This is a genomic window from Streptococcus salivarius, assembly GCF_009738225.1.
GTDB lineage: Bacteria > Bacillota > Bacilli > Lactobacillales > Streptococcaceae > Streptococcus.
The window spans coordinates 1108633-1223975 of the sequence record NZ_CP018187.1 but is presented as its reverse complement, the minus strand read 5'-3'; the positions used below and the strand labels follow the sequence as shown (position 1 = coordinate 1223975).

At 39.7% G+C, this 115343-nt stretch carries 110 protein-coding genes, 4 pseudogenes and 1 riboswitch (2 of these 115 only partly in view); of the genes and pseudogenes, 96 read left to right on the top strand and 18 right to left on the bottom strand.

The annotated features are described in order from the left end of the window. The 3 genes in view from BSR19_RS06035 to BSR19_RS06025 are tightly spaced (at most 17 nt apart) and all read left to right on the top strand, a layout consistent with a single transcriptional unit that may run on beyond the window. Positions 1-573 carry the 3' portion of a YvcK family protein gene (locus tag BSR19_RS06035; RefSeq protein WP_156246776.1) on the top strand. It extends 402 nt beyond the left edge of the window, so only the last 573 of its 975 coding nucleotides appear in the window; its start codon lies beyond the left edge, outside the window; it ends in the stop codon at positions 571-573. Next, a complete protein-coding gene (gene whiA, locus BSR19_RS06030) occupies positions 570-1481 on the top strand; it encodes a DNA-binding protein WhiA (RefSeq protein ID WP_004182012.1) in 912 nt (303 codons plus the stop codon). Before BSR19_RS06035 ends, whiA begins: the two co-directional genes overlap by 4 nt. A gap of 17 nt (positions 1482-1498) precedes the next feature. Beyond that, entirely contained in the window at positions 1499-2896 is a 1398-nt protein-coding gene (locus tag BSR19_RS06025) for a C69 family dipeptidase (RefSeq protein WP_156246775.1), read from the top strand. A 55-nt stretch (positions 2897-2951) separates the two neighbouring features. Here the strand turns inward: BSR19_RS06025 and BSR19_RS06020 are convergent, their stop codons facing one another. After that, a complete protein-coding gene (locus tag BSR19_RS06020; protein WP_156246774.1) occupies positions 2952-3773 on the bottom strand; it encodes a PrsW family glutamic-type intramembrane protease in 822 nt (273 codons plus the stop codon). Positions 3774-3930: 157 nt separating this feature from the next. On the opposite strand from BSR19_RS06020, the gene BSR19_RS06015 reads away from it, so the two are divergent. The 3 genes from BSR19_RS06015 (at position 3931) to BSR19_RS06005 (ending at position 6549) form a co-directional block, all read left to right on the top strand. After that, a complete protein-coding gene (locus BSR19_RS06015; protein WP_148512531.1) occupies positions 3931-5475 on the top strand; it encodes a metal ABC transporter solute-binding protein, Zn/Mn family in 1545 nt (514 codons plus the stop codon). A gap of 219 nt (positions 5476-5694) precedes the next feature. Next, complete coding sequence (locus tag BSR19_RS06010; RefSeq protein ID WP_004182418.1) at positions 5695-6093, top strand: hypothetical protein; 399 nt, start codon at positions 5695-5697, stop codon at positions 6091-6093. A 144-nt stretch (positions 6094-6237) separates the two neighbouring features. Then, entirely contained in the window at positions 6238-6549 is a 312-nt protein-coding gene (locus BSR19_RS06005) for a hypothetical protein (RefSeq protein ID WP_156246773.1), read from the top strand. A 54-nt stretch (positions 6550-6603) separates the two neighbouring features. Here BSR19_RS06005 and BSR19_RS06000 read toward each other — a convergent pair whose 3' ends face one another. Beyond that, on the bottom strand, positions 6604-7611 hold the full coding sequence (locus BSR19_RS06000) for a YeiH family protein (RefSeq protein ID WP_156246772.1): 1008 nt from the start codon (positions 7609-7611) through the stop codon (positions 6604-6606). Positions 7612-7783: 172 nt separating this feature from the next. Between BSR19_RS06000 and BSR19_RS05995 the strand changes: the two genes are divergently transcribed. Next, positions 7784-8497, top strand: a complete 714-nt coding sequence (locus tag BSR19_RS05995) for a glycoside hydrolase family 73 protein (RefSeq protein ID WP_110981450.1) — start codon at positions 7784-7786, stop codon at positions 8495-8497. Between the two features lie 93 nt (positions 8498-8590). On the opposite strand, the gene BSR19_RS05990 is transcribed toward BSR19_RS05995, so the two are convergent. Next, positions 8591-9499, bottom strand: a complete 909-nt coding sequence (locus tag BSR19_RS05990; protein ID WP_014634578.1) for a LysR family transcriptional regulator — start codon at positions 9497-9499, stop codon at positions 8591-8593. A 207-nt stretch (positions 9500-9706) separates the two neighbouring features. Between BSR19_RS05990 and glmS the strand changes: the two genes are divergently transcribed. From glmS to BSR19_RS05940, 10 genes are all read left to right on the top strand, one after another. Next, the gene (gene glmS / locus BSR19_RS05985; RefSeq protein ID WP_156246771.1) at positions 9707-11515 is read left to right on the top strand and encodes a glutamine--fructose-6-phosphate transaminase (isomerizing); all 1809 of its coding nucleotides are present in this window, start codon (positions 9707-9709) and stop codon (positions 11513-11515) included. A gap of 117 nt (positions 11516-11632) precedes the next feature. Beyond that, the gene (locus BSR19_RS05980; protein WP_156246770.1) at positions 11633-11965 is read left to right on the top strand and encodes a zinc ribbon domain-containing protein YjdM; all 333 of its coding nucleotides are present in this window, start codon (positions 11633-11635) and stop codon (positions 11963-11965) included. Positions 11966-12165: 200 nt separating this feature from the next. Continuing rightward, positions 12166-12807 (top strand): amino acid ABC transporter permease, encoded by a 642-nt coding sequence (locus tag BSR19_RS05975; RefSeq protein ID WP_156246769.1) that lies wholly within the window; start codon positions 12166-12168, stop codon positions 12805-12807. Between the two features lie 8 nt (positions 12808-12815). After that, positions 12816-13445: an amino acid ABC transporter ATP-binding protein gene (locus BSR19_RS05970; RefSeq protein ID WP_014634575.1), complete on the top strand. Its 630-nt coding sequence runs from the start codon at positions 12816-12818 to the stop codon at positions 13443-13445. 12 nt (positions 13446-13457) lie between these two features. Beyond that, the gene (locus BSR19_RS05965) at positions 13458-14309 is read left to right on the top strand and encodes an amino acid ABC transporter substrate-binding protein (RefSeq protein WP_060971242.1); all 852 of its coding nucleotides are present in this window, start codon (positions 13458-13460) and stop codon (positions 14307-14309) included. A 113-nt stretch (positions 14310-14422) separates the two neighbouring features. Continuing rightward, complete coding sequence (locus BSR19_RS05960; protein WP_156246768.1) at positions 14423-15838, top strand: Y-family DNA polymerase; 1416 nt, start codon at positions 14423-14425, stop codon at positions 15836-15838. Continuing rightward, positions 15835-16212, top strand: a complete 378-nt coding sequence (locus BSR19_RS05955; protein ID WP_156246767.1) for a hypothetical protein — start codon at positions 15835-15837, stop codon at positions 16210-16212. Before BSR19_RS05960 ends, BSR19_RS05955 begins: the two co-directional genes overlap by 4 nt. After that, entirely contained in the window at positions 16190-16471 is a 282-nt protein-coding gene (locus BSR19_RS05950) for a DUF5960 family protein (RefSeq protein ID WP_037600001.1), read from the top strand. Before BSR19_RS05955 ends, BSR19_RS05950 begins: the two co-directional genes overlap by 23 nt. Positions 16472-16632: 161 nt before the next feature. Next, positions 16633-17652 (top strand): alcohol dehydrogenase AdhP, encoded by a 1020-nt coding sequence (adhP, locus tag BSR19_RS05945; RefSeq protein WP_156246766.1) that lies wholly within the window; start codon positions 16633-16635, stop codon positions 17650-17652. Positions 17653-17934: 282 nt separating this feature from the next. After that, positions 17935-18519 carry a GNAT family N-acetyltransferase gene (locus tag BSR19_RS05940; RefSeq protein WP_156246765.1) on the top strand — a complete coding sequence of 195 codons (585 nt, stop codon included), beginning with the start codon at positions 17935-17937 and terminating at the stop codon, positions 18517-18519. Positions 18520-18796: 277 nt separating this feature from the next. On the opposite strand, the gene guaA is transcribed toward BSR19_RS05940, so the two are convergent. Then, positions 18797-20359 (bottom strand): glutamine-hydrolyzing GMP synthase, encoded by a 1563-nt coding sequence (gene guaA / locus BSR19_RS05935; RefSeq protein ID WP_060971372.1) that lies wholly within the window; start codon positions 20357-20359, stop codon positions 18797-18799. Between the two features lie 168 nt (positions 20360-20527). On the opposite strand from guaA, the gene BSR19_RS05930 reads away from it, so the two are divergent. From BSR19_RS05930 to trmFO, 15 genes are all read left to right on the top strand, one after another. Then, complete coding sequence (locus BSR19_RS05930; RefSeq protein ID WP_156246764.1) at positions 20528-21226, top strand: GntR family transcriptional regulator; 699 nt, start codon at positions 20528-20530, stop codon at positions 21224-21226. 65 nt (positions 21227-21291) lie between these two features. Beyond that, positions 21292-21624, top strand: a complete 333-nt coding sequence (locus BSR19_RS05925; protein ID WP_002883908.1) for a putative DNA-binding protein — start codon at positions 21292-21294, stop codon at positions 21622-21624. A gap of 32 nt (positions 21625-21656) precedes the next feature. After that, the gene (gene ffh, locus BSR19_RS05920; RefSeq protein WP_014634568.1) at positions 21657-23219 is read left to right on the top strand and encodes a signal recognition particle protein; all 1563 of its coding nucleotides are present in this window, start codon (positions 21657-21659) and stop codon (positions 23217-23219) included. 115 nt (positions 23220-23334) lie between these two features. Then, positions 23335-23862: an ECF transporter S component gene (locus BSR19_RS05915; protein ID WP_002883896.1), complete on the top strand. Its 528-nt coding sequence runs from the start codon at positions 23335-23337 to the stop codon at positions 23860-23862. Positions 23863-23884: 22 nt separating this feature from the next. After that, positions 23885-24400 (top strand): transcription repressor NadR, encoded by a 516-nt coding sequence (locus tag BSR19_RS05910; RefSeq protein ID WP_013990508.1) that lies wholly within the window; start codon positions 23885-23887, stop codon positions 24398-24400. A gap of 94 nt (positions 24401-24494) precedes the next feature. Beyond that, complete coding sequence (locus tag BSR19_RS05905) at positions 24495-25184, top strand: XRE family transcriptional regulator (protein ID WP_013990509.1); 690 nt, start codon at positions 24495-24497, stop codon at positions 25182-25184. A 128-nt stretch (positions 25185-25312) separates the two neighbouring features. After that, positions 25313-26167, top strand: coding sequence for a ribosome biogenesis GTPase YlqF (gene ylqF, locus BSR19_RS05900; protein ID WP_014634567.1), 855 nt, complete (start codon positions 25313-25315; stop codon positions 26165-26167). Beyond that, positions 26154-26921, top strand: coding sequence for a ribonuclease HII (locus tag BSR19_RS05895; protein ID WP_156246763.1), 768 nt, complete (start codon positions 26154-26156; stop codon positions 26919-26921). The genes ylqF and BSR19_RS05895 overlap by 14 nt, the downstream gene beginning before the upstream one ends. Before the next feature lie 10 nt (positions 26922-26931). Further along, positions 26932-27852, top strand: coding sequence for an ROK family protein (locus BSR19_RS05890; protein WP_156246762.1), 921 nt, complete (start codon positions 26932-26934; stop codon positions 27850-27852). A 68-nt stretch (positions 27853-27920) separates the two neighbouring features. Continuing rightward, positions 27921-28760, top strand: a complete 840-nt coding sequence (dprA, locus tag BSR19_RS05885; RefSeq protein ID WP_156246761.1) for a DNA-processing protein DprA — start codon at positions 27921-27923, stop codon at positions 28758-28760. A gap of 167 nt (positions 28761-28927) precedes the next feature. Then, positions 28928-31072 (top strand): type I DNA topoisomerase, encoded by a 2145-nt coding sequence (gene topA, locus BSR19_RS05880; protein WP_037599980.1) that lies wholly within the window; start codon positions 28928-28930, stop codon positions 31070-31072. 115 nt (positions 31073-31187) lie between these two features. Further along, complete coding sequence (locus BSR19_RS05875; protein WP_156246760.1) at positions 31188-32012, top strand: TraX family protein; 825 nt, start codon at positions 31188-31190, stop codon at positions 32010-32012. A gap of 35 nt (positions 32013-32047) precedes the next feature. Continuing rightward, positions 32048-32707, top strand: a complete 660-nt coding sequence (locus BSR19_RS05870; RefSeq protein WP_156246759.1) for a response regulator transcription factor — start codon at positions 32048-32050, stop codon at positions 32705-32707. Beyond that, positions 32698-34074 (top strand): sensor histidine kinase, encoded by a 1377-nt coding sequence (locus BSR19_RS05865; RefSeq protein WP_197092235.1) that lies wholly within the window; start codon positions 32698-32700, stop codon positions 34072-34074. The genes BSR19_RS05870 and BSR19_RS05865 overlap by 10 nt, the downstream gene beginning before the upstream one ends. 117 nt (positions 34075-34191) lie before the next feature. After that, positions 34192-35535 (top strand): methylenetetrahydrofolate--tRNA-(uracil(54)-C(5))-methyltransferase (FADH(2)-oxidizing) TrmFO, encoded by a 1344-nt coding sequence (gene trmFO, locus BSR19_RS05860; RefSeq protein WP_156246758.1) that lies wholly within the window; start codon positions 34192-34194, stop codon positions 35533-35535. A 68-nt stretch (positions 35536-35603) separates the two neighbouring features. On the opposite strand, the gene BSR19_RS05855 is transcribed toward trmFO, so the two are convergent. Next, on the bottom strand, positions 35604-36749 hold the full coding sequence (locus BSR19_RS05855; protein WP_156246757.1) for a cobalamin-independent methionine synthase II family protein: 1146 nt from the start codon (positions 36747-36749) through the stop codon (positions 35604-35606). Between the two features lie 167 nt (positions 36750-36916). Between BSR19_RS05855 and ndk the strand changes: the two genes are divergently transcribed. From ndk to BSR19_RS05750, 22 genes and pseudogenes are all read left to right on the top strand, one after another. After that, entirely contained in the window at positions 36917-37330 is a 414-nt protein-coding gene (gene ndk / locus BSR19_RS05850) for a nucleoside-diphosphate kinase (RefSeq protein WP_197092234.1), read from the top strand. Between the two features lies 1 nt (position 37331). After that, complete coding sequence (locus BSR19_RS05845) at positions 37332-37625, top strand: rhodanese-like domain-containing protein (protein WP_156246755.1); 294 nt, start codon at positions 37332-37334, stop codon at positions 37623-37625. A gap of 212 nt (positions 37626-37837) precedes the next feature. Beyond that, complete coding sequence (locus tag BSR19_RS05840; protein WP_156246754.1) at positions 37838-38602, top strand: (S)-acetoin forming diacetyl reductase; 765 nt, start codon at positions 37838-37840, stop codon at positions 38600-38602. 98 nt (positions 38603-38700) lie between these two features. Continuing rightward, a complete protein-coding gene (locus tag BSR19_RS11470) occupies positions 38701-38865 on the top strand; it encodes a hypothetical protein (protein ID WP_171963656.1) in 165 nt (54 codons plus the stop codon). 121 nt (positions 38866-38986) lie between these two features. Further along, complete coding sequence (lepA, locus tag BSR19_RS05835; protein WP_002891049.1) at positions 38987-40819, top strand: translation elongation factor 4; 1833 nt, start codon at positions 38987-38989, stop codon at positions 40817-40819. Positions 40820-41056: 237 nt separating this feature from the next. After that, entirely contained in the window at positions 41057-41524 is a 468-nt protein-coding gene (locus tag BSR19_RS05830; RefSeq protein WP_156246753.1) for an LptM family lipoprotein, read from the top strand. A 177-nt stretch (positions 41525-41701) separates the two neighbouring features. Further along, positions 41702-42043, top strand: a complete 342-nt coding sequence (locus tag BSR19_RS05825) for a hypothetical protein (protein ID WP_156246752.1) — start codon at positions 41702-41704, stop codon at positions 42041-42043. 213 nt (positions 42044-42256) lie between these two features. Next, positions 42257-43933 (top strand): acetolactate synthase AlsS, encoded by a 1677-nt coding sequence (gene alsS / locus BSR19_RS05820; RefSeq protein WP_156246751.1) that lies wholly within the window; start codon positions 42257-42259, stop codon positions 43931-43933. A gap of 15 nt (positions 43934-43948) precedes the next feature. Then, positions 43949-44668: an acetolactate decarboxylase gene (gene budA, locus BSR19_RS05815; protein WP_156246750.1), complete on the top strand. Its 720-nt coding sequence runs from the start codon at positions 43949-43951 to the stop codon at positions 44666-44668. A 180-nt stretch (positions 44669-44848) separates the two neighbouring features. Then, positions 44849-45280 carry a pyridoxamine 5'-phosphate oxidase family protein gene (locus tag BSR19_RS05810; protein ID WP_156247085.1) on the top strand — a complete coding sequence of 144 codons (432 nt, stop codon included), beginning with the start codon at positions 44849-44851 and terminating at the stop codon, positions 45278-45280. Positions 45281-45284: 4 nt separating this feature from the next. After that, positions 45285-46117 (top strand): annotated as a pseudogene (locus BSR19_RS05805) (SIR2 family NAD-dependent protein deacylase). After that, positions 46102-46866 (top strand): protein-ADP-ribose hydrolase, encoded by a 765-nt coding sequence (locus tag BSR19_RS05800; protein ID WP_156246749.1) that lies wholly within the window; start codon positions 46102-46104, stop codon positions 46864-46866. The pseudogene BSR19_RS05805 and the gene BSR19_RS05800 overlap by 16 nt, the downstream one beginning before the upstream one ends. Before the next feature lie 89 nt (positions 46867-46955). Then, positions 46956-47405, top strand: coding sequence for a MarR family winged helix-turn-helix transcriptional regulator (locus BSR19_RS05795; RefSeq protein WP_156246748.1), 450 nt, complete (start codon positions 46956-46958; stop codon positions 47403-47405). A gap of 18 nt (positions 47406-47423) precedes the next feature. After that, positions 47424-48279: pseudogene (locus BSR19_RS05790) on the top strand (SDR family oxidoreductase). Beyond that, positions 48272-49000, top strand: a complete 729-nt coding sequence (locus tag BSR19_RS05785) for an ABC transporter ATP-binding protein (protein ID WP_156246746.1) — start codon at positions 48272-48274, stop codon at positions 48998-49000. The pseudogene BSR19_RS05790 and the gene BSR19_RS05785 overlap by 8 nt, the downstream one beginning before the upstream one ends. Then, positions 48993-50513 carry an ABC transporter permease/substrate-binding protein gene (locus BSR19_RS05780; RefSeq protein ID WP_156246745.1) on the top strand — a complete coding sequence of 507 codons (1521 nt, stop codon included), beginning with the start codon at positions 48993-48995 and terminating at the stop codon, positions 50511-50513. Before BSR19_RS05785 ends, BSR19_RS05780 begins: the two co-directional genes overlap by 8 nt. Positions 50514-50625: 112 nt before the next feature. Beyond that, a complete protein-coding gene (locus tag BSR19_RS05775; RefSeq protein ID WP_156246744.1) occupies positions 50626-51426 on the top strand; it encodes a PhzF family phenazine biosynthesis protein in 801 nt (266 codons plus the stop codon). Between the two features lie 312 nt (positions 51427-51738). Beyond that, on the top strand, positions 51739-52530 hold the full coding sequence (gene pnuC / locus BSR19_RS05770; protein WP_156246743.1) for a nicotinamide riboside transporter PnuC: 792 nt from the start codon (positions 51739-51741) through the stop codon (positions 52528-52530). A 138-nt stretch (positions 52531-52668) separates the two neighbouring features. Further along, positions 52669-53100, top strand: coding sequence for an Rrf2 family transcriptional regulator (locus tag BSR19_RS05765; protein ID WP_060972967.1), 432 nt, complete (start codon positions 52669-52671; stop codon positions 53098-53100). Positions 53101-53176: 76 nt separating this feature from the next. Further along, a complete protein-coding gene (locus tag BSR19_RS05760; RefSeq protein WP_060972966.1) occupies positions 53177-54181 on the top strand; it encodes an NADP-dependent oxidoreductase in 1005 nt (334 codons plus the stop codon). Between the two features lie 13 nt (positions 54182-54194). Next, positions 54195-55031, top strand: a complete 837-nt coding sequence (locus BSR19_RS05755; RefSeq protein WP_060972965.1) for an alpha/beta fold hydrolase — start codon at positions 54195-54197, stop codon at positions 55029-55031. A 1-nt stretch (position 55032) separates the two neighbouring features. Further along, the gene (locus tag BSR19_RS05750) at positions 55033-55905 is read left to right on the top strand and encodes an SDR family NAD(P)-dependent oxidoreductase (protein WP_060972964.1); all 873 of its coding nucleotides are present in this window, start codon (positions 55033-55035) and stop codon (positions 55903-55905) included. A gap of 209 nt (positions 55906-56114) precedes the next feature. On the opposite strand, the gene BSR19_RS05740 is transcribed toward BSR19_RS05750, so the two are convergent. From BSR19_RS05740 to BSR19_RS05730, 3 genes and pseudogenes are all read right to left on the bottom strand, one after another. After that, positions 56115-56447: a hypothetical protein gene (locus BSR19_RS05740; RefSeq protein ID WP_060973321.1), complete on the bottom strand. Its 333-nt coding sequence runs from the start codon at positions 56445-56447 to the stop codon at positions 56115-56117. 35 nt (positions 56448-56482) lie between these two features. Next, positions 56483-56964 (bottom strand): annotated as a pseudogene (locus BSR19_RS05735) (HXXEE domain-containing protein). Between the two features lie 15 nt (positions 56965-56979). After that, entirely contained in the window at positions 56980-57519 is a 540-nt protein-coding gene (locus tag BSR19_RS05730; protein ID WP_224111184.1) for a TetR/AcrR family transcriptional regulator, read from the bottom strand. Positions 57520-57652: 133 nt separating this feature from the next. Between BSR19_RS05730 and BSR19_RS05725 the strand changes: the two genes are divergently transcribed. The 8 genes and pseudogenes from BSR19_RS05725 to BSR19_RS05690 all read left to right on the top strand — a co-directional run bounded on the left by BSR19_RS05725 (position 57653) and on the right by BSR19_RS05690 (position 65450). Continuing rightward, positions 57653-58549, top strand: coding sequence for a cation diffusion facilitator family transporter (locus BSR19_RS05725; protein WP_156246742.1), 897 nt, complete (start codon positions 57653-57655; stop codon positions 58547-58549). Positions 58550-58660: 111 nt separating this feature from the next. Beyond that, positions 58661-59755, top strand: a complete 1095-nt coding sequence (gene hemH / locus BSR19_RS05720) for a ferrochelatase (RefSeq protein ID WP_037599921.1) — start codon at positions 58661-58663, stop codon at positions 59753-59755. Positions 59756-59850: 95 nt separating this feature from the next. After that, on the top strand, positions 59851-60888 hold the full coding sequence (locus tag BSR19_RS05715; RefSeq protein WP_037599918.1) for a zinc-binding dehydrogenase: 1038 nt from the start codon (positions 59851-59853) through the stop codon (positions 60886-60888). A 6-nt stretch (positions 60889-60894) separates the two neighbouring features. Continuing rightward, positions 60895-61143, top strand: a pseudogene (locus BSR19_RS05710) (IS30 family transposase); the annotation flags it as partial. A 208-nt stretch (positions 61144-61351) separates the two neighbouring features. After that, positions 61352-61750 carry a CopY/TcrY family copper transport repressor gene (locus BSR19_RS05705; RefSeq protein WP_156246741.1) on the top strand — a complete coding sequence of 133 codons (399 nt, stop codon included), beginning with the start codon at positions 61352-61354 and terminating at the stop codon, positions 61748-61750. Positions 61751-61765: 15 nt separating this feature from the next. Next, positions 61766-62137 carry a cupredoxin domain-containing protein gene (locus BSR19_RS05700; RefSeq protein WP_009731652.1) on the top strand — a complete coding sequence of 124 codons (372 nt, stop codon included), beginning with the start codon at positions 61766-61768 and terminating at the stop codon, positions 62135-62137. Between the two features lie 10 nt (positions 62138-62147). Then, positions 62148-64370: a heavy metal translocating P-type ATPase gene (locus BSR19_RS05695; RefSeq protein ID WP_156246740.1), complete on the top strand. Its 2223-nt coding sequence runs from the start codon at positions 62148-62150 to the stop codon at positions 64368-64370. A gap of 315 nt (positions 64371-64685) precedes the next feature. Then, on the top strand, positions 64686-65450 hold the full coding sequence (locus BSR19_RS05690) for a nucleoside phosphorylase (protein WP_156246739.1): 765 nt from the start codon (positions 64686-64688) through the stop codon (positions 65448-65450). A gap of 60 nt (positions 65451-65510) precedes the next feature. Here the strand turns inward: BSR19_RS05690 and BSR19_RS05685 are convergent, their stop codons facing one another. The 4 genes from BSR19_RS05685 to BSR19_RS05675 all read right to left on the bottom strand — a co-directional run bounded on the left by BSR19_RS05685 (position 65511) and on the right by BSR19_RS05675 (position 70476). Further along, positions 65511-66146 carry an HAD hydrolase-like protein gene (locus BSR19_RS05685; protein ID WP_156246738.1) on the bottom strand — a complete coding sequence of 212 codons (636 nt, stop codon included), beginning with the start codon at positions 66144-66146 and terminating at the stop codon, positions 65511-65513. A 72-nt stretch (positions 66147-66218) separates the two neighbouring features. Next, positions 66219-68933, bottom strand: a complete 2715-nt coding sequence (locus BSR19_RS05680; RefSeq protein ID WP_156246737.1) for a DEAD/DEAH box helicase family protein — start codon at positions 68931-68933, stop codon at positions 66219-66221. A 188-nt stretch (positions 68934-69121) separates the two neighbouring features. Continuing rightward, positions 69122-69508: an LPXTG cell wall anchor domain-containing protein gene (locus BSR19_RS11615; RefSeq protein ID WP_231605954.1), complete on the bottom strand. Its 387-nt coding sequence runs from the start codon at positions 69506-69508 to the stop codon at positions 69122-69124. Continuing rightward, entirely contained in the window at positions 69502-70476 is a 975-nt protein-coding gene (locus tag BSR19_RS05675) for a VWA domain-containing protein (RefSeq protein ID WP_231605953.1), read from the bottom strand. The genes BSR19_RS11615 and BSR19_RS05675 overlap by 7 nt, the downstream gene beginning before the upstream one ends. 125 nt (positions 70477-70601) lie before the next feature. Between BSR19_RS05675 and BSR19_RS05670 the strand changes: the two genes are divergently transcribed. Then, entirely contained in the window at positions 70602-71570 is a 969-nt protein-coding gene (locus BSR19_RS05670) for an ABC transporter substrate-binding protein (protein ID WP_156246736.1), read from the top strand. Between the two features lie 45 nt (positions 71571-71615). Here the strand turns inward: BSR19_RS05670 and BSR19_RS05665 are convergent, their stop codons facing one another. The 3 genes from BSR19_RS05665 to BSR19_RS05655 form a co-directional block, all read right to left on the bottom strand. After that, complete coding sequence (locus BSR19_RS05665; protein WP_156246735.1) at positions 71616-72956, bottom strand: MATE family efflux transporter; 1341 nt, start codon at positions 72954-72956, stop codon at positions 71616-71618. A gap of 50 nt (positions 72957-73006) precedes the next feature. After that, on the bottom strand, positions 73007-74551 hold the full coding sequence (locus BSR19_RS05660; RefSeq protein WP_156246734.1) for a hypothetical protein: 1545 nt from the start codon (positions 74549-74551) through the stop codon (positions 73007-73009). A gap of 173 nt (positions 74552-74724) precedes the next feature. Beyond that, positions 74725-76383 carry an Rqc2 family fibronectin-binding protein gene (locus tag BSR19_RS05655; protein WP_156246733.1) on the bottom strand — a complete coding sequence of 553 codons (1659 nt, stop codon included), beginning with the start codon at positions 76381-76383 and terminating at the stop codon, positions 74725-74727. 676 nt (positions 76384-77059) lie between these two features. Here BSR19_RS05655 and BSR19_RS05650 point away from each other — a divergent pair. The 21 genes from BSR19_RS05650 (at position 77060) to nt5e (ending at position 100571) form a co-directional block, all read left to right on the top strand. Next, the gene (locus BSR19_RS05650; RefSeq protein ID WP_156246732.1) at positions 77060-77860 is read left to right on the top strand and encodes a TraX family protein; all 801 of its coding nucleotides are present in this window, start codon (positions 77060-77062) and stop codon (positions 77858-77860) included. A 132-nt stretch (positions 77861-77992) separates the two neighbouring features. Beyond that, positions 77993-78541, top strand: a complete 549-nt coding sequence (locus BSR19_RS05645; protein ID WP_156246731.1) for a DJ-1 family glyoxalase III — start codon at positions 77993-77995, stop codon at positions 78539-78541. Between the two features lie 339 nt (positions 78542-78880). Further along, positions 78881-79654: a dihydroorotate dehydrogenase electron transfer subunit gene (locus BSR19_RS05640; protein WP_231605952.1), complete on the top strand. Its 774-nt coding sequence runs from the start codon at positions 78881-78883 to the stop codon at positions 79652-79654. Positions 79655-79663: 9 nt separating this feature from the next. Beyond that, positions 79664-80620, top strand: coding sequence for a dihydroorotate dehydrogenase (locus tag BSR19_RS05635; RefSeq protein ID WP_156246730.1), 957 nt, complete (start codon positions 79664-79666; stop codon positions 80618-80620). A 138-nt stretch (positions 80621-80758) separates the two neighbouring features. Next, positions 80759-81280 (top strand): CRISPR-associated endonuclease Cas1, encoded by a 522-nt coding sequence (gene cas1, locus BSR19_RS11610; RefSeq protein ID WP_231605951.1) that lies wholly within the window; start codon positions 80759-80761, stop codon positions 81278-81280. Further along, positions 81183-81764, top strand: a complete 582-nt coding sequence (gene cas1, locus BSR19_RS11605; RefSeq protein ID WP_231605950.1) for a CRISPR-associated endonuclease Cas1 — start codon at positions 81183-81185, stop codon at positions 81762-81764. Before cas1 (BSR19_RS11610) ends, cas1 (BSR19_RS11605) begins: the two co-directional genes overlap by 98 nt. Further along, the gene (cas2, locus tag BSR19_RS05625) at positions 81764-82093 is read left to right on the top strand and encodes a CRISPR-associated endonuclease Cas2 (protein WP_156246729.1); all 330 of its coding nucleotides are present in this window, start codon (positions 81764-81766) and stop codon (positions 82091-82093) included. Before cas1 (BSR19_RS11605) ends, cas2 begins: the two co-directional genes overlap by 1 nt. A gap of 2795 nt (positions 82094-84888) precedes the next feature. Beyond that, on the top strand, positions 84889-85620 hold the full coding sequence (gene cas6 / locus BSR19_RS05620; protein WP_156246728.1) for a CRISPR-associated endoribonuclease Cas6: 732 nt from the start codon (positions 84889-84891) through the stop codon (positions 85618-85620). After that, positions 85601-87901: a type III-A CRISPR-associated protein Cas10/Csm1 gene (gene cas10, locus BSR19_RS05615; protein ID WP_156246727.1), complete on the top strand. Its 2301-nt coding sequence runs from the start codon at positions 85601-85603 to the stop codon at positions 87899-87901. The genes cas6 and cas10 overlap by 20 nt, the downstream gene beginning before the upstream one ends. Before the next feature lie 3 nt (positions 87902-87904). Next, positions 87905-88297: a type III-A CRISPR-associated protein Csm2 gene (gene csm2 / locus BSR19_RS05610; RefSeq protein ID WP_156246726.1), complete on the top strand. Its 393-nt coding sequence runs from the start codon at positions 87905-87907 to the stop codon at positions 88295-88297. Then, the gene (gene csm3, locus BSR19_RS05605) at positions 88297-88959 is read left to right on the top strand and encodes a type III-A CRISPR-associated RAMP protein Csm3 (protein WP_156246725.1); all 663 of its coding nucleotides are present in this window, start codon (positions 88297-88299) and stop codon (positions 88957-88959) included. Before csm2 ends, csm3 begins: the two co-directional genes overlap by 1 nt. A gap of 1 nt (position 88960) precedes the next feature. Beyond that, positions 88961-89860, top strand: coding sequence for a type III-A CRISPR-associated RAMP protein Csm4 (gene csm4 / locus BSR19_RS05600; RefSeq protein WP_156246724.1), 900 nt, complete (start codon positions 88961-88963; stop codon positions 89858-89860). Positions 89861-89862: 2 nt separating this feature from the next. Then, on the top strand, positions 89863-90939 hold the full coding sequence (csm5, locus tag BSR19_RS05595; RefSeq protein WP_156246723.1) for a type III-A CRISPR-associated RAMP protein Csm5: 1077 nt from the start codon (positions 89863-89865) through the stop codon (positions 90937-90939). After that, entirely contained in the window at positions 90936-92096 is a 1161-nt protein-coding gene (gene csm6 / locus BSR19_RS05590; RefSeq protein ID WP_156246722.1) for a type III-A CRISPR-associated CARF protein Csm6, read from the top strand. Before csm5 ends, csm6 (BSR19_RS05590) begins: the two co-directional genes overlap by 4 nt. 14 nt (positions 92097-92110) lie before the next feature. Continuing rightward, positions 92111-93397, top strand: a complete 1287-nt coding sequence (csm6, locus tag BSR19_RS05585; RefSeq protein WP_156246721.1) for a type III-A CRISPR-associated CARF protein Csm6 — start codon at positions 92111-92113, stop codon at positions 93395-93397. Positions 93398-93598: 201 nt separating this feature from the next. After that, a complete protein-coding gene (pyrF, locus tag BSR19_RS05580) occupies positions 93599-94294 on the top strand; it encodes an orotidine-5'-phosphate decarboxylase (protein WP_156246720.1) in 696 nt (231 codons plus the stop codon). An 87-nt stretch (positions 94295-94381) separates the two neighbouring features. Further along, positions 94382-95011, top strand: a complete 630-nt coding sequence (pyrE, locus tag BSR19_RS05575; protein WP_004182503.1) for an orotate phosphoribosyltransferase — start codon at positions 94382-94384, stop codon at positions 95009-95011. Positions 95012-95096: 85 nt separating this feature from the next. Beyond that, positions 95097-96548, top strand: a complete 1452-nt coding sequence (locus BSR19_RS05570) for an amidase (protein WP_156246719.1) — start codon at positions 95097-95099, stop codon at positions 96546-96548. 105 nt (positions 96549-96653) lie between these two features. Further along, positions 96654-97502 (top strand): transporter substrate-binding domain-containing protein, encoded by an 849-nt coding sequence (locus BSR19_RS05565; protein WP_049553698.1) that lies wholly within the window; start codon positions 96654-96656, stop codon positions 97500-97502. Positions 97503-97560: 58 nt separating this feature from the next. Next, the gene (locus BSR19_RS05560; RefSeq protein WP_156246718.1) at positions 97561-98214 is read left to right on the top strand and encodes an amino acid ABC transporter permease; all 654 of its coding nucleotides are present in this window, start codon (positions 97561-97563) and stop codon (positions 98212-98214) included. Positions 98215-98324: 110 nt separating this feature from the next. Then, positions 98325-100571 carry a cell surface ecto-5'-nucleotidase Nt5e gene (nt5e, locus tag BSR19_RS05555; protein WP_156246717.1) on the top strand — a complete coding sequence of 749 codons (2247 nt, stop codon included), beginning with the start codon at positions 98325-98327 and terminating at the stop codon, positions 100569-100571. A gap of 35 nt (positions 100572-100606) precedes the next feature. On the opposite strand, the gene BSR19_RS05550 is transcribed toward nt5e, so the two are convergent. The 3 genes from BSR19_RS05550 to BSR19_RS05540 all read right to left on the bottom strand — a co-directional run bounded on the left by BSR19_RS05550 (position 100607) and on the right by BSR19_RS05540 (position 104531). After that, a complete protein-coding gene (locus BSR19_RS05550) occupies positions 100607-101548 on the bottom strand; it encodes an AraC family transcriptional regulator (RefSeq protein WP_156247083.1) in 942 nt (313 codons plus the stop codon). Between the two features lie 142 nt (positions 101549-101690). Then, entirely contained in the window at positions 101691-103061 is a 1371-nt protein-coding gene (mnmE, locus tag BSR19_RS05545; protein ID WP_156246716.1) for a tRNA uridine-5-carboxymethylaminomethyl(34) synthesis GTPase MnmE, read from the bottom strand. Positions 103062-103187: 126 nt separating this feature from the next. Next, entirely contained in the window at positions 103188-104531 is a 1344-nt protein-coding gene (locus BSR19_RS05540; protein ID WP_156246715.1) for an alanine/glycine:cation symporter family protein, read from the bottom strand. Between the two features lie 96 nt (positions 104532-104627). After that, a riboswitch (glycine riboswitch) is annotated at positions 104628-104734 on the bottom strand. 305 nt (positions 104735-105039) lie between these two features. On the opposite strand from BSR19_RS05540, the gene pcrA reads away from it, so the two are divergent. The 12 genes from pcrA to BSR19_RS05480 all read left to right on the top strand — a co-directional run. Next, positions 105040-107349: a DNA helicase PcrA gene (gene pcrA, locus BSR19_RS05535; protein ID WP_156247082.1), complete on the top strand. Its 2310-nt coding sequence runs from the start codon at positions 105040-105042 to the stop codon at positions 107347-107349. 120 nt (positions 107350-107469) lie between these two features. Beyond that, a complete protein-coding gene (locus BSR19_RS05530; protein ID WP_156246714.1) occupies positions 107470-108750 on the top strand; it encodes an O-acetylhomoserine aminocarboxypropyltransferase/cysteine synthase family protein in 1281 nt (426 codons plus the stop codon). 60 nt (positions 108751-108810) lie between these two features. After that, a complete protein-coding gene (locus tag BSR19_RS05525) occupies positions 108811-109566 on the top strand; it encodes an HAD hydrolase family protein (protein WP_156246713.1) in 756 nt (251 codons plus the stop codon). 64 nt (positions 109567-109630) lie between these two features. After that, positions 109631-110125 carry a thiol peroxidase gene (gene tpx, locus BSR19_RS05520; RefSeq protein WP_002890971.1) on the top strand — a complete coding sequence of 165 codons (495 nt, stop codon included), beginning with the start codon at positions 109631-109633 and terminating at the stop codon, positions 110123-110125. 125 nt (positions 110126-110250) lie between these two features. Then, positions 110251-110871 carry a restriction endonuclease subunit S gene (locus BSR19_RS05515; protein ID WP_156246712.1) on the top strand — a complete coding sequence of 207 codons (621 nt, stop codon included), beginning with the start codon at positions 110251-110253 and terminating at the stop codon, positions 110869-110871. 88 nt (positions 110872-110959) lie between these two features. Then, positions 110960-111193, top strand: a complete 234-nt coding sequence (locus BSR19_RS05510) for a DUF1858 domain-containing protein (RefSeq protein ID WP_002890969.1) — start codon at positions 110960-110962, stop codon at positions 111191-111193. 1 nt (position 111194) lies between these two features. Further along, a complete protein-coding gene (locus BSR19_RS05505) occupies positions 111195-112541 on the top strand; it encodes a DUF438 domain-containing protein (protein WP_084914520.1) in 1347 nt (448 codons plus the stop codon). 120 nt (positions 112542-112661) lie between these two features. Then, the gene (truB, locus tag BSR19_RS05500; RefSeq protein WP_156246711.1) at positions 112662-113543 is read left to right on the top strand and encodes a tRNA pseudouridine(55) synthase TruB; all 882 of its coding nucleotides are present in this window, start codon (positions 112662-112664) and stop codon (positions 113541-113543) included. After that, the gene (locus BSR19_RS05495; RefSeq protein ID WP_156246710.1) at positions 113540-114451 is read left to right on the top strand and encodes a bifunctional riboflavin kinase/FAD synthetase; all 912 of its coding nucleotides are present in this window, start codon (positions 113540-113542) and stop codon (positions 114449-114451) included. Before truB ends, BSR19_RS05495 begins: the two co-directional genes overlap by 4 nt. 69 nt (positions 114452-114520) lie before the next feature. Next, positions 114521-114934, top strand: a complete 414-nt coding sequence (locus BSR19_RS05490; protein WP_004182520.1) for a Spx/MgsR family RNA polymerase-binding regulatory protein — start codon at positions 114521-114523, stop codon at positions 114932-114934. Further along, positions 114927-115208 (top strand): UPF0223 family protein, encoded by a 282-nt coding sequence (locus tag BSR19_RS05485; protein WP_064520841.1) that lies wholly within the window; start codon positions 114927-114929, stop codon positions 115206-115208. Before BSR19_RS05490 ends, BSR19_RS05485 begins: the two co-directional genes overlap by 8 nt. Further along, positions 115198-115343 carry the 5' end (the start) of an inositol monophosphatase family protein gene (locus tag BSR19_RS05480; protein ID WP_084871369.1) on the top strand. The gene runs 622 nt beyond the window's last position, so the window shows 146 of its 768 coding nt (coding positions 1-146); the start codon lies at positions 115198-115200; its stop codon lies beyond the right edge, outside the window. Before BSR19_RS05485 ends, BSR19_RS05480 begins: the two co-directional genes overlap by 11 nt.

Here is a 115343-nt window from a genome sequence, read left to right as displayed (position 1 = left end):
GCCGTTTTTCAAGATGGTCATGAAGTAGCAGGTGAGAGTAGTATTGCTCAGTACGATGGCATGATTGAGCGCGTTTATGTGACCAATACCTATAATGATGAAGAGTCTAAGGCTAGTCGTAAGGTTGTTGATGCTATTATGAATAGTGATATGATTGTTTTAGGTCCTGGGTCTCTCTATACATCGATTTTGCCCAACCTGGTGATACCAGAGATTCGTCAGGCTCTTATTGAGACCAAGGCTGATGTCACATACATTTGTAATATTATGACGCAGTACGGAGAAACTGAGCAATTCTCAGATGCCGACCATGTGGCTGTTCTTAATCGTCATCTTGGCTCCGATGTGATTGACAATGTCTTAGTTAATATCAAGAAAGTGCCTAAGGAATACATGGCAAGTAATAAATTTGATGAATACCTTGTTCAGGTTGAGCATGATTTTGAGGGCTTACGTCGTGAAGCAAAAACAGTTGTGTCTTCTAATTTTTTGCGACTTGAAAATGGTGGTGCCTTCCACCATGGTGACTTGGTAGTGGATGAGCTCATGCATCTAGTGAGGAATAAGTCATGAGTTTCACAATTAAGGTTAAAGAAGAGATAATTGCAGCTTCAAGCAAAGACAAGGCTGAATTGTCGGCATTGATTAAGATGTCTGGTTCTGTTGGATTGACCAACCAAGGATTGACTCTTTCCATCTCAACAGAAAATGCAAAGATTGCGAGACATATCTACCAATTAATGGAAAGTCGTTATCAGAGTAATCCTGAATTGAGACATCACAACAAGACTAATCTCAAGAAAAATCGTGTTTACACGGTTTTTGTAGCTGACCATGTCAATGATATTTTGTCCGATTTACAATTGGCGGATTCTTTCTTTGGCTTTGAAACAGGCATTGAAACATCAGTAATGGAAGATGACGAAGCTGGAAGATCCTATTTACGAGGTGCTTTTTTGGCGACTGGAACAGTTCGTGATCCTGAAAAAGGCCGTTATCAATTAGAGATTTTTTCCGTTTACCAAGACCACGCAGAGGACTTGGCTTCTCTCATGAAAAAATTTATGCTCGATGCCAAGGTTCTGAGTCATAAAAATGGTTTTGTGACCTATCTTCAAAAAGCTGAGGATATTATGGATTTCCTCCTTGTTATTGGTGCAATGAACTCTAAGGATACCTTCGAAGAGGTCAAAATTATGCGAGAGACCAGAAATGATCTGAATCGTGCCAATAATGCGGAAACAGCTAATATTGCTAGAACGATTAGTGCTAGTATGAAAACAATTAATAATATTATCAAGATTATGGATACGGTTGGCTTGGAGATTTTACCTGTGGAGCTGCGCCAAATTGCCCAACTCCGTATTGCCAATCCAGATTATTCTATCCAGCAAATCGCAGATAGTATAGAACCTCCTCTGACCAAGAGTGGTGTCAATCATCGTCTCAGAAAAATCAATAAAATTGCGGACGATTTGTAAGTAGAAAGGAAGCTTTTATGGCTTGTACAACGATTTTAGTAGGTAAGAAAGCCTCATATGACGGCTCTACCATGATTGCACGTACTGAGGATTCTCAATCTGGCGTTTTTACGCCCAAAGAATTTCTCGTCGTGACCCCTGAAGACCAACCGCGTCATTATCAGTCTGTGCTTAGCAAGTTTTCAATTGATTTGCCAGATAATCCTCTACGTTATACTTCTGTTCCAGATGCACTTGGTAAAGACGGTATCTGGGGTGAAGCTGGTATTAACTCAGCTAATGTTGCCATGAGTGCAACAGAAACAATCACCACCAATGCGCGTGTACTCGGTGCAGACCCTCTTGTTAAAGATGGTTTTGGAGAAGAGGATATGTTAACATTGGTCTTGCCATATATCAAGACGGCGCGTGAAGGTGTCATTCGTTTGGGGCAACTTCTTGAAACTTACGGAACTTACGAATCTAATGGTATTGCTTTCTCAGATACTGAAGAAATTTGGTGGCTAGAGACCATTGGTGGTCACCATTGGATTGCAAGACGTGTTCCAGATGATGCCTATGTCACTAACCCAAACCAACTTGGCATCGATCATTATGAGTTTGAAAATCCAGACGACTATTTAGCCTCACCAGACATTCGAGATTTTATTAATAAACATCACTTGGATCTGACTTATTCTAATGAACACTTTAATCCACGTTATGCTTTTGGTAGCCAACGAGATAAGGATCGTCATTATAATACACCACGTGCCTGGGCAATGCAGAAATTCTTGAACCCAGAAAAAGATTATGATCCAAAATCATTCTTTATTCCATGGTGTCAAAAACCATACCGCAAAATTACAGTTGAAGATGTTAAATATGTCTTGAGTCTTCATTACCAAGATACACCTTACGATCCTTATGGACCTCAAGGAGATGCGGTGAGTCAACGCCAATTCCGTCCAATCGGTATCAACCGTACTAGTCAAACAGCTCTCTTGCAAATGCGTCCTAACAAACCATCAGAAACGACAGGAATTCAGTGGTTAGCCTATGGATCAATGCCATTTGGTACAATGGTGCCATTCTGGACTCAAGTCGGAACAACACCTGCTTATTTCCGTCAAACAACTGATAAAGTGGATACAGGTAATTTCTACTGGAGTAATCGCTTGATTGCCGCTATCTGTGATCCTCATTTCCAACAGCATGAAGCTGATTTGGATGCTTATGTAGAAACAACTATGGCTCTTGGCCATGCTATGATTAATCATGTAGATACTGCTTTAGCAAATGGTGAGAGTATTGATTTTGAAGCTGAAAATCAAAAGATTAGTGATAAGATTCAGTCAGAAACAGATAAACTATTGGCAAAAGTCTTAGATGATGCAAGTAATTTGATGACCAATCGTTTTTCTATGAGTGATTAAAGTCATTAAAAAAGCCTTTCCATAAAATTGGAAAGGTTTTTTAGTATTGTAAACATTACTTGTTTTCTTTATCCAGTTTCGATAGGAGCTGATAAAGCGTAATAAAGAAGAAAAGATTGAGTGAAATGAGAAGGCCTGATGCCCATGGCAAATCGCTTTCTAAATTTCGAAGAGGTGAATTCCAAGCAAAGTGTGCAGCAAAAGCACCACAAGCATAAAGTATACCAATAAGACTGTATTTAGAATTAATGAGTTTTTGACGGGAACGCCATATAAGGACTAGCCCCATAGCAAGGAAGGATGTGTAAAGCCAGTGAGACGATACAGCACCAATAGTTCGACCAAGAATACCTGAAATCGTATAAGAAAAACCATCAGGCAAATCTGAAAGAATATAGGAGAAGTCTTCACTAATCTGGAAGCCCAGACCCGCCGTAATAGCGACAAGCAAGAGCCCCTTGTAACTTTTCGTTGGCACCATATAGATAGCAAAGAGAAAAGCTGCTAGTTTTAGGGGTTCCTCAACTAGGGGAGCCATAAGAGCATCCTCAAAGCGGTAGAAGAAACTCTTTGAAGAAAGATGAGCAGTCACCCAGTCGTGAGAAATGGTATTGGCATAACCAGCTATCCATCCTGTGATAAAGACTCCACCAATTAGAGCAAATATGAGAACAAGTGGTTTCACCTGCCATCTCTTGCCTAAGTACAGAATCAGAAATATTCCTGGTACGATATAACATAAGGCAATCAGTGTTGATAGTCCAATAATACCGTATGCCGAACCAGACAAAGCGCCTGAAGTGTATGATTGCGTATCATAAGTCAGGCCTATGGCTGAAAGCAATAAAAAAAGATATAGGATTAATTTTCGAAACATGTATAACCTACTTTCCAAATGATATTTCCAGTATATCAAATAATTCTTTCTCGTCGAAATATTTCATTTTTTTTATTTTAGGACTTGCAAAATAAATGAAGTGTGATATACTTAACCAGTAAACTATTAACTGGTTAAGTATTTTGGAAGGAATATCATGAAAAAGAAACGCATTTTTGGCCTAGCAGGATTAGCAGCAGTTGTTTTAGCTGCTGGTGCAGGTATTTATTATACGACTAGTCACCACGGTTCAAAAGGAAATGGTGATTTGAAAGTTGTGACGAGCTTTTACCCTGTTTATGAATTTACCAAGCAGGTTGTAGGAGATGAGGGAGAGGTGTCTTATCTCATTCCTGCTGGAAGTGAAGCCCACGATTTCCAACCATCTACTAAGAATGTCGCTGACATTGAAAAAGCAGACACTTTTGTCTACCTAAATGAAAATATGGAAACCTGGGTTCCAAAAGTTGAAAAGTCTATCAACACAAAAAATACAAAAGTCATTAAGGCAAGTCAAGGCATGGTTCTTTTACCTGGAACAGAGGAAGAAGATCATGATCATGGTGGAGAAGAACATCACCACGAATATGATCCCCATGTTTGGCTCTCACCTAAACGTTCTCAAAAATTAGTTGAAACTATTAGAGACGGTTTGATTGCTCAGCATCCAGATAAAAAAGCAGTCTTTACAACCAATGCCGAGAAATACCTTAAAAAATTAAAGACTTTGGATAAGGAGTATACTGAAGCCTTTAGTCAAGCAAAACAGAAAAGTTTTGTTACTCAGCACGCAGCTTTTGCCTACCTTGCCTTAGATTACGGTTTGACACAGGTACCAATTTTAGGTGTTTCAGCTGAGTCCGACCCTTCTGCAAAACGTATCGCTAGCCTTTCTAAGTATGTCAAAGAATATGATATTAACTATATCTATTTTGAGGAAAATGCTTCAAGTAGTGTTGCTAAAACCTTAGCTAACGAAGTAGGAGTTAAGACAGCAGTTTTAAATCCAATTGAATCACTAACTAAGGAACAGTTGAAAAAAGGTGAAGACTATATCAGTGTTATGACTGAGAACCTAAAAAATCTTCGTTTAACAACGGACGTTGAAGGTAAAGCTATCCAACCTGAAACGGGAAGTGATGACAAGAAAACGGTTCAAAATGGTTACTTCGATGACAAAGATGTTAAAGATAGAGAACTTTCGGATTGGTCTGGTGAGTGGCAATCGGTTTATCCTTATCTTCAAGATGGTACTTTAGATCAAGTATTTGAATACAAATCTCTATTAAATAAAGATAAAACTGCACAAGAGTACAAAGAATACTACACTAAGGGCTATCAAACAGATGTTTCTAAAATTGCCATTGATGGTAAAAAGATGACCATGACTTTCATAAAGAATGATGGAAGTAGTGTGACACACACTTATCGTTATGATGGTTATAAGATTCTAACCTATGCTTCTGGTAAAAAAGGTGTTCGTTATCTCTTTACAGCAACTGATAGTCAAGCAGCAGATAACCCTTACCAGTATGTCCAATTTTCAGATCATCAAATAGATCCAACAACTTCAGCACATTTCCATATTTTCTTTGGAAATAGTAGCCAAGATGAGATTCTAAAAGAAATGGATAATTGGCCAACTTACTATCCTGGAAAACTTAGTGGCTTTGAAATTGCACAAGAAATGGTTAGCCATTAATACTAGAAATGCACTCATTCGTGAGTGTTTTTTCTTTTTTAAAAAAATCTTTCATTTCTTAAACTCTTAGAAAATTTCTAGTGTCATTAGTTTTAAACAGAAATTTAAAGCATCGTATTTTTTCTAAAAAAATCCTGTAAAAAATTAAATAATTACTACATTTTTTCATTCTTTAGTGGTACAATAATAGTACGATTTTCAGATGATCAGGAGAGACCCATGAACCAGTATTTAGTAGCGATACATTATATTCAACTGCTTCAAGCAGAACTCGATATTCTAAATCATGATGCACGCTTGCTTTTTGATTTAAAGATTGAACCAAATCTTGCTAAAAGAGAGCTTGCTGACTTGAAAGTATCCCTATCTAAATTATCTGACAAAAACCTTTATATCGAAGGTACAATCTGGTATCAGCCAAGTTTGTTTGCAATCATTGATCAAAATTTAGGGGTTATTGATGACTGGCTCAAGGAATTAGATGACTTCTTTGAATTTACCTATAGTACAACAGTTTTCACTGTTTTGAAAGAAAATGAAAATCGAAGTTACGACTTATTACTTGGTCTCTATAGCCGTCTTGAATACGTTATTTCAGAAATAAAAAATTGCCGTTAGATGACTAACGGCTTTTAGTATATAGAAAAATTAGGTTCTATTTTAAATATCAAATAATTTGACAAAATATCCAAATGTGTGTAAAATAAAATTTGAAAATACTCTAATAAAAATAATGTTAAGTTAAAGGAAGATAATAACTAAGTGAGTAAGCAGGGGTTTAAATTGGGGGATTTTGTTAAATATTATTTGGTGAGCCTTGTGTCGCTGAGCCTTTTATGTCTTATTTTGTATGGGCTATATTCTTTAAACGGGCTCATTCCTTTTTCTCTAGATAGAGCTTCAGGTCTTGAAGTTAGGCATTATTCAGGACAGACCACCTCTTCTGTAAAAAAAGATGGTGATTATAAGGTTCAGGATATTAGTGGTGAAACTAAGAGCTACAATGTTGATTTGAAAGTAACAAACGATGGGGATAAGGTAATCCAAACCTATGTCTTTGAGTATAAAAAATGATTCTATAATAAAAACTCACAGTCTTAGCCAGATTGTGAGTTTTTTAGATGTCTATTACCAAAGTCCTAATATCTTTTGCATGAGAAGAGAAGCAAGACTAATTAATAACCAACAGACTCCTCCCACTAGAAGTGCTGAGCCTCCTTTAGTGATTAGTTTTTTGAGATTTGTTTGGAAACCGATAGCTGTCATTGCCATAATAATCATAAATTTTGAAAGGTCTTTTAATGGTGAAAAGACGGCAGGTGTTACACCGAGTGACATTGCAACAGTTGTAATCAGTGAGGCCAAAAGGAACCAAAGGATAAAGTTAGGCACTGCTTTGCTTAGCGAGAATGCTTCCTTTGTATTATCCTTTCGTGACTGCCATACAGATAGACCAAGAGTTATAGGGATGATAGCAAGTGTTCGAGTCAATTTAACAATTGTTGCTTGCTCTAGGATAGATGTTCCATGTAAGCTATCCCAAGAACTAGCTGTAGCAGTTACAGAAGAAGTATCGTTGACAGCTGTTCCAGCAAATATGGCAAAGCCTTGATTACTAAGTCCCAACCAAGATCCCAAGTGAGGAAAGATTAAAGCCGCTAAGATGTTAAAAAAGAAAATTACCGAGATTGCTGTTGCAATAGATTCATCTTTAGCCTTGATTACAGGAGCAGTTGCAGCAATAGCAGATCCCCCACAAATAGAAGAACCAACACCTACTAAAGTAGCAATTTCACTATCTAGCTTGAACACACGATGGACGACATAAGCAGTAAGCAGTGCCGTAGTAATAGTCACTAGAATAATGGGAAGTGACGTTACGCCAACCTTAAAGACTTGAGAAAGATTTAGTCCAAATCCAAGAAGAATAACAGCGTATTGTAATACTTTTTTAGATGTGAATTGCATTCCTGCTTTAAGTTTCTGAGAATCTCTTAGAATAATTCCTAGCAGAAGTCCTATAAATAAACCAAGGACTGGCCCACCAATAATAGGAAATAAGTTTCCAAGGAACCATGCTAGGAGAGATATAAGTATTGCAATACTTAGTCCGGGTAAGAATTCTTTTATTTTCATTCATTTATCTCCTTAAAATTTGACTATATTATAGCTTATTATAAATATGATGTAAAGGTAACATTTGCTTTATTTATCAAGGAAGATAGGTCTAAAAGTTGCGACTTGTCAGTTTTTCTGATAGAATAGTATTGAAATATTATAATTGAAAATCTTATGAAGGAAGGGTTGTATGTATCGTCATTTAAAGAAGTATATGATTTTTATCGTGGGAGCTTTTGTTTGTTCGCTCTTTTTGGTTCTAGCTTTTACAACTGATAGAAAAAATGATAACAGTGTTAATGCTAAAGCTGAAGCTGCCTACAATCAAACTACGACGGCTTTTATTGATAGTATCGGAGAGACTGCGAGACAGATTGGTCAAGATTACAATATCTATGCTTCTGTTCTAATTGCTCAAGCTATTTTGGAATCAAATTCAGGTCAGTCAGGTCTGAGTCAAGCTCCTTATTACAACTTCTTTGGGATTAAGGGCTCTTATAATGGAAACTCCGTTACTATGCGTACTTGGGAAGACGATGGTACAGGGAAGACTTATGAGATTGATGAACCTTTCCGTTCTTATGGAAGTCTGAGTGATTCCCTAGCAGATTATGCTGCTTTGATGACGTCATCTACTTATGCAGGTACTTGGAAATCAAATACAAGTAGTTATGCAGATGCCACTCAGGCACTGACAGGGACTTATGCTACAGATAGTCTTTACGCTTCTAAATTAAATAGCATTATTGCATACTATGGTTTGACTGCCTACGATCAAGCTCCAGTTACCCAAGCAACTGGTTCAACAAGTGGCCTTGTTTGGAACAGCTATAGAGGCTCATACACAGATGCTGATACCTTATCTATAGATGAAGCTTGGGCAAGCTATAAAAATTATAAATAATGATGAGAGTCGAAAGGCTCTTTTTTGTGCTTTGAATTGGATAGTTTTGGCGATAAAAAGTCCCCAACATTATGTGCTGGGGACTAACATCTATTAGTTGTCAAAAGTGACTTCTTTAACGAGGTTATCAAGGAATTTTTCCCCCATTTTAGAGAGGGTTGCCTTTTCATGCTTCAAGTAAACAATATCAATTTCATCATCAATATCAAGTGGGATAGAGACAATGTTATCACCATTCAAATTACTATTTAAAATACCTGTAGCAATGGTGTAACCATCCAAACCGATTAATAGGTTGAAGAGTGTCGCTCGGTCTGAAACCACGATAGACTTTTTATGGGGAATCTGAGAGAGAATCTCTTCAGAATAGTAGAAGGAATTATGAATCCCCTGATCATAGCTAAGGTATGGAAATTCTTCTAAATCTTCCAAAGAGACAACTTCATGCTTAGCCAATGGGTTTGACTTGCTGACAAAGATATGGGGTCTAGCTTTGAAGAGACTGGTATATGTGAGGCGGTTGTCATCAAACATCTTAGTCAAGACATCTCGATTATAGCTGTTAAGGAAGAGAACTCCGATCTCTGAACGGAAGTTCTTAACGTCCTCAATGATTTCATAAGTACGTGTTTCGCGTAAGAAGAGCTCGTAACGTGTCATGTCAGCTCTCTTGAGAAGTGAGACGAAGGCATTGACAACAAAAGCGTAGTGTTGAGAGGAAACACTAAACAATTCACGTGTTTCTGTGTGACTCTTGTAGCGTTCTTCCAAGAGATTCGTTTGTTCCACTACCTGACGGGCATAAGAGAGAAATTCAACTCCATCCTTGGTTAAAGTGATTCCCTTGGGGTTACGGATAAAGATATCAATTCCCATTTCTCTTTCCAAGTCACGAACAGCATTTGAAAGACTTGGTTGCGTAATGAAAAGTTGTTTTGCAGCTTCATTCATTGAGCCGGTTTCGACGATTTTGATAATATAATGTAATTGTTGAATTCGCATAGCCTTATTATAGCATATTTTAAGGATTATTCCTTAGGATAAGAGGCAAGTAGAAGGTCTTTTTAGGACTATACCAATTTTTATGCTTGACAATGTCAAATATATCGAATATACTGTCCTCGTTAAGCTTTTTAAAGAGCTTATTGACTATACCAATTTTAAATAAAGGAGACATGACCTCTTTGATCTGAGGTTATTATTAAAAATATGTGTGGAATTGTTGGTGTTGTAGGTAACACAAATGCAACTGATATCTTGATTCAAGGACTTGAAAAGCTAGAATACCGTGGTTATGATTCGGCTGGTATCTTTGTAGCTGGTGATGCATCTAGTCAATTGGTTAAGGCTGTTGGCCGTATTGCGGAACTTGCTGCTAAAACTGAAGGAGTAGAAGGGACAGCAGGTATCGGACATACTCGTTGGGCAACTCACGGTAAACCAACAGAGGATAATGCTCACCCACACCGCTCAGAAACAGAACGTTTTGTTTTGGTTCACAATGGTGTTATTGAAAACTATCTTGAAATTAAGGAAGAATACCTTTCTGGTCACCATTTCAAAGGCCAAACTGATACTGAAATTGCAGTTCACTTGATTGGAAAATTTGTTGAAGAAGATGGTTTGTCAACTCTTGAAGCATTCAAGAAAGCTCTTCACATTATCCGTGGATCATATGCCTTCGCTCTCATGGATTCTGAAGATGCCTCAACAATTTACGTGGCAAAAAACAAATCACCACTTTTGATTGGTCTTGGTGATGGCTATAACATGGTCTGCTCAGATGCCATGGCTATGATTCGCGAAACTAATCAATACATGGAAATTCACGATCAAGAGTTAGTTATCGTGAAAGCTGATAGTGTTGAAGTTCAAGATTATGATGGCAATGTAAAAGAACGTGATAGCTATACAGCTGAACTTGACCTATCTGATATTGGTAAAGGTACTTACCCTTACTACATGCTCAAAGAAATCGATGAGCAACCAACAGTGATGCGTAAGCTTATCCAAGCCTACACAGATGACAAGGGACAAGTGACTGTAGATGATGATATTATCAAGGCTGTTCAAGAGGCTGATCGTATCTATATCCTTGCGGCAGGAACATCATATCATGCTGGTTTTGCTTCTAAGAAGATGCTCGAAGAGTTGACAGATACACCAGTTGAGCTTGGTATTTCTTCTGAGTGGGGTTATGGTATGCCACTCCTTAGCAAGAAACCTCTCTTTGTCTTTATTAGTCAATCAGGTGAAACAGCAGATAGCCGTCAGGTTCTTGTTAAAGCTAACGAGTTGGGTATTCCAAGTTTGACAGTGACAAACGTTCCGGGATCTACTCTTTCTCGTGAAGCTGACCACACGATGCTTCTTCATGCTGGCCCAGAAATTGCCGTAGCTTCTACTAAAGCTTACACTGCTCAGATCGCAGCTCTTGCCTTCTTGGCTAAAGCAGTCGGTGAAGCTAATGGCAATGAAAAAGCTAAAGCTTTCGACTTGGTACATGAATTGTCACTTGTAGCACAATCTATCGAATCAACACTCTCTGAAAAAGAAGTCATTGACGAGAAAGTGGCAGCTCTTCTTGCAGAAACACGTAATGCTTTCTATATTGGTCGTGGTCAAGATTACTACGTTGCTATGGAAGCTAGTCTTAAATTGAAAGAAATCTCATATATCCAATGTGAAGGTTTTGCAGCAGGTGAGTTGAAACACGGAACTATTGCTTTGATCGAAGATGGTACGCCTGTTATTGCGCTCTTGTCTGACGCTGTTCTTGCTAGCCACACTCGTGGTAATATTCAAGAGGTGGCAGCACGTGGTGCTAAAGTGTTGACTATTGCTGAGGAAAATGTTGCTAAAGAAGGTGATGACATCGTTCTTAATAACGTTCACCCTTACTTGTCACCAATTTCAATGGTTGTACCGACACAATTGATTGCTTATTTTGCGACACTTCATCGTGGACTCGACGTCGATAAACCACGTAACTTGGCTAAATCAGTTACTGTTGAATAAAAATACTAACATCTCTTACAGTGTAAGGGATGTTGTTTGTTTTTATCTTTTTTACCCTTGCTTAATTGGAGAATCTAAAGTAGAATAGTATTTATATCACAATCTTAGGAGAGAATTATGTCATTACCAAATTGTCCAAAATGTAACTCAGAGTATGTTTATGAAGATGGAATCTTGCTTGTATGTCCTGAATGTGCCTATGAGTGGGATCCAAACGAAGTTGCAGAAGAAGAAGGACTTGTGGTTCTTGATAGCAATGGAACACGTCTTGCTGACGGTGATACTGTTACAGTTATTAAAGATTTGAAAGTGAAAGGTGCGCCAAAAGATATTAAACAAGGCACACGTGTTAAAAATATTCGTTTGGTTGAAGGTAACCATAACATTGATTGTAAGATTGATGGTTTTGGCGCTATGAAACTTAAATCTGAATTTGTTAAGAAAATCTAAAATAAGCTTTAGGGATGCTAGACTTAAGTATTGTTTGTTTCTCAGGACAGACTATTTAAGTCTTCCAGGAGTGTGATTATGAACTCATTTTGAAAATTGGGTCTAGTCGCACTCCTTTTTACTATTTCCAAAATCTTATATCATTTTTTCAAAAAATTTGGTATAATATTCAACAATACTAAATAATTATAGGAGTTTATATGTCATACGTTTTGGAAGTATTACCAGCCCTTTTGAACGGTGCAGTAGTCACACTTCAAGTATTTTTCATTGTTATCGTACTGTCGATTCCATTAGGGATTGTACTTGCTTTCTTAATGCAGATTAAATTCAAACCTTTAAATTGGTTATTAACCCTTTACGTTTGGATTATGCGTGGAACGCCTCTCCTTTTACAATTGATCTTCGTTTATTATGTTCTTCCGAGTGTAGGAATTGTCTTCGATCGTCTACCAGCTGCTATTCTTGCTTTTACGCTTAATTATGCAGCTTATTTCGCAGAGATTTTCCGTGGTGGAATCTTGGCTATTCCGAAAGGACAATACGAAGCAGCAAAAATGCTTAAACTTAGTCCTTTCCAAACCGTCCGCTACATTATCCTTCCTCAGGTAGTCAAGATTGTCTTGCCAAGTATCTTTAACGAGATTATTAACTTGGTTAAGGATTCATCATTGGTTTATGTGCTTGGGGTTGGAGACCTTCTTTTGGAAAGTCGTACCGCTGCGAACCGTGATGCGACCTTAGCACCGATGTTTGTGGCCGGAGCTATCTATCTTATCCTTGTGGGTGTTGTGACTGTGGCTTCGAAAAACATCGAAAAGAAATTCAACTATTATAAATAGGAGACCTTATGTTAGAATTAAAAAATATTTCCAAGCAATTTGGTCAACACAAAATTTTTGATAAGTATAATCTGACAGTAGAAGAAGGAAAAATCTTGGCTATTGTCGGACCATCTGGTGGTGGTAAAACGACTCTCTTGCGTATGCTAGCAGGTCTTGAAACCATTGATTCAGGACAAATTATTTATGAAAATGAAGAGATTCCTTTGGATCAGATGGAAAGTCGTAATTTGCTCGGTTTTGTCTTCCAAGATTTCCAACTGTTTCCACATTTAACAGTCTTAGACAATCTAACGCTTTCTCCAATTAAGACGATGGGAATGTCTAAGGAGGATGCTCAGAAAAAAGCTCAAGCTCTGCTTGACCGTTTAGGCCTTGGAGCTCACGGAAATGCTTATCCTTACTCTCTTTCTGGGGGACAAAAACAACGTGTTGCATTTGCGCGTGCTATGATGATTGATCCGAAAATTGTCGGCTATGATGAACCAACATCAGCTCTTGACCCTGAGTTGCGTCAAGAAGTGGAGAAATTGATTTTGCAGAATCGTGAGACTGGGATTACGCAAATCGTTATCACTCACGATATGCAGTTTGCACAACACATCGCCGATGAGATTGTCACTATCAATCCAAAATAGTGAGGATTTTCCATGAAAAAAATAGTAAAAACGATTTTGCTAGGCTGTCTTGTCATTTTGCCTTTGTTTGCGCTATCAGCTTGCAGCTCGCGCTCACATTTTGCAACTCAGAAAGATCAGTGGCAAACCTATACCAAAGAAAAGAAAATCAAAATTGGTTTTGATGCAACCTTTGTTCCTATGGGATATGAGGAAAAGGATGGTAGCTATGTTGGTTTTGATATTGATCTTGCAACTGCAGTCTTTAAATTGTATGGTATCGATGTCGAATGGCAGGCTATTGACTGGGATATGAAAGAAACAGAACTGAAGAATGGGACAATTGACCTCATTTGGAATGGTTACTCGGTCACGGATGAGCGTAAGCAGTCTGCGGACTTCACGGAACCTTATATGGTCAATGAACAAGTACTGGTAACCAAAAAGTCTTCGGGAATTGATTCTGTTGCTGGAATGTCAGGTAAGACCTTAGGTGCCCAAGCAGGGTCTTCCGGTTATGATGCTTTCAATGCTTCTCCGAAGATTTTGAAGGATATCGTTGCCAACCAAAAAGCAGTCCAATATTCGACCTTTACTCAAGCCTTGATTGACCTTGATAGTGGACGTATTGACGGTCTATTGATTGACCGTGTGTATGCTAATTACTACTTAGAAAAATCAGGGGTTCTGGATCAGTATAATGTTATGCCTGCTGGTTATGAAGGTGAAAGCTTTGCTGTAGGTGCTCGTAAAGCAGATAAGACACTGATCAAAAAAATCAATCAAGGATTTAGAACCCTTTATAAAAAAGGAGAATTCCAAAAGATTTCTAACAAGTGGTTTGGCGAAGATGTTGCCACAGACCAAGTTAAAGGGAAAAAATAGAAGGATAACAACATTCTAGAAGGGATGTTGTTATTTTTTTATGGAAAATACTTGAAATATAAGAAGTTATAATTTATACTAGTGTTAGTTTATAAACTAACGAAAGGGCAAGCATGGGATATTTTGATTATTCAAGAGAACCGCAAAGTGATATTGCTTTTGTAGATATGAAATCTTTCTATGCGAGTGTAGAGTGTGTTGAACGTGGGCTACACCCTCTTAAGACTTCTCTATGTGTGATGAGCAGGGCTGAGAATGCTAATGGTTTGATATTAGCCTCCTCCCCCATATTTAAGCAGGTTTTTGGCAAGTCAAATGTTAGTCGTTCTTACGACTTACCTTTTGACATTCATTCTCGTAAGTTTCATTATTATAATGCCAAAAAGCAGGGACTTCCAACGGATAGAGCTTTTGTAGATTACATCGAATCTTGGGCCAAGGTTACCTTTATCGTTCCTCCTAGAATGGATATCTATATAAAAAAGAATATCCAGATTCAACACATTTTCCAGAATTATGCCAGTGTTGAAGATATTCTTCCCTATTCCATTGATGAGGGTTTCATTGATCTCACGTCGTCACTGAATTACTTTATTCCCGATAGGACTATTACTAGAAAAGATAAGTTAGATATGATTTCAGGGCGTATTCAAAGAGATATTTGGAGGGAGACAGGTATTTACTCGACAGTTGGAATGTCTAACAGCAATCCCTTATTGGCTAAGTTAGCTCTTGATAATGAGGCTAAACATACGGCTACTATGAGAGCCAACTGGTCCTATGAAGATGTCGAGACTAAGGTTTGGAATATTTCCCATATGACTGATTTCTGGGGGATTGGTAAGCGGATGGAGAAGCGGCTAAACAAGTTGGGAATTTGCTCCATTCGAGAACTTGCTAATAGCAATCCTGATATTCTTAAAAAGAAGTTAGGTATTGTAGGTTTAGACCTCTTTTTTCATGCTAACGGTATTGATGAGAGTAATGTTCATAAACCTTATAAACCAAAGTCACATGGCTTAGGAAATTCTCAAATCTTACCACGAGACTATGAGCGTCAAGCTGATATTGAATTGATTCTAAGAGAGATGGCGGAACAGGTAGCCATTAGGTTAAGACGGGCTCATAAGAAAGCTTGTCAAGTTTCCATTAGCATTGGATTTTCAAAGTTAGAGGGCAAGCGTTCACTACAAGCACAGATGAAGATTGAACCTGCTAATAACACAAGGATATTAATAGGACATGTCATTGCACTCTTTAGGAAGAAATATCAAGGAGGGGCTGTTCGAAGTGTGAGTGTCTCTTATGCAAATTTTGTAGATGAAGGGCTTCAAATTCTTTCTTTATTTGATAATCCAGATGACATTGATAAAGAAGAAAGGCTTCAAGCAGCTATAGATAGTATTCGTCAGGAATTTGGCTTTACGACCATTCAAAAAGCAACTTCTTTACAGGAGGCATCTAGGAGTCTTGCTCGAAGTAAGCTTATTGGTGGACACTCGGCTGGGGGATTAGATGGCTTAAAATGATAGACCGTAGTTACCTTCCCTTTCAATCAGCTAGGGAACATAAAGATAGGGGAATGATGAAGTGGATGGGCTTTTTCTTGTCGGAACACACAAGTTCCCTACATGAAGATAAGACTAAAGAAAATCTTACGAGTCATTTGGATGATTTAGAGAAGTTTACTTTATTAAACCAGCTTTATTCAGGTCAATTATTGGGAAATTTCCAGATAAAGGATCAAGGTAGGTGCTGTAGATGTAGTGGCTATGTGGTTGACTTGGATTTTAATCAAGTTACTATAAAATCTTGCAAGCGACATAAATGTATTCTAACAAAGGATATATTAGGAATTAGTTTGGAGGTTGAAAACATAGATGAGGAAGAGAAAAATTTATGATGATAAACTTCAAATTGACTATTTTTCTGCTAGCTATTTAAAATTTGAAGAAGACTTTTATCGCTATTCTGCTATGGATATTCCCTTAACCTTTTTGACGGATGATATTATGAGGGAGATGGCCATCAGTCAAAAGAATTATTTTTTATTAAATAAAGAGAATGCCAGAGATGGACGCAATCATTATTTCCATTTTGAAGTCAGCCTACCGGATTCCAAGACACTTGTGAGACAGTATAGATATCTTGGGAATGATTGAAATATAGCTATATCAGCAGAAAAAATAGTACTTATCGAATTTGTATAGAGACTTTTCAAGAAAGTTTTCGCAAGCTAAGAAAAACTTTATGTAAGCGTTGATATTACCTCTGTAAGTGCTATAATGAAGGTGTTAAAAGTTATCATATGGAGGTAATTAAGATGAGAGCAGTTGTTGTTAATCAAGCAAGCACAGGTGTTGAAGTTGTTGATCATGAAAAACCAGCAGTAGTAGGTCATGGCCAAGCTTTGGTTAAAGTTGAGTACTGTGGCGTTTGTCATACTGACCTTCACGTATCTCATGGAGACTTTGGTCAAGTACCAGGTCGTATACTGGGCCACGAAGGTATTGGTATTGTCGAAGAAGTTGGCGAAGGGGTTGAAACACTTAAAAAAGGTGACCGTGTATCAATCGCTTGGTTCTTCGAAGGATGTGGTTATTGTGAATACTGTACAACTGGTCGTGAAACACTCTGTCGTTCTGTAAAAAATGCTGGTTATAGTGTTGATGGTGGTATGAGTGACTATGCTTTGGTTACCGCTGACTATGCTGTGAAAGTTCCAGAAGGACTTAATCCTGCTCAAGCTTCATCTATTACCTGTGCGGGAGTTACAACATATAAAGCTATTAAAGAAGCTAAAGTTGAACCTGGTCAATGGGTAGCTATTTATGGTGCCGGAGGACTAGGTAACTTGGCTATTCAATATGCTAAGAAAGTTTTCAATGCACGAGTAGTGGCTGTTGATATCAACCAAGATAAACTTGATTTGGCTAAAGAATCTGGTGCTGATTTAGTGGTGAACGGTAAAGAAGTTGAAGATGTAGCAGGCTATATCCAAGAAAAAACTGGCGGTACACACAGTGCTGTTGTAACAGCTGTTTCTAAGGTTGCTTTCAATCAGGCTATCGATAGTGTACGTGCTGGTGGAACAGTCGTTGCGGTTGGTCTCCCATCTGAATATATGGACCTCTCAATTGTCAAAACAGTTCTAGATGGTATCCGTGTTGTTGGATCTCTTGTAGGTACACGTAAAGACTTAGAAGAAGCCTTCGACTTTGGTGCACAAGGATTGGTAGTACCGGTTGTTGAAACTGTTCCTGTTGATACAGCGGTAGAAGTCTTTGATCAAATGGAAAAAGGTGAAATTCAAGGACGTAAAGTATTGGATTTCACTAAGTAAGCAAACATCTATCTATGCTATCCTGACTATGTGAAGAGTCGAGTGGTGTAGACTTGCACTGATACCAGAAAGTTAGACAAATAATTTAAGTGAAGGATTTAGTTCTCTACTATATAGGACTAGGTCCTTTAGTTTTACCTTAATTCGTCTGTTGTTGTAATAGGCTCTGACCTTAAAAAGATAGACAAAATTTTATTCATATGAAAAGTAGTAAAAAAGTTATATAATGATTTCGTAAATAAAGAGTTAAAGAATATTATCATTTATAACAAGGAGTATGAAATGGATTCTACCAACTTGGACTCGGAACTATTTATAGAGTTTAAGTCACGTGGGAAACGATGCCAACTTTTTTATATATCCGATAGCCATAGTGAAGGGTTATATGAGATTGTTTCTACTGAACGAGAACGTCTTGCTAAGTGGCTTCCTTGGGTGGAAAATATGAAAAGTCTTGAAAATGAAAAAGAGTTTATAAAGTATGCACGTGAAAAAATGGAGCGCAATGAGTTATTTATGTTAACAATTTGCGTAAATCAGAAACCAGTAGGGATGATAGATATACATAATATTGATTTACAAAAACATCAAGCCGAAATTGGATATTGGATATCAGAAAGATATGAAAATCAAGGTTTTGTAAAGCAGGGATTAAAAGAATTAATAAAAATCATTCCATCCAAATTTAAAATTGATAAGCTTTTGATTTATATAGATGTTGATAATGTTAGAAGTAAGTTTATACCAATCAGTTTAGGTTTTAAAAAGGAAAACGAAATCTCCCAATTCGAGTTCTATAATGGATTCTATCATGATTTTGAAATTTATGGACTCAATGTGAACGAAGGAAATATAGCAAATGATTAAAGTGAATTTTTTTACAAATAAATAATAATCAGAGAGTTCTGATTTTACCCCATTATCTAGGTATGATGTAAGAGTTAGTACTGAACAGCAGAAAAGGAAAAATTTTTCTGACCCCATATCATTGCTTATTGCTCTATTTTTGTAATTAAGATATAAAAAATCCCCACCAGAAAGAAATTCTGGTGGGGAACCAAATATAAGTAATTAGATTTTAGCGTTTTAAAACAATTTAAAATGCTGTTAAATCAATCAAGTCACTTTAAATTAGGTTTATATTTTATTCCCACTCTACTGTTGCAGGTGGTTTACTTGTAATATCGTAGACGATACGGTTAACGTGGTCAACTTCGTTAACGATTCGAACAGAAATCTTTTGAAGAACTTCCCATGGAAGTTTCGCAAAGTCAGCTGTCATACCGTCGATTGAAGTGATAGCACGGATAGCAATAGTGTAGTCGTAAGTACGGCCATCACCCATAACACCGACAGAACGAACGCCTGTGTTAACAGTGAAGTATTGCCATACATCACGATCAAGACCAGCTTTGGCAATTTCTTCACGAAGGATAGCGTCAGACTCACGAACGGTTTCAAGTTTCTCTTCAGTGATTTCACCCATAACACGGATGGCGAGTCCTGGTCCTGGGAAAGGTTGACGCCAAACGACTTCATCAGGCATTCCCATTTCAGTACCAAGGGCACGAACTTCATCTTTAAAGAGGGTATTAAGTGGTTCAATCAATTCAAATTGCATGTCTTCTGGAAGACCACCAACGTTGTGGTGAGATTTGATTGTTTGAGCTGTCTCAGTACCTGATTCAATAATATCAGTATAGAGCGTTCCTTGAGCTAGGAAGTCTACACCTTTAAGTTTGCTTGCTTCGTCATCAAAGACGTAAACAAACTCGTTACCAATGATTTTACGTTTTTTCTCAGGATCATCAACACCAGCCAAGAGGTCTAGGAAGCGTTTAGAAGCATCAACACGGATAATGTTAAGACCAAATTTACCTCCAAGCATCTCCATAACTTGGTCACCTTCACCTTTACGGAGAAGACCGTGGTCAACGAAGATACATGTCAATTGATCACCGATAGCTTTTTGCAAAAGGACACCAACAACAGATGAGTCAACCCCACCTGAGAGTCCAAGAAGGACTTTACGGTCACCAACTGTTTCACGGATTTGTGCAATTTGCATATCTACGAAGTTAGCCATTGACCAGTCACCTTTGGCACCACAGATACCAAAAGCAAAGTTTTTCAAGATATCATTACCATATACAGAGTGACGAACTTCTGGGTGGAATTGGATACCATAGAAGTTTTTCTCAGTATTTTCCATTGCGGCGAATGGGCAATCTACTGAGTCACCAACAAGATGGAAACCTTCTGGAATTTCTGTAACTGCATCACCGTGGCTCATCAGAACAACTTGTTCTTCAGGAGTTCCTGCAAAGAGTTCTGATTGGGTACGAAGGCGAAGTGTCGATTGGCCATACTCACGGTTACCTGCTTCACCAGCTGGAACAACTTTACCACCGAGTTTGTGGGTCAAAAGTTGCATTCCGTAACAGATACCAAGAATTGGAATACCAAGTTCCAAAATCTCTTCGTCAATACCAAATGCATCTTCGGCATAAACAGAGTTAGGACCACCAGAAAGTACGATACCGATAGGATTGATGGCACGGACTTCATCAGCGGTAATTTTATGGCTCTTCAATTCAGAGAAAACACCAAATTCACGAATACGACGTGCAATCAGCTGATTGTATTGGCTACCATAGTCTAGAACAATGATTTTCTGCACATCATTCAAAGTAGAAATGTCAGTCATTATTACCCTTTCTTTTTACGTCACACATGGACTCTTTCTTATGCAATCATTGTATCACAAATTTATGGACTTAGCACCTAGATTTATACGAGAAACTGTAAGTATCATACTCATCTTTACAATTCTGTTACTTTTTTTGTAAAATAGGGGTACAGAAGGGGGTATTAGATGTTACCAGCGTATATTCGCATACATGATAAGATTAAGGAAGATGTTGATGATGGTACTTGGAAAATCGGGCAACGTCTCCCTAGCGAGCGGGATCTTTGCGACACTTTTGATGTGAGTCGTATGACTGTGCGTCAGGCCATAACACTTTTAGTAGACGAGGGTATTTTAGAACGTAAACCAGGCAGTGGTACTTTTGTGGCCAGCAGTCGAGTTAAGGAAAAGATGCGTGGAACCACGAGTTTCACAGAGATTGTTAAATCCCAAGGCAAGAAACCGTCTAGTGAGCTTATTTCATATAAACGTGTGCATCCCAATGAATTTGAAATCAAGAATTTAGGTGTCCTACCACAGTCCTATGTGATTCGTATGGAACGTGTTCGCTTTGCGGATGATCTTCCAGTTGCCTATGAGATTGCCAGTATCCCTGAGAAAATTATCCGAGGTTTTAAGGAGTCAGAAATTACAGAACATTTCTTCAAGACACTGACCGATAATGGATATGAAATTGGGAAAAGTCAGCAGACCATTTCAGCTAGTTTGGCCAATAGTAGTTTAGCCAAGCACCTCAAGGTTAAGACTGGTGATGCTCTCCTAAGTTTGACACAAATTTCCTTCCTCCAAGATGGTCAGGCTTTCGAATATGTACGAAGTTACTATGTTGGTGACCGTTTTGAATTTTATTTGGAGAACAATTAGAAGTCACTGCTTTTTTCTGCATAAGAATCGTGCTAACACCATGATTTTATGGTAAAATGGAGCTTATGGAAATTGAAAAAACCAATCGCATGAATGCCCTTTTTGAGTTCTATGCTGCACTTTTGACAGATAAGCAGATGAACTATATTGAGCTCTATTATGCGGATGATTACAGTTTGGCAGAAATTGCCGAGGAATTTGGTGTGAGTCGCCAGGCAGTATATGATAACATCAAGCGTACTGAGAAGATTTTAGAAGCTTACGAGATGAAATTACATATGTATTCAGATTACATCGTCCGTAGCCAAATTTTTGATGATATCATGGAAAAATACCCAGACGATAGCTACCTCCAGGAACAAATTGCTGTGCTCAGCAGCATTGATAATAGAGATTAGATTCAAGCAGAAAGTAAGAGAGGAAATGATATATGGCTTTTGAAAGCTTAACGGAACGCTTGCAAGGCGTTTTCAAAAATTTAAGACGTAAAGGAAAACTTTCAGAGAAAGAAGTTCAAGAAGTCACTAAAGAGATTCGTTTGGCACTTCTTGAAGCAGACGTAGCGCTACCAGTCGTTAAGACATTTATCAAACGTGTTCGTGAACGTGCTGTAGGTCACGAAATCATTGATACTCTTGATGCTTCACAACAAATTATCAAGATTGTTAATGAAGAATTGACAGAGATTCTTGGGTCTGAAACATCTGAAATTGAGAAATCTCCAAAGATTCCAACAATCATTATGATGGTTGGTCTCCAAGGGGCTGGTAAGACAACCTTTGCTGGTAAATTGGCTAATAAGTTGATCAAGGAACAAGAAGCCCGTCCAATGATGATTGCGGCGGACATCTATCGTCCAGCAGCCATTGATCAATTGAAAACTTTGGGGCAACAAATCAATGTTCCTGTTTTTGATATGGGAACAGAGATACCAGCAGTTGAGATTGTCAAAAATGGTTTGGAACAAGCGCGTGCCAATAAGAATGACTATGTCTTGATTGATACGGCTGGTCGTTTGCAGATTGACGAGACTCTCATGCAAGAGTTGCATGATATTAAGGATTTTGCTCATCCAAACGAAATTCTCTTGGTTGTGGATAGCATGATTGGTCAGGAAGCTGCTAACGTTGCCAAGGAGTTCAACGAACAGCTAGATATCACTGGTGTTGTTCTTACAAAAATTGATGGGGACACACGTGGTGGTGCAGCTCTTTCTATTCGTGAGATTACAGGCAAGCCAATCAAATTTACGGGTACTGGTGAGAAAATTACGGATATCGAGACTTTCCACCCAGACCGTATGTCAAGTCGTATTTTGGGTATGGGTGACCTTCTTACCCTTATCGAAAAAGCTTCTCAAGAGTATGATGAGAAAAAATCTCTTGAGTTGGCTGAAAAGATGCGTGAAAACACTTTTGACTTCAATGACTTCATCGACCAATTAGACCAGGTACAAAATATGGGTCCAATGGAGGATTTGCTCAAGATGTTGCCAGGTATGGCTAACAATCCAGCCTTGGCTAATGTTAAAGTAGATGAGAAACAAATTGCTCGCAAACGTGCCATCGTATCATCTATGACACCTGAAGAACGTGAAAATCCAGATCTTTTGACACCAAGTCGTCGTCGCCGGATTGCCAATGGTTCAGGGAATACCTTCATCGAAGTAAACAAGTTTATTAAAGACTTTAACCAGGCAAAACAAATGATGCAAGGTGTTATGTCTGGTGATATGGAGCAAATGATGCGTCAAATGGGTCTTAACCCAAATAATTTGCCAAAAAACATGCCAAATATGCCGGATATGGGTAATATGGACATGTCTGCTCTTGAAGGCATGATGGGTGGCGCTGGTATGCCAGATCTTGGAAATATGGATCTTAGCCAAATGCTTGGTGGTGGCCTTAAAGGTAAGGTTGGTTCATTTGCCATGAAACATGCGATGAAGCGTCAAGCTAATAAGATGAAAAAAGCTAAGAAAAAACGTAAATAAGAAACATAGAACGCTAGGGCATTTTGCTCTAGTGTTTTTTCTGAAAAACATTGACTTATATAACTATACACTGTAATATACTAATGTATATACAATAAATAAAAAGGAGTAGATTATGAAACCGAAAAAGAGAATTCAAGAAATGACCTTTGCAGCTTTATTAACTGCAATTGCTATCCTTATCCCAAGTATCATGCCAATTAAACTAATCATCCCACCGGCTTCGTATACTTTGGGGAGTCATGTTCCAATATTTCTAGCCATGTTTATATCTCCCTGGGTAACTGCTTTTGTTATCTTAGCTTCTAGTTTGGGATACTTTATGGCTGGCTATCCGATTGTGGTTGTTTTTAGGGCCTTTTCACATATTATATTTGGCTTTTTAGGCGCACTCTATTTGAAAAAATTTCCACAAACGATAGAAAACCATAAATCATCATTACTTTTCAACTTTGTTTTAGGTCTTATCCATGCCATAGGTGAAGTTCTTGCTTGCGTGATTTTTTATTCCGTAACAGGAGAGGATTTCCAAAAACTGTTCTATGTTCTCTTTGTTTTAGTTGGTTTTGGCACTATTGTCCATAGTATGATAGACTATGTTATAGCATTAACGATTTTCAAAAGTATTCGAAAAATACGCTAATTGAAAGAGGGATGGTTGGTCTATGGCTTCAAATCGAAAACAAGAATTATTGGCACTCTTAAAGGGAGCTAAAGAGTCAATGAATGGACAGAGTTTGGCGGAGCATTTTGGTGTGACACGTCAAATCATTGTTCAAGATATTGCCCTCTTGCGTGCAGATGGTGCCCAGATTATTTCAACTAATAGGGGATATATCTATAAAAGTAGCGATGACAATTCTTATGTACATCGACTATTTAAGGTGAATCATAAAGTGTCCGATATGGAGGATGAGCTTTTGGCTATTGTTGATAATGGAGGCCGTATTCAAAATATCATGATAGATCATCCAGTTTATGGAGAAATTCAGACTTTGTTGAAATTGACTTGTCGTCGAGATGTTAGTCATTTTTTAGACCAGGCCTCGTCAAATGACTTTCGCCCCTTATCTGATTTGACAAACGGTGTTCATTATCATCTTGTCGAAGCAGATAGTGAGCAAGATATAGATTATATTGAAGAGGCACTTAACCATCTAGGATTTTTAGTTAAAGAATGAGATAAAAGAGAAATGTAAAAGTAGTTAGTTTCACTTGAAAACAACTACTTTTTTTGATAAACTTATGTTAGTTTATTAACTTACGGAGGTAGCCATGTTTTCAGGACAAAGACTTAAGGAAATTCGAGAAGCACAAGGAATGAGCCAAGCATCAGTAGCTAAGCATCTAGGAATTTCACGCTCCTCTTATTTTAATTGGGAAAATGGTAAGACGAAACCTAATCAAAAGAACCTTTCGGTTTTGGCCGAACTTTTTGGTGTAGCTGAGACCTATTTTCTTTCTGAGCATGAGATTGTAGAAGTCTACTTGGAATTAAATGAGGAAAATCGCCAAGAAGCTTTGCGACTCACTAAGGCTCTCCTAGAAGAGCAAGAAGCAGAAAAGCAAAAAGCACCTGTTGTTCCGCTTTACTCTTACAAAGTTTTCGAGCGTTTATCAGCCGGAACTGGTTACACTTACTTTGGTGATGGCAATTATGATGAAGTTTTCTATGATGAAGAATTGGATCATGATTTTGCATCATGGGTATTTGGAGACTCTATGGAACCTACCTACCTAAATGGTGAAGTAGTGCTAATCAAACAAACAGGTTTTGATTATGATGGAGCTGTTTATGCTGTAGACTGGGATGGTCAAACCTATATCAAAAAAGTTTATCGCGAGGAAGATGGGCTACGTTTAGTTTCTCTCAATAAACGTTATGGTGATAAGTTCGCACCCTATGACGAAGATCCTCGAATTATTGGTAAAATTGTCGGTAACTTTATGCCTGTTGAGGCTTAGTCAACTTTTATCGATTGGGCATCTTAAACTAAATCTGATATAATATAAGTAAAGTAAAGCCAAGTCTTTGGCTTTTTTTAAAGAGTTTAAATCATATTTTACTAAGAAAATAAAGAGGAGAGATAAACATGGCTACTATTCAATGGTTCCCTGGTCACATGTCCAAAGCCCGTCGACAAGTTCAGGAAAATCTTAAGCATGTTGATTTTGTAACAATTTTAGTGGATGCACGTTTGCCACTGTCAAGTCAAAATCCCATGCTAACTAAAATTGTTGGCGATAAACCAAAACTTTTAATTCTTAATAAGGCTGACCTTGCTGATAGTAATCGTACAAAAGAGTGGCGTAGCTATTTTGAGAGTCAAGGGATTAAAACCTTGGCCATCAATTCCAAGGAACAATCTACAGTTAAATTGGTGACAGATGCTGCTAAGAGTCTTATGGCTGACAAGATTCAACGACTACGTGAACGTGGTATTCAGAAAGAGACCTTGCGAACCATGATTATTGGGATTCCAAATGCAGGGAAATCTACCTTGATGAACCGCTTAGCTGGTAAAAAGATTGCTGTTGTAGGAAATAAACCCGGCGTTACAAAAGGTCAACAGTGGTTGAAGTCTAATAAAGACTTGGAAATTCTTGATACTCCAGGTATTTTGTGGCCTAAGTTTGAAGATGAATTGGTTGGATTGAAACTCGCTTTGACTGGTGCCATCAAGGACCAGCTATTGCCAATGGATGAAGTGACGATATTTGGACTCAACTATTTTAAAACTTACTATCCTGAACGTTTAGAGGAACGCTTCAAAGGGATTGACCTTGAAGAAGAGGCGCCAGAAATCATTATGGAAATGACTCGAAAACTTGGCTTCCGTGAAGATTATGACCGTTTCTATAATCTATTTGTCAAAGAAGTTCGTGATGGAAAACTAGGTCGTTACACACTTGATATTGTTGGGGTCGATACTGATGGTGACAATTAAAGAAGTCAAGGAGCAATTGGCAGCATTGACAGATCTTGATGACTACCGATGGGCAAGTTTTGAGGAAGATAGTCGAGCTGGTGTACAGACTGCCATTAAGCAACGTCGTAAAGCTATCCTAGCTGAGATTGCTGAGGAAGAGCGCTTAGAAAAGATGCTCAGTTACGAAAAGTCGCTTTATGCTCAGGGAGTTGAACTCATTGCAGGTGTTGATGAAGTTGGACGTGGTCCTTTAGCTGGTCCAGTTGTAGCTGCAGCGGTTATCTTACCAAAGCTTTGCAAAATAAAGGGTCTCAATGACAGTAAAAAGATTCCAAAATCTAAACATGAAGCTATCTATAAGCAGGTAATGGAGGAAGCAGTAGCTGTTGGTATTGGTATTAAGGATAATCATGTGATTGATGACGTCAATATTTATGAAGCAACCAAGCTTGCTATGGCTGAAGCTATTGAAAAACTGAGTCCCAAACCAGAACATTTGTTAATTGATGCCATGAGCTTGGACCTACCAATAGGACAAACATCAATCATAAAAGGGGATGCTAATTCTTTATCTATCGCAGCAGCTTCGATCGTAGCAAAGGTAACTCGGGATAAGATGATGGCTGATTATGATCAGGAGTTCCCTGGCTACGCCTTTGACCAAAATGCAGGCTATGGCACCAAAAATCATCTGTCTGGCATAGATAAATTTGGTGTTACACCAATTCATAGAAGAAGCTTCGAACCAATAAAGTCAATCATAAAAAAGTAGGTGAAGTGGCGTGATTTTAGCTATTGATATCGGAGGGACCTTTATCAAATTTGGATTAGTTGATAATGATTTTAGAATTAGCAACCAATCTAAAGTGCCGACACCATCGTCCCTAGATAATTTCTGGATAACTTTAGAGAGTATTATTTCATCATTTAAGAATGGTATTTCTGGTATTGCCATTGCATGCCCGGGCGAAATTAATAGTAAACGAGGTTTTGTTTTCAAGGGTGGTCTTATTCCTTATTTGACAGCCATTCCTCTTGGGACACGCTTGTCCAAAACATTTCAACTGCCTGTAAAGGTTATCAATGATGCTGATGCGGCAGCTTTGGCTGAAGCAAGATATGGTAGCTTACAGGATTTGGATTGTGGTGCTGCCTTGGTTTTAGGTACCGGTGTTGGCTTAGGCATTGTCTCACAGGGGGATTTGTTAACTCCTCTGTCGGTTACCCGATATTTGCGTTCTCCAAGTCCCCAAAGCAAGAGTCAAACGGCTCTCCCTTTCCAGTGGACCTTATTTAAGCAAGCACTGATTAGCCTTGTCGATAATAAAGGTTCTGCGGTAGGTTTCGTTCATGAAGCTAGTCAAATACTTGGTTTAGAACAGGATGATAGTTTAGTAGTTTTCTCAGCTTTAGATGAAAATCACTCTGAACAACTAAAACGTCTATTTAAGGACTATTGTCATGAAATTGCTGTTCTGATTCTTAATTTGCAGAGTTTATTCAAGTTGGATGGAGTTGTTATCGGTGGAGGCATCAGCAGCCAAAATGCTTTGATAGAAGGTATTGTTAATGCTTATGAAGAGTCATTTAATGAAAAAACAGAATTAGGTTTTGAGCCGATAACAATTCAAGCTTGTCATTTCCATAACGACAGTAACCTTTTAGGAGCGGCATCATATTTTACTTCTGAAAATGCCTTATAATTAACAAAAGTTCCATGAAGGGGCTTTTTTTCTATTTCTCTTGCGAATAAAGAACTGGAGGTAGTTACATGAATAATTTTGAACTTTTTAAACTAAAAGCAGCTGGATTGACAAATTTAAATATTCTTAATATTTTAGACTATCAGAAAAATCAAGATAAAAAACTGAGCTTACGTGATATGGCAGTGGTATCTAAGTCTAAAAATGCAGTTCTCTTTATGGAAAAATACAAGAATTTAGATATTAAGCAGCTTAAGGAAGATTTTCAACGTTTTCCGACCTTATCAATTTTTGATAAGGAGTATCCCATTGAGCTGAAGCATAGCTATAATCCACCTGTCCTCCTCTTTTATCAAGGGAATATTGATTTGCTGAGTAAACCAAAGCTAGCTGTTGTTGGGGCAAGAAAGTGCTCCGAAATAGGCAAACAGTCTGTTCGAAAAATTGTTAGTGAACTTGGGAATCACTTTACTATTGTGAGTGGTTTGGCGCGTGGGATTGATACTTGTGCACATATGGAGGCCTTGAAAAATAAAGGAAAGACCATTGCAGTTATCGGGACAGGACTTGATGTTTATTATCCAAAAGAAAATAAAGCTTTGCAGGACTATATGGCCAAAAATCATTTAGTTCTTTCAGAATATGGACCGGGTGAACAGCCACTTAAATACCATTTCCCTGAACGAAATCGGATAATTTCTGGATTGTGTCAAGGGGTTATGGTGGTTGAAGCTAAGCTTCGCTCGGGAAGTCTGATTACTTGTGAGCGTGCCATGGAAGAAGGTAGAGATGTTTTTGCTATTCCAGGAAATATTTTAGATGGAAAGTCAGACGGATGTCATCACTTGATTCAAGAGGGTGCAAAGTGCATTACGACAGGGTTTGACATCCTTTCAGAGTTTTCTTGAAAATCAAACTTCTCCTATAGGGAAAAAGTTTTTTATTGACAGTTAAAGAAAAGGACGGTATCATGTTAGTTGCTCGGTCCAAGATGTTACATTTTTTAATGTCTTGTGACTAGATTTTAGACAGATTAGTGGCGCAGCCAGTTTATAACATTATAAGGAAATAGTCTATGGCGACAGCAACGACAACAAAAACAAAAACTAAAGCAACAAAGAAAACAACGGCTAAAAAGACGACTAAAAAGAGGGCGACACCAAAGAAAAATTTGGTTATCGTGGAGTCTCCTGCCAAAGCAAAAACCATTGAAAAGTACCTTGGGCGCAATTATAAAGTTGTAGCCTCTGTTGGGCATATCCGTGATTTGAAAAAATCAAGTATGTCTATTGATTTTGAAAACAACTACGAACCTCAGTACATTAATATTCGTGGTAAAGGACCTCTTATCAATGAATTGAAGAAAGAGGCTAAAAAAGCCAAGCAAGTCTTTCTCGCAAGTGACCCGGACCGTGAAGGGGAAGCCATTTCATGGCATTTGTCACATATTCTTGGATTAGAGCCAGAGGAAAAAAATCGTGTCGTCTTTAACGAAATTACTAAAGATGCAGTGAAAAATGCCTTTGTGGAGCCACGCGCCATTGACATGGACTTGGTAGATGCGCAGCAAGCTCGTCGTGTCTTGGACCGTATTGTGGGTTACTCAATCTCTCCGCTTCTTTGGAAGAAGGTTAAGAAAGGTCTTTCTGCAGGGCGTGTCCAATCGGTAGCTCTTAAGCTTATTATAGACCGTGAGAATGAAATCAAGGCTTTTAAACCAGAAGAATATTGGACAATTGATGGTGCCTTTAAGAAGGGGGCTAAGAAATTTCAGGCTAGTTTCTATGGCTTGGATGGTAAAAAGCTTAAGCTCAACAATAATGACGATGTTCAAGCTGTTCTTTCTCGTATTACAAGTGACGACTTCAACGTAGATAAGGTAGAGAAAAAAGAACGCCGTCGTAATGCACCATTGCCATATACTACCTCCTCTCTCCAACAGGATGCTGCCAATAAGATTAACTTCCGTACACGTAAGACCATGATGGTTGCCCAACAGTTGTACGAAGGGATTAATCTGGGGTCAGGAGCTCAAGGTTTGATTACCTATATGCGTACGGACTCTACACGTATCAGTCCGGTGGCACAAAACCAGGCTGCTGAGTTTATTACAGAACGCTTTGGTTCTAAGTATTCTAAGCATGGTAGTAAGGTGAAAAATAGCTCAGCGGCGCAAGATGCCCACGAGGCTATTCGTCCTTCAAATGTTTTCCAAACACCAGAAAGCATTGCCAAGTATTTGGATAAGGATCAGCTCAAGCTCTATACCCTTATTTGGAATCGTTTTGTGGCCAGTCAAATGACAGCTGCTGTATTTGATACGATGAAGGTGACCTTGTCTCAAAACGGAGTCATTTTCACAGCAAATGGTAGCCAAATCAAGTTTGACGGTTATATGGCCGTTTACAACGACTCTGATAAAAATAAAATGCTTCCTGATATGGCTGAAGGTGATACGGTTAAGAAGGTTGTGACAACGCCTGAACAACACTTTACGCAACCACCTGCACGCTATTCTGAAGCGACACTGATTAAGACGCTGGAAGAAAATGGTGTTGGTCGTCCGTCAACATATGCGCCAACGCTTGATGTTATCCAACGTCGCTACTATGTCAAATTGGTGGCTAAACGTTTTGAACCGACGGAGCTTGGGGAAATCGTCAATAGCTTAATCGTCGAATTCTTCCCAGATATCGTGGATGTTAAATTCACCGCCGAAATGGAGGGTAAACTTGATAAGGTTGAAATTGGTAAGGAACAATGGCAGAAGGTAATTGATGAATTCTTCAAACCTTTCCAAAAAGAATTGGAAAAAGCTGAAGAAGGTATTGAAAAAATCCAAATCAAGGATGAGCCTGCTGGTTTTGATTGTGACCTCTGTGGTCACCCAATGGTCATCAAACTTGGTCGATACGGTAAGTTTTATGCATGTAGTAACTTCCCAGACTGTCATAACACCAAGGCCATTACTAAAGAAATTGGCGTTACTTGTCCAACCTGTGGTCAAGGTCAGGTCATCGAACGTAAGACAAAACGTAATCGTGTCTTCTACGGTTGTGATCGCTATCCTGACTGTGAATTTACGTCGTGGGATATCCCTGTTGGACGTAACTGTCCTAAATCAGGCGATTACCTCGTCGAGAAGAAAGTACGTGGTGGTGGCAAACAAGTCATCTGTAGTAACGAAGAGTGTGACTACAAAGAATCTGTTGTTAAATAAAGACATAGCTATCTCAAGTTAAGACTTGGGATAGTTTTTTGTATTTTATCCAAAAAACTGATACTTTCCTTAAATTTGTTTTTTATACTGAGGATGAAAAGAAAGGAGAGTTATTATGAAACGTTTAAGTCTATCAGGTTTCCAACTCAAATATATAGCCCTCATTACTATGGTATTCGACCATATTCATTATTTTTTTGACTATACAGGGAAAATACCTATTTGGTTTACTATGATTGGGAGATTAGCGGCACCCTTGTTCCTTTTTGCTGTGATTGAAGGTTTCGTTCATACACACAATCGAAAGAAATACTTCCTAAAGATTTATGCTTTAGCAATTTTGATGGGATTGATTCAGTTTGGGTTTTATAATTTTTTACATCCTCTTGTGAGACCAGATGGTTTCTTTCCACAAAATATGATGCTGTCGTCATTTGCTATCTTGCTCGTTGCTCTTCAAGGTATCGCTTGGATTCAAGAAAAGAAATATCTAAAAGGAATCCCAACCTTACTTTTCCCATTGCTGCTTCCATGGTTATTGGTACCTTTTTATCTGTTAGGTCAAAACAAACCAGTCTTTACTTTATTCATAAATTTACTTAATTACACAGTGTTTCCAACTCATACGTCTATCAGTGACGGGGGAACGTGGTTACTTTTGACTGGTATCGCTATGTATCTTTGTCATAAGAATCTTAAGAAAGAAGTGCTTGCTTTTGTGAGTGTTAGTCTTGTTTGGGTACTAATGGCGATTGTTCTAAGCAGACCTTCTTTTCACGATTTAATGTTTAAATACATTGAATGGATGGAAATATTTGCAGCTCCTTTAATGCTTTGTTATAACGGTCAAAGAGGGAAAGGGTCAAAATATTTGTTCTATGTCTTTTACCCAACCCATATTTATCTACTTTACGCCTTGTCAGTTATCTTCTATAGATGATATGATAAAGGTAATTTTGTACGAAAGGAAAGCTTATGGCTCAAATACTTGTTATTGATGATCAGGAAGATATTGTGAAATTGGTTGTAAAAGCTTTAGAGATTCAAAATCATAAGGTGACGGGGTTTACAAGTGTTTTAGATTTGGATACGAACTCGTTGCCACGGTTTGACTTGATATTGCTGGATATCATGATGCCTGATGTTGACGGTCTCCAGTTTTGTCATGAGATTCGGGAACAGGTGGATTGCCCCATACTTTTTATTACAGCCAGAACGCAAGAGGCTGATATTGTCCAAGGCTTGACTTATGGTGCAGATGATTATATTTGCAAGCCATTTGGAGTTAAAGAACTTCAAGCGCGTGTGGCTGCTCACTTGAGACGAGAACATCGTGAGCGCCATCATAAGCTTTCACTTGGTGATTTTCAGTTTGATTTGTCTGCTCAGGAGCTTTATGTTGAAAATCACTTGTTAGATTTGACTAAGTCGGAGTACGGTATTTGTCAGTTTTTGGCTGAAAATAAGGGCCAAGTCTTTTCAAAAGAACAAATCTACACTCATTTGTACGGCTATGAGGATAAAGGAAGTCCAACAGCAGTGGCTGAACATATTAAAAATATCCGTGCAAAGCTCAAAGATGTTGGGCAAAATCCTATTGAAACAGTCTGGGGGATTGGTTACAAGTGGCAATAATTAAAAAACGAGAGCACTCTCTAAGAACAATCTTGTTATCTTATGTCGTCAGTCTTACAGTTCTATCAGCAATCAGTAGCCTACTTATTTTGTCTTTGTTCAGCTTGTCTTATCGTTTTGGCGTTGTGATTCCAGCAAATCAAGTTGAGAGTGATTTGTCTGCGGTGAGAAATGAAATTGGAACTTCTAAGGTCTTTAATCCTGATGTTTTACCGGATGGTACTAGTTATGTTTTTTTAACTAGGGAATTTAAGGTTAAGAAGTCTAACATGCCAGTTAACTTGCAAGAAGAATCCTTACTAAATTACCAATTCAAGAATGCTCATGGTGGGATATACGGCTATTTTCAGTCTTTTGAACGGTCAGACGGCATTGTTATTGTCAATTATCAACTATCACCTCGGTATCGTAATGAGTGGATGAACCAGCATTTTCCCAATGCTGATCTATTGATGATTGGCTCAATGATGGTGTCTATCCTACTCATATTTATTACTTTAACTTTTTACTATGCTAGTAAATTGAGTCGGGAGTTAAGACCAATATTGAAGGCAACAAAGAAAATAGCAGAGCAAGACTTGGATTTTCAAACGTCCAAATCTAAAATTACTGAGTTTAACCAGGTTTTAAGTGGCTTGGACCACATGCGTGCTGCGCTCCGTGAATCTTTGATGGAAAATTGGAAGGCAGAGCAAGATAAACAAAATCAGATTTCCGCCCTGACACATGACTTAAAGACACCCCTTACAGTTGCTCGTGGAAATGCGGAACTCTTAGCTATGACGCCCTTGGATGCGGAACAGATGGACTTATTAGAGCATTTTCAAAAGGGGATTACACAGGTTGATGCTTATGTTAAAGAGTTGTCTGAAGTCAACAAAACGAGTTTGACGAAACCCTTGACGCTTGAAGACATTTCGGTTAGGGAATTTGTTGAAGACATTTACGATCAAACCTTGTCACTAGCTCAAACCAAACAAATCAATGTAGCATTTGACAAGAAGGATATTAAGAAAGCAATCATAGGCCATTGGGATAGGACCTTGTTGAATCGAGCTTTTATGAATATTGTTTCAAATGCCGTAGAGCATACCCCCAGTGGCAGTCAGTTGCTCCTGACGGCTAGGGTAGAAGAAGATGAATTCAAGTTTATCTGCCTTGATTCTGGTCCTGGATTTTCCCTTGAATCTCTTGAAAAGGCTACTCAGCTCTTTTATCAAGATGATAAAAGCAGACAGAGCCGCAATCATAGTGGCCTTGGTCTGACTATTGCCAATGATATTATTCGCTTACACCATGGTAGTCTTGCTCTTGCAAATGACAATGGCACGGGTGGTGCTAAAGTGACTATCATTTTACCCCTTTAAATACAGATTGCTCCTAGTCGCCAGATGAGGAGTTTTTTGCTATACTACTAAGAGTAAAAATGAAGAAAGATTTGTGGGGGCAGGATTTCATCTTGTTCTCGAAGAGGTATTAGTGTCATGTCTCAATCAAAAGCAGATTATATTAACGTGATTGGAGCTGGATTGGCCGGCTCTGAAGCAGCTTATCAGATTGCTAAACGTGGTATTCCGGTAAAACTATATGAAATGCGTGGGGTCAAAGCAACACCTCAGCATAAGACAACAAACTTTGCAGAATTGGTTTGCTCTAACTCTTTCCGTGGGGATAGCTTGACAAATGCTGTAGGGCTTCTTAAAGAAGAAATGCGTCGCTTGGACTCTATCATTATGCGTAATGGAGAAGCTCACCGTGTGCCAGCTGGAGGTGCCATGGCGGTTGACCGTGAAGGTTATGCAGAAGCAGTGACAGCTGAAATTGAGAACAATCCATTAATTGAAGTTATCCGTGAAGAAATCACAGAAATTCCAGATGATGCCATTACAGTTATTGCTTCAGGTCCTTTGACTTCTGACGCTTTAGCTGAAAAAATTCACAAACTTAACGGTGGAGATGGGTTCTATTTTTATGATGCCGCTGCACCGATTGTTGATAAAGCGACTATCGACATGAACAAAGTCTACCTTAAGTCACGCTATGACAAGGGTGAAGCAGCTTACCTAAACTGTCCAATGACCAAGGAAGAGTTCATGGCCTTCCACGAGGCCTTGACAACAGCTGAAGAAGCTCCTTTGAATTCTTTTGAAAAAGAAAAGTATTTCGAGGGCTGTATGCCTATCGAGGTTATGGCTAAACGTGGTATCAAGACAATGCTCTACGGTCCTATGAAACCAGTTGGTTTGGAGTATCCTGAGGATTATAAGGGTCCACGTGATGGTGACTTCAAGACACCTTATGCGGTTGTGCAGCTTCGTCAGGACAATGCGGCTGGTAGCCTCTACAATATCGTTGGTTTCCAAACCCACCTTAAATGGGGAGAGCAAAAGCGTGTCTTCCAAATGATTCCAGGTCTTGAAAATGCAGAATTTGTACGTTACGGGGTAATGCACCGCAACTCTTACATGGATTCGCCAAACTTGCTTAAACAAACCTTCCAATCAAAATCAAATCCTAATTTGTTCTTTGCTGGACAAATGACTGGTGTTGAAGGTTATGTTGAATCAGCTGCCTCAGGTTTGGTTGCTGGAATCAATGCAGCCCGTCTCTTTAAGGGTGAAGATGAAGTTATTTTCCCTCATACAACAGCAATCGGGAGCCTCCCATATTATGTGACGCATGCTGAAAGTAAACATTTCCAACCAATGAATGTTAACTTCGGTATTATCAAAGAATTGGAAGGCCCACGTATTCGTGACAAGAAAGAGCGCTATGAAAAAATCGCTGAGCGTGCTCTAAAGGATTTGCAAACTTTTCTAGATGCTTAATGCTAACATAAAAAGCCCTCACAAGCGTGAAGGCTTTTTTGTTAGAGAGGAGCGAATAGAAATATCGATTAGCCAAAGAATTTCTTAGCAATTTCTTGACCTTGTTTGATTTTAGCCCATTGTTGAGGTGTTGCCAACTCATTCCCTGAGTCACATGAGGCGAAACCACATTGGTGAGAGAGGAAGAGACGTTCTTTTGGAAGAATTTGACTCGCTTTTTCAAGCAAATCGAGGACACGTTCTTCGTCATCAAGGTCAGTAGTTTTAGAAGACAAAAGTCCTAGTACAACTTCGGCTTTGCTGTCTTTGAGGGCTTCGAGAGCTTTGATATCACCAGAGGTGTCGCTATCCCATTCAAGGAAGAAACGGTCATAGTGTTGCTCTGCCAAGAACTTCTTGGCGATAGCTTCGTAAGTTCCTTCAGCAGCAGAACGGCTTTCGTAGTTACCACGGCAGTTGTGGGTCCAAACCGTTAAACCAATTTCGTGAGCATAGTCTACAACCTCGTTATTGATAGCTACAAACTCATCAGCCAATTCTGCTAAATCAGAATTACCTTCCGCAAAGAAACTTGCAGGGTTTGATGGGTCAAAAAGTTCCCAGAGACAGTCATCAAATTGAACAATTTTTCCACCGACAGCCTTGTATTCTTCCAAGAATTCTTTATAGGCATTAATGATACCTTTTTTGAGGTCTTCATTTGTTTCGTAGACTTGTCCAGGACCAGCCAAACGGTCAAAGATAGCAAGTTCAGTGTAGGCATGAGCAGGTCCCCAGATAGTTTGTTTGGTATCTTCATCACCAGCTTCAGCTTTAACCAATTTGTAAATATCTAGGTAATGGTGGTTCTTACCTGAGAGCGGCTCAGTGATGCGAATACCGATATCTTTACGTGTTTCATATTGACCACCATCATGGTCTTTAAAAGTGTAGCCATGCTCAGCAATGTAGCGTTCAATTCCTTTAAATCCCCAGACAAAGTCTAAATGCCACATAGAACGTCCAAACTCACCATCAGTAAGGATGTCAATACCGTTAGCTTTTTGGTCAGCCACAATTTGCTTAATATCTGCAGTTTCAGTTTCTTGATAACCAGGAAGGGCATCATAGAAAGGATACTGGATGTCGTCACGGTGCTCGATTTCGTCCTTATATTTACGGAGATCCGCAGGACGAAGAAGAGAACCTACTAATTGGAATTTAGATTTTGTCATAAAATTACCCTCAAAATATCATTTTATTTCCATGATACTTTTTATTTGCATTAATGAAAAATAGTTAATTTCTTTCTGAGGGTATAGTTTAAGACTATATAAGGTTTTACCCTGCAAAATGATACTTCCTATGGTAAAATAAAAAGAAAACAATGAAGGTTGGGAACATGCAAAAAACATTCTTTATTATTAAACCTGATGCTGTTAAACGCCATCTAATTGGTCAAGTGCTTGATCGTATCGAACGTCGTAGTTTCATTATTGAACGAATGGAGATGCTGATGCTTGACGAAGAACGTCTTAAAGAGCATTATGCCCAATTGGTTGATAAACCCTTTTTCCCTAGTATTTCTGAATTCATGATGAGTGGCCCAGCAGTTATTGGTATTATGTCTGGCCCTGGTGTTATCAAGTCATGGCGTGATATGATGGGAGCAACTAATCCTGGGGATGCTACTCCAGGAACGATTCGTGGAGACTTTGCAACTGCACCAGATGGGGATATGGTTCCGAATATCGTTCATGGTTCTGATTCAGAAGAATCTGCAGCTCGAGAAATTCAGATTTGGTTTGGTGAGTAAGATGGATTTAGTAAAGATTCAATCTGATTTAGCTAAGGGTGGACTGTTAATTGATGTCAGAAGTCCAGAAGAGTATTCAGAAGGTCATGTTAAGAATGCCCTCTTGATTCCTCATACACAATTTTTTTCTGCTGAGATTCCAGCTGAAAAAGGCGCTTCAATTTACCTCTATTGTAAAATGGGGCCTCGTGCAGAATTTGCTGCATCAGTTCTTAAAGAGCGAGGTTATACTAAGGTGACTAACTTGGGTGGCTTGGACGATATGGAAGCACTAGGTTTTGAATTTGAAGAATAATAGGAATAAGGTCACCCAAGGGTGGTCTTATTTGTTTTCAGAAAAGTTTGATAATTACTTGACAACGTTTTCATAAAGGGGTAGAATTTTATTTGAGTTAAGACAAAGCCTATGAAAATGACTTTGCCAGAACTTGACTAACTTAGCGTATTCCAATTGAGATAAGGCTCGGTATTAAGCCAGTGACTCTAATTGGTAGAGGAGGATTTCGTATGTCAAAAGTTGCTATTGTTACAGGTGCAGGTCAAGGTATTGGTTTTGCAATTGCAAAACGTTTGGTTGAAGATGGTTTTAAAGTTGGAGTATTGGACTACAACGCTGAAACTGCAGAAAAAGCTGTTGCTGAATTGTCAGTAGACAAGGCATTTGCGGTTGTAGCTGATGTATCTAAACAAGCTGAAGTAGCAGCTGCTTTCCAAAAAGTTGTTGATCACTTTGGTGATTTGAATGTTGTTGTTAATAATGCCGGTGTGGCACCAACAACACCACTTGATACTATTACTGAAGAACAGTTCCAACGTACATTTAACATCAATGTCGGTGGTGTTATCTGGGGTGCTCAAGCTGCACAAGCACAATTTAAAGCACTTGGTCATGGTGGTAAAATCATCAATGCAACATCTCAAGCTGGTGTCGTAGGTAACCCTAACTTGACTGTATATGGTGGTACTAAATTCGCAGTGCGTGGTATCACTCAAACTTTGGCGCGTGACTTGGCTGATTCAGGTATCACTGTCAATGCGTATGCACCAGGTATCGTTAAGACTCCAATGATGTTTGACATTGCTCATGAAGTTGGTAAGAACGCTGGTAAAGATGATGAATGGGGTATGCAAACTTTTGCTAAAGATATTACTCTCAAACGTTTGTCAGAACCTGAAGATGTGGCAGCAGCAGTTAGCTTCTTAGCTGGACCTGACTCAAACTACATCACAGGTCAAACCATCATCGTGGATGGTGGGATGCAATTCCATTAAAATAAAAGGAGAGCGAAAGGCTCTCTTTTTTTGCTTGATAAAACATAATATTTCTGATAATATAATCGTATTGATTATGCTTTAAAAGGAGCCATTCTATGTCAGATATTTTACACTATATTATAGAGCACCCATTTTTTAGTCTCATTCTATTGGGAATTGTTGTACTAGCCTTCGGTTTAGCTCCATTTTCAAGTAGTTCTACAGAAAACAAGCGCTCGGCAATTATTAATAAGCACTACAACGATAATTTTAAGAAGTAAGAAGGATTAAATGCGGTCAGAAAGCAGATATTAGAGATAGGCAAAAGCCTGTCTTTTTTGTATAATAGAAGGTAACGATTAGTTTTTTTATAATCACAAGTAAGAACTAGGAAAGATAAAAATGCCAAATATTGAAGAATTAAAACAACGACAGGAGAAGATTCGTAACTTCTCTATTATTGCCCATATTGACCACGGTAAATCAACCCTTGCTGACCGTATTTTGGAAAAGACTGAGACAGTATCAAGTCGTGAGATGCAGGCACAACTTCTTGATAGTATGGACCTCGAGCGTGAACGTGGTATCACTATCAAACTCAATGCCATTGAGCTTAACTATACAGCTAAAGATGGCGAAACATATATTTTCCACCTTATCGACACACCAGGACACGTGGACTTTACTTATGAAGTGTCACGTTCTCTTGCTGCCTGTGAGGGTGCAATCTTGGTGGTGGATGCTGCTCAAGGGATTGAAGCGCAAACACTTGCCAATGTTTACTTGGCCCTAGATAATGACTTGGAAATCTTACCAGTTATCAATAAAATCGACCTTCCAGCTGCAGATCCTGAACGTGTGCGTACAGAGGTTGAAGATGTTATCGGACTAGATGCTTCTGAAGCCGTGCTTGCATCAGCTAAAGCTGGTATCGGTATCGAGGAGATTCTCGAACAAATCGTTGAGAAAGTTCCTGCACCTCAAGGTGAAGTCGAAGCGCCTCTCCAAGCCCTTATCTTTGACTCTGTTTATGATGCCTACCGTGGGGTTATCCTCCAAGTGCGTGTGGTTAATGGAATGGTTAAACCAGGCGATAAGATTCAAATGATGTCTAATGGCAAGACCTTTGATGTTACTGAGGTTGGTATCTTCACGCCTAAAGCTGTTGGCCGTGACTACCTTGCGACAGGTGATGTTGGTTATATTGCGGCCTCAATCAAGACTGTTGCGGATACCCGTGTCGGTGATACAGTAACACTTGCGGATAATCCAGCAGCAGAGCCACTCCATGGCTATAAGCAAATGAATCCAATGGTCTTCGCCGGTCTTTATCCAATTGAGTCTAATAAATACAATGACTTGCGTGAAGCTCTTGAAAAGCTCCAATTGAACGATGCCAGTCTTCAGTTTGAGCCTGAAACGTCTCAAGCCCTTGGTTTTGGTTTCCGTTGTGGTTTCTTGGGTCTTCTTCACATGGATGTTATCCAAGAGCGTTTGGAACGTGAGTTTAATATCGACCTCATTATGACAGCACCATCGGTAGTTTACCATGTTAATACTACTGACGGTGAGATGCTTGAAGTGTCCAACCCATCTGAATTCCCAGATCCTACACGTATTGATGCCATCGAAGAGCCTTATGTTAAAGCTCAAATCATGGTTCCTCAAGAGTATGTTGGTGCGGTTATGGAGTTGGCACAACGTAAACGTGGTGATTTTGAAACCATGGAATATATCGATGATAATCGTGTGAACGTTATTTATCAGATTCCACTTGCTGAAATCGTCTTTGATTTCTTTGATAAATTGAAATCATCAACACGTGGTTATGCAAGCTTTGACTATGAATTGTCAGAATACCGTCGTTCACAATTGGTGAAAATGGATATTCTTCTTAATGGTGACAAGGTCGATGCCCTTAGCTTCATCGTGCATAAGGAATTTGCCTACGAGCGTGGAAAACTTATCGTTGATAAGCTTAAGAAAATCATTCCACGTCAACAATTCGAAGTGCCTATCCAAGCGGCCATCGGTCAAAAAATTGTTGCCCGTACAGATATCAAAGCCCTTCGTAAAAACGTCTTGGCAAAATGTTACGGTGGTGACGTTTCACGTAAACGTAAACTCCTCGAAAAACAAAAAGCCGGTAAGAAACGTATGAAAGCTATCGGTTCGGTTGAAGTCCCACAAGAAGCCTTCCTGTCAGTACTTTCAATGGACGAAGATGAGAAATAAGAGTAATAGTCAGAATGTGATGTTCTGGCTATTGAGTTATAGAAAAATTTATATTTATATTAATTAAACTCATTTAATTCCTTAATAGTTAAATTGGCCTACCTTTTAAGTAGGCTTTTTTACTTTTATTTCAAGCTGAATTTTATATTGATACTGACAAGTTATAGAATTTTTGATAGAATATCAGTATATTTTTGTGACAGATATTGTTACTTACATTAAAAAGGGGTTTTAAAAATGAGAAAGTTATTGAGTATTGTGATGTTAGCCTTTGCTGTTGTTAGTCTAGCAGCATGTAGTTCAAAGGATGCTAACGGTATTCCAAAAAAATTACAAGAAAAGTACACTGGTTATTCTGAAAATCCAGGTTACGATGGGTTAATCTTTTCTGAAGGAAGTAGCACCTTAATCTTTGATAAAAAAAATAATAAAATTACTAATAAAACTGAGGATCATACTGAGCCTTTTGTAGTAATTCCTGAAGATAAACTTGATGGAGAAGCAAAAGGTGCTTTTAATAAACATAAATCTGAATACAAGGGTGATTATTTTATTTTTACTGCTAGTAAGAAATATGATAAAGATTCTTCAAATGTTTATGTAGCTGTTTTAAGCGATGGCGGTAAAACAATTCAAATCAATGAACTTGAATACAGTGGCAAAGACGATGATTATCTTTATCGTTTCACTGGCAAAGCAGAATAAAAAAATTCTATGCTATTTTAGACATTATAAGTGTAGACAAATGTCAGAAAGTGATGTTTGTTTTTTTATTATGTTATTCGTATAAAAATAAGAGTAATATAAATTTGGAATTATCTATTTAGCATTTTTCTCAGCTTTAGGCTATAATAGACAAAAAGGAGTCTTGGGAGGGCCACTATGGATATCATGAGTTTTATCCCCAGTCAGCGACAGGCTATTCTGGAGCGTTTTCAGCAAGTGGAGGCCTTGGGATTAGGCGCAGTTCGTATTGAATTGAAGGTTGCTAATCCTGTTGGCATCATCTATGAGTGCTTTATTTTAGCAGGGGAGAATTATTTTTCTGATCAAGCAGTGGTATCCTTCCGCATTCTCTATGAAAAAGACCTGGAACGCATTTCTTTGGACGTGGTGGACATCCCCGGACGATCAAGTTTGTCTAATTACCTCAAGCTCATAGAAATCTTTGAAGGATTACAAAATTATCTCAATCGAGAATTTGCTAAGGTAAAAAATAGTTAAACATCTGATAGCAATCAGGTGTTTCTTTTTACGTTTGAAGTGCAAAATTTCACAATCTTTTTTTCACAAGATTGCCTGAAAACTGTGCTATAATGATAACAGAATTGTGAAGTGATAAAAGTTTGTGAAAAAACGAGCAGACTTTGACACTTTGTGACTTATACTTGAAAGGAAAATTGGCTCTATCATTTTAGGGCCAGAAGGACTGTGTTCATGTCAGAAGAAAAGCAATTGTATGGTGCGGATTTAGTGGTTGATAGTTTAATCAACCATGATGTTGATTATGTCTTTGGTATCCCTGGAGCAAAAATCGATAGGGTTTTTGATACCTTGGAAGATAAAGGACCTGAATTGATAGTAGCTCGACATGAGCAAAACGCCGCTTTTATGGCTCAAGGTGTTGGACGAATTACAGGTAAACCTGGTGTTGTTTTGGTGACATCTGGTCCTGGTGTATCCAATTTGGCAACTGGATTGGTAACAGCAACGGATGAAGGAGACCCTGTCCTTGCTATTGGTGGTCAGGTTAAACGTGCAGACCTTTTGAAACGTGCCCACCAATCAATGAATAACGTTGCCATGCTTGAGCCAATTACTAAGTATGCAGCCGAAGTTCATGATGCTAATACCCTTTCTGAAACAGTAGCAAATGCCTATCGTCATGCTAAATCAGGGAAACCGGGCGCAAGCTTTATTTCAATTCCTCAAGATGTAACTGATGCTACAGTCAGTGTCAAGGCTATTAAGCCAATGACAGATCCAAAACTTGGATCCGCCTCTGTTTCTGATATCAACTACTTGGCGCAAGCTATTAAGAATGCGGTTTTGCCAGTCCTTCTTTTGGGAAATGGTGCCTCATCAGAAGCTGTGACTTCGTCTATTCGTCAGATTTTGGAATCTGTTAAATTGCCAGTTGTAGAGACTTTCCAAGGTGCTGGTATTGTGTCACGTGAGCTTGAAGAAGATACTTTCTTTGGTCGTGTAGGTCTTTTCCGTAACCAACCCGGTGACATGTTGCTTAAGAAGTCTGACTTGATTATTGCCATTGGTTATGACCCAATTGAATATGAAGCACGTAACTGGAATGCTGAAATTTCAGCGCGTATTATTGTAATCGATGTGGAGCCTGCTGAGGTGGATACTTACTTCCAGCCAGAACGTGAATTGATTGGTAATGTAGAAGCAACTTTAGATTTGCTTTTGCCTGCTATTCAAGGCTACAAATTACCTGAAGGTTCAGTCGAGTATCTTAAAGGGTTAAAAAATACAGTCGTCGAAGATGTAAAATTTGACCGTCAGCCTAAAGAAGGTACGGTACATCCGCTAGATTTGATTGAAGTATTACAAGATCAAACTGAGGATGATATGACTGTGACAGTCGACGTTGGTAGTCATTATATCTGGATGGCTCGTTATTTCAAATCTTATGAACCACGTCATTTGCTTTTCTCAAACGGGATGCAAACTCTAGGTGTTGCCCTTCCGTGGGCCATTTCTGCAGCTTTAGTGCGTCCTAAGACAAAAGTAATTTCAGTTTCTGGTGACGGAGGTTTCCTCTTCTCAGCACAAGAATTGGAAACAGCAGTTCGTTTGAAACTGCCAATTGTTCATATCATCTGGAATGATGGTCATTACAATATGGTTGAATTCCAGGAAGAAATGAAGTATGGTCGCTCTTCAGGGGTTGACTTTGGTCCAGTTGATTTTGTAAAATATGCTGAGAGCTTTGGAGCAAAAGGATATCGTGCAACAAGTAAGGAAGAGTTTGCTAGCTTGCTTCAAAAGGCTTTGGAACAAGCTGTAGATGGACCTGTCCTTATTGATGTTCCAATTGATTATAAAGATAATATTAAACTTGGCGAAACTATCTTGCCAGATGAATTTTATTAAAAAGAGGGTGTAGACATGTCTGAAGCCATAAAATTATTTCAATATAATACCTTGGGAGCCTTGATGGCTGGGCTTTATGGGGGTACTTTAACAGTAGGTGAATTGTTGGAGCATGGAGACTTGGGTCTTGGAACTTTAGATTCTATTGATGGTGAATTGATTGTTCTTGATGGCAAAGCTTACCAGGCTAAGGGATCAGAAGGCAAGGTTGAAGTTGTGGAAGTGTCTCCTGATGAAAAGGTTCCTTATGCGGCAGTCGTGCCTCATCAAGCTGAAGTTATCTTCCGTCAACGTTTTGAAATGACTGATAAAGAACTTGAAGAGCGCATTGAATCATACTATGATGGTGTTAATCTCTTCCGTTCTATTAAGATTAAAGGGCATTTTAAACACATGCATGTCCGCATGATACCTAAGTCTACTCCTGATACGAAATTTGCTGAAGTGGCGACTCATCAACCTGAGTATGAAGCTGATAATATTTCAGGAACTATTGTTGGGATTTGGACACCTGAAATGTTCCACGGTGTGAGCGTTGCTGGCTACCATTTACATTTTATATCAGATGATTTGTCTTTCGGTGGGCATGTCATGGACTTTATTATTGATAATGGTATTGTTGAAGTCGGTCCAGTTGACCAACTGGATCAACGTTTCCCAGTTCAAGATCGTCAGTATCTCTTCGCTAAATTCAATGTCGATGAAATGCGTGAAGATATTACAAAAGCTGAATAAACTTGTTTAAAGATATTAATAGATTATAGTGAGAACTTTCCTAGATGATTAGGAAAGTTTTTTGTTTTTTGAAATTATTTCGATATCGAAAGAGTTGACGGATGTAATGGATAAGGTTACAATGAAACTATGAAGCTTCGATATCGAACTAAAATTCAAAGAAGGACATGGTAAATGATAATGAATTATTTGAAAGTACTAGTAAAAGAGATTCACTCTGTTGTAGTGGCAACAGTTGATGAAACAGGACATCCGCATACAGCTGTTATGGACATGATGTGGGAGGATGGAAAAACAGTTTATTTTTTGACGGCTGATTTTAAACCTCTCTACAAGCGACTTAAGGATGATGGACGTGTAGCGGTGACAGGGATGACTCAAGGAGCAGGAACCATGGATCGTAAATCCATTTCCTTAACGGGTCAGGTGGAATGGATTGGCAAAGAGCATCTTGAAGAGTTGTTGAAAGCTAATCCATATATGTACGATATCTATCCGACTGAGGAGGGGCGTAGTCACCTACAAGTTTTTCGTTTTAAAAAAGCAGTAGGGGACTATTATGATTTGACGCAATTGCCTCCCTACCAAGATAGATTTAAGATTGAGGTATGATGAAATGACAAAGATTGAAGAAGCAAAGAGAATTATCGAAGAAGCGGATAAGATTGTAATGGGAGCAGGAGCTGGCTTGTCTGCAGCCGCAGGCTTAACTTACTCTGGCTCACGTTTTGAAGTTTTCTTAAAGACTATATTAGTCGTTACGGGATGCAGGATATGTATTCTGCAGGATTTTATCCTTTTGAGACCGCTGAGGAGCGTTGGGGCTATTGGGCTAAGCATATCTATCATAATAGTTATCAACCTGAGGGTCTTCTTCTTTATAGAGCCCTTTTCGACTTGGTTAAGGACAAGGATTATTTTGTGATTACGACCAATGTAGATGGGCAGTTTATGAAGACAGGATTTGCTCCGGAGCGTTTCTTTGAAGTCCAGGTGAACTATGAGGAATGGCAGTGTTCCCTTCCTTGTCGACAGGAAGTCTTTGATAATAAAGAAGCTGTCATGGAGATGCTAAAAGAAATCAAGGACTTGAAAATTCCAACTGACTTGATACAGCATTGTCCGCATTGTGGGGCGCCAATGACAATGCATTTGCGTATCGATCAATCTTTTGTCCAAGATGAGACCTGGGAAGCTTCTTATGAAGCTTATCAAGATTTTTTGGAAGGTATCGGGGACCAAAAAGTTGTCTTCTTAGAGTTGGGGGTTGGCTACAATACTCCGACTATTATTCGTTATCCTTTTGAGAAAATGACAGCCCTATTTCCAAAGGCTCATTTGATACGCCTCAATCGTGATGATGTTGAAGGCTTCGCTGCTACAAAAGATAAATCAATTTTTATAAAGGATGATATAAGGGAGGTTCTCCAACAATGGCTAGCAGACTAGAGTATTTGATTGATGTTTTAAAAAGAGAACAAGGATTGAATGAGTTAGAAATTCCCGAAAAGCTAGAGGAGCAAGAAGTTTTGTATCGTGTTCTTCAAAATGTCCGCAATCCAGCGCCAGTTACAGCAGACTTTCTCTACCAACAAGACCGTTATTTACAAGAAAAACTAGTAGAAAAAGGAGTTGTGGACTTAAAAGACTTGACTCCGATTCAGCCCAATCTCTACCTGTGGCAAGGTGATATCACGCGCCTTGCAGTCGATGGCATTGTGAATGCAGCCAACAGCAAACTTTTAGGCTGTTTCGTTCCTAATCATTCTTGTATTGACAATGCCATTCACACAGCGGCGGGGGTTGAACTACGTTTAGCCTGTCATGCTCTCATGCAAGAACAAGGAAGGGATGAGGCTACGGGTCAGGCAAAGATGACCAAGGCCTATAATCTACCTTCCCGCTATGTCCTTCACACGGTGGGGCCGATTATCTATGAAGAAGTGACGGATTTGGAAAGACGACAATTAGCCTCGTCCTATGAAGAGTGTTTGACCTTAGCTTATAAACAAGGACTGAGAAGTCTGGCCTTTTGTTGTATCTCAACAGGAGAATTTCATTTTCCAAATGAAGAGGCAGCCAAGATTGCAATAAAGACGGTTAGACAATTTCAGAAAGAACATCCTTATATGACAGTTGTATTCAATGTCTTTAAGGATTTTGATTATGCGATTTATGAAGATCTATTAAAAAATTAACATTTCTATATCGAAAGATTTGACAGATGTAATTAAAAACATTACAATTGACACTATAAAGTTCGATATAGAAGAAAAAAGGAGACAAAATGAATAAGATGATAGGGGGCTACCAAGCTCTACAGATTCGTTTATTGAATGGGCGTATCTTTCAAAAACTCTTGAGCAAGGAGCCAAATGCTCAATACAGAAGTGAACAAGGAAAAATTTTAACAGTACTTTGGCAAAAAGAAGATGGTCGAGCAACTGCGACGGATATCGCTCTTGCTTCAGGACTAGCTAACAATACCCTAACCAGCATGATTAAGAAGTTAGAAGATCAGGGATTGGTTACGATTGAACAGAGTGACCAGGACAAGCGCAAGAAGTTTGTAGCTTTGACGAAACTAGGTTGGTCACAAAAAGAAATTGGTGACCGTGTTAGTAAAGAGTTGGGTGAGATTTTCTACCAAGGCTTTTCGGATCAAGAAATCCGAGAATTTGAAGCTTTTCAAGAACGCATTATAGCAAATCTAAGAGCTAAAGAAAATGACATGTAGGGAAAGGAAGAAACAGTTATGATTGGAATAACAGGTGTAACAGGGAAATTAGGTTCTTATGTAGCTGATCTTGTCGATAAGAAAGGAATTGCTTCTATCCATCTGGCACGAAGCCCAGAGCGTGCAAAAGTCTACGCGTCTGCGGAAATCCGTAAGATGGTATATGCCAATACTCCAGAGGTGGTTGAAGCCTTAAAGGGGATTGATGTCTTGCTGATGGTCTCTGCTCGGGAAAATCCAGAGCGTGTCAAGGAACACAAGAGTTTTTTAGATGCTGCAATGTTAGCGGGGGTGCAGCATATCGTCTATACTTCCTTTTATGGGGCAGATGACCAGGCAACGTTTACCTTGTCTCGAGATCATGCCCTGACAGAAGCCTATATCAAGGAATTAGGGATCACCTACACCTTTCTAAGAGATAATTTTTACTTGGATTTCTTGATTGATATGGCGCTTGAAAATGGAGAAATTCGTGGTCCGGCCGGCAGTGGCCTTGTATCAGCTGTTGCCCGTAAGGACACCTCTAGGGTTGCAGCAGAAATTCTCTTAAATCCTAAGAAATGGGAAAATCAAACCTTGAATCTAACAGGTCCAGAGGATCTTTCTATGGAAGAAATCGTAGCGCTTCTCTCAAAAGAGACCGGCAACTCCATCAGGTATGTAGATGAAAAGCTAGAGGAAGCCTATAAGTCACGGAAAAAATGGCCAGCACAAACTTGGGAGTACGATGCCTGGGTCAGTACCTATACAGCGATTAAAGCTGGGGAACAAGCTGGGGTCTCAACAGATGTCGAAAAAGTCCTAGGGCATCCAGCAAGTAGCATACTGGATATTCTTAGAGACAGAAAAACTTATTGAGGAAGAATATGATTGAATACAAACATGTAGTCCTGCGCTACACGGATACTGACATTTTAAAAGATGTCAATCTCCGTATTGAGCAGGGAGAATTTATGGTTCTTGTAGGACCTTCAGGATCTGGGAAAACTACCATGCTTAAGATGATCAATCGTCTTTTGGAGCCGACAGATGGCAATATTTATATGGATGGCAAGCAGATTAAAGACTATGATGAACGAGAGTTACGTCTTTCTACCGGTTATGTCCTTCAGGCCATCGCTCTATTTCCAAATCTAACTGTTGCTGAGAATATTGCTCTCATTCCTGAGATGAAGGGCTGGTCTAAGGAAGAAATTGCTAAGAAAACTGAAGAGCTTTTGACTAAGGTTGGCTTACCCGTAGATGAGTATGGGCATCGCTTACCAAGCGAGTTATCGGGTGGGGAGCAACAGCGGATTGGCATTGTGCGGGCCATCATTGCAGAGCCCAAAATCTTGCTGATGGACGAACCCTTTTCAGCCTTGGATGCTATTTCTCGCAAGCAATTGCAGGCTCTTACAAGAGACTTGCACAAAGAATTTGGTATGACCACCATCTTCGTTACTCATGATACGGACGAGGCCTTGAAATTAGGCGATCGGATTGCGGTACTGCAAGAAGGAGAGATTGTACAGGTGGCGAATACTGAGACCATCCTAGCCCAGCCAGTCAACGACTTTGTTGCGGATTTATTTGGAGGTGCTTACCATGTCTAAACTACTTGCAACTTTTCAAGAACGCTTTGGAGACTGGGTCACTGCACTGGGGCAACATTTGCAACTGTCATTACTGACCTTGCTCCTTGCTATTTTTCTGGCTGTTCCATTGGCAATTTATTTAAGTACGCGCAAGAGAGCGAGCAACTGGGTCCTACAGTTAGCTGGGGTCTTCCAGACCATACCTTCCATGGCCCTTTTGGGGCTCTTCATTCCCATCATGGGGATTGGGACGCTTCCGGCCTTGACAGCTCTGGTCATCTACGCCATTTTCCCCATCCTTCAAAATACCATCACCGGTTTGCAGGGGATTGATCCAAGCCTTGAAGAAGCAGGGGTCGCCTTTGGGATGACCAAGTGGGAAAGACTCAGGAAGTTTGAGATTCCCTTGGCCATGCCCGTCATCATGTCTGGGATTCGGACAGCAGCTGTAATGATTATCGGGACGGCTACCCTCGCTGCCTTGATTGGAGCAGGGGGGCTTGGTTCCTTCATCCTTCTGGGGATTGACCGCAATAATGCCAGTCTGATTTTGATTGGTGCTCTGTCTTCTGCCTTTTTAGCCATTGCCTTTAACCTTCTTCTCAAATGGATGGAAAAGGCCAAGATGCGGACCATCTTTGCGGCCTTTGCTGTGATGTTCCTTGGTTTGGGAGCTAGCTATGCTCCAAACATCATTCCCCATAAGGAGAAAGACAATCTCGTCATCGCTGGTAAGTTAGGTCCTGAACCGGAAATTCTAGCCAATATGTACAAGATTTTGATTGAAGAAAATACGGATATGACAGTGACCGTTAAACCAAATTTTGGTAAGACCACCTTCCTCTATGAAGCTCTGAAAAAAGGAGATATCGCGATCTATCCCGAGTTTACAGGGACCGTGACCGAAAGTCTCCTCAAGCCGGCACCACAAGTCGGCCATGATCCAGAAGCAGTCTATCGAGCAGCGCGTGATGGTATTAAGAAACAAGATAATCTAGTTCTACTTAAACCTATGGCTTATCAGAATACCTATGCTGTCGCGGTGCCTAAGAAAATTGCCCAGGAGTATGGCCTCAAGACTATTTCAGATTTGAAAAAGGTGGAAGGACAACTCAAGGCAGGATTTACACTAGAGTTTAATGATCGAGAGGATGGGAACAAAGGCTTACAGAAGGTCTACGGACTCAATCTTCAAGTCTCCACCATGGAGCCAGCCCTTCGCTACCAGGCTATCCAGTCCGGTAATATCCAGATAACAGATGCCTACTCTACAGATGCCGAGCTTGCTCGCTATGACCTCGTGGTCCTAGAAGATGACAAGCAACTCTTCCCGCCATATCAAGGGGCCCCACTCATGAAAGCTAAATTACTGGAAAAACATCCAGAATTGGAAGCAGTTCTCAATAAACTAGCTGGTAAAATCACGGAGAGTCAAATGAGTCAGCTCAACTACCAAGTGGGCGTAGAAGGTAAACCAGCTAACCAAGTAGCACGTGACTTTTTGGTCAAAGAAGGGTTTATCAAGAAATAATGAAAACTTTACACAAAAAAGTAACTTTTTCAAGTTGCTTTTTTAGTTACCATTTTTCTGTTTTCTATCCTATTTTCAGATATAATAAAGATAAAAATTTAAGGAGCTACCTATGCCAATGAGTCAATATACCATCCCTCAATTTATTGTAGATGCTTTTACAGATACCGTTTTTAAAGGGAACCCAGCTGCTGTTTGTCTTCTGGACGAATGGTTGTCGGATAATACCTTACAGAATATTGCCAAAGAAAATAATCTCTCTGAGACAGCTTTTACGGTTAAAAAGAACGGCTATTACGATTTACGTTGGTTTACTCCCGGTGGAGAAATCGATTTGTGTGGTCATGCTACTTTAGCAACTGCTTTCGTTCTCTTCCAATTTATAGAAGTGGATGTTGATAGTCTAACCTTTACAACTCAGAGTGGGGAGCTTTTGGTAACCAAAAGAGGGGACTTATATGAGCTGAATTTCCCAGTTTACTCGATGCACCAAGTTCCAGTAACAAGTGAGATGGAAAAAGCAATCGGTGTCCGTCCGCTTGAAGCCTGGCTTGGAAGAGACCTAGTCTGTATCTTACCCCATGAAAATGATGTTATTGCTGCGACTCCAGATTTCGATAAAGTAAAAGCATTAGATGGCTTACTCCTAAATATCACAGCCAAAGGTACAAACTATGACACCGTTACGAGAAGTTTTGCTCCAAAATTGTCAGTCATGGAAGATCCGGTCTGTGGATCAGGTCATTGTCATGTCATTCCTTTATGGGCTAATAAGTTAGGACAAGTAGAATTTAGAGCTTATCAAGCCTCTAAGAGAAGTGGTCATCTTATTTGCCGATTAGAAGACGATAGGCTTTATCTTGCGGGAAAAGCTGCCCTCTATAGCCGTGGCGAGATTTATGTGACAGACTAGATGTTGTCTTGTTAAAAAAGGAAGTATAAGCAATAACGATTAAAGTCATTATAGAAACAAAAGATGTCTAGCTGAGCTAGGCATTTTAAATTATTTCATATTTCTTGAAGAATTTTCAGAAAAGACTTGACAATTTTGAAAATAAGCGTATCATATAGAGTATGAACTTAGAAATAGTAATTTTACTATATTAATCTATGTCGACTACGGTTGGTATTGTGAAAAGACTAAATAGTTCTATTAACTATTCTATAGAGCGTTGCGTCCGAAAGTCATTCCTGACACGGCTCTTTAAAAACAAAAGGAGAAAAAATGAATACTTATATCCAAAAGAGACTTGCTAAGATGCAGATGACACTTGACGAAATGTCTGGTGGTTATCGTCGCATAGTTACTGGGATGAAGAAGCTAGGGTTTGGAGGTAGTCTAAAGGCTATCTGGGATGATCTTTTTGCTAATCGTAGTCTTGGAGCCTGGATTTACCTTCTGGTTTTAGGAAGTTTCCCACTGTGGTTGGAGCTTTTTTATGAGGGTCGCATAGTGGATTGGACTGGGATGATTTGTAGCCTAACAGGTATTATCTGTGTGATTTTCGTATCAGAAGGTCGTGCGAGTAATTACCTCTTTGGTTTGATTAATTCCATCATTTATCTGGTGCTTGCCCTCCAAAAAGGCTTTTACGGTGAAGTTTTGACAACTCTTTACTTCACAGCCATGCAGCCGATTGGTCTTTTAGTTTGGATCTATCAAGCGCAATTCAAAAAAGAACAACAAGAATTTGTTGCACGTAAGTTGGATACCGTGGGATGGACCAAGTACCTCTCAATTAGTGTACTTTGGTGGCTAGCTTTTGGTCTTATTTACCAGTCAATTGGAGCTAATCGTCCTTATCGTGATTCTATTACTGATGCGACAAACGGTGTTGGTCAGCTCTTGATGACAGCTGTATATCGTGAGCAATGGATTTTCTGGGCAGCCACTAATATTTTCTCTATCTACCTCTGGTGGGGAGAAAGCCTTCAAATTCAAGGGAAATACTTCATTTATCTTATCAACAGTCTAGTTGGTTGGTACCAATGGAGCAAGGCGGCAAAGAAAGCTTAATACTTATGTTTATCAATTAATAAGAGGATCCAGTAGGGTCCTTTTTTTGTGTTTTTACAGTGAAGCAAAAGTCTTGCTTTTCTTTTTATTTGTGTTATACTTGTTCTTTTATTGGATACAAGTTAAAAAGGAGCCGATATGGATACAAAATTTTCAGTTGCTTTGCATATCCTAACCATGATTAGTGAGAGTAAGGAAACCCTAAGTTCTCAAGCTCTGGCTGAGAGTGTTGGGACCAACGCTAGTTATATTCGTAAGGTGATTGCCTTATTGAAAAATGCTGGACTAATCCAGTCTCAGCAAGGAAAAACGGGCTACCAACTTAGTAAATCGCCAAAGGACATCACCTTACTTAACATTTATTTTGCGACACAAGAAGTCAGCCACATCAGCTTATTTCCTGTTCACCAGAATAGCAATCCCGATTGTCCCGTTGGACAACATATCCAAGGAGCAGTTTCGCCACTATTTGCTAGCACTGAAGCTCAACTTGAGAAGGAACTAGCCCACCAAACCTTAGAAGATGTCATTAACAATCTTTATAAAGATGCCAAACAAAAACGAAACTGATTTGCATGCAGATCAGTTTTTAAAAGACTATACCTGTATCTGTATCAGATACAACAAAAATAGAAAAGAGAAGACAATGAAAGCTGCACAACATACTACTTATAACAAAAAGAATATCACTCTTAACATCACAGAAATCGCAAAACCAAGTATTACAGATAAAGAAGTTTTGGTCAAAGTCACCGCAGCTGGTGTTAATCCTCTGGATAATATGATTTCCAGAGGAGAAGTCAAGATGATCGTCCCTTACAAGCTCCCACAAACTGCAGGTAATGAAGTAGTCGGTATCATTGAAGAGATCGGTAGACAAGTCAAAAATCTCAAAGTCGGAGACCGAGTTTTTGGACGTTTACCACTTGATCATATTGGTGCCTTTGCAGAATACGTAGCCGTCGATAATCAGGCTCTAGCCAAGGTTCCAGACTATCTGTCTGACGAGGAAGCCGCTGCTGTGCCTTTGACAGCCTTAACCATTATGCAAGCCTTAGAACTCATGGGAGCTCAAGCTGGCAAAACCATCTTTATCTCTGGTGGTACAGGCGGTGTCGGTGGAATGGCCATTCCAATCGCTAAAGCTAAAGGTTTAACAGTCATCACCAATGGGGCTGGAGATAGTGCTGAGCGAGTTTTGAAGCTAGGAGCAGACCGTTTTATCGATTACAAAACAGAGGATTATACAAAAACTGTTAGCCAGGTTGATTATGTCCTCGATACCCTTGGGGGCGCTGAGACTGAAAAACAAATGTCTATCATGAAAAAAGGTGGTCAGCTTGTGTCCCTCCGTGCGATGCCAAATGGTGACTTTGCCAAACGGATGAACCTGCCAAAATGGAAACAGATCCTACTTGGCTTAGCCGGTCGCAAATTTGATAAGATGGCTGACAAATACGGCGTTCACTACCATTTTATCTTTGTGGAAAGCAATGGCACTCAATTACAAGAGGTATCTGACCTCTTTAGCAAGTTAGAAATCAAGCCATCTATCGATACAGTCTATCCATTTGAAGAAGTGAATAGCGCCTTAGACAAGGTCGCTAATGGTCGCTCACGTGGAAAAACAGTTCTCAGCTTTAAGAAATAAAAAGGTAAACACAATGTCATATCTTACAACTAAAAATCAATACATCACTGTCGACGGGAACAAAATCGCCTATCGCGAACTCAGCAAAGGCAAATCAAAACTACCTCTTCTAATGCTGGTCCATTTGGCAGCAACCCTGGACAACTGGGATCCAAAACTTTTGGACTTGATTGCTGAAAAACACCATGTGATTGTGGTCGACCTTCCTGGTGTCGGAGCCAGTCAAGGCAAAGTGGCGCCAACCATTCCTGGAATGGCTGAGCAGACAATTGACTTTGTAAAAGCCCTTGGTTACGATAAAATCAATCTCCTAGGTCTTTCTATGGGAGGCATGATTGCCCAAGAAATGATCCGAATCAAGCCTGATTTGGTCAACCGTCTCATCTTGGCAGGAACAGGACCTCGAGGTGGAAAAGAGATCGATAAGGTTACAGTGAAAACCTTTAACTATATGTTTAAAGCGGGACTTGAGCGCATCGATCCTAAACGCTATATCTTCTATAACCATGATGAACAAGGAAAAATCGAAGCTTTGAAAGTCCTCGGACGAATGGGAATGCGAACCAAGGGATTTGCGGACAAAGACATGAGTGTGCCTGGTTTCTTGACGCAACTCAAAGCTATTAAACGTTGGGGGAAAGATTCTCAAGACGACCTAAGATTTATCACTCAACCAACCTTAATCGTCAACGGCGACAAGGATATGCAGGTTCCAACGGAAAATTCTTATGATATGCATGAAAAAATAAAAGATAGTAAGCTGATTATCTATCCAAATGCTGGTCACGGCTCTATCTTCCAATATGCAGAAGAATTTTCAAAAGAACTCATTGCTTTCTTGGAGGACTAATATGGTCAAAACTATTCTAATAACCGGTGCTACGGATGGCATTGGAAAGCACTTGGCAAAGAAACTGGCTAGTGAAGGCCATCAGGTCATTCTTCATGGACGAAATCCTCAAAAACTGGAATTGGCGCTTCAAGAGGTTCGGGCAGTTTCCCTGAGAGGCAGAGTTTCAAGCTACTTGGCAGATTTTTCAAAATTAGATGATGTTTATCGATTTGCGGAGGAAATCAAGCGAGATTTTCAAAGGATCGATGTCTTGTTTAACAATGCGGGACTGTATGCAGGAAAAGAACGAAAAGCGAGTGCTGAAAATGTCGAGTTGACTTTTATGTTATCCGTTCTGGTTCCCTATATGTTAACAACTGAGCTAAGCCCTTTGTTAGAAAAAGCAGCTGACGGCCGTGTCATTAATACTTCTTCCTATATGCATCATTTTGCCAAGGTCAAGGATTTGGACTTTGGATTTGAGAACAACTATCATCCAGGATTGGCCTATAATAATTCCAAACTCTATACCATTTGGATGACACGCTATCTAGCAAGAGACTTCTTTTTAAGAGGTTCAAACATCACCATTAATGCCTATCATCCTGGCTTGATTTCAACCAACTTAGGGAATCATTCTAGTGATGAAAGGACGAAAAAGTCTCTCTTCAGACGCTTGATGAAGTCTCTTTCAAAAGATCTAGATCAGGGAATCGAAACAGGCTATTATCTCACCTTATCAGAGGAAGTCAGGGGCTTGACAGGCTACTATTTTGATGAAAAGAAAGTCAAGCCGGTATCTGAAAAAGGCTATTCATTTGAAAAAGCACGGAAATTAATGGATTACTGCCAAGAAAAAATTATAATGTTTAAAGAAAAGCAGGATTTTTAATTCCTTATTGATTTCGTAAATACAAAAAAGAGAGTGGGACAGAAATCGGTAATTCGTTAGAATTCGATTTCGTCGTCCCACCTCCGCACAGTTGAGTAGGGCTGTAAAAGCTGATGTAATCAGCGTAGTAGAGCCCACTCAACCACTGCGTCTTGCTCGACAATACAAAAACAAATAAGAGGCTAGGACTTTTGTCCCAGCCTCTTTTCTTATATGAGGGCTAACAAAATGGTAAGAATCAGAGCGATGCCAATCCGAATGACATGGTGGGCTGGATTGAAGTTTTCTTTGTGCTTGCCATTCCAATAGGCTCCGTAGCAAATTACCCCACAACCAATCATCCAAAGAGATAGTGCGACAATCGAGAAAAAGAAGTAGAGGAAGAGAGACAAAGTCGCAAGGCTACTTCCGATGAGGAGAAATTGATTTCCTAGAGTGTGATTTCCTTTTTTAACTTCAGAAAGGGAGGCCAACAAATGAAGCAGGACAAAAGCAAGCGCTAAGAAGACTGTGATGATGCTAAAGATTAGATAAAGTGACATAGATGTTTCCTTTCTAAGATATGATTGTCTGAGTGCTATTTTTTATGACTGATTTTATGAAGAATCATAAATGATACTAGAAGATTTAAAACGATAACCAGTAAAGTCAAAAAAGAGAAACCATAGAGTTTGACTGAAATTTCAATTTTGAGAAATGCGATGGAGAACAAGCTCGTTAAACTGCCCGTTAACAAGCCAGGAACATATTTTCGAAGGACAATTGTCTGAATCAGATGTCCGAAAATATGGTAGATATAAGCAATTACAATGGTTGCGTAAATAGTATAGTTGCTAAACTGATAGCTAAGAAAAAGTGATAGAAGCAGGATCCGCTCCTGTCCCTTGCCATTTCCTTGACAATGGCATTGAAAGTAAAAGGAGTGTAATAAGAAAGGAATCGAATATCTGGAAACTGTGCTGATAGTTTTTTGACAAAGGAGGGCATCCATATGATTTCCTCAAGTTCGTGAAGCATGAATAAGGCTGGAAAGAGAAAATAAAATTGAGTGAGGGTCATTAAAAAAACTTCTTTCTAGTTTGAACCAACTTTCAGTATCTCCAAATAAAACTGGACAGCTTCCTGCTCGCTATAGGACTTGCCTTTTTTCAACCACCAGCTGAGGGTTTCAATGAAATGGCTGACGACCAGATGCTTGAGATAGGAGTGAGGGATGGTTGGGTGCGATTGAATCAGCTCCTCGGCAACCATTGGATAGACATCATGTTCTAGCTCTTTTCGCAGTTGCCGGATAAAATAATCATTTTTGGAGAGTAAGAGACTGGTTACATGGTCTTGATTTTTCTTAAAATGTTGAAAGATATGTGCTAGGTAGTCTTGTGGAGAGAGGTGTTGAGCACGCTCAAACAAATGGTGAAAGAGTTTTTGGCAGAGCTCATCCAGTAGTAACTCTTTGCTCTCATAATGGCTGTAAAAGGTCGAACGTCCTACATCAGCCAAGTCAATAATCTCCTGAACGGTGATGGTCTCATAATCTTTTTGGTTAAGTAAGCGCAAGAAAGCTTGATAGATGGCTTTTCTAGTCTTGGTAATGCGACGATCTTGTGCAGTCATATGGACACTATGAACAAACTGTTCAGTAACGTACACAGCGAACGGTTTGCCCCTATCCTTTCTGTTGATAGTATTGGATAATAGATAATGAACATGATGTTCATGAATCTATTATAACAAAGGAAGAAATATAATGAAGACAAAATATGCGGTTTGGTTGGCTTTTTTATTAAATCTAAGCTTTGCCATTGTTGAATTTATTGCGGGTGGAATTTTTGGTTCTAGTGCAGTTCTCGCTGATTCGGTCCATGACTTTGGAGATGCAATCGCCATTGGCATCTCAGCTTTTCTAGAGAGCATTTCCAATCGGAAAGAAGACAGCCATTACACCTTGGGCTACAAGCGTTTTAGCCTTTTAGGTGCCATGGTGACCGCTGTGATTCTGATGACAGGGTCTGGTATGGTGATTTTAGAAAATGTAAGCAAGCTTTTCCACCCACAGCCCATCAATGACGAAGGGCTTCTTTGGTTGGGAATTATTGCTATCAGTGTCAATGTGCTGGCGAGTCTGGTCATTCGCAAGGGGCAAACCAAGAATGAATCCATTCTCAGCCTGCACTTTTTGGAAGACACCTTGGGTTGGTTGGCCGTCATCTTGATGGCCATTGTTCTCCGATTTACTGACTGGTATATCCTGGATCCGCTCCTGTCCCTTGCCATTTCCTTCTTTATTCTATCAAAAGCCATTCCACGTTTTTGGAGCACGCTCAAGATTTTCCTGGATGCTGTACCAGAAGGGGTGAACATCCAGAAGATAAAGACGGATTTGGCTGAATTGGACCATGTTGCTAGTATCAATCAGCTCAATCTCTGGACCATGGACGGCTTAGAGAAGAATGCTATTGTCCATGTTTGTCTGGAGCATGTCAAGCATATGGAGGTCTGTAAAGAGTCTATCCGCACCTTGCTTAAAGACTGTGGCTTTCAAAATGTCACCATCGAAGTGGATGAAGACCTAGCAACTCACCGCGCCCACAAGCGAAATATCGAAGAGCTGGAAGCAGAAAGTGAGCAGCAAAACCATCATTAAGGTTTGTTTTTAAACTCTTAAAGTCTACCTTTAAGAGTTATTTTGATACTAAGTTCCCTAAAGTAAGCCTTTTCATGCTAAAATAGAATAAACGTGAAACAAGGAGTATTTATGAGTAAGAGAGCTGTGTTGATGATGACCTTTGGGTCACCAGAAGAGATTACCTATGAAGGAGTAGCGGAATTTTTCACGAATATCCGACGTGGTGTTCGTCCTGAACCACATGAAATTCAGACTTTATATGACAATTACGTACGAATTGGCGGAACTCCACTTCAAAGGATAACTAGAGAAGAAGTGGATCTGGTTGCTTCTGCTCTTGGAGAACACGCATCAGTATACTTTGCTAATAAATTTTCCCGCCCTTTTATCACTGATGTAATCAAAGAGATGGAGAATGACGGAATTGAAGAATGTTTGTGCTTGATTTTAGAGCCTCATTATTCTTACTATTCTGTCATGGGATATGAGAAATTTTTAAAAAGTGAGCAGATTAGGTTTCAAATTATCAAGGACTGGTACCGTGAACACGACCTACTCTACTATTGGGCTGATGAGATTCGAAATATTTTAGATCAAATTAGAGATGACAGCTATAAGGTGATTTTTTCAGCTCATAGTGTCCCAGTTTTGGCCCTTGATTTTGGTGATCCTTATATAGATCAGATTTATGACAATACTCGCTTGATTGTGAAAATTTTAGGCCTTGAAGAAGACCAGTATAACAATACATGGCAGAGTGAAAGTGATATTGGTATCCCTTGGATTAAACCTGATGTCTTAGAATACCTTCATGATGAGAAGGAGCACCCTGACCACTATATTTTTGTCCCGATAGCTTTTATTAGTGAGCATATTGAGGTTCTTTTTGATAATGATGTGGAGTGTAAGGAGCTTTGTCATGAGCTTGGTGTGACCTATCACCGTCCTCCTATGCCAAATAGCGATACTCGTTTGATTAAAGCCCTTCTTTCAACCATTCAGTCTCATATAGACGGTGACTATCGTTACTATCATCCTCAACTAGAGACTTTTGATGAGTTGGAAGCTCCTTCAAACACAGGACAGATTTTAGAAGAGGAAGAAGATATTCAGATGCCTGATTTCGTCAAAAAATTGATTGCTAAAAAAGGTCGAGAGAATGTCAAGATGCCATATCTAGTTAAGAAAATGCTTGAAAAGAAGTATGGGAAAAAATATGATTAAGTAACTAAATATGACCGTAATAGGGAGTGATTGATGTGAGCGATTTCTTGTTAAAAAGTATATACTATCAGTAACGAAAGAATAGAGGTTATTAAATGAAATCAGCAGTTTATGTCAAAGCTGGGCAGGTTGGTCTAGCAGAAATTGATCGCCCGCAAATCGTAGCAGCAGATGATGCCATTATTCGCATTATTCGCACTTGCGTTTGTGGATCGGACCTTTGGAGTTACCGTAATCCGGAAATGGAAGAAGGACATAGAAATAGCGGTCATGAGGCTATCGGAATTGTCGAAGAAGTTGGCGAGGAAGTTACTACAGTAAAACCAGGTGACTTTGTCATTGCCCCTTTCACACATGGTTGTGGACAGTGTGATGCCTGTCGTGCTGGTTTTGATGGCTCTTGTGACAACCACCCAGGTAATAACTGGTCTGGGGGCGTGCAGGCTGAGTATATCCGTTTCCACTTTGCCAACTGGGCCCTTGTCAAAATTCCTGGGCAATCTTCAGATTATAGTGAAGACATGCTCAAGTCACTTTTGACACTGGCTGATGTCATGCCGACGGGTTACCATGCGGCGCGTGTGGCTAATGTGCAAAAAGGTGACAAGGTGGTCGTTATCGGCGATGGGGCTGTTGGGCAATGTGCTGTCATAGCAGCTAAGATGCGTGGAGCTTCACAAATTGTCCTTATGAGTCGTCATGAAGATCGTCAAAAAATGGCTTTGGAGTCTGGTGCGACTTCAGTTGTTGCTGAACGTGGCGAAAAAGGCATTGCCAAAGTCCGTGAAATCCTCGGGGGAGGAGCAGATGCAGCTCTCGAATGTGTCGGTACAGAAGCAGCGGTAGATCAAGCTCTTGGAGTCCTTCATAATGGTGGTCGTATGGGATTTGTTGGTGTTCCACACTATGAAAATCGTGCCATTGGATCAACCTTTGGACAAAATACAACGATTGGTGGCGGACCAGCCTCTGTCACAACCTATGATAAACAAGTTTTGTTAAAAGCTGTTCTTGATGGCGACATCAATCCAGGCCGAGTCTTTACGACAAGTTATAAATTGGAAGATATTAATCAAGCCTATAAAGATATGGATGAACGTAAGTCTATTAAGGCTATGATTGTGATAGAGTAACGAATTAAGTCGATCACTTTTGATTGCGGAAAAGAATTTTATAATTGGAAATCTATTTCGAATGCACATGACATTGATATTTTCTTTGCGGATCCAGGATGTCCTGGGCAACAAGGTCTCAATGAACATTCTAATGGCTTATTAAGACGAAATGGACTACCTAAACAAATGGATTTTACGAATATTTCTCAAAATTATTTATCAGCTACAGCTGATAAAAGAAATAGAATTCCTAGGAAGTCTTTGAATTATTAAACACCATACCAAGTTTTTCTGACTTACATGAAAAATCTAACTTAATTTGACAATTTAGGGAGATAAAAATAAGGAGTGAAAAAAGCCCAACCAGACAAATTTTCAAAGGAAGATTTGTTTTTTTTATAACTTTTAGTTGACAAATGTAAACCTTAGGAGTAGAATGACATTGTAAGGTTTACAAATGTAGATTTAAAAAGGAGAGGTCATGCAGATTTCCAATGCGGAATGGCGCATCATGAAGATTATCTGGATGGAAGGCAAGCAGACCAGCACGGATTTGATTGCCGTCTTGTCCGAGCGCTTTGACTGGTCGAAGTCGACCATCAAGACCCTCTTGCTCCGCTTGGTGGAAAAGGGGTGCTTGACTAGAGAAAAAACAGGCAAAGCCTTTGTTTACTCGGCATTGTTGACGCAGGACCAGAGTTTAGACTTGGTGGTTGAGGAGGTGAAAGACAAGGTTTGCTCAAAAAGAATTGTTCAGGTTCTTGAAAACTTGGTTCAGGCGAGTGACTTTACGCTTGCAGATCTTAATCAGCTACAGCAGGTCCTCGAAGAAAAGAAAGCAGAGGCTGTCGAAACAGTCCGCTGCAATTGTATGTCATAGAAAGAAGGAAATTCCATGTTTGGATTGTTAATTAGTATTGTTTGTTTACTTTTGGTTGCTTTTATTGCTTGGTGGTTCTTTGCAGAGCATGAAAAGGTAAGCGGCCACGCTCGTCAGAAATCAGGTTATCAAGAAATTGAAGTCGAAGTCATGGGGGGCTATTCGCCTGAAACCATTGTCCTGAAAAAGAATGTTCCAGCACGGATCATCTTTAATCGCAAGGATCCATCTTCATGTCTGGCTCAAGTGATCTTTCCAGATTTTGGCGTTCATGAAGATTTGCCTTTAGGTGAAAAACATGTCATTGAAATTACGCCAGAAAAAGCGGGCGAATATGGGTATTCATGTGGAATGAACATGATGCATGGTCACATGATTGTGGAATAAAGGAGTAGGTATGGTAGAAAAACAAAAAGCAGTTGTGGAAAACGGAGTGCAAAAGATCCGTATTACAGCAGAAAAAGGCTATAGTCCAAAGGAATTTCAACTTCAAAAAGGGATCCCTGCTGAAATCACCTTCCATCGGGTCAATCCTTCCGGTTGTTACAAGGAAATTTTATTTGAAGATCAGGGGATTTTAGAGCCTTTGGAAGTCGGTGTGGATAAGGTGATATCCTTTACCCCGACAGAAACAGGGGACTTCGAGTTTTCATGTGGAATGAAGATGCAAAAGGGTTCCTACTCGGTTGTGGAAAAACGCCGTCGTGTCTTAAGTTTACGGGGTCGCTTTTGGATTACTAGTATCTTTACCCTTCCTTTATTGATCTTGATGATCGGGATGTGGGCAGGATTTGTATCCCATTCAGTCAGTCGCTGGGGGACTTTTCTAGCGACAACGCCGATCATGTTGGTAGCAGGAGTACCTTTTATCAAGAGTGCCTGGGCCTCATTTAAGAAGCACCATTCCAATATGGATACCTTGGTAGCTCTTGGAACCCTGGTAGCCTATGTCTATAGTGTATTTGCCCTTTTTACTGGTCAGCCAGTATACTTTGAGGCTGCGGGTTTTATCATCTTCTTTATCCTTTTAGGGCAAATCTTTGAAGAACGGATGCGTAACAATGCCTCTGAGGCTGTGGAAAAGTTGTTGGATTTGCAGGCAAAAACGGCTCAAGTTCTCCGTGATGGGAACTATGTCGAGGTGGCGGCAGAAGATATCCAAATTAATGACTTGATTCGGGTCCGTCCTGGGGAAAAGATTGCGGTTGATGGGACGATTGTAGAAGGAAGTACGACCATTGATGAGTCGATGGTGACAGGTGAAAGCTTGCCTGTGGAAAAATCAGTTGGTGATGCAGTTATCGGCTCCACTATCAACAGCAATGGGACCATTCTCTTTAAGGCTGAAAAAGTCGGTAGTGAGACCCTCTTATCTCAAATTGTGGACTTTGTCAAAATGGCCCAATCCAGTCGTGCTCCTATTCAAGATTTGACGGATAAGATTTCAGGTATCTTTGTTCCAGTGGTGACGATTTTGGCCATTGCGACTTTCTGGGTTTGGTCCGTGCTTCTGGGCGCGTCGCTTCAAGAGGCCATGCTCTATGCAGTCTCTGTCCTCATTATTGCCTGTCCTTGTGCCCTTGGTTTAGCAACCCCAACAGCCCTGATGGTCGGAACCGGCCGTAGTGCCAAGATGGGGGTTCTGATTAAAAATGGAACAGTTCTTCAAGAAGTGCAAAAGATTCAAACCGTTGTGTTTGATAAGACAGGGACTATTACCATTGGCCAACCACTTGTAACCGATGTTGTAGGAGATGAAGCGCGTGTCTTGACACTGGCTGCTAGTCTTGAAACTTTTTCAGAACATCCACTAGCCCAAGCGGTGTTATCCCAAGCAGAAGAAAAAGGTTTGGTGTTATCCCCTGTGGAAAACTTCCAAGCGATTGAAGGAAAAGGGGTCCAAGGTCAGATCGACCAGCAGTTGGTGACCTTGGGAAATGGCAAACTTCATGACGGGACAGCGATGGATCCGGAGCTTGAAAAACGGATGGTAGAGTTGCAAGAGCAGGCCAAAACAGTGATCAGTTTGTCTGTGGATGGGCAAGTGATTGGCTTGATTGCCATTCAAGATGCTCCGAAGGCCAGCTCAAAAGAAGCGATCAAAAAGCTCAAAGAACGGGGCTTGAAAACGGTCATGTTAACGGGGGATAATGAACGGGTGGCCCAAGCTATTGCTAAGCAAGTGGGAATTGACACCGTCATTGCTGATGTCCTTCCTCAAGAAAAAGCTAGCGCCATCCAAAAACTGCAAGAAGCTAGCAAGGTCGCGTTTGTTGGAGATGGGATCAATGATGCTCCAGCTCTCTCGATCGCGGATGTGGGGATCGCTATGGGATCTGGAACGGATATTGCGATCGAGTCCGGTGGCATCGTGCTCACGCAAAATGATTTGCTTGGCGTTGTGCGCGCCTTTGACATGAGTCAAAAGACCTTCCGCAGGATCTTACTCAATCTCTTCTGGGCCTCTATCTACAATATCCTTGGGATTCCAATTGCTGCTGGAGTCTTTGTAGGACTGGGATTGACCCTCAATCCAGAACTAGCAGGTCTTGCTATGGCCCTTAGTTCTGTGTCTGTTTTGACTAGCTCGCTGCTTCTCAATGTTGCGAAAATTGATTAGACTCAATAAAAAAATGGTACAGAATTCATTTAATATTCTGTACCATTTTTTTGTCTTCTTCTACAGTCATCAGAGTATCGTGAATAGATTCTTAACATCAGAAGTTTTCGTGAGACAATAAAAGATAATTGAAATAATCTTTCTTGAATAGAACACAAATAAGACATGTTTCTGACTAAAACAGATTCATGTCTTTTTTTAGGTGTTATGATTTAATCATCTATTTTTCTTGATTATAAGCTAATAGATTATATGAAATCATATAATCAGTTTGAATTTTTGATATAATAATTCTTAAAACTTAGGAGGTAACAGATGATACACAAACATGAAATCCCAATTTTAGAGTTTGATGACAATCCTCAGGCTGTGATTATGCCAACCCATGAGGATTTAGACTTGAACTTACCGGCTAAGTGTATTTACGCCTTTTTAGAAGAAGAAATCGAACGCTATGCGAATGCTGTTGGTGCTGAAAAAGTTGGAGAGTTTGTCTCTGCGACCAAAACTTATCCTATATTTGTTATGACTTACAATGGGGAGGAGATTTGCTTGGCTCAAGCTCCAGTTGGTTCAGCTGCAGCTGCACAATTTCTGGATTGGTTGATTGGTTATGGCGTAAAGCAAATCATTTCAACTGGAACTTGTGGCGTTTTGGTAAACATGAAGGAAAATGTTTTTTTGATTCCTACTAGAGCGTTGAGGGATGAAGGAGCGAGTTACCACTATGTAGCTCCATCCCGCTATATAGACATGAATAAACAAGCTCTGGAAGCTATTGAGAAAACTTTAAAACAAAAGAAAATCCCCTATGAAGAGGTCATGACCTGGTCGACAGATGGTTTTTATAGAGAAACACCAGATAAGGTTTCCTATCGCATTGAAGAGGGATGTAGTGTTGTAGAGATGGAATGTTCTGCACTTGCAGCAGTTGCTCAACTTCGAGGAGCTATTTGGGGATTACTACTCTTTACGGCAGATTCCCTTGCAGATATTGACAATTACGATCAAAGAGATTGGGGCTCAGAGGCTTTTGATAAGGCTTTGGAGCTTTGTCTGGATATCATTGTTCAGATGTAATCTAGATTCAATAGAAAAAAAGCATGATTGTCTAGTCATGCTCTTTTCATGTATCACTTATTATTTCAAAATATCCCAGAGTTCTTGGGTAGTCTCAGTTACAAAATCTGGATTTTCTGCTAATAGGGTTTCGTTAGCCCCGAATCCCCAGGTCACCGCTATTGTTTTGATGCCAACTGTTTTTCCACCAATCAAATCAAACTTGGTATCACCAACAATGACGGACTGGTCTTTAGGGGCTTGATTTTCAGTAATGGCACGCTGCAAGACATCAGCCTTATGAAAAGCAGCAGGGGTAGATCCATAAATACCTTCAAAATATTCAGTAATACCAAGGTGTTGGCACATTTCTAGGGCAATGGGTTCATTTTTTGAAGTTGTGATAAAGATTTTCTTGTTAGGGTCTTTACTAAGTTGTTCAAGAACTTCCTTAATACCATCATAGAGGTGAGCTTCCAATTGTCCTTTGGTCTCATAATAGTCACGATAAATCTTGACAGCTTTGGCAGCACCTTCTTCACTAACCTCTTCTTTAAAGGTTACCTCGAGAGGTGGTCCCATAAAGGTACGAATTTTCTGATCACTAGGAACAGGAAGGCCCAGTCTTTCAAAAGTTTGAACAAAACCATTGTGAATACCCTCAGAACTATCAACGAGGGTACCATCTAGGTCGAAAAAAATATGTGTGAGTGTCATAGAATTCTCCAATATATTCTCTTTGGTTTATTATATCATGATAAAAACGGTTAAAGTGGTTAGGGCTATTTATCATTCTAAAGTTGACATGACTTTTTTATGTGTAACTGTTCGTTCTTGCTTATTTCCAAGTGCCTTGATGCGGGCTTCTAGGAGAATAGGACGACCTTGAACACTTCGCGTATAAATAAGATCATATTTTCCTAGGCTTTTTTGTATATGTCGGAGGAAAGACTCTGCATCTGCCTTTCGCTTTTCAAACATACTTGGAACGGCAAAAAATTCGGTTTGGTCCTTCACTTTGTGACAAGCCTTTAAGATATAGCGCTGATTTTCGATAGGAGCGAAAAATTCAGTCATAGTCTGAGCAAAGATTTCTTTTTCCCTCATGCTAGCACCCTTGAGATAGATGGCGTTATAAATCGCTTGTTTACTGTCTTTTACCACTCTAGGAGCAGATTCTTTAGTCTCAATCTGACCTGAATCCAGCAGGGCTTGATGGATAGCTTTGCCAAAAATTTCCAAACGTTTATAGGGGCTCTTATAGATAAAATATCTTCCCCAAAAGATAGCCAGTACAAGTAGCGCAAGTAAGAATATTGGTAGGCTTTGATCAAACGGCTTCCCAACAATCAAATATCTTCCCAAATCAATAATAAAAAAAGTGGCAGCAAGGGCTTGGGAAATAAGAAAGGCCTTCATCCAATCATTAAGGTATACCAACGGTAGAAATTGTTTGTCGACCTCAACTTGGTTGACCACTTCCATTTCTTCGTATAGCGGGAGGGCTTGTTGCCAACGGTCTTTAAGCTCCTGACGTTTTTGAGATAGTGTAATGGCATTTTGATTAAGTTTTTCTAGACCCTTTCGGCTAAAAGTTATTTGATTGAGGTCAAGGCGATCAATACCAGATTCGATAGTAGGCTCTTGATAATGGAGGCCCAGAAACTGTGTCATACGCCGATCTAACAAATCTAAGTCAGGACTAAGTACATACAACTGTAGCTCTAATGTCTCATCGTATTTTTCTTTCTCATCTTGAAAATCAAACCATCTCCTAGGTGATAAATTAATAGAAACCAAATGCCAGATATTACTCGTTTTATTAGGATTGTCTGGGCAGACACGGATGGCACGGCCTCGCATCTGATTACTTAGCATGAAGCTTCCAACAAAACTAGCTAAAATAAGGGAGTTAACACAAGGGGCATCCCAACCTTCGCCCAATAAAGACTTGGTCCCAATAATCACCTGAATATGTCCTTCTTGGAAAAGTTGGGTAAGGGTAGTCACTAGATCATGGTGAGAACCAGAAACACTCACCTTAAGATAGTCTTCTTGGCTCAACTGTCCAATAACATCATAGGATAAACGAGAATTAGGAATGAGTCGCTCTAGATGTTCTTTAGCTGAAGTTGGAATAATCACTATACTTCCTGTCAATACAGCCACAGGCACCGTCCAAGACTGTTCAATCATTTCTCTACGAATAGATTCAAAGTAAGATAACACACCTAGTTGGGTAAATTGTGCACTGTTATCGCCTAGATGAATTTGAAAATCCTTACGTATAAAGTCTGTCAAAACAAGTTGACGGAGATTATTTCCTAGAGACTGGTATTCTGCCTTAAAAATATCTCTAATAGCATTGAGTTTTCCCAATGATTGATTAAGCAGGACATCTTGCTTCTTATTCCGGATAAGTTTAACTTGATTTCTCTCGATAAGACCATTTGCTTTCAAATCACTCTTTAGCTGATTAAAGGCTTCCTCGGTAAATCCATACCAATTTGGGACTTGGAAAATCACGCCATTAAGCAAGGTTTCAAACCACTCAAGAGTAAAAGTTGGCAAGGTTTTTGCAGAGAGAAGTTCTTGAAAACGTTGAGGAAAAGGCAATTCTTTAGACCGTAAGAAAATCAGGGTAGCGGAAAGGTATTTAGGATTAGCCAATAGGTCATCATAGCCAATTTGGCCACTTAGTGCTGGACTAGACTGAATAGTGTTCGAAAAGTTTATATCTCTAGACAATTTAGATAGAAAGTTAAGTTTCTGCTTATCAAACTGGTCCAATTGTGCACGTTCTTCCTTTGTTGGAAAGGCGAAGTAGACATAGTCCTGGTGAGGACAGAGCGTCCCTTCCTTAACCAGTTCAGGCACTGTAATTTCTTCATCAATCTCACCACACATGCTGATGTAACGCTCCCAAAGAGCAGGTTCTCCTTCGTATGGAGGGGTCGCTGTCAAGGAAATCATCTTAATTTTAGGAAAGGATTTACGAAAAATCTCTAAACTCTTCCACCATTCATTTCTTAAATGATGGCACTCATCCAAACAAAGAGTCCCTAAATCTTTATCCTCAAATGTTTTTCGGATATCAAAATCTTGAAAATTAAAATGCTCTTGTTGAGCTGTATCATCTGTGTCTTCGATAAGACCATCACCAACAACTTGGTTCATGGCACTATGTAATGCCTGATAAGTCGCAACCGTAATCATTTTAGGCCTCTTTAAGTCTTGTGAAATGAGTTGTTCTGCTTGGTTAGCATCACTTAAAAAAGCTTGTTTGATCCGGTCCACCCATTGTTGGCGGATAGTAACTGTCGGAACTAGAATTAAAGTTGGATTACCAAAACGCCGTATGAATTCAATTCCTAAGGTCGTTTTTCCAGAGCCAGGAGCAGCGACCAAGTGAATCTTTCCATCATCCATAAAACTTTCTGATTTATCAAGAACACGTTGTTGATACTGTCGCCATTGTCCTTTAAATGAAAGCTGATCTAACATAATTTCCCTCCAATGTTACTAACTATTATATCATAGTGAAGATAAATAGAACTGGCCATATGGATGGTATGAAAAGTATAGTTTTTATGGTATACGTGTCACATACCAATCCAAAAACACCCCAAAACCTTAATTTTGGGGTGTAAATCACGGGGTGCAATAATTAAGTGTTTAACTCAAACGAGGAGTTAGTTACGTTTTGGTTTGACTGCCATGCCTAAGCCGAGTGCCGCACTGATAAGACCAAGTGAAACTAGAGCAGCAGATTGGCTAGAACCTGTTTCTGGAAGCTCTTTATGTGTTGGTTGTAATAGCGTTGGTGCCTCGTAGACCGTACCCTCAACGTAGTATACATTTCCTGGTACAGTTGGAGTTGCTGGTTGCGCCATTTCAGTCTGGTTAGTTGCTTTAGTAACCAAGTGAGTCGTAGCAATCACTTCGTAAGTATCCGTTTGAATACGATAAACACGTCCTTCTTGAACAGTTTCAATAACGTAGTTTGAGAATTGCTTGTTCAAAAGATCAGCGAAATATTTATCGATATCGAGGTAGAGACCATTCGTTCCTTTTACCAATGGGTCAAAGAAATCCCAGCATCTTGAAGGGCTTTTAGTGTAGCATCTTTAGTTGGTGTTTTGGGAGTAAGGTCGATATCTTCGTCAGTGACCAAGAAGGCGAAGCTACGATTGTTCTTACCAGTTCCCCAAGTATAATCAGGTGAAGTTGCAATATGTGATAATGCTGTTGTTGCTTCCTCGTCTGAACCAGTAGTACGGATGGCTTTTAATTTACCAATAAAAGCGTTCGTATCCGTGGTGAATTTAGAACCTCCGAAATCATGGTAAGCTGTGTTTTTGCTTGATTCATAGTCAACCAAACCAAGACGTGCTTGCACATTTTTAGATTCCAAATCCCGCACTAATTTTTCAATGTTATTAGCTACGTCAGTGATGTGGCTATCCATTGAACCAGATTTATCGACAATAAAGACGATGTCAGTAGTTCCTTTGACTTCTTGGCGATTCACCACATCATCCTCTTTAACAACTTCGACAACAGTCGAATTATTGACAGTTTTAGTCGTTGTTGCCACATATTCATCTGTTTCTTCAGTTGATGTTGCTGTCTCGCTTGATTTGACAGGCTCTGACTTACCAACAGGTGTATTCTTGTCAGCAAGCGTTGTTGTTTTAACGGTTGCTGTCGCAGATGCTGTTGCGATAGCCTCAGTTCCATCAGTGCTTTCTTTTGCTGTTACTGTTGGCTCTGTAGCATTAACATCGACGCCTACAACATCTCCCACTTTTGCATTTTCTACTGGGATTACTGGCGTATTGGCCTTAGCTTTAATCTCTTCAGTTGCTTTGGCAATAGGTGTTTGAGCTGTTGTTGATTGAGTTGCTGCCTCAGTCGTCGTAACAGGAGTTGCTGGCGTTGTTGTTGCTGTTTCATCGGCTGATACAGCAGTCCCTGCAAAGATAGTAGCAAGAGCTACAGAAGACAAGATAAGCGATTGCTTACGAAAACGAATCTGTTTTTCCATTAATACATCTTAGGAATCAAAAACACTCAATTCCTTCCAAAAAATCTTAGTCATAGATTGACATTAAAGAAGTTTTAAGATAACTTTAAAGTAACGATTTAATCCGATCTTATCGAGGAGTTGTCATGAAAAAAATAAATCTTCTTTATTTATTAGCTATTCTGGCCATCATTTCTGGTCTTTTACTGTATTACTTGCCAGACATGACGTCTGGACATAGTGCAGAGTCAAATCAAACAAGTCAGTCTTTTAAGGAGAAGATGATTGTCCATGATTTTGGTACGACAGAGTTGAAAAAAGCTCCAAAACGTATCGTTATCCTCGACAACCTCTATGGTGAAATCTTGGATCCTCTAGATATCACTCCAGTAGGTGCGACAACTGGTCAAGCTGATAGTCAAGAATTTTCAACCCTCTTTAAGAAACAATACAAGGATGCAAAGGTGGTTTCAGTTGGTTGGCAGGGCAATCCAGATTTGGATAAGATTGCTGAGTTAAAACCTGATTTAATCCTTATGACAGGCGAGCAGGAAGACCTCTACGAGGAGCTGTCTGAAATTGCACCGACTGTTGGCTACCAAATCAACACCGATGAAAATTGGGACTATCATGAAACCTCTCTCAAGGTGGCAGAAATCTTTGATAAACGTGATGAGATGAAGAAGGACCTCGATAGATTGGATGCTAGGGAGGCCGTTTTCGCGGAGAATGTTAAAGCCAAGTTTGGCGACCAGAAACTGATGTATCTTCGCGTGACTGACAATGACATCCGTTATTATGCTTACGGGCATTTTGGTTATCTCTATGATACTTATCATTTTAATCGAGCGGAAACCTTCAATCCAGATGATATGTTCCAAGTTATCGATCCAGATAAACTAAAAGATATTAATCCGGACCTCCTGATTGTTCAAGCAGATTCTCAAGAACTCCTAGATAACAAACTTAAAAATACTCCTGTCTGGACTAGCCTTAAGGCTGTTCAAAATAACAAGGTCATCTATGCTGACTACTCAACCTACATGTTGGGCTTTGGGATTGTCTCCCAAGAAGCTATTATGAAACAGATTTCTGATGAATGGGGATTAAATTAAACTAAAAACGACCATGACGGTCGTTTTTTTATGTTCAAAAGAAGTTTAACTGACAAACAAGCGTTTAACATGCTTTCTCAAGGCAAAATAGAGCTGAATGGTCATTGGAATCCAAATCAAGGGCTCGCATAGGATAACACCCAGGTAGCCCATAGAAGGAATGACTAAAAGAACAAAGAGAATTTTTCCAAAAAGCTCAATGAAACTAGAGGTTAAAGGTGTTAGTTTCTTACCTAAACCTTGCAAGCTATTTCTAAAAATGAAGAGCATTCCTAAAATAGGATAAAAGAGAGAACTAATACGGAGGTAGCGACTGGCATTGTCAATAATCACAGCATTTTCAGAACCAGAGATAAGACCAGCCAAGAAGGGGCTTGCTACATAGAGGAGGACACAAGCTATGACAGACCAAGTTATAGAAACAAGACAAGATTGCTTTAACCCAGCTACTATGCGCTTAAACTGTTTGGCACCGAAGTTCTGAGAGGTGAAAGTAGTCACCCCGGCAGCAAGTGAAGTCAAAGGGAGAACAGCAAAGGACATAATCCGTCTTGCCGCCACTTGAGCGCTAATGATGAGAGGACCAAAGCCGTTAATGGCATACTGTAAGGTTACAGTCCCAATAGAAACAATGGAATTCATGAGTCCCATGGCCATTCCTTGTCCAAAAAGATCCAAATAAAGACTTGAATCAAGAACAAAGTCTGACTTTCTTGGTAGAAGGAAGGTCACTTTTTTCTTAATATAGTAAAGACAAAGAATTGCCGAAAGTCCTTGAGAAATAATCGTTGCTAAGCCTGCTGACTGAACACCAAGATGGAGTTGTGTAATAAAGAAAAGGTCTAAAACGATATTGACCAAAGCTGAAAAAATCAAGAAATAGAGGGCTGTAAGACTATCACCAACTGCTCTGAGGAGACCAGCACACAGATTATAACCCAAAGTTACCCCAACACAGGAGACAATCATAGAAATATACTGGTAGGACTGCCCAATGATAGAAGCAGGTGTCCCTAAAAATCTTAGCAAAGGATAGAGACCAAAATGTCCTAGAATCATAACCAAGGCACTTAAGCCCAGACCGATGACAACTGTGGCAGCCACAGACTGACGAAGTTTCCTATAGTCTTGGGCACCATAATAACGTGCGATAACAACTCCCATACCATTTCCAACACTTAAGGCAAATCCGATAACCAAATCAAAAATAGCAGAAGAAGCTCCTACAGCAGCCAAAGCATCTGGCCCTAGAAAACGTCCCACAATCATGACATCCGCAGTATTGTAGAGTTGCTGGAAAATATTGGATATCAGAATTGGTAGGGCAAAGATTAAAAGAGACCGCAAAATAGGGCCTCGTAAAAGATCAACTGACGAATTTTTCATAGACTTATTATAACAAGATTGTAATTGTGAAACAATGACAAAAAGCCATCCTAGGATGACTTTCGCATATTTTTTAGATAGCGGCTAAGTATTTGGGTCATATGATTGTAACCTGCTGCGATCATTGGAATTTGTAAGTAAATATAAGGTAGGGTGTACTGGCTCTTAGTCTCTGATATGAGGTGAAAGAGGATGCCACCGAAGAGATAGAGGAAGGCATAGAGGCCTAGTGTTGCTCCATCTCCCATTCGTTTATAAGTGAAAGCATAGTAGAACGCACCACCAAGATATAGGACTAGGAGATAGCCTTGCATATAGGTCACAAAAAAGAGATGCAGGGTCCCATCGTGATAGATAGAGGTCGCAAACCTATTCCACAAAGGCTGAAACTTGTCTTTACTTGGACCGTTCCAGATGGACTGGAAGCTTCCCTCTGTCCAGGAACTGATAAACTTGGTTCTGAAAAACCAACTGGCCTCATCGGGATGTGCTAGGAGGTATTGAACACGCTTATCAAAAAGATGATTGGCGCTTTTTTCAATCTTTTCGATATTGCCCTTTTTCTTAGCATAAATGTCACGGACATAACCGGTATACCATCCTGGCATTCGTTTAGAATCGGGTTTGTCCTGTAAGCCCATGGCCAGCCAAGCAATCTGAGGCGTTCCAGGAATTTTTTGATGAGTGGTAATCTCATAGTAACTGGTTGTCGCCTTATGCAAGGTCATAGGAAAGGCAAAGAAAGCCAAAACTAAAAGTAAATAGCGGTAACGTTTCTCTCTGAGAGTCATTAGTATCAAAATACCAGATAATGCAATAATGAGAATAATATTATTGCTTCTTACCCAGTAAGCCAATGATAGCATGACCACCGAAACTATAGCGTTTCTAACCTTACCATGCCTCAAATAGCGTAGGAAAAACAGAATAGCAAAACTGGAGAAGAACAAGCCATACATGAGCCCGTAAGCAAACATAATGTTAAAAACTAGAGGTAAAAAACCAAAACTCATGATGACAGCCAAACGACTGACTAACGGTTTCGTAAACAGTTCATCCGTGATTTTCCATGTCGCATAGTTCATACCAATGACCATGCCAAGATTCAATACATAGAAAACCGAGATGACCGGCAAAGGAATCAGATAGAGAACCAGGCGTTCAAAACTAAGCAATCCCAACTGATGAGGATAGCGGTAGAAGTAGGCTCCTGGTTTAATTAAGGAGAAGTTACCAGCATTAAACTGGACCGCCCCTTTAAAGACAGTTCCTGCGTCGTCTCGACCAGCAAAACTCGTCAGAAAAATCAAAAGTAGGCCAAAAATCATAAAGCAAACGGAAAAAAAGATGAAAATCTGCTTTGTTGTCAGTTCCTTTAAGATTTTGCGCCAGAGAAGTGTCAAAAGCAGAATGACACCACCTGAAACATAAACATACCAAGGGACGCTACTAATCTCTGCCCACTCAAAGTATCCCGTCATCATGGTCGTGCGAATGAGTAAAGCAGTCACAAATAATATGCCGAAGACTAAGAGCCCCACGTAGCGCCCTAACCATTCTAAAACAGAACTCGTATATGACATAAGAGCCTTCATTGAAAGTCTCCTTTAATATAGGTAATTACCCTTATAGTTTAGCACAGTCATCGGAAAAATGTAATGAAAACTTGAGGAAAATCTCATTCATCACTAAAAGAAATTGCTCTAATGACGACATCGAAAAAACTCTCTAGTTTCAAAAACGAGAGAGTTTGATTTTGTAATACAGATTACTTCATCCGCATGCTATCGATTTTTTCTTCAGTCGGTGTGACACGTAAAGTCTTTTGTCCAGTATAAGTTACAAATCCAGGTTTCCCAGCCGTTGGTTTGTTGAGTTTCTTAACATCAATCATATCCACTTGAACCAAGTTTGATAGACGAGCCTTAGAATAGTAGGCTGCCAATTCAGCCGCATCGGTCTTGACCTCATCAGTTGGGTTAAGATTGTCCTTGATAACTACGTGACTACCTGGGATATCCTTGGCGTGGAACCAGAGCTCACCTTTTTTAGCCATCTTGAAGGTCAACTCCTCATTTTGCAGGTTGTTACGACCAACCATGATAATGGTCTTGCCATCAGAAGCTAGATATTGTTCAGGTTTCTTACGTTTGTGACGTTTGTCAGTTGAACGACGCTTCATAAACCCAGCCTGAACAAGCTCCTCACGAATATCTTCGATTTCATCCATATTGGCTTGAGAAAGACTGAATTCAACACTTTCTAAATAATCAATGGTCTGTTTGGTTTCCTCAATCAAACCAGTCAAGTGCTTAACAGCTTCCTTGAGTTTCTGGTATTTCTTGAAGTAACGCTGCGCATTTTGGTTAGGCGTTAGAGCCACATTTAGGGGAATGGTAATCTTTTCACCAGTGTAGTAGTTGTCTAACTCGACACTATCCTTGTCATTTGGAACTATGCTAAGGTAGGTAGTCAACAGTTCCCCTTTTTGGCGGAACTCCTCAGCATTTTCAGTCGCCGCAAGCTCTTTTTCCTGTTTAACAAGTTTCTTCTTGTTTTTTTCCAGCTCATTTTGCACACGATGGATCAAATCACTAGCCTGTTGAGCCACACGGTCACGCGCCGCCTTATCCAAATAGTAGTAGTCCAAAAGGGCAGACAAGGTTTCAAACTCAGGTTGGTCCTGACTATCAGAGAATCTTACAGCTGAAAATGCTTTTGCCGTTAAGTTTGGCTCTACTTCACGATTGAAGAAGGCACGGAAATTCTTGAGCTTATCAGTCTCAAGTAAGGCTGACAATTCATTGGCCGTGTCACGCCCCAAACCTTGGAAAAGTTTTTGAAGGTTTCTAGCTGACAAATCCTCGGTTTGTAGGATTTCAAAGAGCTTTTCGTCTGCAATGTCAAATGGATTCTTGGCGTCTGTCTTAGGTGGAGCGATATAGGTGGACCCAGGTAGAATAGTACGGTAACTATTTTGTGAGAAACCAACATGCTTAATAGACTCGATGATTTTGCTCTCGTTTTTGTCAATCAGGATAATATTGGAGTGTTTCCCCATAATTTCCATGACCAGAGTAACCTTGACGCTGTCACCGATTTCGTTTTTGTTTGATACGGAAATCTCAAGAACACGATCATTTTCTACCTGCTGGATATCCTCGATAACCGCTCCCTGAAGGTATTTCCTCATAATCATGGTATAGGTATTTGGATTCTGTGGATTTGGCAATTCAGCCTTGGTCGTCTGAATACGCCCAAAGACAGGGTGAGCCGAAAGCAGAAGCTTGTAATTCTGACGATTGTTACGAATGGTTAGGACCAACTCACGTTCAAAAGGCTGATTAACTTTCTGGATACGCCCGTAAAGCACCTGCTCACGTAACTCAGCCGTCATATGATGAAGAAAAAAGCCGTCAAAAGACATGGTGTACTTCCTTTCTTGTTATTGATAATACTTGTTTTATTTTAAAAATAAAATTTTCTGTGAGACTTTCCTTAGGTGTTGGCGGACGTCAGCGAACTTTTACAAAGTTCCATGACTAATTAAGATACAAAGGGCGTCTGCGGATAAAGTCAAAATAGGAAGTTTGACGCAGAATCTTTAGATTCTAGGTGAACTTGTCTTTTTGACACAATTCGCAGCCCGTGTTCAATTGTTTTTGAGCCCCTTCGCTTTTTCATTTTTAGGCTCAGGCTAAAACAGTTCCCCGAACTGTTTTACTCTCAAAAATTCCGAGCGCCTGAAACTAAAAGGTTTCAGGCGCTTTTAACACGGCGGAAAGTCTCGGTTAATTGGTCGCTCTGCTCGCAAAAAAGATATTTCAAAAACTTGCAGAGTTTATTAGCTTTGTTTGTTTTTTATAAATAATTTGCATACGTTATGAACGTAAATATTGCCTAACTATTATAGCACAAAGAGAGTAAAAATGCTTTGGATGGGTAGTTGGAATTGAGTTTGTTATTATTAAGGACCATTCTTTATTACAAAAATTGTTCCGCTAAAATAGTTAAAAGTTATGGCTTTTATTATCATGAATACCTTTGAATTTACATCTAACTTGTGGTATCATTTAATATGCTGAAAATTAAAGGAGCATTAAATGAACGATATAAAAAAGATATGCAATGCGACTAATTTGAAATACCTAGCTGTTGCACTTATGTTTTTGGACCAAATCTATCAGATGTTCGGGAGTATGTGGGCACCTATATGGTTGACGATGTTGGGACGTCTGGCTTTCCCAATTTTCCTCTTTCTTGCTGCTGATAGTTTTCACTATACACACGATCGTATGGCGTTTCTTAGGCGTCTGCTTTACATGAGTTGGTTTATGACCATTGGCAACGCCATCATTGGTAGTATTTTTCATAATGGTAGTATCGGTTTAACCAACAATGCCTTTTCAACCTTCTTTATCACTGGGATTTTTATTTGCTCTTGGGATTTGTTGGCTAAGGGGCTTCGCGATAAATCAAACAAGGGATTAATTCAAGGGATTGGTGTCTTTCTCTTGCCGATTCTTTCATCTATTCCAGTAGTAGTCCTGGCAGGTATATTTGAAACACCACATGCAAACCCACTCCTTGTGCAGATTGTTGCCTTTATCTTGTCACTAGTTCCAAGTATTATCATGGTTGAGGGTGGCTTTGTGATGGTTATTCTTGGTTTGCTATTCTATATCTTCCGAACCAATCGCATTGCTCAAATCATTGTCTTAGCTGTTATTTCAGTGATTGCCCATCTCTTTGATCCGACAGGTGTGCAGTGGATGATGGTCTTTGCTGCGATTCCTATGTATTTCTACAATGGTGAGCGTGGTAGTGGCAATAAGAATTTCTTCTATATTTTCTACCCAGCCCATATTTATCTCTTGTGGATCCTAGCAAGTTTATTTAGATAAAATGACAAAGACAGTCCTTGTGCTGTCTTTTTTCATGCTCAAAGTCCGTTTTTATGGTTTGTTTCCTGCTTCTAAAACTGCTATAATTTAAGGCGTAATAGAATCATGCGATAAGTAAATTGGAGGTATATCATGACAAAAGTAGCAGTAGTATTTGCGGACGGATTTGAAGAAATCGAAGCCTTGAGCCCAGTGGATGTCTTCCGCCGAGCAGGATTTGACTGTAGCATGCTTGGACTCGAAAATGCGTCAGTGACTGGCTCACATGGGATTCAAGTCGCTATGGATGGCGTATTTGATGGGAATTTTGCGGATTATGACTTGGTGGTCCTTCCTGGAGGTATGCCTGGATCAACTAATCTACGCGACAACGAAACTTTGATTGCCTCTCTTCAAGAGGCTGCAAAAGCTGGAAAATACGTTGCTGCCATTTGTGCTGCACCAATTGTTCTCGAACGTGCTGGTCTTCTTGAAGGTCGTAAATTCACATGTTTCCCTGGCGTAGAGGAACAAATTGCATCTGGCGAGCATCAAACTGACTTAGTTGTCGTGGATGGCAATATTGTCACTAGCCGTGGTGCCGGAACAGCATTAGCCTTTGCTTATGCCTTGGTTGATTTGTTGGGTGGCGATGGTCAGCAGTTAGCTCATACCATGGTTTACGACAGATTGTTTAAATAATGTTTTTTAGGGCTCTTGTTCAAGAACTCTAGCACCTCTTGTTAGGAATGTTGACAATTTATGTTCTCCTATGAGATGATTGAGAACGTATCAAACAGAGGGCCTAGTTATAGGCTGGAGAGACCTTAGCTTAATTTTATAAGCTTTGGTTTTTTCTTTTCTCTTTTGACATCCGTCTTGAAAACGGTTATAATAATCACAAAATAACCTTTAAATGAGTCCAGAGAGGCTTGAAAGGTCGGACTGGTGAAAAAACAGGGTTCTCCTGTGATTTTTTGTGCGACCTTGCCATGTGGCGAGGTTTTTTTGATAACATTTTGCAGTTTAGAAAGGGTTGTCATGATTTTAGTTGAAGATTTAACCATTGTGAGTCAGCGTGAGATTGCACCTCGTATTTTCGAGATGGTTCTTAAGGGAGAGATGGTTGCAGATATGCAGGTTGGGCAGTTCGTCCACCTCAAGGTGCCAGATCCAAGTAAGCTCCTTCGTCGTCCGATTTCCATCTCAGAGATTGACTACGACAAGAAAGAGGCAACCATTGTTTACCGTGTGGAGCGTGAGGGCACAGCTATTCTTTCTAAGATGGTAGTTGGTCAAACCATTGATACTATGGGCCCTCAGGGAAATGGTTTTGATATTTCCGTTGTTGAGGCTGGGCAAAGAGCCCTCCTCGTTGGTGGAGGTATCGGTGTGCCACCTTTGGTTGAGACGGCTAAGCAGTTGAAGGCTAAAGGAGTGGAAGTCGTTTCTGTGATTGGTTTTGCCAATAAGGATGCCGTCATCTTGGAGGACAAACTCAGAGCTTGTGGTGATGTTTATGTGACAACCGATGACGGTTCATACGGTATCAAGGGTTACGTTTCGACGGTCATTGATGGCTTTGACTGGACACCAGATGCCGTATACAGTTGCGGAGCTCCAGGCATGCTTAAATATGTCGATAGCAAGTTTGAAAATCATCCTCATGCCTATGTTTCTATGGAAGCTCGCATGGCTTGTGGTATGGGTGCTTGCTATGCCTGTGTGGTTCACGTTAAAGGAGAATCAGACGCCAAAAATCTTCGTGTTTGCGAGGAAGGGCCAGTCTTCCCTACCGGAAAAGTCGTCGTCTAGGAGGTTACCATGTCAGAGACTAAATCAGAAAATCGTTTAGCTATTAGCCTTCCAGGGCTCGACTTGAAAAATCCCATTATCCCAGCCTCAGGTTGCTTTGGTTTTGGGCAAGAGTACGCCAAGTATTATGATTTGGACAAACTAGGTTCTATCATGATTAAGGCAACGACTGCCACCCCTCGTTTTGGTAATCCAACACCACGTGTGGCTGAGACACCATCAGGCATGCTTAATGCCATTGGCTTGCAAAATCCAGGTGTTGATGCTGTTTTGACTGAAAAACTCCCTTGGTTGCAGGAGCATTATCCTGAGCTTCCAATCATTGCCAATGTGGCTGGATTTTCAAACGAAGAATATGCGGAAGTCTCTCACAAGATTTCCAAAGCCAATAACGTCAAGGCAATCGAGCTTAACATCTCCTGTCCAAACGTGGACCATGGCAATAACGGCCTTCTCATCGGACAAGTCCCAGAGCTTGCCTATGCAGCCGTAAAAGCCAGCGTCTCTCACTCTGATGTGCCAGTCTATGTCAAACTGACACCAAGCGTGGCTGACATCACAAGTGTCGCCAAGGCAGTCGAAGATGCCGGTGCGACAGGATTTACCATGATTAACACCTTGGTTGGTACACGTTATGATTTGGCGACACGCAAACCAATTATTGCCAACGGTCAAGGTGGTATGTCAGGGCCAGCTGTCTTCCCAGTAGCCCTTAAACTTATCCGTCAAGTTGCTCTAGCATCAGACCTTCCAATCATCGGTATGGGGGGCGTCGACAGTGCCGAAGCGGCTATCGAAATGTTTATTGCTGGTGCCTCAGCTATCGGTGTCGGAACAGCCAATTTCGCAGATCCATATGCTTGCCCTAAAATCATTGACCGTCTCCCTGAGGTCATGGACAAGTATGGCATTACAACACTTGAAGACTTGCGCAAAGAAGTTCGAACAGAGTTGCTGGGGAAATAAGGAAAGCAATCTCTTTACAATAAATAAAAATCGAAGTCCTATTGTTAGGGCTTCATTTTATATTTGAAACATTAGAATATATTGACGATTAGAGTTTCAGTGATATAATATATGCCATAAAATACCCAGAGGTAGCTTATGAGCGATTTATATATTCAAAGGTCCAATTATTACCTGTCCTTATCCGAACAAAGAATTATCATTAAAAATGATAATAAAGAAATTGTCAAAGAAGTGTCCATCTCACTCCTTGATAATGTATTACTTTTTGGTAATGCACAACTAACCACCCAACTCATTAAAGCTTTGTCAAAAAACAAGGTGAATGTTTACTATTTCTCAAATGTTGGTCAATTTATTTCTAGTATTGAATCCCACAGGCAGGACGAATTCCAAAAGCAAGAGTTGCAAGCCAAAACTTATTTTGAAGAGGATTTCCGTTTAGAGGTTGCAAGGAGTATTGCTAGGACCAAGGTAAGGCATCAAATTGCCTTGCTTAGAGAGTTTGATACGGATGGTCTACTGGATACCTCAGATTATTCAAGATTTGAAGATAGTGTCAATGATATTCAGAAGGCTTATTCCATTACTGAAATTATGGGTTACGAAGGTCGCCTTGCGAAATCCTATTTTTTACTATCTGAATTTACTGGTTCCTGATGCCTTCCATTTTAATGGTAGGAGTAGACGGCCTGCGGAGGATTGTTTTAATAGTGCCCTCAATTTTGGTTATAGTATCTTATATTCGTGCTTTATGGGGCTGATTAAGAAAAACGGGCTAAGCTTGGGGTTTGGGGTAATTCACAAGCATCATCAGCATCATGCGACCTTGGCCAGTGATTTAATGGAAGAATGGAGACCTATCATCGTCGATAATACGCTTATGGAGTTGATACGAAATGGTAAACTTCTTTTAAGTCATTTTGAAAACAAGGATCAAGACTTCATACTCACTGATGAAGGCAGAGAAGTCTTTGCAAGAGCACTACGTTCAAGAATATTAGAAGTCCATCAGTATATTGAGCCAGACAAAAAACGCTATTCTTTTCTTTATACAGCAGATAGGCAAATCAAGAGTTTGATTAGGGCTTTTAGAGAACTTGACCCTAGTCTGTATGAGACAAGTTACACAGGAGGGCATTAATGGGACTTTACTTTAATCTCAGCGAAGAAGAGCGTGAGTTTGCGAGACAAAGAACCATGTTTTGTCTGATTATTTATGATATCCGAAGTAATAAACGAAGACTTAAACACTCCAAATTACTTGAGGGTTATGGTGTGAGGGTACAAAAATCCTGTTTCGAGGTCGATTTGTCAAGAAATGACTATCAGTCTCTCCTTAAGGATATCGAGAGTTTCTACAAGGCTGATGAAGAAGACAGTATAATCGTATATGTGACAACCAAAGAAGAGGTGACTAGTTTTAGTCCCTACAATAGTGCTGAAAAATTAGATGACATTCTCTTCTTCTAAGCCTTTATAGGCCTGCAATCATATGGTACAATATAGATAATGTTTCCAGTAGGTCCTACATCTTGTGTCTCTAGCAACTGTCTAGGGCACAAGATATGGGGATATAAACCTATTCACCTCGAGAGGGGACGGAAACTAAATGTAATGAATTCAAAAGTCCAATCAGAAAGTGATATAAACCTATTCACCTCGAGAGGGGACGGAAACCCCATAAGTGCATTTTCAGCGTCGTGGTAAGCAACGAGATATAAACCTATTTACCTCGAGAGGGGACGGTAACCATAGACCTTTAATCATAAATGTGTCTTTGTCATTACGATATAAACCTATATACCTCGAGAGAGGACGGTCATACTAAGGCTGTTTTTCTCATGTCTTTCACAAAGTAGGATATAAACCTATTCACCTCGCGAGGGGACGGAAACCAACCCAACATTTTATTTTCTCCTTATTCTTAACGATATAACCCTATATACCTCGAGAGGGGACGATAACTCTTTGAAGTCGTCCGCTTACGCTAATTAGTTGCCCGATATAAACCTATCCACCTCGCGAGGGGACGGTAACTGTCATGATATAATCTCCTTGTAAATGTTTTTACTTTCGATATAAACCTGTGTACCTCGGGAGGGGACGGTAACAATCCACAAATTCCTTGTAGTAATGAATATCTTGATATAAACCTATCCACCTCGAGAGGGGACGGAAACTCAAAGGTTGCGGTTCATCCGCTTCAGGTAGAGGTGCGCTATAAACCTATGTACCTCGGGAGGGGACGGTAACCATTTTCAGATACATATAGCTCAACAAGTTTGTTTACTGGTATAAACCTATATACCTCGCGAGTGGACGGAAACAACTAAATATCGCTATATATCTCATCGTCAATCTGAGATATAAACCTATATACCTCGCAAGGGGACGGAAACCGTACTTGTCCTTGAATGTATCCTTGTCTAGTCCTGCTGATACAAACCTATTCACCTCGTGAGGGGACGGTAACTTCCATTTCTTGGTTGCTTTTGTTTGTGCGTCCATTAGATATAAACCTATATGCCTCGCGAGGGGACGGAAACTCCACAACCACAGCGTCTATATAACCTTGGAAATGCTGTGATATAAACCTATATACCTCGGGAGGGGACGGTAACATAAATTCTTGTTGGGCTTTTCCGTCATAACCACAGGGATATAAACCTATATGCCTCGCGAGGGGACGGAAACACCTTGTCACCTTCGTTTACTGGAATATCGTCTGGGAGATATAACCCTATTTACCTCGGGAGGGGACGGTAACTGGCTTCTTCTTTGTATGTATCATCATATTTTACGAACTGATATAACCCTATCTACCTCGCGAGGGGACGGAAACCAAAACGTTAAAAGCGTATTCTTGCAATTCTTGAAGTGATATAAACCTATCCACCTCGCGAGGGGACGGAAACTCATCTTTTGATTGATTGATAGCTAATGTTCCTTTGCGATATAAACCTATCCACCTCGAGAGGAGACGGAACATCTGAGCGTCCTAATTCGTGCAGAATGACCTTTAAGATATAAACCTATTCACCTCGAGAGGGGACGGTAACACCCATAGCCCCACCGTGTCATGTTTCAATGTTTTAGATATAAACCTATTTATCTCGCGAGGGGACGGTAACCCATTACGAGATTTAATGTAGAAGCACTCTTATCATGGGATATAAACCTATGTACCTTGAGAGGGGACGGAAACCCAAAGACTTATAACTAATCAAATCATCAAGACTACGATATAAACCTATATACCTCGAGAGGGGACGGTAACTTTGCTTCTTCCAACTCAATCAAGAGGTTTTCGTTTTGATATAAACCCATATACCTCAAGAGGGGATGGAAACATATTATAAAGCGTTGTCCTGTTTCATTTCATTGAGATATAAACCTATTTACCTCGTGAGGGGACGGAAACTATCGGATATTCTCCAAGTTTTTTTCAATCCATTCGGATATAAACCTATATACCTCGCGAGGGGACGGAAACCTTGTTGATGTTTCTTTACTCTGAGTTTGACTTACGGATGTAAACCTATTCACCTCGCGAGAGGACGGAAACGACGGCCTGAAACTAGACCTAATTCGATTTTTCCTTGGATATAAACCTATTTACCTCGAGAGGGGACGGAAACCGTTTATTAATTACCTTACGTGTAAAATCATTGATATAAACCTATCTACCTCGAGAGGGGACGGAAACTGCTTTTGTTTAACTAAAAATAGTTAAATCTGCAGATATAAACCTACTCACCTCGCAAGGGGACGGAAACTCAATCCACTTTTGAATAGTCATAATAGTTTCAAGGGATATAAACCTACCTACCTTGCGAAGGGACGGAAACCATTTTGAATACGGTGTGAAATTGCCGCTGCTGTGATATAAACCTATCCACCTCGCGAGGGGACGGAAACGCTTGCGCTTTGGCAGGACGTGCGAATACAGACACTGCGATATAAACCTATATACCTCGAGAGGGGACGGAAACCCTCCCTTTTGATTAAGGATAGCTAGTATTTTGTCTGATATAAATCTATCTACCTCGAGAGGGGACGGGAACACTTTCAATAGCATATTGTGAGCGTTCGCTTCTTTGATATAAACCTATATACCTCGAGAGGGGACCTTTTTGAAAATTTTGGAAATAGTCTTGACACCGCTTCCAGAAAGTGTTAGACTAAAAGCACATTAAGGGCGCCCCAATGAGGTGAAAAGTACTTTCAGCTTTTGGGGTTTTTTCATACAAAGATGAAGGAGTCGAATGAAAAAATTAGTATTTACTTTTAAAAGGATCGACCATCCTGCACAAGATTTGGCTGTTAAATTTCATGGCTTCTTGATGGAGCAGTTGGATAGTGACTATGTTGATTACCTGCATCAGCAGCAAACAAATCCCTATGCGACCAAGGTAATCCAAGGGAAAGAAAACACGCAGTGGGTTGTGCATCTGCTTACAGATGACCTAGAGGATAAGGTTTTTATGACCTTATTACAGATTAAAGAGGTGTCCTTAAACGACTTGCCTAAACTCAGTGTCGAAAAAGTTGAGATTCAGGAGTTGGGGGCAGATAAACTATTAGAGATTTTCAATAGTGAGGACAATCAAACCTATTTTTCAATCATTTTTGAGACTTCGACAGGTTTCAAATCTCAAGGTTCCTACGTCATCTTCCCGTCTATGCGTTTGATTTTTCAAAGTTTGATGCAAAAATATGGAAGGTTGGTTGAAAATCAGCCTGAAATTGAAGAGGATACCTTAGATTACCTATCTGAACACAGCACTATCACGAATTATCGCTTGGAGACGAGTTATTTCAGGGTGCACGGGCAACGAATTCCTGCCTTTAGAGGAAGGTTAACCTTTAAAGTACAAGGCGCTCAAACTCTAAAAGCTTATGTCAAAATGCTTCTAACATTCGGTGAATATTTAGGTCTTGGCATGAAAACGAGTCTCGGTATGGGAGGGATAAAGCTTGAAGAAAGAAAAGATTGATTTATTTTATGGAGCTCTTTTGCATGATATCGGTAAGGTCATTCAAAGGGCGACAGGAGAACGAAAAAAACACGCCCTGGTAGGCGCGGATTGGTTTGATGAGATTGTTGATAATCAGGTTATTTCCGATCAAATTAGATATCACATGGCTAACTACCAAAGTGATAAACTTAGCAATGACCATCTCGCTTACATAACTTATATCGCTGATAACATCGCATCAGGTGTCGACAGAAGACAGTCAAATGAGGAGAGTGACGAGGATGCATCAGCTAAGATTTGGGATACCTATACAAACCAGGCTGATATTTTTAATGTTTTTGGAGCTCAAACGGATAAACGCTATTTTAAACCGACGGTTCTGAACTTGAAATCTGAACCTAACTTTGCGTCGGCAACCTATGAACCCTTCTCAAAAGGTGATTATGCGGCGATTGCGACGCGCATCAAAAATGAATTGGCAGAATTTGAGTTTAATCAAGCACAAATTGACTCTTTGTTAAATCTGTTTGAAGCAACCCTCTCTTTTGTGCCTTCTTCGACTAATACTAAGGAAATTGCTGATATTTCACTTGCTGAGCATAGTCGTCTGACAGCAGCTTTTGCTCTAGCCATCTATGATTACTTAGAAGACAAAGGTCGTCATAACTATAAGGAGGACTTGTTTACTAAAGCATCAGCTTTTTACGAGGAAGAAGCTTTTCTCCTAGCTAGCTTTGACTTATCAGGGATTCAAGACTTTATCTATAATATTGCAACGAGTGGTGCTGCTAAGCAATTAAAGGCTAGATCTTTGTATCTTGACTTTATGAGCGAGTATATCGCAGATAGTTTACTTGATAAACTAGGCCTTAATCGGGCTAACTTGCTCTATGTCGGTGGGGGACATGCTTACTTTGTCCTAGCTAATACTGAAAAAACGGTAGAAACACTCGTTCAATTTGAAAAAGATTTCAATCAATTTTTATTGGCCAATTTCCAAACCAGATTATATGTTGCCTTTGGTTGGGGAAGCTTTGCGGCTAAGGATATCATGAGCGAACTGAACTCACCTGAAAGCTATAGACAGGTCTATCAAAAGGCTAGTCGCATGATTTCTGAGAAAAAAATCTCAAGGTATGATTATCAGACCCTTATGTTGTTGAATAGGGGTGGTAAATCTTCCGAAAGAGAGTGCGAGATTTGTCATTCTGTTGAAAATTTAGTTGATAGTAAGAATTTAGTTGATAGTAAGAAGAAAAACCAGAAAGTATGCGTAATTTGTCAAGGTTTGTATTGTTTTTCTAAAGAGATTGCCCATAATCATTTCATTATCACTAAAAACAAGGGACTCCCAATTGGACCAAATGCCTGTCTTAAAGGTATTGCATTTGAAAAGCTTAGACATGAAGAGTTTTCCCGTGTCTATGTCAAAAATGACTATAAGGCTGGTACGGTCAAGGCAACCCATGTTTTTGTTGGGGATTACCAACACACAACAATAGATAAATATGCTGATTTATCTAAAAATGAAAACAAATTAGGTATTAAACGTTTAGCTGTTGTACGTCTTGACGTGGATGATTTGGGAGCTGCTTTTATGGCCGGCTTCTCCCAACAAGGAAATGGGCAATATAGTACCTTATCACGCTCAGCCACCTTCTCTCGAAGCATGAGTCTTTTCTTCAAGGTTTATATTAACCAGTTTGCTAGTGATAAAAAGCTCTCTATCATCTATGCCGGCGGGGACGATGTTTTTGCCATTGGCTCTTGGCAAGATATTATTGCCTTTACTGTTGAACTCCGTCAGAACTTCATTAAATGGACAAATGGAAAACTAACACTCTCAGCTGGTATTGGTCTGTTTGCCGATAAGACCCCTATTAGCTTGATGGCACATCAAACAGGGGAGCTAGAAGAAGCAGCTAAAGGCAATGAGAAAGATAGTATTTCACTCTTTAGTTCCGACTATACCTTTAAATTTGATCAGTTTATCACTAATGTTTACGACGATAAGTTAGAGCAGATTCGCTATTTCTTTAATCACCAAGATGAACGAGGCAAGAATTTCATATATAAACTGATTGAATTGCTTCGAAACTACGAGAGTGAAGAAAAGATGAATGTTGCCCGCTTAGCTTACTATTTGACACGTCTGGAAGAGTTAACAGACAAAGAAGAAAGAGATAAGTTCAAACAATTCAAGAAATTATTCTTCAAATGGTATACAAACAATGAATCAGACCGTAAAGAGGCGGAATTAGCTTTGCTCCTCTATGTCTATGAAATTAGGAAGGATTAATACATGGCAATTTTAACTGATGAGAATTATGTTGATAAAGCAGAACGTGCTATTTCATTACTTGAAAAGGATAATAAAGGGAATTATTTACTAACAACGTCACAAATCAGAAATTTATTATCCTTATGTAGTTCTTTATATGATAGAAGTAAAGAAAGAAAGTTTGATGAATTAATAAATGATGTTTCCTATTTAAGAGTACAATTCGTCTATCAGTCTGGAAGAAACTCTGTAAGAGTTAATAGACAGACGTTCTTCCCTGTTAAAGATTTGGTAGAAAAGGGTCAAATTCTTGAAGCGCTTAAGGAAGTTAAAGATAGAGAGACACTTCAAAGATTCTGTAGATATATGGAAGCACTAGTGGCCTATTTCAAGTTTTATGGAGGTAAAGATTAATGACATTCGCTAAGATTAAATTTTCAGCTCAAATTCGTTTAGAGACAGGCCTTCATATTGGGGCTAGTAATGCTTTTGCGGCCATCGGTGCTATCGATTCGCCTGTTATTAAAGATCCTATTACCAACCTACCAATCATTCCTGGTTCAAGTCTCAAAGGAAAAATGAGAACGCTTCTTGCCAAGGTTTATAATGAAAAGGTAGCTGAGAAACCAAGCGACGACAGTGATGTCCTTAGCCGTTTATTTGGGAATAGTGAAGATAAACGATTCAAAATGGGACGCTTGATTTTTCGTGATGCCTTCTTGTCAAACACTGATGAGCTAGACTCTCTTGGTGCAAGAAGTTACACAGAAGTAAAATTTGAAAATACAATTGACCGTATCACTGCCGAAGCCAATCCAAGACAAATTGAACGTGCTATTCGTAATAGTACCTTTGATTTTGAGTTGATTTACGAGATTACAGACAAGAATGAAAATCAAGTCGAGGAAGATTTCAAAGTGATTCGAGATGGTTTAAAACTTCTTGAACTTGATTATCTTGGAGGTTCTGGATCTCGAGGTTACGGTAAGGTTGCTTTTGAAAACCTCAAAGCTACTACCGTATTTGGAAATTATGATGTTAAACCATTGAATGAACTTTTGACTGCGGAGGTCTAATATGACCTATAAAATGTATATCATGACCTTTCAGAATGCTCATTTTGGTTCGGGCACTCTTGATAGCTCAAAATTAACATTCTCAGCAGACCGTATCTTCTCAGCCCTAGTGCTAGAAGCCCTAAAAATGGGAAAACTCGATGCATTTCTTGCCGAAGCCAACCAAGACGATTTCACGCTCACAGATGCCTTTCCATTTCAATTTGGACCCTTTTTGCCGAAGCCTATTGGTTATCCCAAACATGACCAAATAGATCAATCAGTTGATGTGAAAGAGGTTCGACGTCAAGCAAAATTGTCTAAGAAACTGCAATTTCTTGCTCTAGAAAATGTTGACGATTACCTCAATGGAGATTTATTTGAAAATGAAGAGCATGCTGTCATTGATACTGTGACAAAAAATCAGCCACATAAGGATGGCAATCTTTATCAGGTTGCTACAACCAGATTTTCAAACGATACGTCGCTTTACGTCATCGCAAACGAATCTGATTTGCTTAATGAGTTGATGACTAGTCTTCAGTATTCAGGTCTTGGTGGAAAGCGTTCAAGTGGTTATGGTCGTTTTGAGTTAGATATTCAAAATATCCCACTGGAATTATCAGATAGACTGACTAAGAATCATTCAGATAAAGTGATGAGTCTTACGACAGCACTTCCTGTAGATGCTGACCTTGAAGAAGCAATGGAAGATGGTCATTACTTATTAACTAAATCAAGTGGTTTTGCATTTAGTCATGCTACTAATGAAAATTATCGTAAGCAAGATCTTTACAAATTTGCTTCTGGTTCGACTTTTAGTAAAACATTTGAAGGGCAGATTGTCGATGTGAGACCACTTGATTTCCCTCATGCTGTTTTAAATTATGCTAAACCACTATTCTTTAAATTGGAGGTATAAAAATGAAAAATGACTATAGAACATTTAAATTGAGCCTCCTAACACTTGCTCCAATTCATATTGGCAATGGAGAGAAATATACCTCTAGAGAATTTATCTATGAAAATAAGAAGTTTTACTTTCCTGACATGGGTAAATTCTATAATCAAATGGTAGAGAAGAGGCTTGCTGAAAAGTTTGAGGCATTTCTGATTCAAACTCGTCCAAACGCACGTAATAATCGTCTTATTTCCTTCTTAAATGATAACCGAATTGCAGAGCGTTCTTTTGGAGGTTATAGTATCTCTGAAACAGGTTTAGAATCGGACAGAAATCCAAATTCAGCCGGAGCTATTAACGAAGTTAATAAGTTTATTCGTGATGCTTTTGGTAATCCCTACATTCCTGGTAGCTCATTAAAAGGTGCTATTCGAACTATTTTAATGAATACTACACCTAAGTGGAATAATGAAAATGCTGTAAATGACTTTGGAAGATTTCCAAGAGAGAATAAGAACCTTATCCCTTGGGGACCAAAAAAGGGAAAAGAATACGATGATTTGTTTAATGCAATTCGTGTGAGTGATAGTAAGCCTTTTGATAATAAGAGACTTATCTTGGTGCAGAAATGGGATTATTCAGCGAAAACAAATAAAGCTAAACCCCTCCCTTTGTATAGGGAATCAGTTTCGCCTTTTACAAAGATTGAATTTGAGATTACAACAACTACTAATGAGGCTGGACAATTAATTGAGGAGTTAGGTAAGAGAGCACAAACGTTTTATAAAGCATATAAGGCATTTTTCCTATCTGAATTTCCTGATGATATGATTCAAACTAATCTTCAATACCCAATTTATCTAGGTGCCGGGACTGGTGCTTGGACAAAGACTCTATTTAAGCAAGCTGATGGTATTCTACAAAGACGATATAGCAGAATGACAACAACTAAAATGGTAAAAAAAGGGGTACTGAAACTCACAAAAGCACCTCTTAAAACGGTTAAGATTCCCTCTGGTGATCATTCATTAATCAAAAACGACAAGTCTTTTTATGAAATGGGGAAAGCTAATTTCTTGATTAAGGAGATTGATAAATGAGAGTTCTTATATCAGCTGTAGGTGATACAGACCCCTTTAGAAATTTTCACGATGGCGCCTTAATTCATATTGCAAGAAAATATCGTCCCGAAAAAGTTGTATTGATTTTTTCAGAACATACTGCAAAAAAACAAGGTAATATTGAAAAAGCCTTGTTTTCTATTGCTCCTAATTATGAGCCTGAACTAATAATTCATGATTCCATTATTAGTGATAATGAGGTTCATATTTTTGATGTGATGTTTCAACGTTTCTCTGATATTTTGCAAAAATACTATACTAAAGACGACGAATTTATCTTGAATCTTTCTAGTGCGACACCACAAATCAAATCTGCTCTGTTTGTGATTAACCGTTTGAATGGCATCAATGTCAGAGCAGTTCAAGTTTCGAGCCCTGAACATGCTTCAAACGAGAACATCGGTCATGATAACGATGAGGACATTGATGAACTCATCGAAGTCAATGAAGATAATAAAGTCGATTTTATTGACCGAACGATTGAAGATAATGCTGAAAAATTTAGTCAGGCTCTATTGAAGAAAACTGCTCGAGATTTTATTGAGAAGTTTGACTATAAGGCGGCACTAGACATTCTAGACCAATTATCAGATTTTCAGGATTTGAAAGATGTCCGAGAAGAAATCCGTGATATTGTAAAATGTCTGTCAAAACAAGATGTTCCAAAAGGGTTACGGCATAAAAAGTTTAATGAAGCTGAACAAAAAATTCTTAGTGCCTATTTGACCATTGAACTGCAAAGAGAACGCGGGAACGTTAGTGAAAGTTTTATACGAATTAAAAACCTAACTGAGTTTATTTTGGAAGACTATATTGAAAAAAGATACCCAGGTATAATAGATGATTATTGTGAAGATATTCAGAAATACTATCTAAGTCTCTTTGATTATAGTAAACTCCTAAAAGCCACGAGAGAATTTGAACTTAGAAGAACAATCGCTCCAATTATTGAAATGAATTCTTCTAGAAATAAGGTTGCCCACAGCTTAAGTCCTTTGGACTCAGATGCAGTTAAACAACTGGGGATAGCTATGAAAACCTTAAAAACTCTAGTGAGAGAACAATACCATTTTAGCCAGAGTGATTTTAATTTTTATCAGGATTTGAATAAAAAATTATTGACTAAGTTGAACTAAAGAGGTGATCCGAATTGAAAATTTTAATCTCTGCTGTAGGAACAACCGATCCTATAAGTAATAATCACGATGCAGCTTTACTTCATATCGCAAGAAATTATAGACCTGACAAAATTGTCCTTGTATATAGTCAAGAAATGATGGTCAAACAAGATTTGATAAATAAGGTTTTGCTCTCAATCGAAGGCTATAATCCTATCATTGAAATTGACTCTACAATCTTGAATAACGATGAAGTCTTTCTTTTTGACAAAATGTATGAAGTTATGGGGCAAATTGTTCAAAAGTATACTAATGACGATAACGAAATCATCTTGAACTTGTCATCAGGTACACCACAAATTATTTCAGCTCTCTTTGCCCTTAACCGTATCAATGACTATAATACACAAGCTATTCAGGTTGCTACTCCTAAAAATGGAGCAAACAGAGAATACACAGCTCTGACTGACTCTGAGATAGATGCTCTTATTGTGGAAAATCAAGATAATAGTCTGGATTTTGTTGACCGAAGTATTAAAGATAAATCTGAGAAGTTTACGCAAGCATTAGTCAAACGTCATCTTAGAAGCTTAATTGCTTCCTTTGATTATCAAGCAGCAGAAGCGATAATCAATCGAAAAGAATATAATAAATTACTTTCTAAAAAGAAAATCGCTTATATTCGTGAGAAACTATACGATTTTTCACGAGTTTTCAAAAATCAGTCTATTCTTTCAGATATCCTATCGTTTCCTCTCGATGACTCCCAAAAGAAGGCTTTGAATTACTATTTGATGATTGATGTTTTAAAAGAACGTGAGCATATTGCTGATGTCTTGATTAAGGCAAAATCACTAGCTGAATTTGTCATCGAAGAAACCATCAAAAAAGATCATGAGGGCTTAATTGTATTTGTTGGCAATCTGCCAAAACTTAATCCAAGTTTTCCTGAATGTGAGGCAATTTTAGACGATATTGATAAGAAAATGAAAAAATCTAGGGGTATTGAAGACACTGAAGAACGCATTTTTTCAGTACAATCTACACTTAATCTATTATCTTACTTGAATATCCTTGAGTTCTATGAATATGATTCTCAGCTTCAGACAGCGATTAATGGCATTTTAAGTTTGAATGGTGAACGAAATAAAGTTGCTCACGGTTTGTCAGAAATTGATACGCGATTATTAAGTCGTAAGAAGTTAAAACAACTTTCTGAAAACCTGCGATTGCTTCTTGTTGATTGTTTGGACATTGATTCAAGCTATTTTAACTATTATGACAAACAAAATGAAGAGCTTATAAAGATGCTTGAATAGATATTTGGGTGTCATCCCCCTTTGACATTCCCTTATAAAAGCGCTATAATAGAACAAATTGAACTGAACCTTTAATCGAGTCCAGAGAGGCGAGAAAGGTGTACTGAGATGCTACGGCATCACCTAAAGGGTAGGGACTGCCCTATTTTCGTGCAACCTTCGCTGACTGGCGGAGGTTTTTTGTGTGAAAGGATATAAGAAATGAGAGAAAATCGTCCTGTTATTGCCCTTGATTTCCCGACTTTTGAGGATGTGAAGGCATTCCTTGCTAAGTTTCCTGCTGATGAAAAGCTCTATGTGAAGATTGGTATGGAACTTTACTATGCGGCTGGTCCAGAGATTGTTCGCTATGTTAAAGATCTTGGCCATAGTGTTTTCCTTGACCTTAAGCTTCACGATATTCCAAATACTGTCAAATCTGCAATGCGTGTTTTGTCTAACCTTGGTGTTGATATGACAAATGTGCATGCGGCTGGTGGTGTGGAGATGATGAAAGCAGCCCGTGAAGGCTTGGGAGATGGCCCAATCTTGATTGCTGTAACTCAGTTGACCTCTACCTCTGAAGAGCAGATGCGTGATTTCCAAAATATCCAAACCACACTTCAAGAATCAGTGGTTCATTATGCTAAGAAGACTGCTGAAGCAGGTCTTGATGGTGTTGTTTGCTCAGCACACGAAGTAGCCAAAATCAAAGAAGCAACAAATGAGGGCTTCGTTTGTTTGACACCTGGTATTCGTCCAGCAGGAGCAGCAGTTGGTGACCAAAAACGTGTCATGACACCTGCCGATGCTCGCCAAATTGGTTCAGACTACATTGTCGTTGGTCGCCCAATTACGCAAGCTGATGATCCAGTTGCGGCTTATCACGACATCAAGGCTCAATGGATCGGTCAATAAATTTTCAAAAAGACCTTATTTCATAGGAAAATAGACTGAATTAGGTTATAATAAAGAGTAGAAAACGCTTTACGGAGGATAATAATTATGACATTAGCATCACAAATTGCATCTGACTTGCTTGATATCAAGGCTGTTTACCTTAAACCTGAAGAACCATTTACATGGGCATCAGGAATCAAATCACCAATCTACACAGATAATCGTATTACTTTGTCTTACCCAGAAACTCGTACACTTATCGAAAATGGTTTTGTGGAAAAAATTAAGGAAGAATTTCCTGAAGTAGAAGTGATTGCTGGTACTGCAACTGCTGGTATTCCTCACGGTGCTATCATCGCTGACAAAATGAACCTTCCATTTGCCTATATCCGTAGTAAACCAAAAGATCACGGTGCTGGTAACCAAATCGAAGGTCGTGTGGTTAAAGGCGAAAAAATGGTTGTTGTTGAAGACTTGATTTCAACTGGTGGATCAGTACTTGATGCTGTAGCAGCTGCAGAGCGTGAAGGGGCTGATGTTATCGGTGTTGTGGCTATCTTCACTTACGAATTGCCAAAAGCTGAGAAAAACTTCGCTGATGCTGGCGTGAAATTGGTCACTCTTTCAAACTACACTGAGTTGATCAAAGTGGCTAAAGTGCAAGGCTACATCACAGCAGACGGACTTCAACTCTTGAAAAAATTTAAAGAAAACCAAGAAACTTGGCAAGATTAAATATCATGATTGAAGGCGGAACGTTTCAGGCGTTTCGCTTTTTTTAGTATAATTTAGGAAATAATAGAAGCAGGGAGAATATAAGATGTCAATTAATGAGTGGTCAGATGCAACGGCAATGACAGAAGCCGTGCAAAATAAGACGGTCAGTCCCCTAGAACTAGTGGAGGCTACTATTCGTGAAACGGAGAGGACGAATTCTAGGATAAATGCTATCGTCAGTCAACGCTACGAAAAAGCATTGAAAGAAGCAGAAACTAGAGACTTCTCAGATAAACCTTTTGCTGGAGTCCCGATTTTTCTAAAAGATTTAGGTCAAGAGCAAGCTGGTGAGCCGTCAACAGCGGGTTCTCGCCTATTTACAAGTTTTCATGCAACGGAAACAGATAATTATGTTAAGAAACTTGAGGAATTGGGCTTTATTATTTTAGGGTGTTCTAGCACTCCTGAGTTTGGCTTCAAAAATATTAGTGATGCTCAGATTCATGGTCCTGTCAACCTGCCTGACGATGTGACACGTAATGCTGGTGGATCAAGTGGTGGTGCGGCAGCTCTTGTGAGTTCTGGCATTTCTCCCTTGGCACCAGCTAGTGACGGTGGAGGCTCTATCCGTATTCCAGCTTCCTTTAACGGACTTATCGGGCTTAAGCCTACAAGAGGACGGATTCCTGTCGGTCCTAGTTCTTTCCGTGGATGGCAGGGGGCCTCTGTTCAGTTTGCTTTGACAAAGACTGTACGAGATACAAAACGCTTGCTTTATTATATGCAGACTTGTCAAATGGAAAGTCCCTTTATTCTACCGAAGCTTAGCAAAGTGTCTTTAGAAGAAGCAGTTAGACCTTTGAAGATTGCTTTGTCGACTGTCTCTCCTATTGGTGGTAAGGTGTCAGAATCTGCTATTGCGGCGACAAAAAAGGCTGCTAGAGCATTGGAAAGTCTAGGACATGATGTCCATGAAATCTCCCATCAGCCCTTGAATGGGATTGAAGCTATGCAGTCTTACTACATTATGAATAGTGTTGAGACGGCTGCCATGTTTGATGGTATAGAGGCTGGTTTGGGACGTCAGATGACGCTTGAAGATATGGAGTTAATGACTTGGGCTATTTTCCAATCTGGGCAAAAGATTCCTGCCAAAGTTTACTCTAAAGTCCTAACTCAGTGGGACCAGTATAGCCATCAGATGGCAAATTTTCATGAGTCTTACGATATTCTTCTGACTCCTACAGTTGCGGATGTGGCACCTAAGCATGGGCAGTTTGCCCTCTCTGAAAGCCTACAGAACCAACTCAAGCATATGTCTGAGTTTGATTGGCCAAAGCAACAAGAACTTATTTGGGATATGTTTGAGGATAGTTTAGATTGGACGCCTTTCACCCAACAAGCTAACCTGACGGGACAACCATCGATTTCTTTACCTGTCTATCGTGATGGGCAAGGGCTGTCCCTTGGTGTTCAACTGACAGCCGCCAAGGGAAGAGAAGACCTCCTCTTACACTTGGCCCAACAAATGGAAGAAGGTTCGGTTTTTAGCTAGACATTCTCATTTGCAGTTCAATATTTTGTGAAACCCTTTCAAATAGTGTAGGCTTAGATTATAAGTTTTTTAACTTAACTTAATTTTTCAAGGAGACACACATAGATGAAAAAGAGATTTTTCGCCGTTTTTAGCTTAATTTTGGCTGCGGTCTTTTTGGTTGCCTGCTCGTCACAAAGTACAGGTGAGAAGAACTGGGAAAAGATTGAGAAACGTGGTAGCATCAAGGTTGCGACTGCTGGAACACTTTACCCACAAACCTACCACGATGATAAGAATAATTTGACTGGTTATGACGTTGAGATTCTCAAAGAAGTTGGAAAACGTCTTAAGTTGAAAATTGACTTCACTGAGATGGGTGTAGATGGCATGCTTACTGCCGTAAATAGTGGGCAAGTCGATATCGCTAACTACTCACTCGAAGACGACAACAAGAACGTCAAAAAATTCTTGCGTTCTGAACCATACAAGTATTCCTTCACTTCAATGGTCGTTCGTGAATCGGATAATTCAGGAATCTCTTCATGGAAGGATCTCAAAGGCAAAAAGGCAGCCGGTGCTGCAAGTACAAAGTACATGAAGATTGCCAAAAAAATGGGTGCTGAACTCGTCGTATATGATAATGTTACCAATGACGTTTACATGCAAGACTTGGTAAATGGGCGTACAGACGTTATCGTCAACGATTACTATTTGCAAAAGATGGCAGTAGCCGCTATCAAAGACAAGTACCCAGTTAAGATCAACGACGGTATCTACAGTAACCCTTACTCAACAAGCTTTACCTTCTCATTGAAGAATAAAACTCTTCAAGAAAAGGTCAACAAAGCCATCAAAGACATGAAGAAAGATGGTACCCTTACCAAGATTTCAGAGAAATTCTTTGCTGGTCAAGACGTTACAAAGAAAACAAAAGTTGACTATACTGAGATTGATATCTCTGATGTTGAATAATATAAGCGATCCAATTGGATCGCTTATTTGCTAAAGAAATGTTTAGAAAGTTAGACTTATGATTATTGATTTTTCACTGATTCTAAAAAGCATTCCTTATGTCCTATCAGGTCTGCCTTATACCTTAGGAATCTCGCTTTTAAGCTTTATGGTTGGGAATGTTTTTGCTATCATCCTTGCCTTTATGCGAATGTCTCAAAAGCTTTGGTTAAAGTATCCATCCCGCATTTATATTTCCATCATGCGTGGGGTTCCTATGTTGGTCGTGCTCTTCATTCTTTACTTTGGTTTGCCTTATGTTGGTGTTCAGCTACCTGCCCTTCTTTGTGCCTTTATTGGTTTCTCATGTGTCAGTGCCGCTTATATGGCAGAGATTTTTCGTTCATCCATAGCTGCAGTAGACAAGGGGCAGTGGGAAGCCGCTCGCTCTCTTGGTCTTCCGCAGAAGTCTATTATCCGTTGGATTATCTTACCTCAGGCCATGCGTATAGCAGTAGCACCTCTTGGTAATGTCATTATCGACATGGTAAAGAGTTCCTCATTGGCTGCTATGATTACAGTGCCTGACATTTTCCAAAATGCTAAGATTATCGGTGGACGGGAGTATGACTACATGTCTATGTATATCCTAATTGCCCTTATTTACTGGACTTTGAGCTTCACTCTGGAATTACTTCAAGGCTATCTTGAAAAACGTTTAGCTACCTATTGATTATTGAAAAAATTTTTTGATTATCTAATAAAACATTGAAATTTATTTAATTCTAATCTTATAAATGTGGTATAATAAAAACGATTTAACAATCAGAAAGGTAATTTGGAATGAAGAAGAAAACAGTCGTTGCAACGACTCTATCAACCCTACTCGTCTCAACTGCCATCTTGGCCAATGCTGTCCAAGCTGACGAGGTAGAAACTCATGCAGCTGTTACAGCACCAAGCACTGAAGTAGTAGCTACAGAGGCAACTACCAATGCGACATCTACTGCAGCAACAACTGCATCTAGCGAGTCTCCAGCACCAGTAGCTAGTTCAACATCAGTTGTTACTGCTTCAACAGCTGAAACAAGCAAAACACCAGTTGCTACTGCAAGTGAAACTGCAACTGCAGCCGCAACTCCTACAACAGAAGTCGTGACAAATGCTAGCACAAGTGCCAGCAACGACACTGTAACTGTCCTTCACACCAACGATGTTCATGGTCGTATGGTTGAAGATGATCGTAACGGAGTTATTGGTGATGCCCTTTTGTCTGGTATCGTAAATGATTCTCGTTCAAAAGGAACAACCCTTGTCTTTGACTCTGGGGACTCATTCCAAGGTCTTCCAATCTCAAACAGTTCTAAGGGTGAAGACATGGCAAGCGTCATGAATGCTGTTGGTTTTGATGCCATGACAGTGGGGAACCATGAATTTGATTTTGGCCTTGATCAATTGCGTCGTTTGAGTAAACAAATCAATTTCCCAATCATCACATCTAACGTATATGTAAATGGCGTACGTCTTTTCCAACCATCTACAATCGTTGACAAAACACCTGGTGTTGATGGAGATGAAGTAGTCGTTATTGGTGTTACGACACCTGAGACAGCTACTAAGACACACCCACGTAATATCCCTGGTGTCTCTTTCACTGATCCTATTACTGAAGTTAAGGCTGTTGTTGACCAAGTGGAATCAAATGCCCGTGCCGAAGGTAAGGAATACAAGACTTATGTTGTCCTTAGTCACTTGGGGATTGATACAACAACTCCAGTTGAATGGCGTGGATCAACTTTGGCAGAAGCTCTTTCTAACTATGCACCTCTGAAAGGAAAACGTGTTCTTGTCCTTGATGGTCACTCACACACTCTCCACACAGCAACATACGGCGATAACGTTACTTACAACCAGACTGGTAGCTACCTTAACAATGTTGGTCGCGTCGTTTATAATTCTGACCGTGTCTTGTCACATGGCGTGATTTCACACGACGAAGCTAAGAAGAATTATCAAGTTAACCCAACAGTTAAAACTATGATTGATGATATCCAAGCTAAGTACAAGGCAGATTCTTCGAAAGTCGTTATCGAAAATAGTCCAGTGAAACTTAGCGGTGACCGTATGGACGTTCGTGTTCGCGAAACTAACCTTGGTAATGTTGTCGCTGATGCTCTCTTAGATTACGGACAATCAGCCTTCACACACAAGTCTAACCTTGCCGTAACAAACGGTGGTGGTCTTCGTGAAACAATTGCCAAAGACAAACCAATCACTAAAGGTGATATCATTGCCGTTCTTCCATTTGGTAACTCAGTTGCTCAAATTCAAGTGACAGGTCAAAATATCCATGATATGTTTGTCAAATCTCTTGGTTCTATTCTCCAAGTTGACGAAAGTGGTAAAACTGTTCTAGATGAAAATGGTCAACCTCTTCTTGAACCATCTGGCGGTTTCCTTCAAGTATCAGGAGCTCGTGTTTATTATGACACAACACTTCCAGCAGAAAAACGTATCTTGTCAATTGACATTTTTGATCCAGAAACTGGTACCTATAAACCACTCAACACTAATGAAACTTACTACCTTGTAACAAATGACTTCTTGGCTGCTGGTGGTGATGGCTACACAATGTTGGGCGGTCCTCGTGAAGAAGGTCCTTCAATGGATACCGTCTTTGCGGATTACTTGACACATGCAGACCTTTCTAAGTATGCAGTTATCAATCCAAACTCACGTACCATTTCTATTTCAAGTGCTGATTTTGCTGCCTTGAACAAAAAAGAAAATGCAGCAGACCCTACACTTAATCCTTTGGAACCTGTTACTCCATCAACTATTGCTAAAGATCTTGAAACAACTAAACCAGTGGTATCTAAAGTAGTAACGACTCCTAATGGCAAAGTATTCTTCATTTCAACAAGAAGCGAAGCACTTAAAGAAACAGAAAAAGTGACAGAAGCTTCTGCTCAAACTGAAGTTCTTCCTACAACAGGTGACAAGGGCTCACACGCAGGTCTCCTTGGACTTGGTATGTTGCTAACTCTCTTTGGACTTAGTGGAAAACACAAAGGTAAAGAGAAAAACTAAGAAGTTTGCAGATAAAAAAAGAGTTAACCATTTGGCTAACTCTTTTTTGTTTGCTTCTTGTTGCTATGTGTTTTTCGATACTGGCTTGGTGTTTGGTCGTAATAGTGTTTAAATTGGCGGTTGAAATTGGATAGGTTATTAAAACCAACATTAGTAGCAATTTCCAAAACTGGTTTAACGCTATTACTAAGCTCCTCGCAAGCAGCATTAAGTCTTGCCTGAATGATAAATTCTGTACAAGAGGTACCTGTATGTTGTTTAAAAATCGTCATAAAGTGAGTCTTACTATACCCCATAAGCTCTGATAACTTTTCAATAGTGAGATTTTCGGCATAATGTTGGTTAATGTAATCAATGATTTCCCGAATCTTTTCATTTTTACGATAATGATCATCTGAAGTTTTTCGCTCTACCAAACGATAGAAGTAGAGGAGGTAGATTAATTCTTCTAGTTTTGACTTGAGAAGAAGTTCATAGTGACGATCTTTCTGACGAATCATCTTAAAAATCTCAAAGAGGAGAGCTCTAATTTCTCTATACCCCTCGTCTGACGGTCTCAGGCATTGTTTAAACTTGAAATTAGAATTCTGCAAAGGCTGTAGGTAGCGTAGACTAAGCGGATCCACCAGCGACTGCCCCAACATATCCAAATGAAAATGTAGGGTGTCCGTATGATGAGGCTGATTATCTACGGGGTGAATCGAATGAAGGCCATTCGGACGTATTAAAAAGATATCTCCAGCCTGACTATCAAAATAGTCATAATCAATATGATAACGAGCAGTCCCCTCATAAACATATTGAATCTCAAGCTCAGGATGCCAATGGAAAAGAATATCAGGTCGCCCATTTTCGACCTTGGTTTCCGTCAATCGAAACGGAAGCAGGTTATCGTCAAAATCTATCAAATGTTTAAAATCAGTATCAGTAGCTGCTTGACTCATGATTAACCTTTCAAAATCATAGGATAATACCATGATAGCATTTTCTTTCTTAAAAAGCATGAGTCAATCATCTTATAGTATTGGTAGTTTTTTATTTACATAATTTTATTTCTGTAGTTATGTATGCAAAATAAAAAGATGACTAAGCATCCTTTTTACATAAATTTAGTTATGTTTATTTTCCTAGACAGAACTGACTAAAGAGTTGTGTAATGAGTTCATCCGGGGCGGCGTCACCAGTAATTTCTCCTAAAACTTCCCAGGTACGTGTCATATCAACCTGTAAGAGGTCAACAGGCATGCCTAATTCAAGACCTTGATTGACTGCTTCAAGACTTTCGAGAGCTTTTTCAATGAGTGAAATGTGACGAGCATTTGAGAGATAAGTAGCATCTTTCTCCACTAGGCCAGCATTATCAAAGAAGAGCTGATTGATGCGATCTTCGATTTTGTCAATATTTTCATTCTTGAGGACTGAAATTGGAATGACATCTTCGGGAAGCTCTTCCATTTGGATTGCTTGTGGTAGGTCTGTCTTATTTAGAAGAATGATGCGATTGCTATTTTGACTGATTTCTAGTAATGTACGGTCTTGCTCTGTTAACGGTTCGGAGCTATTAAGCACAAGGAGAACCAGGTCAGCCTCTTCGAGAGCTTTCTTGGAACGCTCAACACCAATCTTTTCAACCACATCATCTGTGTCTCGAATACCAGCGGTATCGATTAACTTAAGTGGAACACCTTTGATATTAACGTATTCTTCAATGACATCACGAGTAGTACCTTCAATATCCGTAACGATAGCTTTCTCCTCGCGTAGGAGATTGTTAAGAAGACTAGATTTTCCGACATTTGGACGACCAATGATTGCCGTTGAAAGGCCTTCTCGTAGGATTTTTCCTCGTTTAGCAGTGGCAAGAAGATTTTCTAAAAGTGCTTGGAACTCTTGCGTTTTTTCACGGACAAGGGCTGTGGTGACTTCTTCAACATCATCATATTCAGGGTAATCAATATTCACTTCGACTTGAGCCAAGGTGTTAAGGATTTCTTGACGAGTATTGTTAATGAGATCCTTGAGCGACCCATCAAGTTGAGAGACGGCAACGGCCATAGCCTTATCAGTCTTAGCACGAATCAAATCCATGACAGCTTCAGCCTGAGTCAAGTCCACACGACCATTCAAAAAGGCACGTTTGGTAAATTCTCCAGGTTCAGCCATACGAGCTCCAGAACGAATAAGGAGTTGGAGGATTTCATTAGTCACAGCAACCCCACCGTGAGTGTTAATCTCCACGACATCCTCGCGTGTAAAGGTCTTTGGAGCACGCATAACACTGACCATGACTTCATCGATGGTTTCCTCATTTTCGACAATATGGCCGTAATTGATAGTATGTGAAGTAACTGATTCTAGATTTTTTCCTTTAAAAATTTTATTAACAATGGCGATAGCATCGGTTCCAGATAAGCGAACGATACCGATAGCACCTTCACCTAAGGGCGTTGAAATGGCAGTAATCGTATCAAATTCTTTGGTAATTGACATAGTTATTCCTTTGGATTTTTTCTGTATAAGTTTTAAAATGATTTAATTTCATTGTAACGCAAAAGAGCAGTAGTCGCAAGGATTGGTGCTGATAAAGACAAGAAAAAAGAGCCTGAGCTCTTTTCCTTATTTATGACGTTCAAAATATGATTTAGTCTCTTTGAGAATAATTGGTGAAAGGACTAGGAGGGCAATCAAGTTAGGCAATGCCATCAAGCCGTTTACGATATCTGCAATTTTCCAAACAACATCAAGTGTGAGGTAACCACCAAGAGCAACCATAACCACAAAAATGAGGCGGTAGAGTGGAAGGAATTTAGTTGATTTAAAAATGAATTCGAAACAACGTTCACCGTAGTATGACCAACCCAAGATTGTAGTAAAGGCAAAGAGAACCAAAGAAAGTGTTAAGGCAATTTCACCAAATGTGCCAAAAACAGATGAGAAGGCTGCTTGTGTCATTGGGGCACCTTCCAGGCTACCTGACCATTGACCAGTTACAAGGATAGCAAGACCAGTAAGTGTACAGATGATAATCGTATCAATGAAAGTACCTGTCATTGAAATCAAACCTTGTTCAACAGGTTCTTCGGTCTTAGCTGCAGCAGCGGCGATAGGAGCAGATCCAAGACCTGACTCATTTGAAAAGACACCACGCGCAATACCAAGACGCATAGCGACCATGACTGTTGCACCAGCAAAACCACCAACGGCTGCTTTACCAGTAAAGGCAGATTGGAAGACCATTTCAAGAACTGGTAAAAGTTGATTAAAGTTTGTAAAGATAACCACAAGAGCTGCTAGGATATAAAGTCCAGCCATAAATGGTACGACCTTTTCAGAAACTTTAGAGATAGATTGGATACCACCAAAAATGATGGCAGCAGTTATAAGAGCAAGTAAGATACTTACGATTTTGGGTGACCAGTCAAAGCTGTTTTGAAGTGAGGCGGTGATTGAGTTAACTTGAGAGAAAGTACCAATCCCCAACCATGCAACAAGCACACCTGCAAAGGCAAAGAAGTAGGCCAAAGGTTTAGCAATTATTTGCCATTTTCCAGAGAAACCATGTGTGATGTAATACATTGGACCACCAGAAACATTACCTTGGTCGTCAAGTGTACGGAATTTAATAGCCAAAAGACCTTCGGAATATTTGGTTGCCATACCAAAGAAAGCGGCAATCCACATCCAGAAAAGGGCACCAGGTCCACCAGTTTTGATGGCTGTAGCTACCCCAACAATGTTACCTGTACCAACAGTTGCAGCTAGAGCTGTCGCAAGGGCTGCAAAACTAGAAATATCACCTTCCCCTTTATCTTCAGCAAAGATAAGTTTAAAAGCTTTAGGAAGACGAAGAACTTGCAAAAGTCCAAGACGAAGCGTAAGGTAAATCCCAGTTCCTACAAGAAGGACCAAAAGGGGTGGACCCCAGACAAAATCATCAATAGTAGTAAAAAAGTCTAACATGAATGTAACAATCTCCTTTAACCGAGACGTCAAAAAAGAGGTTTGGCTTAACCAGACCTCTGAGAATACAAAGCTATTACTACAAGTAAAAAACTTGCGATGCTTTCTGTCCTTTTACCTGAGAGTTTCGGTTGTTACCCCTTGCCCCTTCGGTGTCTTGTTTACAGCTAAGGCTGCTTCAAGATCTCTCCAGAAGTCCGTCAATCACCAGTCTTCCTGATGACATCACTCGGTTTTTATTTTATTGTGGTTCTATCTTATCGAAAAAACCGAACAGTGTCAACACTAATTTTCATCAAAACTATAAAAAACCGAATATTATACTTAAGAATGCCTTTCACCAAAACCTAGAAAAGCTTGGAATAACAATCATTTTAAGCAAACAACCTCCCAATAAAAACAAACGATTATTTGCTAAAGTTATTTCACACTCATTATGAATAGACTCTGCATTTTCATCCAAAAAATGATAAAATAGTAGAGCTTATTTTTGAGAATGGAGAATATGATGAACCCATTATTAACTGGTATGAATGACAAACAGGCTGAAGCCGTCCAAACGACTGAAGGTCCTTTATTGATTATGGCTGGTGCAGGATCAGGGAAGACACGTGTACTTACCCACCGCATTGCCTACCTTATCGACGAAAAAATGATCAATCCTTGGAATATTTTGGCCATTACCTTTACCAATAAGGCAGCTCGTGAGATGCGTGAGCGTGCTATGGCTTTAAACCCAGCAACTTCAGAAACATTGATTGCGACCTTCCATAGTATGTGCGTGCGAATCCTTCGTCGTGAAGCGGACCATATTGGCTACAATCGAAACTTTACTATCGTGGATCCTGGTGAACAACGTACTTTGATGAAACGTATTCTCAAGAATCTTAATCTTGATCCTAAGAAGTGGAATGAACGTGCCATCTTAGGGACGATTTCCAACGCAAAAAATGACCTCTTGGATGAAGTGGCTTATGAGCACCAAGCTGGTGACATGTATACTCAAATCGTTGCTAAATGTTACAAAGCCTATCAGGAAGAGCTCCGTCGTAGTGAAGCCATGGATTTCGACGATTTGATTATGATGACTCTGCGTCTCTTTGACAAAAATCCCGATGTGCTCGCTTATTATCAGCAGCGTTATCAGTATATTCACGTGGATGAATATCAAGATACCAACCATGCTCAGTATCAGTTGGTAAAACTCTTAGTATCTCGCTTCAAGAATATCTGTGTCGTGGGTGATGCTGACCAATCAATCTACGGTTGGCGTGGGGCTGACATGCAGAACATCCTTGATTTTGAGAAGGACTATCCCGAAGCTAAGGTTGTCCTCTTGGAGGAAAACTACCGTTCAACCAAGAAAATTCTCCAAGCAGCCAACGAAGTTATCAAGAACAACCGTAACCGCCGTCCTAAGAAACTTTGGACTCAAAATGATGACGGTGAACAAATTGTTTATTACCGTGCTAATGACGAGCGTGATGAAGCTGTTTTTGTTGCTTCAACTATTGATAACATTATTCGTGAAGAAGGTAAGAACTTCAAGGATTTCGCTGTACTTTACCGTACCAATGCTCAGTCTCGTACCATTGAAGAAGCTTTACTCAAGTCTAATATTCCTTATACCATGGTTGGAGGAACCAGGTTCTATAGCCGTAAAGAAATTCGTGATGCCATTTCTTACTTGAACTTAATTGCCAATCCTGCTGATAATATTAGCTTTGAACGTGTCGTTAATGAACCTAAACGTGGAGTTGGACCTGGGACACTAGAAAAGATTCGTACCTTTGCCTATGAGCAAAACATGAGTCTCCTAGATGCTTCAGCTAATATTATGTTATCACCGATTAAGGGGAAAGCAGCTCAGGGCGTTTACGATTTTGCTAACATGATTCTGAACCTACGTGATAAGCTAGATGGACTAAGTATCACTGAAGCTGTAGAGGCTGTTTTGGATAAGTCTGGTTATCTGGATGCTCTTTCGATGCAACAAACACTTGAAAGTCAAGCGCGCATTGAAAATATCGAAGAATTCATGTCTGTTACTAAGAATTTTGACGAAACCAACACCGATGGTACGGAAGACGAGACAGGAATTGACCGTTTAGGCCGTTTCTTAAACGATTTAGCTTTAATTGCTGATACGGACGATGGTGATATGGAAGCAGCAGAGGTAACCTTGATGACTCTCCATGCTGCCAAAGGGCTTGAATTCCCAGTTGTCTTCCTAATTGGTATGGAAGAGGGAGTTTTCCCTTTGTCACGTGCCTCAGAAGAGCCAGATGAACTCGAAGAAGAGCGTCGTTTGGCTTACGTAGGTATCACTCGGGCGGAAGAGATTCTTTTCCTTACCAACGCTAATACGCGTACGCTTTTTGGTAAGACTAGCTATAATCGTCCTAGCCGTTTCTTACGTGAAATTTCAGATGATTTATTACAATATCAAGGTCTAGCACGTCCAGCCAATTCATCATTTGGTGTTCGTTTTACAAAGGAAGAGCCTACACAATTTGGTCAGGGCATGAGTTTACAACAAGCGCTTCAGACCAGAAAAGCCAATGCACAACCTGAAAGAGCTACTGCTGCTCAGCCATTTTCAAAAGCTACTGGAGGGCTACCGTTCGGAAAAACGTCAAACTCTGGCAACACAGCAACAGACTGGGAAATTGGAGATATTGCTCACCACAAGAAGTGGGGAGATGGTACTGTCTTAGAAGTAACTGGAAGTGGCAAGACACAAGAACTTAAGATAAAATTCCCAGAAGTTGGACTAAAAAAAGTTTTGGCAAGCGTAGCACCTATTAAGAAGAAATAGAAAGGGGCCGAAAGGTCCTTTTTATAAGCCCTCCCTATCACATTGATAAAAAATTTCTATTAGACAGCTAGCTTTTCTGGGTGTAGAATGAAGGCAACTTTTGTTTTGGAGGACACCCATATGTCACGAGAATTTTCATTTGAAACCTTACAATTACACGCTGGACAAACACCTGACAAGGAAACAAAATCACGTGCTGTTCCAATTTACCAAACCACTTCATATGTTTTTGACGACGCTCAAGAAGGTGAAGATCTCTTTGCCCTTAGAAAGCCTGGTAATATTTACACACGTATTACCAATCCAACAGTAGCAGTACTTGAAGAACGTATTGCAGCCCTCGAAGGGGGTGTTGGGGCCTTGGCTACAGCATCAGGTATGGCTGCAATCACCTATGCTATCCTTGGTTTGGCACATGCTGGCGATCATGTTGTTGCCGCGACAACCCTCTATGGTGGGACATTCAATCTCTTAAAAGAAACTCTTCCACGCTATGGTATCACAACAACTTTTGTAGATGTTGACAATCCTGAAGAAATTGAAGCTGCTATCAAAGATAATACCAAGCTTGTCTTGATTGAGTCTTTGGGAAATCCGCTTATCAATATTCCTGATTTTGAAAAAATTGCTGAGATTGCTCACAGTCATAAGATTCCATTGGTTGCTGACAATACTTTTGGAACTCCATATCTCATCAATGTTATCTCCCATGGTGTAGATATCGTGGTTCATTCTGCAACTAAGTTTATCGGTGGACATGGAACAACTATTGGAGGTCTTATCGTCGATTCTGGTAAATTTGACTGGGAAGCTTCAGGCAAATTCCCACAGTTGGTTGACGAGGACCCATCTTACCACAATATCAGCTATACGCGTGATGTTGGTCCAGCAGCATTTGTAACTGCCCTTCGTACACAACTTTTGCGTGACACAGGGGCTGCCTTGGCACCTTTCAATGCTTTCTTGCTCTTGCAAGGACTTGAAACACTTTCACTTCGTGTCGAACGCCACGTCGAAAATACTAAAAAAATCGTAGACTTTTTGGAAAATCATCCAAAAGTTGAAAAAGTTAACTATCCTGGATTACCATCAAGTCCTTACTATGATTTGGCACAAAAATACTTCCCTAAAGGAACAGGCTCTATTTTCACTTTCCATGTTAAAGGTGGACAAGACGAAGCACGTACCGTAATTGATAATCTTGAAATCTTCTCAGATTTAGCCAACGTTGCTGATGCAAAATCTTTGGTGGTGCACCCTGCAACAACAACTCACCAACAATTGGCAGAAGCTGATTTACTAGCTTGTGGTGTCACTCCAAATCAAATTCGTATCTCAGTTGGTTTGGAAAACGCAGATGATTTGATTGAAGATTTAAAACTAGCCCTTGATAAAATTTAAGTATTTCGATACTAAATAATTTAACCAGCTCTTTAGCTGGTTTTTTGTTATACTAACCCTATGAAATTTGTTTTTGATTTGGATGGAACCCTATGTTTTGATGGTATGACCATGTCAAAAGACCTACAAAAGGTTCTTTTAACTGCACCAAAATACGGTCATGAAATTATTTTTGCAACAGCACGCTCTTACAGAGACTGTCTTAGTATTTTAGAGGGAGAATTGAGAAAGCTGACAGTAGTTGGCTTAAACGGTGGTGAAGTCTTCCAAGATGAACACTTAGTATCACAATACACAATACCTTCTCCTGCTCTAAGAACGATTGTTAGCTACTGTGATACTTATAATCTCCCTTATTTTATTGATGATACCTTTAATTATGCTATTCAAAATCCTGAGCAAATCCCTTTTCTTTCAAATGTTGATCCATTAAACAAAGCAAGGATTTTGCCTGTTCATGAACTTAATGAGCCTATCAAAGTTGTTATTCCACTTGTAGAGCATGAAGATATACGTGAAGACCTTATCTTTAATCTAAACAAACTGGAAGGTTTAGACCTTAGTTATCATGATATCGAAAGGTGTCTTTACATTAATCCTAAAGGTGTGACCAAGGCTAGTACTGTTTTAAACCACTTTGGTAAAGACTTTGTAGCTTTTGGAAATGATCAAAATGATATTTCTCTTTTCAAAAATGCTATATATGGAGTGCAAATTGGTGATTATCCCTACCTAAAAAACTTTGCGGATGAGGTTATTCCTGCAATTAATGCAGTTATTGCTGAAAAAATTAGACTACTGTTTGAAAAATTCTAAACAAATGCTTAGGCTTATTGCTATATTTACAGTACAATAGTTAAAAAAGTATTGGAGGACTAACATGCCAACATTTATTGGAAAACTAGTTACAGTAGCAGAAGACAAACAACTTCAAGTTGGAGATACCTTGCGTGACTTTAACTTGACCACAACAGATTTGACGAAAAAATCACTTTCAGAATTCGATGGAAAGAAAAAAGTTATCTCTATCGTTCCATCAATCGATACTGGAATCTGTTCAACTCAAACACGTACCTTTAATAAGGAATTGTCAGAATTAGACGATACAGTAGTTATTACTATTTCAGTGGACCTACCATTTGCACAAGCTCGTTGGTGTGGTGCTGAAGGACTTGAAAATGCCATCATGCTTTCTGACTACTATGATAATAGTTTCGGTAAAGATTATGGTGTCCTCATTGAAGAATGGCACTTGTTAGCACGTGCAGTTTTAGTGGCAGATGCTGACAATAAGATTACTTATGTCGAATATTTGGACAATATCAATACTGATCCAAACTATGAAGCAGCAGTAGCAGCGGTTAAAAGCTTATAAAATGAGGCTCCGGTCTCTTTTTTATTTTGCCTTTCTTACAGTTTTTACTTGCAAAAGTATTAGCTTCTTGCTATTATTGTATAGCAATACTCAATATGGATAGTAAAATATAAAAAGGAGATTCAATGTCTGAAAAAGAAAGACCTCAACTGATTATCGATTACGAAGCTAATACAGACAAACTTGTTCGTTTAGGCGATGTTGTCGATCAATTTAAAGGAAAAGCTGTCCCTGCTAAGGCAGAACCTGGCGAATTCGCTGTCATTAATCTATCGGATATGACACCCAACGGCATTGCCTACGATGACCTTAAAACGTTTTCTGAGGAACGCCGTAAACTTTTACGATTTCTCTTAGAAGATGGAGATGTTCTTATTGCTTCTAAGGGAACTGTACAAAAAGTTGCTGTTTTCGAAGATCAGGGCAAGCGAGAAGTTGTCGCCTCATCAAATATCACAGTATTACGACCTAAGGAAAAACTCCGTGGTTTCTACATCAAGTTTTTCCTTGAGACAGAGATTGGTCGTGCCTATTTAGACTATGCTGATAAGGGAAAGGCTGTCCTAAATTTATCGACGGCTGACCTCTTAGACATCAAAATTCCTGAGATACCAATTGTGAAGCAAGATTATCAAATTGCTGCCTACTTGCGTGGGCGTGCTGATTACCACCGTAAGATGGTGAGGGCAGAGCAGGAGTGGAAAAATATCCAGCATAATGTCACAGAAGCTCTATTTGGAAATTAATCAAAAGCCAGCAAACTAAGATTTGTTGGTTTTTTTTCATTATTCTCGTGTATAATGGAAGTAGTAAATATGTTTTTAGGAGGTCATTATGACTACCAACACTATAGATTTATCACAACCTGTTGCAACAATCATTAAAGAGCATCCAGAGGTTAAGGAATTACTGATTGATCTCGGTTTCAAGCCCTTGTCTAACCCAGCTATGCTAAATACTGTCGGTAAGGTAACAAGTCTAAAGGCTGGATCTAAGTTAGCAAATATTCCCTTAGAAAAAATTAAGCAAACCTTGCTGTTCAATGGTTATGACGTAATTGGTGACTGATATGGAAGATAATCGTATTCAAATACTCAAAGAAATTCTACTAGATTTGCACCATGGAGCCAGTCCTGAGAGTGTTCAAGAGCGCTTCAATCAACACTTCAAGGGAGTATCAGCCCTCGAAATCTCTATGATGGAGCATGAATTGATGTCATCAGAAGATGGGGTTACCTTTGAAGACGTAATGAGCCTCTGTAATGTCCACGCTAACCTCTTTAAAGGTGCTATTGCAGATGTGGAAGTGGCAGACGCTGATCAAGAGGGCCACCCTGTTTATGTGTTTAAACAAGAGAATTTAGCCCTACGTTCAGCTATTCTCCGTATCCGACGTATCATAGAAAATATTAGTAAGCCTGAAAATGAAGATTTTAAATCTGACCTGTTCAATGGACTGAAGCATCAGATGACTCTACTTGGTCAATTCCATAATCATTATACGCGTAAAGAAAAGCTTTTCTTTCCAATAATGGAGCGTTACGGCCATGACTCCCCTCCAAAAGTGATGTGGGGAGTAGACGATGACATCCGAAAACTTTTTAGAGCGGCAGAAGCTAAACTAAAAGAACTTCCAGAGGCTGATTTAGAAGAATTTTCAAAGTCTTTCGAAGCATTCTCAGAAGAGTTTGAAGCCATGATTTTCAAAGAAGAGGCTATCTTACTTATGATTCTGCTTGAAACCTTCACGCAAGACGATTGGCTTTCGATTGCCGAAGAAAGCGATGCCTATGGCTATGCAATAATAAAACCTACAGCTGTCTGGAAACCTAAGCGTGAGCGTTTTGAGGAGGTAAATGCTGATACATCGCAAGAACAATCTGAACTAAGTAGTGACGAACATCTGGACAATACCCGAATTATTGACACTCCCGAAGGGCAGTTCACCATCAGCTTCACTCCAAAACCAAAAACTGAAACTGTCGTAGATAGAGAAACGACTCAGCCTTTTGGCAATGGTTATCTTTCTGTGGAGCAGGCCAATCTCATTCTCAACCATCTTCCTTTGGAAATCACTTTCGTCAATAAAGACGATATTTTCCAGTACTATAATGATAATGTTCCCGCCAATGAAATGGTTTTTAAACGAACACCTAGCCAAATTGGACGAAACGTTGAACTTTGTCATCCGCCAAAAGTGCTTGATAAGGTCAAGAAAATCTTTGAATTACTGAAGAGTGGGGAGCGTGACCAAGTTCCAATGTGGTTCAAATCTGAACGTTTAGGGAAATTCGTTTATGTTACCTATGCAGCTGTTAGAGATGACAAGGGAGACTTTCAGGGTGTCCTAGAATATGTGCAGGATATTCAGCCTTTCTTTGAATTGGAAAGCGACCTTAATAGAGATATCGATTAAAAAAGCTAGCAGGCCTGCGATTGCTTATGACTATAATACTTAAGAGGTTTGAGACTTTGCTCTCTGCCTCTTTATGTTTCTACCTAGCTCTTTAGGATTGCTTTTGATATAATTAAAAGTATGATTTCAGGAATTATTAATCTAAAAAAAGAGGCTGGGATGACCAGTCATGATGCTGTTTTTAAACTACGCAAAATATTACATGAGAAAAAAATTGGGCACGGCGGAACTCTTGATCCAGATGTTACTGGTGTTCTACCTATAGCGGTTGGAAAAGCTACTCGTGTTATTGAATACATGACAGAAGCAGGTAAAGTCTATGAAGGCGAAATCACCATTGGATTTTCGACAACTACCGAGGATACTAGTGGAGATGTCGTTCAAACAACTCCAGTTACAGAGTTAGATGAAGAAACCGTCGATATGGCAATGGCTAGTTTTGAGGGAGAAATCACACAAATTCCTCCTATGTATTCAGCGGTTAAGGTCAACGGAAAGAAACTTTATGAGTACGCACGCGCTGGAGAAGAAGTAGAGCGTCCACAACGTCAAGTGACAATTTCCGAATTTGTCCGTACCTCTCCTATTGAATTGGAAAACAATACCGCAAAATTCACCTTCCGTGTTGCTTGTAGCAAGGGGACTTATGTCCGTACTTTATCTGTCGATTTGGGTGCTAAACTCGGATACGCGAGTCATATGTCTGCTCTTCGTCGAACAGCCTCAGCTGGTCTAACCTTAGATAAGGCACTAACACTCTCACAAATTTCAGAAATGATAGAAGCGGGGGATACTTCCTTCCTCCTTCCCATCGAATTTGGTGTTCAGGACCTACCAGCTGTTCAAGTCACTGAGGATGATGCTAAAGAAATTTCATTTGGTCGCTTTATTACTATCGATAGCCAAGAACCCTTAGTTGCGGCCTTTATAGGAGACAAGGTTCTAGCCATCATGGAAAAGCGAAATCAAGTTTATAAACCTAGAAAAGTATTAAGTCAATGAAAGTAACTTCTATTAATGATTATAAAGATATCCATCAGGAAAAGGAAACGGTTCTTGTCTTAGGGTATTTCGATGCTCTTCACCGTGGTCATAAGGTCCTTTTTGATAAGGCGCGCCAGATTGCTGATGAAAAACAGCTTGAAGTAGCTGTCCTTACCTTTAATGAGAGTCCTCAATTGACTTTTCAAAGGTATACGGATGATCTCCTCCTTCATATCACAGCACCCAAGAGACGCTGTGATCTTTTTGAAGCCTATGGAACAGATCAGCTTTACTTAACAGATTTCAATAGTGATTTTGCCCGAACGAGTTCAGATGATTTCATTGCCCGCCATATTAAGCGTTTAAAAGCTCAAGAGGTTGTTGTGGGCTTTGATTACAAGTTTGGACATCATCGAACAGATGTGGACTATCTAGCCCGTAATTTTTCTGGTAATGTTCATGTTATTGAGGAACAACAAAGCGATGGTGAAAAGATTTCGTCAACACGTGTACGTCAATTAATACGAGAAGGTAATGTTAAAGAAGCCAATAAACTTCTTGGCCACGAATTCTCGACACGTGGCATCGTGGTACATGGTGATGCCCGTGGGCGTACCATTGGTTTTCCAACTGCTAATTTAGCACCAATCGACAGAACTTTTCTCCCTGCTGATGGCGTCTATGTTGCTGATGTGGTGATTGATGGTAAACGCTATCGTTCCATGACTAGCCTAGGTAAAAACGTTACCTTTGGGGGAACAGAACTCCGCCTTGAAGCCAATATCTTTGATTTCGAAGGCGATATTTATGGAAAAACAATCGAAGTTTTTTGGCTAGATTATATCCGTGATATGATTAAGTTCAATAATATAGAGGAACTTTGCGCTCAACTGGAGGCCGATAAAAAAATCGCGGAAAAATTTTAAGAAAGCGTAGCCAAAACTAATCAAATAATGTATAATGATTAGGAATGTTAAAGTGAAAGGGGTGTTTGCATGGTAACTTTATTTTTATCACCTAGCTGCACCAGCTGTAGGAAAGCACGAGCCTGGTTGACCAATCATGAAGTTGCTTTTGACGAACACAATATTATCACGAGCCCATTAACTCACGATGAGTTGATGAAGATTTTGTCTTACACGGAAAACGGTACTGAAGATATCATTTCAACCCGTTCAAAAGTCTTTCAGAAGCTGAATATCGATGTGGATGATTTGACCATCAAGGAACTCATTCAATTGATTTCTGAATATCCAAATCTTCTTCGTCGACCTATCATTATGGACAACAAACGCATGCAAATCGGTTTCAACGAAGATGAAATTCGTGCCTTTTTGCCTCGTGATTATAGAAAGCAAGAATTGCGTCAAGCGACCATTCGAGCTGAAATTGAGGGTAACAATGACTAAAGGAAATTATTCCTACCCACTCGATCCATCATGGAGCACTGAGGAAATTACCACAGTGCTTCATTTTTTGAGTCAGGTAGAAAAAGCATACGAGAGCAAGGTTGACCGTGACCAACTCTTGCAAGCCTATAAGGTATTTAAAACTGTTGTCCCAGGCAAAGCGCCTGAAAAGCAACTAGACAAGGCCTTTGAAGAAGCTAGCGGTTTTTCAACCTATCAAGCTGTCAAAGCTGCTAAAGCAAAAGATAAAGGATTTGTATCACTTGGAAAATAAACTGATTTTCGCCAAAGAAATCATCAAAGAAGCTGGTGCTTTTATCAAAGAAAGTTTAAGTAAAACAATTACGGTCGAAGAAAAGACGGCTTTTGATGATTTAGTCACTAATATTGACAAACAAACACAAGATTT

Coding starts and splice junctions, on each gene's coding strand:
- truB (WP_156246711.1), top strand. CDS start 112,662: ATGATTTCAGGAATTATTAATCTAAAAAAAGAGGCTGGGATGACCAGT.
- BSR19_RS05975 (WP_156246769.1), top strand. CDS start 12,166: ATGTCATACGTTTTGGAAGTATTACCAGCCCTTTTGAACGGTGCAGTA.
- csm3 (WP_156246725.1), top strand. CDS start 88,297: ATGACATTCGCTAAGATTAAATTTTCAGCTCAAATTCGTTTAGAGACA.
- BSR19_RS05635 (WP_156246730.1), top strand. CDS start 79,664: ATGTCAGAGACTAAATCAGAAAATCGTTTAGCTATTAGCCTTCCAGGG.
- BSR19_RS05960 (WP_156246768.1), top strand. CDS start 14,423: ATGGGATATTTTGATTATTCAAGAGAACCGCAAAGTGATATTGCTTTT.
- ffh (WP_014634568.1), top strand. CDS start 21,657: ATGGCTTTTGAAAGCTTAACGGAACGCTTGCAAGGCGTTTTCAAAAAT.
- BSR19_RS05565 (WP_049553698.1), top strand. CDS start 96,654: ATGAAAAAGAGATTTTTCGCCGTTTTTAGCTTAATTTTGGCTGCGGTC.
- whiA (WP_004182012.1), top strand. CDS start 570: ATGAGTTTCACAATTAAGGTTAAAGAAGAGATAATTGCAGCTTCAAGC.
- csm6 (WP_156246722.1), top strand. CDS start 90,936: ATGAGAGTTCTTATATCAGCTGTAGGTGATACAGACCCCTTTAGAAAT.
- BSR19_RS05760 (WP_060972966.1), top strand. CDS start 53,177: ATGAAAGCTGCACAACATACTACTTATAACAAAAAGAATATCACTCTT.
- BSR19_RS05675 (WP_231605953.1), bottom strand. CDS start 70,476: ATGGAAAAACAGATTCGTTTTCGTAAGCAATCGCTTATCTTGTCTTCT.
- hemH (WP_037599921.1), top strand. CDS start 58,661: ATGAGTAAGAGAGCTGTGTTGATGATGACCTTTGGGTCACCAGAAGAG.
- ndk (WP_197092234.1), top strand. CDS start 36,917: ATGCAAAAAACATTCTTTATTATTAAACCTGATGCTGTTAAACGCCAT.
- pyrF (WP_156246720.1), top strand. CDS start 93,599: ATGAGAGAAAATCGTCCTGTTATTGCCCTTGATTTCCCGACTTTTGAG.
- BSR19_RS05925 (WP_002883908.1), top strand. CDS start 21,292: ATGGAAATTGAAAAAACCAATCGCATGAATGCCCTTTTTGAGTTCTAT.
- csm4 (WP_156246724.1), top strand. CDS start 88,961: ATGACCTATAAAATGTATATCATGACCTTTCAGAATGCTCATTTTGGT.
- BSR19_RS05495 (WP_156246710.1), top strand. CDS start 113,540: ATGAAAGTAACTTCTATTAATGATTATAAAGATATCCATCAGGAAAAG.
- BSR19_RS05730 (WP_224111184.1), bottom strand. CDS start 57,519: ATGACTGCACAAGATCGTCGCATTACCAAGACTAGAAAAGCCATCTAT.
- BSR19_RS05750 (WP_060972964.1), top strand. CDS start 55,033: ATGGTCAAAACTATTCTAATAACCGGTGCTACGGATGGCATTGGAAAG.
- BSR19_RS06025 (WP_156246775.1), top strand. CDS start 1,499: ATGGCTTGTACAACGATTTTAGTAGGTAAGAAAGCCTCATATGACGGC.
- BSR19_RS05670 (WP_156246736.1), top strand. CDS start 70,602: ATGAAAAAAATAAATCTTCTTTATTTATTAGCTATTCTGGCCATCATT.
- BSR19_RS05990 (WP_014634578.1), bottom strand. CDS start 9,499: ATGCGAATTCAACAATTACATTATATTATCAAAATCGTCGAAACCGGC.
- BSR19_RS05905 (WP_013990509.1), top strand. CDS start 24,495: ATGTTTTCAGGACAAAGACTTAAGGAAATTCGAGAAGCACAAGGAATG.
- nt5e (WP_156246717.1), top strand. CDS start 98,325: ATGAAGAAGAAAACAGTCGTTGCAACGACTCTATCAACCCTACTCGTC.
- BSR19_RS05665 (WP_156246735.1), bottom strand. CDS start 72,956: ATGAAAAATTCGTCAGTTGATCTTTTACGAGGCCCTATTTTGCGGTCT.
- BSR19_RS05955 (WP_156246767.1), top strand. CDS start 15,835: ATGATAGACCGTAGTTACCTTCCCTTTCAATCAGCTAGGGAACATAAA.
- csm5 (WP_156246723.1), top strand. CDS start 89,863: ATGAAAAATGACTATAGAACATTTAAATTGAGCCTCCTAACACTTGCT.
- BSR19_RS05855 (WP_156246757.1), bottom strand. CDS start 36,749: ATGACAAAATCTAAATTCCAATTAGTAGGTTCTCTTCTTCGTCCTGCG.
- cas6 (WP_156246728.1), top strand. CDS start 84,889: ATGAAAAAATTAGTATTTACTTTTAAAAGGATCGACCATCCTGCACAA.
- BSR19_RS05995 (WP_110981450.1), top strand. CDS start 7,784: ATGTATCGTCATTTAAAGAAGTATATGATTTTTATCGTGGGAGCTTTT.
- BSR19_RS05825 (WP_156246752.1), top strand. CDS start 41,702: ATGGATATCATGAGTTTTATCCCCAGTCAGCGACAGGCTATTCTGGAG.
- BSR19_RS05965 (WP_060971242.1), top strand. CDS start 13,458: ATGAAAAAAATAGTAAAAACGATTTTGCTAGGCTGTCTTGTCATTTTG.
- BSR19_RS05515 (WP_156246712.1), top strand. CDS start 110,251: ATGTCTGAAAAAGAAAGACCTCAACTGATTATCGATTACGAAGCTAAT.
- alsS (WP_156246751.1), top strand. CDS start 42,257: ATGTCAGAAGAAAAGCAATTGTATGGTGCGGATTTAGTGGTTGATAGT.
- BSR19_RS05940 (WP_156246765.1), top strand. CDS start 17,935: ATGGATTCTACCAACTTGGACTCGGAACTATTTATAGAGTTTAAGTCA.
- BSR19_RS05775 (WP_156246744.1), top strand. CDS start 50,626: ATGCCAATGAGTCAATATACCATCCCTCAATTTATTGTAGATGCTTTT.
- BSR19_RS05740 (WP_060973321.1), bottom strand. CDS start 56,447: ATGTCACTTTATCTAATCTTTAGCATCATCACAGTCTTCTTAGCGCTT.
- BSR19_RS05660 (WP_156246734.1), bottom strand. CDS start 74,551: ATGAAGGCTCTTATGTCATATACGAGTTCTGTTTTAGAATGGTTAGGG.
- BSR19_RS05525 (WP_156246713.1), top strand. CDS start 108,811: ATGAAATTTGTTTTTGATTTGGATGGAACCCTATGTTTTGATGGTATG.
- BSR19_RS05895 (WP_156246763.1), top strand. CDS start 26,154: ATGGTGACAATTAAAGAAGTCAAGGAGCAATTGGCAGCATTGACAGAT.
- BSR19_RS05570 (WP_156246719.1), top strand. CDS start 95,097: ATGTCAATTAATGAGTGGTCAGATGCAACGGCAATGACAGAAGCCGTG.
- BSR19_RS05810 (WP_156247085.1), top strand. CDS start 44,849: ATGAATTATTTGAAAGTACTAGTAAAAGAGATTCACTCTGTTGTAGTG.
- adhP (WP_156246766.1), top strand. CDS start 16,633: ATGAGAGCAGTTGTTGTTAATCAAGCAAGCACAGGTGTTGAAGTTGTT.
- BSR19_RS06000 (WP_156246772.1), bottom strand. CDS start 7,611: ATGAAAATAAAAGAATTCTTACCCGGACTAAGTATTGCAATACTTATA.
- pcrA (WP_156247082.1), top strand. CDS start 105,040: ATGAACCCATTATTAACTGGTATGAATGACAAACAGGCTGAAGCCGTC.
- BSR19_RS05725 (WP_156246742.1), top strand. CDS start 57,653: ATGAAGACAAAATATGCGGTTTGGTTGGCTTTTTTATTAAATCTAAGC.
- tpx (WP_002890971.1), top strand. CDS start 109,631: ATGCCAACATTTATTGGAAAACTAGTTACAGTAGCAGAAGACAAACAA.
- BSR19_RS05755 (WP_060972965.1), top strand. CDS start 54,195: ATGTCATATCTTACAACTAAAAATCAATACATCACTGTCGACGGGAAC.
- glmS (WP_156246771.1), top strand. CDS start 9,707: ATGTGTGGAATTGTTGGTGTTGTAGGTAACACAAATGCAACTGATATC.
- BSR19_RS05875 (WP_156246760.1), top strand. CDS start 31,188: ATGAAACGTTTAAGTCTATCAGGTTTCCAACTCAAATATATAGCCCTC.
- BSR19_RS05840 (WP_156246754.1), top strand. CDS start 37,838: ATGTCAAAAGTTGCTATTGTTACAGGTGCAGGTCAAGGTATTGGTTTT.
- BSR19_RS05970 (WP_014634575.1), top strand. CDS start 12,816: ATGTTAGAATTAAAAAATATTTCCAAGCAATTTGGTCAACACAAAATT.
- BSR19_RS05560 (WP_156246718.1), top strand. CDS start 97,561: ATGATTATTGATTTTTCACTGATTCTAAAAAGCATTCCTTATGTCCTA.
- BSR19_RS06015 (WP_148512531.1), top strand. CDS start 3,931: ATGAAAAAGAAACGCATTTTTGGCCTAGCAGGATTAGCAGCAGTTGTT.
- BSR19_RS05530 (WP_156246714.1), top strand. CDS start 107,470: ATGTCACGAGAATTTTCATTTGAAACCTTACAATTACACGCTGGACAA.
- BSR19_RS05640 (WP_231605952.1), top strand. CDS start 78,881: ATGATTTTAGTTGAAGATTTAACCATTGTGAGTCAGCGTGAGATTGCA.
- BSR19_RS05780 (WP_156246745.1), top strand. CDS start 48,993: ATGTCTAAACTACTTGCAACTTTTCAAGAACGCTTTGGAGACTGGGTC.
- lepA (WP_002891049.1), top strand. CDS start 38,987: ATGCCAAATATTGAAGAATTAAAACAACGACAGGAGAAGATTCGTAAC.
- BSR19_RS05800 (WP_156246749.1), top strand. CDS start 46,102: ATGGCTAGCAGACTAGAGTATTTGATTGATGTTTTAAAAAGAGAACAA.
- BSR19_RS05715 (WP_037599918.1), top strand. CDS start 59,851: ATGAAATCAGCAGTTTATGTCAAAGCTGGGCAGGTTGGTCTAGCAGAA.
- BSR19_RS05505 (WP_084914520.1), top strand. CDS start 111,195: ATGGAAGATAATCGTATTCAAATACTCAAAGAAATTCTACTAGATTTG.
- BSR19_RS05915 (WP_002883896.1), top strand. CDS start 23,335: ATGAAACCGAAAAAGAGAATTCAAGAAATGACCTTTGCAGCTTTATTA.
- BSR19_RS05930 (WP_156246764.1), top strand. CDS start 20,528: ATGTTACCAGCGTATATTCGCATACATGATAAGATTAAGGAAGATGTT.
- BSR19_RS05695 (WP_156246740.1), top strand. CDS start 62,148: ATGGTAGAAAAACAAAAAGCAGTTGTGGAAAACGGAGTGCAAAAGATC.
- BSR19_RS11470 (WP_171963656.1), top strand. CDS start 38,701: ATGTCAGATATTTTACACTATATTATAGAGCACCCATTTTTTAGTCTC.
- BSR19_RS06020 (WP_156246774.1), bottom strand. CDS start 3,773: ATGTTTCGAAAATTAATCCTATATCTTTTTTTATTGCTTTCAGCCATA.
- BSR19_RS05510 (WP_002890969.1), top strand. CDS start 110,960: ATGACTACCAACACTATAGATTTATCACAACCTGTTGCAACAATCATT.
- BSR19_RS05685 (WP_156246738.1), bottom strand. CDS start 66,146: ATGACACTCACACATATTTTTTTCGACCTAGATGGTACCCTCGTTGAT.
- trmFO (WP_156246758.1), top strand. CDS start 34,192: ATGTCTCAATCAAAAGCAGATTATATTAACGTGATTGGAGCTGGATTG.
- pnuC (WP_156246743.1), top strand. CDS start 51,739: ATGAATACTTATATCCAAAAGAGACTTGCTAAGATGCAGATGACACTT.
- BSR19_RS05765 (WP_060972967.1), top strand. CDS start 52,669: ATGGATACAAAATTTTCAGTTGCTTTGCATATCCTAACCATGATTAGT.
- BSR19_RS05550 (WP_156247083.1), bottom strand. CDS start 101,548: ATGGTATTATCCTATGATTTTGAAAGGTTAATCATGAGTCAAGCAGCT.
- BSR19_RS05705 (WP_156246741.1), top strand. CDS start 61,352: ATGCAGATTTCCAATGCGGAATGGCGCATCATGAAGATTATCTGGATG.
- cas1 (WP_231605951.1), top strand. CDS start 80,759: ATGAGCGATTTATATATTCAAAGGTCCAATTATTACCTGTCCTTATCC.
- BSR19_RS05540 (WP_156246715.1), bottom strand. CDS start 104,531: ATGTTAGACTTTTTTACTACTATTGATGATTTTGTCTGGGGTCCACCC.
- cas1 (WP_231605950.1), top strand. CDS start 81,183: ATGATATTCAGAAGGCTTATTCCATTACTGAAATTATGGGTTACGAAG.
- BSR19_RS05870 (WP_156246759.1), top strand. CDS start 32,048: ATGGCTCAAATACTTGTTATTGATGATCAGGAAGATATTGTGAAATTG.
- BSR19_RS06010 (WP_004182418.1), top strand. CDS start 5,695: ATGAACCAGTATTTAGTAGCGATACATTATATTCAACTGCTTCAAGCA.
- BSR19_RS05910 (WP_013990508.1), top strand. CDS start 23,885: ATGGCTTCAAATCGAAAACAAGAATTATTGGCACTCTTAAAGGGAGCT.
- BSR19_RS05980 (WP_156246770.1), top strand. CDS start 11,633: ATGTCATTACCAAATTGTCCAAAATGTAACTCAGAGTATGTTTATGAA.
- BSR19_RS05485 (WP_064520841.1), top strand. CDS start 114,927: ATGACTAAAGGAAATTATTCCTACCCACTCGATCCATCATGGAGCACT.
- BSR19_RS05650 (WP_156246732.1), top strand. CDS start 77,060: ATGAACGATATAAAAAAGATATGCAATGCGACTAATTTGAAATACCTA.
- mnmE (WP_156246716.1), bottom strand. CDS start 103,061: ATGTCAATTACCAAAGAATTTGATACGATTACTGCCATTTCAACGCCC.
- guaA (WP_060971372.1), bottom strand. CDS start 20,359: ATGACTGACATTTCTACTTTGAATGATGTGCAGAAAATCATTGTTCTA.
- cas2 (WP_156246729.1), top strand. CDS start 81,764: ATGGGACTTTACTTTAATCTCAGCGAAGAAGAGCGTGAGTTTGCGAGA.
- BSR19_RS05845 (WP_156246755.1), top strand. CDS start 37,332: ATGGATTTAGTAAAGATTCAATCTGATTTAGCTAAGGGTGGACTGTTA.
- BSR19_RS05785 (WP_156246746.1), top strand. CDS start 48,272: ATGATTGAATACAAACATGTAGTCCTGCGCTACACGGATACTGACATT.
- dprA (WP_156246761.1), top strand. CDS start 27,921: ATGAATAATTTTGAACTTTTTAAACTAAAAGCAGCTGGATTGACAAAT.
- BSR19_RS05830 (WP_156246753.1), top strand. CDS start 41,057: ATGAGAAAGTTATTGAGTATTGTGATGTTAGCCTTTGCTGTTGTTAGT.
- BSR19_RS05950 (WP_037600001.1), top strand. CDS start 16,190: ATGAGGAAGAGAAAAATTTATGATGATAAACTTCAAATTGACTATTTT.
- csm2 (WP_156246726.1), top strand. CDS start 87,905: ATGGCAATTTTAACTGATGAGAATTATGTTGATAAAGCAGAACGTGCT.
- budA (WP_156246750.1), top strand. CDS start 43,949: ATGTCTGAAGCCATAAAATTATTTCAATATAATACCTTGGGAGCCTTG.
- ylqF (WP_014634567.1), top strand. CDS start 25,313: ATGGCTACTATTCAATGGTTCCCTGGTCACATGTCCAAAGCCCGTCGA.
- BSR19_RS05680 (WP_156246737.1), bottom strand. CDS start 68,933: ATGTTAGATCAGCTTTCATTTAAAGGACAATGGCGACAGTATCAACAA.
- BSR19_RS05795 (WP_156246748.1), top strand. CDS start 46,956: ATGAATAAGATGATAGGGGGCTACCAAGCTCTACAGATTCGTTTATTG.
- topA (WP_037599980.1), top strand. CDS start 28,928: ATGGCGACAGCAACGACAACAAAAACAAAAACTAAAGCAACAAAGAAA.
- BSR19_RS05655 (WP_156246733.1), bottom strand. CDS start 76,383: ATGTCTTTTGACGGCTTTTTTCTTCATCATATGACGGCTGAGTTACGT.
- BSR19_RS05700 (WP_009731652.1), top strand. CDS start 61,766: ATGTTTGGATTGTTAATTAGTATTGTTTGTTTACTTTTGGTTGCTTTT.
- pyrE (WP_004182503.1), top strand. CDS start 94,382: ATGACATTAGCATCACAAATTGCATCTGACTTGCTTGATATCAAGGCT.
- BSR19_RS05490 (WP_004182520.1), top strand. CDS start 114,521: ATGGTAACTTTATTTTTATCACCTAGCTGCACCAGCTGTAGGAAAGCA.
- BSR19_RS05690 (WP_156246739.1), top strand. CDS start 64,686: ATGATACACAAACATGAAATCCCAATTTTAGAGTTTGATGACAATCCT.
- BSR19_RS05645 (WP_156246731.1), top strand. CDS start 77,993: ATGACAAAAGTAGCAGTAGTATTTGCGGACGGATTTGAAGAAATCGAA.